Annotated in this window: 89 protein-coding genes, 4 tRNA genes, 1 other RNA gene and 1 riboswitch (2 of these 95 cut by a window edge); of the genes, 46 read left to right on the top strand and 48 right to left on the bottom strand. The window is 52.1% G+C overall.

From position 1 onward, the window contains the following. On the top strand, positions 1-1,315 hold the 3' portion of the coding sequence (locus LG200_RS07280) for a replication-associated recombination protein A (protein WP_226756905.1). It extends 8 nt beyond the left edge of the window; only the last 1,315 of its 1,323 coding nucleotides appear in the window; its start codon lies beyond the left edge, outside the window; it ends in the stop codon at positions 1,313-1,315. 25 nt (positions 1,316-1,340) lie between these two features. Then, a complete protein-coding gene (gene serS / locus LG200_RS07275) occupies positions 1,341-2,633 on the top strand; it encodes a serine--tRNA ligase (RefSeq protein WP_226756904.1) in 1,293 nt (430 codons plus the stop codon). 55 nt (positions 2,634-2,688) lie between these two features. On the opposite strand, the gene LG200_RS07270 is transcribed toward serS, so the two are convergent. Further along, positions 2,689-4,446, bottom strand: coding sequence for a cation:proton antiporter (locus LG200_RS07270; protein WP_226756903.1), 1,758 nt, complete (start codon positions 4,444-4,446; stop codon positions 2,689-2,691). A gap of 84 nt (positions 4,447-4,530) precedes the next feature. Further along, complete coding sequence (gene mltF, locus LG200_RS07265; protein ID WP_226756902.1) at positions 4,531-5,949, bottom strand: membrane-bound lytic murein transglycosylase MltF; 1,419 nt, start codon at positions 5,947-5,949, stop codon at positions 4,531-4,533. Between the two features lie 124 nt (positions 5,950-6,073). Between mltF and LG200_RS07260 the strand changes: the two genes are divergently transcribed. Beyond that, positions 6,074-6,164 (top strand) — tRNA-Ser (locus tag LG200_RS07260). 156 nt (positions 6,165-6,320) lie between these two features. Here LG200_RS07260 and LG200_RS07255 read toward each other — a convergent pair. Beyond that, a complete protein-coding gene (locus tag LG200_RS07255) occupies positions 6,321-7,172 on the bottom strand; it encodes a DMT family transporter (RefSeq protein WP_226756901.1) in 852 nt (283 codons plus the stop codon). Positions 7,173-7,407: 235 nt separating this feature from the next. Between LG200_RS07255 and yegD the strand changes: the two genes are divergently transcribed. The 3 genes from yegD to LG200_RS07240 all read left to right on the top strand — a co-directional run bounded on the left by yegD (position 7,408) and on the right by LG200_RS07240 (position 14,401). Then, a complete protein-coding gene (yegD, locus tag LG200_RS07250; RefSeq protein ID WP_226756900.1) occupies positions 7,408-8,664 on the top strand; it encodes a molecular chaperone in 1,257 nt (418 codons plus the stop codon). 240 nt (positions 8,665-8,904) lie between these two features. Continuing rightward, positions 8,905-13,317, top strand: coding sequence for a response regulator (locus LG200_RS07245; RefSeq protein WP_226756899.1), 4,413 nt, complete (start codon positions 8,905-8,907; stop codon positions 13,315-13,317). Beyond that, positions 13,310-14,401 (top strand): response regulator, encoded by a 1,092-nt coding sequence (locus LG200_RS07240; protein WP_226756898.1) that lies wholly within the window; start codon positions 13,310-13,312, stop codon positions 14,399-14,401. The genes LG200_RS07245 and LG200_RS07240 overlap by 8 nt, the downstream gene beginning before the upstream one ends. A 68-nt stretch (positions 14,402-14,469) precedes the next feature. Here the strand turns inward: LG200_RS07240 and LG200_RS07235 are convergent, their stop codons facing one another. The 10 genes from LG200_RS07235 to guaB form a co-directional block, all read right to left on the bottom strand. Further along, positions 14,470-16,065: an ABC-F family ATPase gene (locus tag LG200_RS07235; RefSeq protein WP_226756897.1), complete on the bottom strand. Its 1,596-nt coding sequence runs from the start codon at positions 16,063-16,065 to the stop codon at positions 14,470-14,472. Positions 16,066-16,104: 39 nt separating this feature from the next. Then, positions 16,105-16,710, bottom strand: coding sequence for a nitroreductase family protein (locus LG200_RS07230; protein ID WP_226756896.1), 606 nt, complete (start codon positions 16,708-16,710; stop codon positions 16,105-16,107). 13 nt (positions 16,711-16,723) lie between these two features. Next, the gene (locus LG200_RS07225) at positions 16,724-17,221 is read right to left on the bottom strand and encodes a GreA/GreB family elongation factor (RefSeq protein WP_226756895.1); all 498 of its coding nucleotides are present in this window, start codon (positions 17,219-17,221) and stop codon (positions 16,724-16,726) included. Positions 17,222-17,471: 250 nt separating this feature from the next. Beyond that, complete coding sequence (locus tag LG200_RS07220) at positions 17,472-19,907, bottom strand: TonB-dependent receptor (protein WP_226756894.1); 2,436 nt, start codon at positions 19,905-19,907, stop codon at positions 17,472-17,474. A gap of 107 nt (positions 19,908-20,014) precedes the next feature. Then, entirely contained in the window at positions 20,015-20,971 is a 957-nt protein-coding gene (locus LG200_RS07215; RefSeq protein ID WP_226756893.1) for a FecR domain-containing protein, read from the bottom strand. Between the two features lie 15 nt (positions 20,972-20,986). After that, a complete protein-coding gene (locus LG200_RS07210; RefSeq protein WP_226756892.1) occupies positions 20,987-21,490 on the bottom strand; it encodes a sigma-70 family RNA polymerase sigma factor in 504 nt (167 codons plus the stop codon). A gap of 295 nt (positions 21,491-21,785) precedes the next feature. Further along, entirely contained in the window at positions 21,786-22,811 is a 1,026-nt protein-coding gene (gene trpS / locus LG200_RS07205) for a tryptophan--tRNA ligase (protein WP_226756891.1), read from the bottom strand. A gap of 50 nt (positions 22,812-22,861) precedes the next feature. After that, a complete protein-coding gene (gene guaA, locus LG200_RS07200; protein ID WP_226756890.1) occupies positions 22,862-24,424 on the bottom strand; it encodes a glutamine-hydrolyzing GMP synthase in 1,563 nt (520 codons plus the stop codon). Positions 24,425-24,482: 58 nt separating this feature from the next. Continuing rightward, positions 24,483-25,208: an SIMPL domain-containing protein gene (locus LG200_RS07195; RefSeq protein WP_226756889.1), complete on the bottom strand. Its 726-nt coding sequence runs from the start codon at positions 25,206-25,208 to the stop codon at positions 24,483-24,485. Between the two features lie 14 nt (positions 25,209-25,222). Continuing rightward, on the bottom strand, positions 25,223-26,683 hold the full coding sequence (guaB, locus tag LG200_RS07190; RefSeq protein ID WP_226756888.1) for an IMP dehydrogenase: 1,461 nt from the start codon (positions 26,681-26,683) through the stop codon (positions 25,223-25,225). Between the two features lie 166 nt (positions 26,684-26,849). Between guaB and LG200_RS07185 the strand changes: the two genes are divergently transcribed. Then, entirely contained in the window at positions 26,850-27,317 is a 468-nt protein-coding gene (locus LG200_RS07185; protein WP_226756887.1) for a DUF4124 domain-containing protein, read from the top strand. A 27-nt stretch (positions 27,318-27,344) separates the two neighbouring features. Here the strand turns inward: LG200_RS07185 and LG200_RS07180 are convergent, their stop codons facing one another. Next, positions 27,345-27,653: an RnfH family protein gene (locus tag LG200_RS07180; RefSeq protein ID WP_226756886.1), complete on the bottom strand. Its 309-nt coding sequence runs from the start codon at positions 27,651-27,653 to the stop codon at positions 27,345-27,347. Beyond that, positions 27,650-28,090, bottom strand: coding sequence for a type II toxin-antitoxin system RatA family toxin (locus LG200_RS07175; protein WP_226756885.1), 441 nt, complete (start codon positions 28,088-28,090; stop codon positions 27,650-27,652). Before LG200_RS07175 ends, LG200_RS07180 begins: the two co-directional genes overlap by 4 nt. 131 nt (positions 28,091-28,221) lie before the next feature. Between LG200_RS07175 and smpB the strand changes: the two genes are divergently transcribed. The 3 genes from smpB (at position 28,222) to LG200_RS07160 (ending at position 30,817) form a co-directional block, all read left to right on the top strand. After that, positions 28,222-28,680 (top strand): SsrA-binding protein SmpB, encoded by a 459-nt coding sequence (smpB, locus tag LG200_RS07170; protein WP_226756884.1) that lies wholly within the window; start codon positions 28,222-28,224, stop codon positions 28,678-28,680. A gap of 277 nt (positions 28,681-28,957) precedes the next feature. Beyond that, complete coding sequence (locus LG200_RS07165; protein WP_226756883.1) at positions 28,958-30,385, top strand: bifunctional diguanylate cyclase/phosphodiesterase; 1,428 nt, start codon at positions 28,958-28,960, stop codon at positions 30,383-30,385. 294 nt (positions 30,386-30,679) lie between these two features. Then, positions 30,680-30,817 carry a hypothetical protein gene (locus LG200_RS07160; protein ID WP_226756882.1) on the top strand — a complete coding sequence of 46 codons (138 nt, stop codon included), beginning with the start codon at positions 30,680-30,682 and terminating at the stop codon, positions 30,815-30,817. Between the two features lie 503 nt (positions 30,818-31,320). Here the strand turns inward: LG200_RS07160 and ssrA are convergent. The 3 genes from ssrA to LG200_RS07145 form a co-directional block, all read right to left on the bottom strand. After that, positions 31,321-31,681, bottom strand: a transfer-messenger RNA (tmRNA) gene (ssrA, locus tag LG200_RS07155). A 163-nt stretch (positions 31,682-31,844) separates the two neighbouring features. Continuing rightward, complete coding sequence (locus tag LG200_RS07150; protein ID WP_226756881.1) at positions 31,845-34,058, bottom strand: EAL domain-containing protein; 2,214 nt, start codon at positions 34,056-34,058, stop codon at positions 31,845-31,847. Between the two features lie 14 nt (positions 34,059-34,072). Next, positions 34,073-36,265: an HDOD domain-containing protein gene (locus tag LG200_RS07145; RefSeq protein WP_226756880.1), complete on the bottom strand. Its 2,193-nt coding sequence runs from the start codon at positions 36,263-36,265 to the stop codon at positions 34,073-34,075. A 427-nt stretch (positions 36,266-36,692) separates the two neighbouring features. Between LG200_RS07145 and LG200_RS07140 the strand changes: the two genes are divergently transcribed. Then, positions 36,693-37,061 carry a thioredoxin family protein gene (locus LG200_RS07140; protein ID WP_404809791.1) on the top strand — a complete coding sequence of 123 codons (369 nt, stop codon included), beginning with the start codon at positions 36,693-36,695 and terminating at the stop codon, positions 37,059-37,061. 68 nt (positions 37,062-37,129) lie between these two features. On the opposite strand, the gene LG200_RS07135 is transcribed toward LG200_RS07140, so the two are convergent. Beyond that, on the bottom strand, positions 37,130-37,660 hold the full coding sequence (locus tag LG200_RS07135; RefSeq protein WP_226756879.1) for a peroxiredoxin: 531 nt from the start codon (positions 37,658-37,660) through the stop codon (positions 37,130-37,132). 206 nt (positions 37,661-37,866) lie between these two features. Between LG200_RS07135 and LG200_RS07130 the strand changes: the two genes are divergently transcribed. From LG200_RS07130 to LG200_RS07120, 3 genes are all read left to right on the top strand, one after another. Continuing rightward, a tRNA-Val gene (locus LG200_RS07130) sits at positions 37,867-37,942 on the top strand. Positions 37,943-37,991: 49 nt separating this feature from the next. Continuing rightward, positions 37,992-38,068 (top strand) — tRNA-Asp (locus LG200_RS07125). Between the two features lie 120 nt (positions 38,069-38,188). Beyond that, the gene (locus tag LG200_RS07120) at positions 38,189-38,575 is read left to right on the top strand and encodes a surface-adhesin E family protein (protein WP_226756878.1); all 387 of its coding nucleotides are present in this window, start codon (positions 38,189-38,191) and stop codon (positions 38,573-38,575) included. A gap of 143 nt (positions 38,576-38,718) precedes the next feature. On the opposite strand, the gene LG200_RS07115 is transcribed toward LG200_RS07120, so the two are convergent. From LG200_RS07115 to ylqF, 11 genes are all read right to left on the bottom strand, one after another. Then, positions 38,719-39,525: a PEP-CTERM sorting domain-containing protein gene (locus LG200_RS07115; RefSeq protein ID WP_226756877.1), complete on the bottom strand. Its 807-nt coding sequence runs from the start codon at positions 39,523-39,525 to the stop codon at positions 38,719-38,721. A gap of 594 nt (positions 39,526-40,119) precedes the next feature. Next, positions 40,120-40,194, bottom strand: a tRNA-Arg gene (locus LG200_RS07110). 86 nt (positions 40,195-40,280) lie between these two features. Next, positions 40,281-41,837, bottom strand: a complete 1,557-nt coding sequence (ahpF, locus tag LG200_RS07105; protein WP_226756876.1) for an alkyl hydroperoxide reductase subunit F — start codon at positions 41,835-41,837, stop codon at positions 40,281-40,283. A gap of 90 nt (positions 41,838-41,927) precedes the next feature. Beyond that, complete coding sequence (ahpC, locus tag LG200_RS07100) at positions 41,928-42,497, bottom strand: alkyl hydroperoxide reductase subunit C (protein WP_226756875.1); 570 nt, start codon at positions 42,495-42,497, stop codon at positions 41,928-41,930. Between the two features lie 80 nt (positions 42,498-42,577). Next, positions 42,578-43,792, bottom strand: a complete 1,215-nt coding sequence (locus tag LG200_RS07095; RefSeq protein WP_226756874.1) for a GGDEF domain-containing protein — start codon at positions 43,790-43,792, stop codon at positions 42,578-42,580. A 67-nt stretch (positions 43,793-43,859) separates the two neighbouring features. Beyond that, the gene (locus LG200_RS07090) at positions 43,860-45,782 is read right to left on the bottom strand and encodes an ATP-binding cassette domain-containing protein (protein ID WP_404809790.1); all 1,923 of its coding nucleotides are present in this window, start codon (positions 45,780-45,782) and stop codon (positions 43,860-43,862) included. A gap of 86 nt (positions 45,783-45,868) precedes the next feature. Continuing rightward, positions 45,869-47,875 (bottom strand): AsmA family protein, encoded by a 2,007-nt coding sequence (locus LG200_RS07080; protein ID WP_226756873.1) that lies wholly within the window; start codon positions 47,873-47,875, stop codon positions 45,869-45,871. An 83-nt stretch (positions 47,876-47,958) separates the two neighbouring features. Beyond that, positions 47,959-49,098 carry an MFS transporter gene (locus LG200_RS07075; RefSeq protein WP_226756872.1) on the bottom strand — a complete coding sequence of 380 codons (1,140 nt, stop codon included), beginning with the start codon at positions 49,096-49,098 and terminating at the stop codon, positions 47,959-47,961. 234 nt (positions 49,099-49,332) lie between these two features. Further along, entirely contained in the window at positions 49,333-51,327 is a 1,995-nt protein-coding gene (locus LG200_RS07070; RefSeq protein WP_226756871.1) for a UvrD-helicase domain-containing protein, read from the bottom strand. A 175-nt stretch (positions 51,328-51,502) separates the two neighbouring features. Beyond that, positions 51,503-52,222: a PEP-CTERM sorting domain-containing protein gene (locus LG200_RS07065; protein WP_226756870.1), complete on the bottom strand. Its 720-nt coding sequence runs from the start codon at positions 52,220-52,222 to the stop codon at positions 51,503-51,505. A gap of 224 nt (positions 52,223-52,446) precedes the next feature. After that, positions 52,447-53,364 carry a ribosome biogenesis GTPase YlqF gene (gene ylqF, locus LG200_RS07060; protein WP_226756869.1) on the bottom strand — a complete coding sequence of 306 codons (918 nt, stop codon included), beginning with the start codon at positions 53,362-53,364 and terminating at the stop codon, positions 52,447-52,449. A 273-nt stretch (positions 53,365-53,637) separates the two neighbouring features. On the opposite strand from ylqF, the gene LG200_RS07055 reads away from it, so the two are divergent. The 4 genes from LG200_RS07055 to LG200_RS07040 all read left to right on the top strand — a co-directional run bounded on the left by LG200_RS07055 (position 53,638) and on the right by LG200_RS07040 (position 57,758). After that, entirely contained in the window at positions 53,638-54,408 is a 771-nt protein-coding gene (locus LG200_RS07055; RefSeq protein WP_226756868.1) for a PEP-CTERM sorting domain-containing protein, read from the top strand. 17 nt (positions 54,409-54,425) lie between these two features. Then, on the top strand, positions 54,426-55,943 hold the full coding sequence (locus tag LG200_RS07050) for an alkaline phosphatase (RefSeq protein WP_226756867.1): 1,518 nt from the start codon (positions 54,426-54,428) through the stop codon (positions 55,941-55,943). Positions 55,944-56,044: 101 nt separating this feature from the next. Continuing rightward, on the top strand, positions 56,045-56,791 hold the full coding sequence (locus LG200_RS07045; RefSeq protein ID WP_226756866.1) for a hypothetical protein: 747 nt from the start codon (positions 56,045-56,047) through the stop codon (positions 56,789-56,791). A 145-nt stretch (positions 56,792-56,936) separates the two neighbouring features. Beyond that, entirely contained in the window at positions 56,937-57,758 is an 822-nt protein-coding gene (locus LG200_RS07040) for a class I SAM-dependent methyltransferase (protein ID WP_226756865.1), read from the top strand. A 10-nt stretch (positions 57,759-57,768) separates the two neighbouring features. On the opposite strand, the gene LG200_RS07035 is transcribed toward LG200_RS07040, so the two are convergent. From LG200_RS07035 to LG200_RS07020, 4 genes are all read right to left on the bottom strand, one after another. Further along, positions 57,769-58,707 (bottom strand): YihY/virulence factor BrkB family protein, encoded by a 939-nt coding sequence (locus tag LG200_RS07035; RefSeq protein WP_226756864.1) that lies wholly within the window; start codon positions 58,705-58,707, stop codon positions 57,769-57,771. Positions 58,708-58,768: 61 nt separating this feature from the next. After that, entirely contained in the window at positions 58,769-59,212 is a 444-nt protein-coding gene (locus LG200_RS07030; RefSeq protein WP_226756863.1) for a copper chaperone PCu(A)C, read from the bottom strand. Positions 59,213-59,277: 65 nt separating this feature from the next. Beyond that, positions 59,278-59,628 carry a DUF2946 family protein gene (locus LG200_RS14195; RefSeq protein ID WP_226756862.1) on the bottom strand — a complete coding sequence of 117 codons (351 nt, stop codon included), beginning with the start codon at positions 59,626-59,628 and terminating at the stop codon, positions 59,278-59,280. A 42-nt stretch (positions 59,629-59,670) separates the two neighbouring features. After that, on the bottom strand, positions 59,671-60,690 hold the full coding sequence (locus tag LG200_RS07020) for a zinc-binding alcohol dehydrogenase family protein (protein WP_226756861.1): 1,020 nt from the start codon (positions 60,688-60,690) through the stop codon (positions 59,671-59,673). Between the two features lie 161 nt (positions 60,691-60,851). Between LG200_RS07020 and LG200_RS07015 the strand changes: the two genes are divergently transcribed. Further along, positions 60,852-61,433 (top strand): DUF5610 domain-containing protein, encoded by a 582-nt coding sequence (locus LG200_RS07015; RefSeq protein WP_226756860.1) that lies wholly within the window; start codon positions 60,852-60,854, stop codon positions 61,431-61,433. A 320-nt stretch (positions 61,434-61,753) separates the two neighbouring features. On the opposite strand, the gene LG200_RS07010 is transcribed toward LG200_RS07015, so the two are convergent. Beyond that, the gene (locus tag LG200_RS07010; protein WP_226756859.1) at positions 61,754-62,947 is read right to left on the bottom strand and encodes a PEP-CTERM sorting domain-containing protein; all 1,194 of its coding nucleotides are present in this window, start codon (positions 62,945-62,947) and stop codon (positions 61,754-61,756) included. Between the two features lie 185 nt (positions 62,948-63,132). Here LG200_RS07010 and hrpA point away from each other — a divergent pair, with 185 nt between their 5' ends. From hrpA to LG200_RS06995, 3 genes are all read left to right on the top strand, one after another. Continuing rightward, entirely contained in the window at positions 63,133-67,269 is a 4,137-nt protein-coding gene (hrpA, locus tag LG200_RS07005) for an ATP-dependent RNA helicase HrpA (protein WP_404809789.1), read from the top strand. Positions 67,270-67,412: 143 nt separating this feature from the next. Then, a complete protein-coding gene (locus LG200_RS07000; protein ID WP_226756858.1) occupies positions 67,413-68,672 on the top strand; it encodes a lytic murein transglycosylase in 1,260 nt (419 codons plus the stop codon). A gap of 62 nt (positions 68,673-68,734) precedes the next feature. Next, positions 68,735-69,748, top strand: coding sequence for a Gfo/Idh/MocA family protein (locus LG200_RS06995; RefSeq protein ID WP_226756857.1), 1,014 nt, complete (start codon positions 68,735-68,737; stop codon positions 69,746-69,748). Positions 69,749-69,885: 137 nt separating this feature from the next. Here the strand turns inward: LG200_RS06995 and LG200_RS06990 are convergent, their stop codons facing one another. Further along, positions 69,886-70,797: a LysR family transcriptional regulator gene (locus LG200_RS06990; RefSeq protein WP_226756856.1), complete on the bottom strand. Its 912-nt coding sequence runs from the start codon at positions 70,795-70,797 to the stop codon at positions 69,886-69,888. A gap of 122 nt (positions 70,798-70,919) precedes the next feature. Here LG200_RS06990 and metE point away from each other — a divergent pair, with 122 nt between their 5' ends. Continuing rightward, positions 70,920-73,187: a 5-methyltetrahydropteroyltriglutamate--homocysteine S-methyltransferase gene (gene metE, locus LG200_RS06985; protein ID WP_226756855.1), complete on the top strand. Its 2,268-nt coding sequence runs from the start codon at positions 70,920-70,922 to the stop codon at positions 73,185-73,187. A 115-nt stretch (positions 73,188-73,302) separates the two neighbouring features. On the opposite strand, the gene LG200_RS06980 is transcribed toward metE, so the two are convergent. Continuing rightward, positions 73,303-73,641 carry a thioredoxin family protein gene (locus tag LG200_RS06980; RefSeq protein ID WP_226756854.1) on the bottom strand — a complete coding sequence of 113 codons (339 nt, stop codon included), beginning with the start codon at positions 73,639-73,641 and terminating at the stop codon, positions 73,303-73,305. Between the two features lie 175 nt (positions 73,642-73,816). After that, positions 73,817-74,040: riboswitch (cobalamin riboswitch) on the top strand. A gap of 184 nt (positions 74,041-74,224) precedes the next feature. On the opposite strand from LG200_RS06980, the gene nrdA reads away from it, so the two are divergent. From nrdA to yfaE, 3 genes are all read left to right on the top strand, one after another. Beyond that, a complete protein-coding gene (gene nrdA, locus LG200_RS06975; protein ID WP_226756853.1) occupies positions 74,225-76,507 on the top strand; it encodes a class 1a ribonucleoside-diphosphate reductase subunit alpha in 2,283 nt (760 codons plus the stop codon). Positions 76,508-76,622: 115 nt separating this feature from the next. Then, on the top strand, positions 76,623-77,756 hold the full coding sequence (nrdB, locus tag LG200_RS06970; RefSeq protein ID WP_226756852.1) for a class Ia ribonucleoside-diphosphate reductase subunit beta: 1,134 nt from the start codon (positions 76,623-76,625) through the stop codon (positions 77,754-77,756). After that, the gene (gene yfaE, locus LG200_RS06965; RefSeq protein WP_226756851.1) at positions 77,753-78,181 is read left to right on the top strand and encodes a class I ribonucleotide reductase maintenance protein YfaE; all 429 of its coding nucleotides are present in this window, start codon (positions 77,753-77,755) and stop codon (positions 78,179-78,181) included. Before nrdB ends, yfaE begins: the two co-directional genes overlap by 4 nt. A gap of 5 nt (positions 78,182-78,186) precedes the next feature. Here the strand turns inward: yfaE and LG200_RS06960 are convergent, their stop codons facing one another. From LG200_RS06960 to LG200_RS06950, 3 genes are all read right to left on the bottom strand, one after another. Continuing rightward, positions 78,187-79,245: an AI-2E family transporter gene (locus LG200_RS06960; RefSeq protein ID WP_226756850.1), complete on the bottom strand. Its 1,059-nt coding sequence runs from the start codon at positions 79,243-79,245 to the stop codon at positions 78,187-78,189. 43 nt (positions 79,246-79,288) lie between these two features. Further along, on the bottom strand, positions 79,289-79,585 hold the full coding sequence (locus tag LG200_RS06955; protein ID WP_226756849.1) for a DUF1840 domain-containing protein: 297 nt from the start codon (positions 79,583-79,585) through the stop codon (positions 79,289-79,291). Between the two features lie 101 nt (positions 79,586-79,686). Beyond that, positions 79,687-79,863 (bottom strand): PLD nuclease N-terminal domain-containing protein, encoded by a 177-nt coding sequence (locus tag LG200_RS06950; RefSeq protein ID WP_226756848.1) that lies wholly within the window; start codon positions 79,861-79,863, stop codon positions 79,687-79,689. Positions 79,864-80,046: 183 nt separating this feature from the next. Here LG200_RS06950 and LG200_RS06945 point away from each other — a divergent pair, with 183 nt between their 5' ends. Continuing rightward, the gene (locus LG200_RS06945; RefSeq protein WP_226756847.1) at positions 80,047-81,039 is read left to right on the top strand and encodes a CobW family GTP-binding protein; all 993 of its coding nucleotides are present in this window, start codon (positions 80,047-80,049) and stop codon (positions 81,037-81,039) included. On the opposite strand, the gene LG200_RS06940 is transcribed toward LG200_RS06945, so the two are convergent. The 4 genes from LG200_RS06940 to LG200_RS06925 form a co-directional block, all read right to left on the bottom strand. Beyond that, on the bottom strand, positions 81,036-82,058 hold the full coding sequence (locus tag LG200_RS06940; RefSeq protein WP_226756846.1) for a CobW family GTP-binding protein: 1,023 nt from the start codon (positions 82,056-82,058) through the stop codon (positions 81,036-81,038). The two genes, LG200_RS06945 and LG200_RS06940, sit on opposite strands and share 4 nt — an antisense overlap. Positions 82,059-82,216: 158 nt before the next feature. Beyond that, positions 82,217-83,443 carry a zinc metallochaperone GTPase ZigA gene (gene zigA / locus LG200_RS06935; RefSeq protein WP_226757320.1) on the bottom strand — a complete coding sequence of 409 codons (1,227 nt, stop codon included), beginning with the start codon at positions 83,441-83,443 and terminating at the stop codon, positions 82,217-82,219. A gap of 41 nt (positions 83,444-83,484) precedes the next feature. Then, entirely contained in the window at positions 83,485-83,910 is a 426-nt protein-coding gene (dksA, locus tag LG200_RS06930) for an RNA polymerase-binding protein DksA (RefSeq protein ID WP_226756845.1), read from the bottom strand. Positions 83,911-84,194: 284 nt separating this feature from the next. Continuing rightward, the gene (locus LG200_RS06925; RefSeq protein WP_226756844.1) at positions 84,195-84,596 is read right to left on the bottom strand and encodes a Fur family transcriptional regulator; all 402 of its coding nucleotides are present in this window, start codon (positions 84,594-84,596) and stop codon (positions 84,195-84,197) included. Positions 84,597-84,676: 80 nt separating this feature from the next. Here LG200_RS06925 and LG200_RS06920 point away from each other — a divergent pair, with 80 nt between their 5' ends. The 5 genes from LG200_RS06920 (at position 84,677) to LG200_RS06900 (ending at position 89,379) form a co-directional block, all read left to right on the top strand. After that, entirely contained in the window at positions 84,677-86,545 is a 1,869-nt protein-coding gene (locus LG200_RS06920; protein ID WP_226756843.1) for a ribonuclease catalytic domain-containing protein, read from the top strand. Continuing rightward, a complete protein-coding gene (locus tag LG200_RS06915; protein ID WP_226756842.1) occupies positions 86,545-87,348 on the top strand; it encodes a polyamine aminopropyltransferase in 804 nt (267 codons plus the stop codon). The genes LG200_RS06920 and LG200_RS06915 overlap by 1 nt, the downstream gene beginning before the upstream one ends. Positions 87,349-87,374: 26 nt before the next feature. Continuing rightward, positions 87,375-88,532, top strand: coding sequence for a THUMP domain-containing class I SAM-dependent RNA methyltransferase (locus LG200_RS06910; protein ID WP_226756841.1), 1,158 nt, complete (start codon positions 87,375-87,377; stop codon positions 88,530-88,532). Next, positions 88,525-88,899: a nucleotide pyrophosphohydrolase gene (locus tag LG200_RS06905; protein ID WP_226756840.1), complete on the top strand. Its 375-nt coding sequence runs from the start codon at positions 88,525-88,527 to the stop codon at positions 88,897-88,899. Before LG200_RS06910 ends, LG200_RS06905 begins: the two co-directional genes overlap by 8 nt. Before the next feature lie 75 nt (positions 88,900-88,974). After that, complete coding sequence (locus LG200_RS06900) at positions 88,975-89,379, top strand: group III truncated hemoglobin (protein ID WP_226756839.1); 405 nt, start codon at positions 88,975-88,977, stop codon at positions 89,377-89,379. 264 nt (positions 89,380-89,643) lie between these two features. On the opposite strand, the gene tpx is transcribed toward LG200_RS06900, so the two are convergent. Beyond that, positions 89,644-90,144, bottom strand: coding sequence for a thiol peroxidase (gene tpx, locus LG200_RS06895; RefSeq protein WP_226756838.1), 501 nt, complete (start codon positions 90,142-90,144; stop codon positions 89,644-89,646). 62 nt (positions 90,145-90,206) lie between these two features. Then, positions 90,207-91,361 (bottom strand): FIST signal transduction protein, encoded by a 1,155-nt coding sequence (locus LG200_RS06890; protein ID WP_226756837.1) that lies wholly within the window; start codon positions 91,359-91,361, stop codon positions 90,207-90,209. Between the two features lie 235 nt (positions 91,362-91,596). Here LG200_RS06890 and LG200_RS06885 point away from each other — a divergent pair, with 235 nt between their 5' ends. The 8 genes from LG200_RS06885 to tilS all read left to right on the top strand — a co-directional run bounded on the left by LG200_RS06885 (position 91,597) and on the right by tilS (position 105,462). Beyond that, positions 91,597-92,037, top strand: a complete 441-nt coding sequence (locus tag LG200_RS06885; RefSeq protein WP_226756836.1) for a response regulator — start codon at positions 91,597-91,599, stop codon at positions 92,035-92,037. Between the two features lie 5 nt (positions 92,038-92,042). Then, on the top strand, positions 92,043-92,408 hold the full coding sequence (locus LG200_RS06880; protein WP_226756835.1) for a response regulator: 366 nt from the start codon (positions 92,043-92,045) through the stop codon (positions 92,406-92,408). Position 92,409: 1 nt separating this feature from the next. Further along, complete coding sequence (locus tag LG200_RS06875) at positions 92,410-92,934, top strand: chemotaxis protein CheW (RefSeq protein ID WP_226756834.1); 525 nt, start codon at positions 92,410-92,412, stop codon at positions 92,932-92,934. 38 nt (positions 92,935-92,972) lie between these two features. Next, positions 92,973-94,604 (top strand): methyl-accepting chemotaxis protein, encoded by a 1,632-nt coding sequence (locus LG200_RS06870; protein WP_226756833.1) that lies wholly within the window; start codon positions 92,973-92,975, stop codon positions 94,602-94,604. Positions 94,605-94,616: 12 nt separating this feature from the next. After that, positions 94,617-99,548, top strand: a complete 4,932-nt coding sequence (locus tag LG200_RS06865; protein ID WP_226756832.1) for a hybrid sensor histidine kinase/response regulator — start codon at positions 94,617-94,619, stop codon at positions 99,546-99,548. Between the two features lie 91 nt (positions 99,549-99,639). After that, positions 99,640-103,089: a DNA polymerase III subunit alpha gene (gene dnaE / locus LG200_RS06860; RefSeq protein ID WP_226756831.1), complete on the top strand. Its 3,450-nt coding sequence runs from the start codon at positions 99,640-99,642 to the stop codon at positions 103,087-103,089. Positions 103,090-103,094: 5 nt separating this feature from the next. Beyond that, a complete protein-coding gene (locus LG200_RS06855) occupies positions 103,095-104,084 on the top strand; it encodes an acetyl-CoA carboxylase carboxyltransferase subunit alpha (RefSeq protein WP_226756830.1) in 990 nt (329 codons plus the stop codon). Positions 104,085-104,109: 25 nt separating this feature from the next. Continuing rightward, a complete protein-coding gene (gene tilS, locus LG200_RS06850) occupies positions 104,110-105,462 on the top strand; it encodes a tRNA lysidine(34) synthetase TilS (RefSeq protein ID WP_226756829.1) in 1,353 nt (450 codons plus the stop codon). Between the two features lie 13 nt (positions 105,463-105,475). Here tilS and LG200_RS06845 read toward each other — a convergent pair whose 3' ends face one another. Beyond that, positions 105,476-106,105, bottom strand: a complete 630-nt coding sequence (locus LG200_RS06845; protein WP_226756828.1) for an arylesterase — start codon at positions 106,103-106,105, stop codon at positions 105,476-105,478. 2 nt (positions 106,106-106,107) lie between these two features. Between LG200_RS06845 and LG200_RS06840 the strand changes: the two genes are divergently transcribed. The 6 genes from LG200_RS06840 to LG200_RS06815 all read left to right on the top strand — a co-directional run bounded on the left by LG200_RS06840 (position 106,108) and on the right by LG200_RS06815 (position 115,107). After that, positions 106,108-106,794 carry an ABC transporter ATP-binding protein gene (locus LG200_RS06840; RefSeq protein ID WP_226756827.1) on the top strand — a complete coding sequence of 229 codons (687 nt, stop codon included), beginning with the start codon at positions 106,108-106,110 and terminating at the stop codon, positions 106,792-106,794. Further along, positions 106,791-109,298, top strand: a complete 2,508-nt coding sequence (locus LG200_RS06835) for an ABC transporter permease (protein WP_226756826.1) — start codon at positions 106,791-106,793, stop codon at positions 109,296-109,298. The genes LG200_RS06840 and LG200_RS06835 overlap by 4 nt, the downstream gene beginning before the upstream one ends. A gap of 215 nt (positions 109,299-109,513) precedes the next feature. Further along, on the top strand, positions 109,514-111,853 hold the full coding sequence (locus tag LG200_RS06830; RefSeq protein ID WP_226756825.1) for a TonB-dependent receptor: 2,340 nt from the start codon (positions 109,514-109,516) through the stop codon (positions 111,851-111,853). 20 nt (positions 111,854-111,873) lie between these two features. Then, positions 111,874-113,295 (top strand): sigma-54-dependent transcriptional regulator, encoded by a 1,422-nt coding sequence (locus LG200_RS06825; protein WP_226756824.1) that lies wholly within the window; start codon positions 111,874-111,876, stop codon positions 113,293-113,295. A gap of 191 nt (positions 113,296-113,486) precedes the next feature. Then, complete coding sequence (gene purT / locus LG200_RS06820; RefSeq protein WP_226756823.1) at positions 113,487-114,683, top strand: formate-dependent phosphoribosylglycinamide formyltransferase; 1,197 nt, start codon at positions 113,487-113,489, stop codon at positions 114,681-114,683. Positions 114,684-114,696: 13 nt separating this feature from the next. Next, a complete protein-coding gene (locus tag LG200_RS06815; protein WP_226756822.1) occupies positions 114,697-115,107 on the top strand; it encodes a group II truncated hemoglobin in 411 nt (136 codons plus the stop codon). A gap of 82 nt (positions 115,108-115,189) precedes the next feature. On the opposite strand, the gene LG200_RS06810 is transcribed toward LG200_RS06815, so the two are convergent. Beyond that, a protein-coding gene (locus LG200_RS06810; RefSeq protein WP_226756821.1) for a DEAD/DEAH box helicase crosses the window boundary here: on the bottom strand, positions 115,190-115,343 show its 3' portion. Its footprint extends 1,217 nt past the window's final position; only the last 154 of its 1,371 coding nucleotides appear in the window; the start codon falls outside the window, past its right edge; the stop codon is at positions 115,190-115,192.

Below are 115,343 nucleotides of genomic sequence, written 5' to 3'. Positions count from 1 at the left end.
ATTATTTGAACCGATAGCCCCTCAAGCGCCTTTGGCCGAGAGATTGCGTCCCAAGGCCTTGCAGGAGGTGGTGGGGCAATCGCACTTGCTGGGCGAAGGAAAGCCGCTGCGCCTGGCTTTTACATCGGGCAAGTTGCCATCAATGATACTGTGGGGCCCGCCCGGGGTAGGGAAAACCACGCTGGCCCGGTTGATTGCCAATACGGCTGACGCCGAATTCATTCCGCTTTCTGCTGTACTGGCTGGCATCAAGGATATACGGGAAGCGGTAGACCGCGCCGAGCATACCTTGCAGCAATCCGGCCGCCGCACCATCTTGTTTGTGGATGAGGTGCACCGATTCAACAAGGGTCAGCAGGATGCTTTCCTGCCCTTTGTTGAGAGCGGCTTGATCACCTTTATCGGCGCCACGACGGAAAATCCTTCGTTTGAAGTGAACAGCGCGCTGTTAAGCCGTGCACAGGTATTTGTGCTGAACGCCCTGTCTGAGGATGAACTGAAACAGTTGCTGGACAGGGCTCAGCAGGAAATGGCGCCTGAAATCAGCCTTGCGCCTGAAGTGGTGGAGCAGGTGCTGGGCTATGCCGATGGTGATGCAAGACGCCTGCTCAACTTTGCCGAAGGCCTCTTCAATGCCGCAATTGCGGCGGGTATAGGTGCAATTGATGAAGCATTCCTGCAATCCACCATGGCCAGCAAGTTGCGCCGTTTTGACAAGGGTGGCGAAGCGTTCTACGACCAGATTTCCGCCTTGCACAAGTCCGTGCGCGGCTCCAATCCGGATGCTGCCTTGTACTGGTTCTTGCGCATGATAGATGGCGGGGCGGACCCTCTTTATCTCGGGCGCCGCATTGTGCGCATGGCTGTCGAGGATATCGGCATTGCGGACCCAAGGGCGCAGACCATGGCGCTGGAGGCCTGCCAGATTTATGAGCGCCTGGGTTCACCCGAGGGTGAGCTGGCATTGTCCAATGCCGTGATCTACCTTGCGGTGGCGGCCAAAAGCAATGCGGCCTATATGGCCTATAACCAAGCCAAGGCTTTTGTTGCCAGTGACAAGTCCAGGCCTGTGCCGCTGCATTTGCGCAATGCACCTACCAAGCTCATGAAGGCGCTGGATTATGGCAAGGAATATAGGTATGCACATAATGAGCCGGGCGCGTATGCCGCTGGCGAGAATTACTTTCCCGATGACTTGGCACCCATGAGTTTTTATGTGCCTACCTCACGCGGGCTCGAAGGTAAAATCAGTGAAAAAATGGCGCACTTGCGCGAGCTTGACGAGCAGGCCCGGGCAAAAGGCCGCAAGAAATAATCAATATCAGGAAAACCTAAAACCTATGCTAGATATCCAGCAACTTCGTAATGATCTCGATACGGTGGTGGCACGCCTTGCCAGCCGTGGATATGCCTTTGACACTGCCGCTTTTGCCGCGCTGGAAAATGAACGCAAGACCGTGCAGACCCGTACCCAGGATTTGCAGGCCAGGCGTAATGCCACTTCCAAGCAGATTGGCATTGCCAAGTCAAAAGGTGAGGATGTGACTCCCATCCTGGCCGAAGTGGCTGGTTTGGGCGATCAACTCAAGGCTGATGAAGAGCGTCTTGCAATTATCCAGTCCGAGCTACAGAACCTCTTGCTGAGTGTGCCCAACCTGCCTCATGAAAGCGTACCACCGGGAAAGTCAGAGGAAGATAACGTTGAGGCGCGCCGTGTCGGTACACCGCGCAGCTTTGATTTCGAGATCAAGGACCATACTGACATCGGGACGCCATTAGGGCTGGATTTTGATACGGGTGCCAAGCTTGCAGGCGCACGTTTCACCCTGATGCGCGGCCAGATTGCCCGCCTGCATCGCGCACTTGCGCAATTCATGCTGGACACACAAACCGAAAAGCATGGCTATACGGAGTGCTATACGCCTTATATGGTCAATGCCGAGAGCCTGCGAGGCACCGGCCAGTTGCCGAAGTTTGAAGCGGATTTGTTTGCAACACAAAAGGGCGGCCAGGAAGGTGAGGGAGAAGCTCTATACCTGATCCCGACTTCAGAAGTGACGCTGACTAATACTGTACGCGATGAGATCGTGGCACTGGACACTTTGCCAATAAAGCTGACTGCCCATACCCCTTGCTTCCGCTCAGAGGCCGGTTCCTATGGCCGCGATACACGCGGCATGATACGCCAGCATCAGTTTGACAAGGTGGAGATGGTGCAGATCACCCATCCCGAAAAAAGCTATGAAGCCCTGGAAGAGATGGTAGGCCATGCTGAGTATATCTTGCAGTCACTGGGCCTGCCTTATCGCGTGGTGTCATTGTGCACGGGTGATATGGGATTTGGTGCCAGCAAGACTTATGACCTTGAAGTATGGTTGCCTGCGCAGAATACTTACCGCGAAATTTCCTCAGTATCCAATTGCGAGGCATTCCAGGCCCGGCGGCTGCAAGCGCGTTTCCGTAATGAGAGCGGCAAGACCGAACTGCTGCATACACTCAATGGCTCTGGCCTGGCAGTAGGGCGCACCTTGGTAGCTGTGCTTGAAAACAACCAGCAGTCGGATGGTAGCGTCACCGTGCCAGAGATATTGCGGCCTTACATGGGCGGTGTGGAAGCAATACATCCAATTTAAGTGATGTTGCCAAGCAAGGCCCCGTTTATGCATACCGCATAAACGGGGCCTTGCTTTAATGATCTTCCTTTTCTTGATTCAGTGTTTCTATCAATGCAATCTGCATGCGGTAATGCAGCATGACAAACCAGCGCCAGAGCAGGGCCACCAGCCCGGCGACAATCACCAGCACCAGCAGCAGCACATCCACTGGGGGCAGGATGCTGTGTCCTAGCGTCAGGATCAGCAGGGTCATGCCAATGACAGAGGCAGTATTCACAGCCTTGGCAATAAAATGCTGTACACGCTGGCTGTCATTGCCGCTCATCCCTTGGGTACTGTGATCTGCCAATAACAAGCCTAGCGATTGCAATTTCCTGAATGCTGCAATCAGGAAAGGGGCCGCCAGCAACAGGGTTACTCCCCAGGCCAGGGCTTGATGCCACATGAGGTCATGCAAGGGAGAGGGCAGTTTGACCAAATGGGAATTTACCAGCCACACCGCACCCAGGAACAGTGCGCTTACCATGCATAAGTTGACGAATACCTGTAATAACAGTTTTCGATAAATATTAGCGAGGATTGCGCTATCACTGTCCGGGGCATGGCTGGTGGATAGCCAGTCGCTGTATAGCCGGAAAAACTGGGAGATTTTCTGTGGCATTTTGCGCGCCAGCGACATGGAGAGCGGATCAGCGGCCTTGATCAGGTATGGGGTCGTCAAGGTGGTAATGACTGAAGCAGCAACGGCAATCGGGTAAAGGAATGAACTGGTGACACCCAGTGTCAGCCCTAGTGAGGCGATAATGAAGGAAAACTCCCCAATTTGCGATAAACCCATGCCAACGCGTAATGAGGTGCGGCCATCATTGCCAGCCGCCATGGCGCCCAGGGAGCAGGCAAAGATTTTACCCAGGATGATGACCAGGATCACCACCATAATCGGCTTGGCATATTCGATAATGATGTTGGGGTCCAGCATCAAGCCGATGGCAACAAAGAAAATCGCGCTGAACATATCCCGGATGGGGGCAATGAGACGTTCGATGGCCCTGATGCGGCGTGATTCAGCCATGATGGCGCCGATCATGAAGGCTCCCAAGGCCACGCTGTAATCCAGCTGCATTACCAGAAGGCAGAAGCCAAAGCATAGACCGAGTATGGTAATCAGGAGCATTTCGTCACGTTTGAAACTGGCAACATATTCCAGCAGCTTGGGGACCAGGATGATGCCGAGTACCAGTGCAACCACCATGAACAGGGTCAGCTTGGAAATGGTGGCGGCTGCATCAAGTGTGGAAACATGGCCGGTAGCGGCAATACCGGAGAGCAGGGCGATAATCCCTATCCCCAGGATATCTTCCACGATCAGCACACCAAAAATAAGCTGGGCAAAGCGCTCATGCTTCATATTGAGCTCATCCAGCGCCTTGACGATGATCGTCGTTGATGAAATGGCGAGCATGGCACCGAGGAATATGGAATCCATGGTTTTCCAGCCAAAGTAACTGCCAATCTCATAGCCCAGCCAGCACATGACCACAATCTCGACCAGAGCCGCCACTAGGGCTGTTGCACCCACTGCCCGCAGTTTGCGCAGACTGAACTCCAGCCCGAGCGAAAACATGAGGAAGACAATCCCCAGTTCTGCCAGGATTTCTATAGTGTGGTTATCGTGAATCAGTGGTATTGGTGGCGTGTACGGACCGATGATCAGCCCAGCCAGAATGTAGCCCAGCACCACCGGTTGTTTCATGCGGTGGAATATAATAGTGACCATACCTGCCACCAGCATGATGACAGCCAGGTCCTGTATAAAGGCTGCGGCGTGCATAGAAATCGAATTTACTTTCTTCTTATAAGGCTTTGAGCCTCTATTTTATAACGATACCGGCATATTGATTGCGCGGTAAAGGACTCATTCCTGGCTTATATTGTTGCCATAGCCGCTGAGGCCTGCCACCTCAAAACTGGGGAAGATAGGCATATGCCGTGGCTCACGCTTGACCAGTATCTTGTGATAGGTCCGAACAGATTCGACAAATATCACCGGTGCGCCACCGCGGGCATATCCATATTTCAGCGTAGAGTAATGCTCTTCCTTGTTCAGCAGGGGCAGGGATTTTTTTACATCCACCCAGCGATCCGGGTTCAGCTTCAGCCGTTGTGTCAGTATGCGGGCATCCTGCAGATGTGCGTAGCCAATATTATAGGCAGCCAATGCCATCCATGTACGGTCAGGTTCATGCACTGATTCCGGGATCAAGTCCTTCAACATAAGCACATAACGTGCCCCGGCAATAATGCTTTGTCGGGCATCGAGGCGGTCGGTGACGCCGAGACGGTCGGCAGTGTCCTCTGTGAGCATCATCATGCCGCGCACATTGGTGGGAGAGGTATTGAACCTGTCCCAGTGAGACTCCTGATAGGCAATTGCGGCAATTAACCGCCAGTCCAGCCCCGTCAACTCCTGTGCTTCATGGAATAAATGTTTGTACTGTGGCAGCAGGGATTCGGAACGTTGCATGAAACTCGTGACATCCACAGGTTTCAAGCGGTCGGCATGGCCGTAATAGCGGTCTATCAGATTGCGTAACGTTCCATCATTACTGATACGCTCAAAATACGCATTGGCCTTGTCATAAAGCCATTTGTCGCTGGTTTTTGCAAAAGCCCATGCCACCTGTTCCGGTTTGCCAAGGGGCATGCTTGCACCAAGATTGGGATAGTAGTTCTGCACCAGTGCAATCAGATGGCCGTCTGCAACCGTATAATCCAGCTCCCCCTCAGCTACCCGCGCCAAAAGCTCATCGGAATTTGCTTTTGGGGTTTCAGACCAGTGTAGCTTGGGTTCTTTTTCCTTGAGCTGTAACAAGCGTTCAGCGTAGCTGGTTCCCGCGGGGATAAGGATCTGCTTGCCAATCAGCTCCTTGACTGAAGCAGGCGCTTTGGTCTGCTCGGTATTGAAAACCAATTGTTGCTGAACGGTCTGGTAAGGCTTGGTGAACTGCACCATGTGCTCACGCATGCGCGTGATACTGAGGTCGGCTGCAGCAAAGTGGGCTTTTTGCTTTACAAGGGCAGGGATGACTTGTGAAATATTGCTAACGACCAGAAACTTGACACTGTATTCCGGCCCCAGTTCCTTGACAAAATTCCTCACAAGATCGTACTCAAGGCCGGCATATTGGTTGCTACCGCTATAGTAGTAAGTACTCGGCCCATTGTGCGTTACCACAATGATTTCCTTGCTTTGCCTAGGGTCTGGGAGAGGCTTTGGCGCCTCCTTACAGCCCATGAGCAACAGCACTAATAATGTAATGACCAGTGAGCGCATCCGATCAAGTTTCCTAAAGATTGCTCTCTTTGTCCAGTCTGAGTTCATTATAGTTCTTGATACAAGGGACTCTGCAGACTGAAAATTTACTTGATATCGCTGCTAAGATATAATCCGCGCTCGCGGAGAGGTGGCAGAGCTGGTTGAATGTACCTGACTCGAAATCAGGCATACGTGAAAGCGTATCGAGGGTTCGAATCCCTCCCTCTCCGCCATCAATGTCCTAAAGTCCGATACACTGAGGTTTCGAGCATTTTTGTATCGAGATTTGGTAGCATTTTGGTAGTAAAACAATATGCTCAAAATTCCTGAATTTCTATTATCTGCAATCCGCATTACAGAAAGCAGTTCACACGCTCCTTTCTGATATATCAGAGTGGGTCTTTAACTGCTTCAACAGCAATTCCCCTGGACTTGTGCCACAACACCAGCATGCCACTTGCGCAAATAATTGCGATGCCTGTCAATCCGTAAATATCAGGAACATGCCCAAAGACCAAATAGCCAATCAGCCCTGCAAATATCAATTGACCATAAGTAAATGGTGCCAGGGTTGAAGGATTGGCGTGGTGGTATGCCTCTGTCATCAGCAGGTGGCTGACCAGGGCAGAAATGCCCAGGCCCAGTAACAGTAAAGTGTGATAGGCGCTGGGGGTTTGCCAGAAGAAGGGGGCGATACAGCCGAGCACAGCACTGCCAACCAGGCCACTGATCAGGTTTGTTGTTGCGGTGCTGTCAATTGCGTTGAGTTTATGAGTAATTAATTGATACAGGCTGAAGGTAAATGCAGCGCCTATTGCCAGGATGCTGATTGGAGTGAAGAGTGCTCCGCCTGGCCTTAACATTACCAGTACTCCTGTAAATCCAAGCAAGACAGCGATCCATTGTAGCAGCGTGACGCGTTCGCCTAGTAAAGGTCCGGATAGTGCGGTCACGATCAGCGGGGTGAGGTAGATAATTGCTGTGCCTTCAGCCAGCGGGATGTAGCGTAGTGCGGAGATAAACAGCATATTGGTCCCTACCATGCACAATCCACGAAGCAATTGCAGGCCTGGGCGGCGTGTCTTGAAGATGGACAAGCCCTTACGTGGCAATAGCACTGCCAGCATGAGGCCGCTATGGATGACATAGCGTATCCAGATTACCATCACGACTGCATAAAATCCCGCCAGGTATTTGGAAAGTGCGTCACTTCCTGCGAACAGGAAAATGGCACCGAACATGCATAGAATGCCCTGGAACAATTGCGTTTTGGAGTATTGGATCATGTCAAAGTAGAGGCAGTACTTATACAAAAAATGAGGGTTGGGTTGGATGCATTGTGCCGTCAAAGCCGAAGCGTGAGTGTAGCACCCAAATAATGATGCCTAGTGTCGAATCCCAAGTCTACTATGCAGGGACGTATAATACTGGACTTTGAATTAAAGCCTGGATCAGGCAGTCATGGGTTTTTGAATAATGCATTGCGGTATAGATTACGGTACTTCCAATTCTTCCATAGGTATCACCAGGGACGGGCGGGTAGTGCAAGCCATGCTTGAGGATGGCAGCCATTATCTTCCATCGGCGATTTACCGTGCGATTCCAGAGCATGAATTGCAGGATCATGAATCGCTGACCATACGTCAACAACTGGGCAATGCGCAGGGGCTGCTATATGGTACAGAGGCTATAGAGGCCTATATACGCAATCCAGGAGATGGACTTTTCATGAAGTCGCCCAAGGTGTTTCTGGGGAGCGACCTGAATAAGGATCAACTGGACTTCTTCCAGATCATTATTGCAAAGATGATGATGCATATCCTGGAGCAGGGACGGGCTTATTATCAAGAGGACATCAGGCAGGCCGTGATAGGGAGGCCCATACGTTATCATGGTATTCATGGGGAGAAGGGAGATCGCCAGGCACTGGGGATTATGCAGCAGGCGGCAGAGCAGGCTGGATTGGACGACATTGTGTTCATGTATGAGCCATTGGCGGCAGCCCTGGATTATGAGCAGACACTGATTGCAGATGAGGTTTTGCTGGTTGTGGATGTCGGTGGCGGCACTACGGATTGCTCTGTGGTCAAGGTTGGGCCTTCATACAGAATGAAGAAAAAGCGGGACGATGATTTGTTGGCTTATACCGGGAACCGGATTGGTGGTGTGGACCTTGATATCAATCTCGGTTGGCACAGCATCATGCCATTGTTTGGCAAGGATACTGATGAACTGCACAATAAGGCCTATGATGCGATATCGGTAAACAGCATCCCTAGCCAGCAGGCGTTTTATTCTCGTTTTGAGATGCCTGTGCACGGCCAGGCAGATGCAGCACGCCAGCGCTTATACCAAGTGTGGCTGCATAAATTGAGTAATCATCTGGTGAGAAGTGCCGAGCTTGCCAAAATTGCCCTCTCTGATGCAGACATCCATGATTTCAGCTTGGGCTACGTTGAAGAGGGGCTGATGGTCACCGCTTCTCGGGAGGGTTTTCGCCAGGCGATAGAACGATCTACAGACAAAATACGCAAAGTGATTGAAGATGCATGCCAGGCGAGCGATACCGCCATCGATAAAATTTATCTGACAGGGGGGTCTGCCGTGTCACCAGTAATTCAGCAAGTGATTCGCAATGTGATGGGGAACGGCATTCCTTTTGTGTCAGGTAATATGCATGGTAGCGTAGCTTGCGGGTTGGCTACATTTGCTGAAAGATATTTTGCTGCCTAATTGTTAGAAATAAAACTAAAGTTTCTCGCGCTGTTGCCGGTAATAATAAACTGGTAGTCTGTTAATTATTAAAGATGGCGGCCCGGTTGCAAGCGCCATCAATCAATATAAGTATTCAGTACCCATCAGTCAGCGTTGTAATGGCTTGATTGCAATAACACTAAGAAGCATAGTCGACAAGATAGTGGCTGATCAGGACCAGCCACTTAATAATAAAAAAACGAATATACGAAAGTGCTTATGGTAAAGATACGGCATGACCGGATATTGGCATTCAGCGTATTTATATTTGGCGTGGTCATCACTACGCTTCTTGCGCGCACCCAGTATTACAATACTGCGCTGCACTCACGTCAGCTTCAACTGGTGCAAACAGCAGGGCAGGAGCTTCACCACACCATTCATTCTGAGTTGCAGCATGCGGTCGATTTTGTGCAGACAACCGCATGGCTGTTCAATGCCAGCGAGTCTGTCACTCGTAGCGAGTTTCGTGAGTTTGCCTTACGCGCAATTGCGAATAGCCCTTTGTTACGCGAACTTCAATGGCGACCACGCGTTACCGAAGAAGAGCGCAGGCAATACATCAACGACGCCCGCAAGGACGGCCTGACAGAGTTCAATTTCCTGCAGCTTGATCCAGATAGTGGCCGCTATGTCCCTGCTGGACAGAGACCTGAATATTTTCCCATTTTTTACAGCGAGATGGTGGGCCAGGATGCCGCCGCGCCTTCAATGCTGGGAGTTGATACCGCCTCATCTGCCGCAGATTTTGATGTAGTCAAGAATGACGTAGACCATGGGTTCAACGTCACCGCTTCTTTGGTTCAGGAGGGCGGAGGCAATATCTCAACCCTGTTGGTGCATGTTCCAGTATTTCAGGGTGGAGTTAATCAAGCCACAACCCTCAAGAGTTTCAAAGGATATATTTCCGGTCGTTTGTCTTTGCAAAAGCTGTTCCATGATATGGAACAAAAGGCAGAAATGCTGGGTGTGGATGTATTTCTGCTGGATAGTAACAACCTCCAGCACCCAATATTTTATGTGATTGGCGGGGAGAGTGATCTAAATCCGCTTGATTTTGATCATTCACACCAGCGTCATGGTTTTGATACTGTCTTGCCATTTAATCTTGCAGGGTTCGACTGGCAATTAATTGTCCATCCGCGGCCGGCACTGCTGCTTAATCATGCCAGCCGCGTCCTGATGATTATTGTCGTTGGCTTGGTTATTTCCTTGTTGCTGGGCTTATTGGTATACCGCATGTTAAGAGAGCAACGTGCGGTGAAAGCCTCTCAAGAGTTGCTGGGCGGCCTGACTGGCAGTCTCCCCATAGGTGTTTTTCAGACTTTTTCCATGCGTGGCCAGGTCTTGCGCTTCAGCTTTGTTAACCCCAGTGCGAGCCAGATGCTAGGGGTTACGAGCGATGCGATCATGGAAAAGTGGGAAAACGCATTTATCCATGTCATTGATGAAGGCAAACAAAAGCTGGTCACAGAACTGCGCCAGGCAAAGCGACAACAGCGATTATGGGATGGGGAGTTTCGTGTCCAGTTGGATGATGGTGTCCATTGGATACATGCACGTGCCATTCCCAAGCGTGGCCTGGGCGGGGAGCTTTTCTATAATGGTTATATTGAGGACATTACAGAACGCAAGCGTATTGATCTGGAAAATAAATCCCAAAGCCTGTTTTTGCAGCAACTGATTGACAATATTCCCAGTCCCCTGTTCTTCAAGGGGGCGGATAGTTGTTTTCTTGGGTGCAACCGGGCATATGAGCATGAGTTTGGGGTCAGTCGCGATTATATGGTGGGCAAGACAGTACTGGATATGGATTACCTGCCCTACGAAGATCGGGTAGCTTATCAAAAGGAAGATGAGCATGTCATTGAGACGGGGGCGACGATACATAAAGCCCTGTCTCTGGAGTTTGCGGATGGCAAGATACATCAGGTGTTGTATTGGGTGAGTGGCTTTCGTTTGCCTGACGGTTCCCCTGGGGGCATGGTGGGGTCAATAGTCGACATTACTGCCCAGCGCGAGGCTCAAAATGCATTAAGCTTGGCGATAGATCAACAGAAAGCCATTCTGGACTCTGCCCCATTGGGGATTATTGAATTAAAGAACCGTCAGGTCATAAGGTGCAACCGCAAGTTCGAGCATATGCTTGGATACTCTCAAGGCGAGCTCATCGGCCGCTCAACCAGGGAGTGGTTCTCCACCGATCAGGGATACCAGCAAGTTGGCTCACAGGGCTATGAGATATTGCGCCGTGGCGAAACCTATACCGATGAGCAGCAATTTGTTCGCAAGGACGGGACGAAATTCTGGTGTCGCATATTTGGCCATGCCGTTGATATCAATGATCCGGAAAGCCAGAGTGTTTGGCAGTTCGAGGATATTACAGAGAAGCGGATAGCAGAAGAGCAGCTGAGGCAGGCCAGGGACGCCGCAGAGGAAGCCACACTGGCCAAATCCATGTTCCTGGCCAATATGAGCCATGAAATCCGTACCCCCATGAACGCGGTGATCGGCCTGGCTCACCTTGCACTGAAAACCGAGCTTACTCCCAAGCAACGTGACTATCTCGGCAAAATCCACAGTGCAGGGATGTCATTGCTATCGGTGATTAACGATATTCTTGATTTCAGCAAGATTGAATCTGGGCGCATGGATCTTGAGCAGATTGAGTTTTCACTGGATCAGGTACTGAATAGTGTAACCAACACACTGGCCCATACTGCGAGCGATGCCGGACTGGAGTTGCTGTTTGATGTCGCGGATGACGTACCGAGAAACCTGATTGGCGATCCTCTGCGACTGGGTCAGATATTGTTGAACCTGGTCAGCAATGCCATCAAGTTTACGCATGAAGGTGAGGTGATCATTCGTTGCCAGTTGCTGGACTCCAATGATCAGCAGATCAAGTTGCAGTTTTTTGTCATTGATTCAGGAATCGGCATGGATACTGACGCCTGCAACCGGTTATTCCAGCCATTTACCCAAGCGGATGGATCAACAACGCGCAAATATGGAGGCACTGGGCTCGGCCTCACCATATGCAAGCGTCTGGTTGGCTTGATGGGAGGCGATATCTGGGTAACTAGCGTGCCCGGGCAGGGGTCAACTTTCACTTTCACTTCATGGTTTGGCAATGGCGCTCCGGCAAAGCCATATATTCTCGTCAACGAGCTGAATGATCTGCATGTCATGATTGTGGACGATAATGCGGCTGCACGCAGCATATTGGCCAGTCAGCTAAGTTTTCTGCCATTCAGGCTGAGCTATGCGAAGTCTGGCAGTGAAGCGGTATCCATGGTTAAAGAGTTTCAGCACCACCAGCCTGTAGACCTGGTGTTGATGGATTGGAAAATGCCTGGCTTAAGTGGCCTTGATGCTGCCAGGTTGATCAAGCAGGATACCAGCTTGGCCAAAATACCAGCCATTATTATGGTGACTGCCTACGGTCGCGAGGAAGTCAGGCGCGAGTCCGAAGATTTGAACCTGGATGCGTTCCTTGTCAAACCGGTCAGCCAGTCATCACTGATTGATACTTTGGTTGGACTCTATAGCTCGGCGGTTCCCGAACAGGCTTATGTGTTGCCCAATCCCAGCTATGACCTGAGTGAAATGCGGATATTGGTGGTCGAGGATAATGAAATCAACCAGCAGATCGCCAGTGAGCTTCTCCAATCAGTAGGCGCTACTGTCGAAATTGCCGAGAATGGCCAGGTAGCACTGGATAAGCTGATTGCAGCCCCTGCCGGTTATGACGTGGTGCTGATGGATCTGCAAATGCCGGTGATGGATGGTTATGCCGCCACTTCCGCGATCCGCTCGGATCAGCGTTTTGATCATCTGCCAGTGATTGCCATGACGGCCCACGCCACGCTTGAAGAACGTCAGCGCTGTATTGACCTCGGTATGTCGGGGCATGTTACCAAACCCATAGACCCTGATGTGCTGTACCAGACCTTGTCGTGTTTCCATCCACACAAGCGGGTAGATACATCATTAATGGTGTCTGAAACAGGAGGATATTCTTTGCTTGAAATTCAGGGATTCAATGTGCCAGATGCCTTGCGCCGGGTGGCAGGCAATCAGGAGTTGTATATTCGCTTATTGAAGCAGTTTGCAGCCAGCCAGGCTGATTCAGCTTTCGAGATACGCAAGGCTCTCGGTGAAGGCAGGGTAGAGGACGGCGTACGTCTTGCGCACAATATCAAAGGCGTGGCCAGTAATCTGGGTGCCACTGCCCTGGCAGAGGCTGCCTCTGAATTGGAGCAAGCCTTGAGGGAGCAGGCCGGGGTCGAGCTTGCACTGGATTTGTTCGCATCATCCCTGGCGGATGCGATAGATTCGTTGGCATCGGTGTTAGGCCAGCATGCCCAGCAGGTGCCCCCAGCCACGATCAGCAAGCAGCATGGCAAAGAGGTTCTGCAGAAAATCCAACAATATCTCGAAGCACGTGATGCGACTGTGCAGGATTATATTGATGCAGAACATGCCACGTTGAAAGCGGTTCTGCCGCACCAGCAATACCAGAAATTGGCTGAACTTATCAGTTTTTATGATTTTGATGCGGCTCTGTTATTATTAAAATCAATATTGACGACCTCCTCATTAGACAATCAGGACAAAGGCAATGAATGAAATGTCGGATGTCATACATAAGCAAACAATTCTGGTTATTGATGATAAGCCTGAAAACCTTTCCATAATCAATGCCTTACTTAAAGAGTTTTATTATGTCAAGGTAAGCACTTCGGGAGTTGATGGCCTGAAGGTGGCGCAGTCACTGCCGCAGCCGTCGCTCATTCTGCTTGATATCATGATGCCGGATATTGATGGCTATGAGGTTTGCCGCCAACTCAAGGCCAATCCCGTGACGGAAAATATCCCGGTTATTTTCCTGACTGCAAAAATCCATATGGAAGATGAGCAACGCGGGTTTGACGTCGGGGCTGTAGACTACATTGTCAAGCCGATTAGCCCTCCCATTGTGCTGGCGCGTGTGCAAACACACCTGTTCTTGAGCGACCAGCGGCGTTTCCTGGAATACCAGGTAGAACAGCGTACCCGCGAGATTGCCCTCATTCAGGATGTCACTATTTTTGCATTGGCATCACTTGCGGAAACTCGGGATAACGAAACCGGCAACCACATCCGGCGCACACAGACTTATGTGAAGCTGCTTGCCGAAAAGCTTTGTGAAACCCCCAGGTACGCCGCTATGCTGACGCCGACTGTGATTGATATGTATTATAAGTCAGCCCCTTTGCATGATATTGGCAAGGTAGGGATTCCTGACCGCATCCTGCTCAAGCCGGGCCCATTGAGTGAAGATGAATATGCCATCATGAAAAACCACTCAAAATTGGGTGCCAGTGCGTTGATTGAGGCAGAAAAACTTATTGGCCGTAAGAATAATTTTCTTCAATATGCGCGTGAAATCGCCATGTGGCATCACGAGTACTGGGATGGTTCAGGTTATCCAGATGGCTTGAGTGGGGAAAATATTCCCCTATCTGCAAGACTGATGGCGATTGCTGATGTTTATGATGCCTTGATCAGTGAGCGTGTTTATAAAGGGCCGATCGCGCACGACATTGCAGTACAGATGATGGTGGAGGAACGGGGAACGCATTTCGATCCGGATATCATTGATGCGTTTGTGGCAATCCAGGATAAATTTAAGCAGGTGGCAGAACAATATGCGGATCATCGGAATGAGTGATGGATGGAAATAAAAAAGGATTGCTTAGCAATCCTTTTTTATTTTTTACTGAAGTGTAAAGGCTGAGCTTATTCGACGCCCTGGCTTGCCAGGTAATCTTCGTAATTGCCACTGAAGTCTACGATACCATCCGCCTTGATTTCGATGATGCGTGTAGCCAATGAGCTGACGAATTCACGGTCATGGCTGACAAAGAAGAGCGTGCCCTTGTACTTATCCAGCGCAGTATTCAATGCCTCGATAGATTCCATATCCATGTGGTTGGTTGGTTCGTCCATCAGCAATACATTGGTGCGCGCCAGCATCAGCTGGCCGTAGAGCATGCGGCCTTTCTCGCCGCCGGATAATACTTTTACAGACTTCTTGGTATCTTCGCCGGAAAACAGCAGCCGTCCCAGCATACTGCGTACTGATTGGTCGTCGTCTCCCTGCTGAGTAAATTGCGACATCCAGTCGAACAGGTTGAGATCTTCTTCAAACTCGTATTCGTGATCCTGTGCAAAGTAACCCAGCTTGGCCTTGTCAGTCCATTTCACTTCGCCGTGCTGAGGTGTCAGGTCGCCTGCTAAACAACGCAGGAATGTAGTTTTACCGATACCGTTTTCACCGATAATGGCGACTTTTTCACCTGCTTCGAAGATCAATTCCACATCATTGAACAATGGGCGATCAAAGCCGTGGCTGACCTTTTTCAGTTCTACGGCGTTGCGGTGCAGCTTGTCGCGTTCGTCATATTCAAAGCGGATGAATGGATACTGGCGGCTGGACGGCTTGAATTCCTCAATCTTGATCTTGTCGATCTGCTTGGCACGGCTGGTGGCCTGCTTGGCCTTGGATGCGTTTGCAGAGAAGCGGCGCACAAATTCCTGCAAGTCCGCGATTTGCTGCTTGGCCTTGGCGTTGTCCTTGGCTTGTTGGGCGCGGGCCTGGGTGGAGGCTTCCATGTAGTCATCATAATTACCTGGATAAACCGTCAGCTTGCTGTAGTCCATATCCGCGGTATGCGTACATACCTGGTTCAGGAAGTGACGGTCATGCGAGATGATGATCATGGTGCAATCACGATTGTTCAGTACATCTTCCAGCCAGCGGATGGTATTGATGTCCAGGTTGTTGGTCGGCTCATCCAGCAGCAGGATATCAGGATTGGCAAACAGCGCCTGTACCAGCAGCACGCGGAGTTTCCAGCCTGGCGCAACAGCGCTCATTGGGCCGTTATGCTGCTCAATGGGAATCCCTACACCCAGCAGCAATTCGCCTGCACGGGCTTCTGCAGTATAACCGTCATATTCCGCATACACGCCTTCCAGCTCTGCAGCACGCATGTAGTCTTCTTCCGTGGCTTCCGGGTTCATGTAGATTTCGTTCTTTTCTACATTGGCCTTCCACATTTGCTCATGGCCCATCATCACCACGTCGATGACGCGCTGGTCTTCATAGGCAAACTGGTCCTGGCGCAGGAACGCCATGCGTTCATTGCTATCCAGCGAGATATTGCCCGATGTCGGTTCCAGCACCCTGGCCAGAATTTTCATATAGGTTGATTTGCCACAGCCATTGGCGCCAATCAGGCCGTAACGGTTACCTTCACCAAACTTGACCGATACGTTTTCAAATAATGGCTTGGCGCCAAACTGCATAGTGATGTTGTTGCTGATTAACACGGTGTTTTCCTAAAAATCCTAAAATATTCTGTGAGTTTGCTACTTGAACTTATTGCGAATAACCACCTCATCCAGTGCCAATTGCCCACCACGTGGTTTCGCAGGCTGGATACCCTTGCCTATGGCGACATACATCGCGGGCGTATGGTCACTTGGCAGGTTGAGCAACTTGGCTACGGCATCAAAATCAAAACCATCCATCGGACAGGAGTCGTAGCCCATTTCCCTGGCGGCCAGCATCAAGGTAGTCGCTGCCATACCGCAGGAACGCATGGCTTCATCGCGTTGCACCTGTGGCTTGTCGCGGTAATAGTTGTCGATGGCATTGACCAGATAGTCTTGTACAGATTGCTCCGCATTACGCCAATAGCGGCGTGGTTCCTTATCCCAGGCCTTGAGGTCTGCGGTCAGCACAACAAGCAGGGAGGCGTCCGTGACTTGGGCTTGTCCCCAACTGACATCACGCAATTGCTGGCGCAATTCCGGCTCCTGCACCAGCACAAATCGCCAGTTCTGGATATTGAATGCAGTCGGGGAGAGTACTGCCAGTGACATCAGTTTTTCAATCTCGGCCTCGGACATTGTGTGGCTGGCATCATATGCTTTCACAGAACGGCGTGTTTCAATGGCATTGATTACATTCATTTCTTGAATTCTTTCAATAATGGATACCAATAACTTCCAGCTCAAGTTCGCCCACGGGACGCTGCCAGGTAGCGCTGTCGCCCACCTTTTGGCCCAGCAATACATGGGCCAACGGTGAAACCCAGCTAACGCGGTTGCTGGCAATATCGGCTTCATCCTCACCGACGATCATAAACGTATGCGTTTCACCGTTTTCATCCTCAACTTCCACGGTGGCACCAAATAACACCGTATCAGTGGGCTGCTTGGCAGGATCAACCAAAATGGCGGATTCCAGCCGGGCATGCAGATAGCGCAGATCACGGTCTATCATCGCCAGCTGTTGCTGGGCGATCGGGTCTTCCTTGCGCTGGGTGAAATTCAGGCGCTCCGTTTCCAGTATGCTGGCTTGTCGCTGCAATTGCTTGAGGCCAGTTGGAGTGACGTAATTGGGATGGGGGCTAAGCGGCCGCTCTGGCAAATCCGTACCAGCGTGCTCAAGGTCATCCTCTTTTACAAATCCACGGCTCATGGCGCATGACCTATAAAACCTTGAATTATAACCTAAGAGGTGATCTGCGTCCTGCCGACGTGATATTGCACGAAATAGGGTATCGATACCGCCGAATAGCATGGACCGCTCCTGAGAAATGGAATCTAGTCTGATGTTGGAACGTATGGCTGAAAAACTGGTAAGTGCTGTTGGATGATGAGGGAATGAGATAGAGGGCGGGCGCTATGGCATAGGTCATAGCGCCTGTTGAGCACGGACGAACAGAAATCTAGAAATCCGCTGAGACTGATAATAGGACCGTGCGTGGTGCCCCTACCGTCAGGCCTTCTCGCGCCGCAGATAGCCAGTAATTCTTATCGAACAGATTTTCGATTGTGCCTCTCATGGTGATTGGTGTTTTTCCGGCAACAAATGCATATCTTGCCCCCAGGTCATAACGTGTCCAGGTTGGAATCTTTTGTGTGTTTTCAGCATTCACATATTGTGGGCTGGTATGAACCATGCGGGCTGTCAGTGTTAATCCTGGGACAATGGGGGTATCCCATTCTCCGGCAAGGTTGAATTGCAGCCTGGGCACTGCGGGTGCTGTATTGCCGTCATTGGTGCCGCCCTCGGTTTGGGTCAGCTTGCCCTGGGTCCAGGCTAGGCCACCCAGTACGCGGACGTGGTCAATGGCTTCACCTTGAGTGATCAGCTCAATGCCGCGGTTGCGTTGTTCGCCATCCATATCAAATCGTTGCGTGGTTGGGTCCGTAAAACCAGCTGGGCGTTCGATCTGAAATGCGCTCAGAGTGGTCGCAAAGCGTCCAAAGTCATATTTCACGCCAGCCTCATGTTGTTTGGACACTGCAGGGGCAAACATTTGGCCGGCATTAGTTGCGCCGGTAGGGGCGGTCGATCCCTGGTTCAGCGCCTCAATATAATTGCCGTAGAAAGACAGTTGCTCTGTTGGCCTGATCACGAGTGCAACGGCCGGTGTCAGATCGGATTTGTCGTAATGATCAGTCCTGATACCGGTAGTGCCGTTGAAGTTTGAAGCTTCGACTTGCTGGTGGCGCGCGCCCAGAGTGAGTTGCACCTTGCGGTCCGCCAGGGAAATGGTGTCTGCGATAGCGAGGCTGCGTAGCCTGGATTCACTGGTCTTGGGTAGATTGCCACTGAGTACCAGGGTAGGCTCGCTAAAATTTACTGGCGAATAGATATTGGAAAATGCAAAGGGGACATTGGGCGAACGTAACAGTCTGTTTTCCTGAGAGAAACTGTTGATGCTCAAGACCAGCTCATGTTCAACTGGCCCGGTGGTGAACTTGCCTTTAGCTCCCGCTTCAGCTGAGAGGTTTTTGATGGATTCATCCAGGCGATAAGGCCTGAAAGCTAGCAGACCCTGTGTATTTTGTAGCTGCATCTGCGTTTGCAAGCTCTTGAAGTCATATTCCTTGCCACCAAGAGCGCCATAGAGAGTCCACGCAGGGGTCACGTCGAACTCAGCACGTACGGCCCCTGATACTTCATTGGTTTTCCAATAGGTCCATTTCTGGATGAAGTTTTTATCCGCATCTGGTGCAGAGGCAATCCTGCCTGTCGAAGGAGCGAATAGCAGGCCGCCGCGCCCTTGTGTGTTGCGGTGTTGATAGTTGAAGTCGCCTTCGATGCGCAGGCGCTCACCCTGGAAATCCAAGCCGATGGCAATTGCATCCAAGCTTTCCTTGGCGTTATCAACAGGCGTGTCGCCGGAGCTGGTCATTGCATTGACGCGCACGCCCAGTTGTTGCTCTTCGCCGAAGCGGCGGGCAACGTCAATATGGGTCTCCAACTGGCTATCATCGATATGGGATAGTGTCAGACGATTGAGTGGCGTAGTGCCCGCGCGTTTGGGCACCAGGTTAATGGAGCCGCCAACCGATCCGGCAGGGGCCATGCCATTCAGCAGGGCGTTGGGGCCTCGCAGTACCTCAATGCGCTCAATACCAATCAGTGAACTGGTGTTGCGCGGTGTAACGCCATAGAGGCCGTTGTATAGCACATCGTAATTGAAAAGCGTGAAGCCTCGGATGTTGAACTCATCGCGTCCTGAGCTGCGTGAATAAGTGTTGCGAACCGATGGGTCGTTGACGAGCACATCGCCTATGCTCTGGGCCTGCTGGTCTTCGATCAGCTTGGCGGTGTATTGGGTGACACTGAAAGGCGTATCCAGGATGTCCTTGTTGCCCAGCAAGCCTAGCCGCCCACCACGAGCTGTTTGTCCGCCTGCATAGTCAGGTGGTAGCTTGTTTGCAGATTCTGCATGGGTGGTGACTGCAACTTCAGGTAGCTGAGTTGTAGAGCCTGCCTGGTTTGCGGTGGATGCGTTTGAAAGGCTTGGGCTTTTGATCAAGGAGTATTGGTTATTCTGGTTCTTTTTGGCAGCAAGCCCTGTGCCCGTGAGCAGGGTGTCGAATGCCTGTTCTACGGTGTAACGACCATTAAGTGCCTTGGATTGTTTGCCCGAAGTTTGTTCGGGTGTGAAGGTGAGAATCACCCCTGATTCGCTGGCAAGGGTTTGTAGCGACGTAGCGAGTTCTCCGGCCGGGATGGTGTATTGTTTGGTGGCCACTTGCGCGGCGCCAGATGACTCTTCTGCGATGGCAGCCTGATGCATGCCCGTTTGCAATGCGATGAGCAGCGCAAGTTGCAGTGTGCTGTGTGTGTAATGAGGTCGTTTCATGTTGTTCCCTGATAGTTGATTAATGCACTACATCAGGGAGGTCACTTGAGAATGAGAATCGGGCAGGATTTTTTGAATTTTTCTGAATAATGCGTGGGATGGTGACGCTAAGCATGGCTCGCTGTAATGCGCACCCAGTAACGTGTGCGATAGATAATGCTCACAGGCAGTGAGTTGGTGATGGCTTCAAGCGCCTGCGTGGTGTCGTTCAGCGTAAATACGCCTGAGATTCTCAAGTCCGCCACTGCATCATCGCAGCGGATAAAGCCAGGACGGTAACGCCCAAGCTCCTGCGCCAGATCGGCAAGGCGCATGTCATTGGCGAACAGCAAGCCTTTACGCCAGGCACCCGTTTGTGCGGGGATAGCAGAGGCTGGATATGCATGGTTGGTGGTGAACGAGGTTTGTTCGCCCGCATGTGCCACGAGGTTTGCACCTTCCATCGGAACAATATTGACCGCGCCTTCCAGCACAGTGACCTCAGTGGAGTCTCCAGCCAATTTGACGTTGAACTGGGTGCCCAGGGGCTGGATGTAGCCGTGTACAGTGAGCAGCCGGAATGGCCTGTGTTCATTGGCCTGGTGTCCAGTAGTTACCATGATTTCGCCATTAAGCAAGGTGACAATGCGGGCGGTATCAGTGAATTTGACGTCAATGGCACTGCGCGTATTCAACACGATCTGGGTGTCATCGGAAAGCGCAAGCTCTTTCAATTCGCCCGTGCCGGTGCTGTAGTCCGCTATTTGCAACTGCCATTGCTCTGTCCTGCTGGCCAGCACACCAGTACCAGCAAGCATCCCCAGCCATGCCAGCGCCTTGAGTGTGGAGCGCCTGCTTGCTGAATGCAGCGTGGATAAGGTCTGATAGGCGGCATGGGTATTGAGGCGATGCAGCGATGCATTCATGCTCTCAATATGTTGCCATGCGCGTTCATGCTCGGGGTCTGCATTGCGCCATTGCTGCAAGCGTTCGGCATCCTGTGGACCGAATCCTGCATCCATGCTGAGAGTGAGCCATTCTGCGGCTGCCTTGGAGATTTCTGGCGAAAAGGTGGTCGGTGCCATTGGGTTAGCTCATGCTCAAAACATCGAGAAAAAGCATTGCTGGTTTGCGCGAGTCAGGTATTGCTTGACCGAGCTGGTGGATACTTGCAGCACCTCGGCAATTTCTGCATAAGACAACCCTTCAAGATGTGCAAGCAAAAATGCTTTTTTGGCACGGCTCGGCAGGCCGCCCAAGGCTTGATCTATCTGTTGCAACAGCTCCAGCGCCAAGGCGCGATCTTCAGGTGAGGGGGCGTGCGCTTCTGGCAATGAAGCAAGCGCTTCAAGATAAGCTTCTTCAATAGCTTGCCGCCGGTGATAGTTGGCTACCAGGCGTCGCGCGACAGTGGCAAGAAACGGGCGTGGCTCGCGAATGTCCTGCGTGTAGTTGGAGCTAAGCACACTCAAGAAGGTATCTTGAGCCAGGTCTGCGGCTTGTTCTTTTTCTTTTACTTTGCGGCGTAACCAGCCGATCAGCCAGCCATGATGGTCGCTGTAAAGGTGGTGAAATAACTCATGGGGTAGGTGCGGAGCGGTCATGAGAATAATTGTGCCGAGATTTTAGTTGCAAATAGTTCTCATTTTATTGATTGTGCATGGTTTTGTATAGATGGTAGGGCGTGGGCGAGGCAATATATGTCAAGGTGCCCAGTGATGAGAAATATCGAGAGTGCTTTACTTGAACGATTCGGAAAGACTCACAATATTTTCGTCGTCCGCATATTCCATAAAATAAAAGCCAGGAGGCGGCATAAAAAACGCGACTTTTGACGGTCGCGTTTTGGAAAATTGGCAGGCTAATTGCAGAAGGCTGGCGAAATGGCAGCGTTGATACCTAAAAGTAGTTTAGCCCCAACGCAGCTTTCACTTCATCAGTAGTCTTGGCTGCCACTTCGCGTGCCTGTTCAGTGCCTTCACGCAACAATTGCAGGATGTAGCCCTTATCCTCCGCCAGTTCGGCACGGCGGGTACGGATTGGCTCCAGCAATTCCTGCAGCACGGCTTCCAGGCGTTTTTTCACGACGCTGTCAGCGAGGCCGCCGCGAGTGTAGTGGGCCTTCAGTTCTGCAACAGCGGCTTTATCGGTATCGAATGCATCCAGGTAAGTGAAGGCAATGTTGCCTTCAATATGGCCAGGATCCTCAACTTTAAGGTGCAAGGGATCGGTGTAGACTTTCTTCACTGCCTTGGCGACTTCGTCAGCAGTGGCGCCGAGATTGATGACGTTGCCCAGCGATTTGCTCATCTTGGCCTTGCCATCAATGCCAGGCAAACGGCCTAGTTCTGGTACCAATGCTTTTGCTTCCACCAGTATTTCACCTTTTGTCACTACGTTCTTGTAGAGACGGTTGAAGCGGCGGACGATCTCGTTGGTCTGCTCTATCATCGGGATCTGGTCTTCACCCACAGGCACGAGTGAAGCCTTGAAAGCGGTAATATCTGCTGCCTGGCTCACAGGGTAGGTTAGGAAGCCTGCGGGGATATCACGCTCAAAGTCACGGAGACGAATCTCTTCCTTAACTGTCGGGTTGCGTTCCAGGCGGGCGACGGTCACCAGGTTGAGGTAATAGAACGCCAGCTCGGTGAGCTCAGGAACTTGCGACTGGATGAATATGGTGGACAGTTTTGGATCGATGCCGACAGCCAGATAGTCCAACGCCACCTCAATCACATTGCGGTGCACCTTGTCGATGTCATCCATGTTGTCGGTGAGTGCCTGGGCATCTGCCAGCATGACGTATTGCTTGTATTCATGCTGGTAGCTGACGCGGTTGCGCAGGCTGCCGACAAAATGGCCCAGGTGCAGTGGGCCGGTAGGACGATCGCCAGTCAGGATGATAGGTTTTTGTGGGGTGCTCATAATCTTGTTCTCTTTTTCAGCCAACGTCTCAGTGCATGATGCAGCGGAATTTATTCCCACTCTATGGTTGCAGGCGGCTTGCCGGAAATATCGTAAACCACGCGGTTGATGCCACGGACTTCGTTGATGATGCGGTTGGATACCTTGCCCAGCAAATCGTAGGGCAGCTCTGCCCAGTGTGCGGTCATGAAGTCGCTGGTGACAACGGCACGCAAGGCTACGACATAATCATAGGTACGACCATCGCCCATCACGCCAACGGACTTGACGGGCAGGAAGACGGCAAAAGCCTGCGAGGTTTTCTCATACCAGCCGGAAGCGCGCAGTTCCTCAATGAAGATATGGTCTGCACGGCGCAACAGGTCTGCGTATTCACGCTTGACTTCGCCCAGGATACGTACGCCCAGGCCTGGGCCGGGAAAGGGGTGGCGGTAGACCATTTCATGCGGCAGGCCAAGTGCCACACCCAGCTCGCGCACTTCGTCCTTGAACAGTTCGCGCAATGGTTCCAGCAACTGCAGTTTTAGTGTGTCTGGCAGGCCGCCAACGTTGTGATGGCTCTTGATGGTATGCGCCTTCTTGGTCTTGGCACCAGCCGATTCAATCACGTCAGGATAAATAGTGCCTTGGGCCAGCCATTTTGCCTGCGGCAGCTTGGCTGATTCCTGCTGGAAAACCTCGACAAATTCACGCCCTATGATTTTGCGCTTGGCTTCAGGGTCGCTTACACCTGCCAGGTCACCGAGGAATTTTGCGCTGGCATCGACGTGAATGACCTTCACGCCCAGGTTTTTGGCAAAGGTTTCCATGACCTGCTCGGCTTCATTGAGGCGCAACAGGCCATTGTCTACAAATACGCATGTGAGTTGATCGCCGATCGCCCGGTGAATCAATGCTGCGGCAACCGAGGAATCCACACCGCCTGAAAGGCCGAGAATGACCTGGTCGCTACCGACATCCTCGCGGATGCGCTGCACGGCGGTTTCAACATAGTCAGGCATGTTCCAGCTTTGGTCGCAGCCACAGATGCCATGGACAAAACGGCTGAGCAGGGCTTTGCCCTGTTTGGTATGGGTGACTTCGGGGTGGAATTGCACTCCATAGAAACGACGCGTTTCATCTGCCATGCCTGCAATCGGGGTGGAGCTGTTGCTTGCGATAATCTTGAAGCCTGCGGGTAGCGCCGTCACCTTGTCGCCATGGCTCATCCAGACATCCAGCAGGCCGTGGCCTTCAGTATTGGTGCTGTCCTGAATATCCCTGAGCAGGGCAGAATGGCCTTGGGCGCGGAGCTCAGCGTAGCCGAACTCCCGCTTGGCAGCGTTTTCCACTGAGCCTCCCAGTTGTGCTGCCATGGTTTGCATACCATAACAGATGCCTAGTACAGGCACGCCAAGCTCGAACACGCTTTGCGGCGCACGAGGCGTTTCGTCTTCGTAGACTGAATTAGGACCGCCGGAAAGGATCACGCCAGCGGGGTTGAATTCACGGATAAAGTCATCGCTGACATCCCATGAGTGCAACTCACAGTAAACATTGGCCTCACGCACGCGACGTGCGATCAGCTGGGTATATTGGGAGCCAAAATCAAGAATCAGTATTTTCTGTTGCATGAGAGGTCAGGCGCTTGGATAAATGTTGGAAAAGCAGACTGGATCCAGTATGGCTGGATTAGTCTGAAAGATAATATTCTACGGTTGATACTACGCGCACCTTCTTGATGTGTGCAGTTCCGGCGTCCCGGTTTTCTATGCTGAACGTGCCTTGGCTGGCGCGCTTGATCTTGCCCAGCGTGCTGTCGGAGTCCTTGGCAAACTTGTTGGCAGATTCACGCGCGCTCTTGGTGGCTTCTTCAATCATGGCAGGCTTGATCTCATTGAGCTTGCTGTAGATAAACTGCGTGTTGTAACTGTCCCCGGCAATCGGGATGCCTTCCTTGCCGAGATCTGCAATCTTGTTCATGGTTTCGCGAACCTTGTCGACCTTGCCGGAGTAAACCGTGATGCTGGAGCTGGCTGTATAGCGATAGCGGGAGTTGGCCCCTGAGTCGCCATATTCGCGCGCCTGTTTGTCGACCACGGAAGGCGTCGAGAGTGTGACTTCAGTATCAGCAAAGCCATTGGTTTTGAGAAAACCGACTACGCTGGCATTTTTCTGCTGGATGTTCTGGTACAGGGTACCGAGATCATTGTCGGCAACACTGAAGGTGATAGGCCAGATGGCAATATCAGCCGCAACTTCGCGCTCGGAAAGGCCTTTGACCTCTACCGAGCGTTCCAGCTTCTTGATATCCAGCGCGCTTTTGGACACTTGGTATCCCAGCCCGCAAAGCCCGGCAAACAACAAAATGCCGAGTATTGCAGATGCGGGGATTAAACGGTTGTTGTCAGTCGCCATGGCCTGTCCCTTGATCAATCAATACGGTAGTTGGGCGCTTCTTTGGTGATCTGCACGTCATGTACATGCGATTCACGCATACCGGCTGAGGTGATCTGGACAAATTCGGCACGGGTGCGCATTTCCTCAATGGTGCTGCAACCGACATAGCCCATGGAAGCACGCAAGCCGCCCATCAACTGATGGATCACGGCAAGTACGCTGCCCTTGTATGGCACACGGCCTTCAATGCCCTCTGGGACAAGCTTGTCGGCATTGCCGTTGTTGTCCTGGAAGTAGCGGTCGCTAGAGCCTTTTTCCATGGCGCCGATAGAGCCCATGCCACGATAGGACTTGTAGGAGCGGCCCTGGAACAGCTCGATTTCACCAGGAGCCTCTTCAGTGCCGGCAAACATGCCGCCAAGCATGACGGAATAGGCCCCGGCTGCGATGGCCTTGGAAATGTCACCTGAGAAACGGATGCCGCCATCGGCAATAAATGGTACTCCAGTACCGCGCAAGGCTTCTTCCACATTGCTGACGGCGCTGATTTGCGGTACGCCAACACCAGCCACAATGCGGGTAGTACAGATGGAACCAGGGCCGATACCGACCTTGACGCCGTCAGCGCCTGCATCTACCAGTGCCTTGGCTGCACTGGCGGTAGCAATGTTGCCGCCGATTACCTGCACGTGGGGGAAGTTCTTCTTGACCCAGTTGACGCGATCCAGCACGCCTTGGGAATGGCCGTGGGCGGTATCCACCACGATGACGTCCACACCGGCTTCTGCCAGCGCAGCAACGCGGTCTTCAGTGCCGTCACCCACACCAACAGCAGCGCCTACGCGCAGGCGACCCTTGTCATCCTTGCAAGCCAGCGGGTGATCGCTGGATTTCTGGATATCCTTGACCGTGATCAGGCCCTTGAGTTCGAATGCATCATTGACCACCAGTACACGCTCAAGCCTGTGCTTGTGCAGCAGCGCGGTTGCCTCTTCCAGGCTTGCACCTTCACGCACGGTCACCAGGCGGTCACGCGGTGTCATGATGTTGGAAATGGATTGATCCAGATTGTTTTCAAAGCGCAAGTCACGATTGGTGACAATGCCGACAACCTTGTTGCCATCAACGACAGGCAAGCCTGAAATCTTGTGCTGACGGGTGAGTGCCAGTACATCACGCACTGTCATGTGCGGCTGTATGGTGACAGGGTCATGTACCACGCCCGCCTCAAAACGCTTGACGCGGGACACATGGGCAGCCTGTGCCGCAATGGTCATGTTCTTGTGAATGATGCCCATGCCGCCTTCCTGTGCCAGCGCAATTGCCAGTGGCGCTTCCGTGACGGTATCCATGGCAGCGGAAATCAGGGGAATATTAAGACTAATGGAACGAGTGAGTTTGGTGGCGAGACTTACTTCGCGAGGCAGCACGTTGGAGTGTGCAGGAACCAGTAAAACATCGTCGAAAGTAAGCGCTTGTTGCAACAGACGCATAGAATATCTTTCCGGCAAAAGCTAATTATACCGATTAGTGCCTCAACGGTAAATCTCCAGTATATCCTGCCGTTAAATAGGGACAGAGTTGTCTTGCTGAACATTGACGGTGGTGTTGAAGCCGCTTAATGTGTGTGGTGCAATTTTCATTCATTCGGGGGAGTTCATGACAAGGGTTCATTGGCTGGCCATATCAATCATCGCTATGCTGCCTGTACTGGCGCATGCCCAGATATATAAATGGAAAGACAAGGATGGTGCCATCCAGTATTCAGATACTCCTCCTGGTAACAACATCCCTTATGAGGCGGTTGATAAAATCAAGGTCGCACCCAAGTCTTCAACTGCTGATTCATCCAAAGGGGCAGACTCCCTTGCCGTACGCAATGCAGCTGCGCTCAGGCGCCAGAGTGATGCAGAGCAAGAAAGACTTAATGATGAGCGCAAGCGCAACGAACAACAGCAGAAACAGGAGCAATGCCAGAATGCCAAGGCCAACTACCAGAATTTCAAGCAGGGTGGCCGCATTTACAAGATGACTCCAGAAGGAGAGAGGCAATACCTGGGTGATGAGGACATCCAGCAGGGCCTTGAAGCTGCTACCAAGGAAATGCAGGAATTCTGTACCGAATAATAGTGGTTGGGGTGGCGCAGAAGGCGGCTAAAGTCGCCTTTTTTTATGGTCAGATTCCATCTGCGCACGGCGGCGCCTGGCTTCCTTGGGATCTGCCAATAAAGGGCGGTAAATTTCCACGCGGTCATGCTGTTGCAGGATGGTATCTGCCTTGACCAGGTTTCCATAGATGCCTAGTTTGATATCAACTGGGTCGAGCTCGGGACACATTTCCAGGATACCGGACAGCTTGACGGCTTGGGCTGCAGTAGTGCCGATCTCGACTGCCAAGGGCAGGAGATATTGTTGCTGGGGCAGTGCATATGCCACTTCTATAGTGATGCTGTTACTGCTCATTTGGGATTGTCTGCAACCTGGTCCGCGCGCGCGACGAAAGCCTCCACAAAAGTATTGGCAATATGGCTGAACACTGGCGCAATCAGTTTTTCCAGCAAAAAGCTGGAGAACTCGTATTGCAATTTGAACTCTACCTTGCATGCATCGTCAGCCAGCGGGGTAAAACGCCAGATACCTTCAAGGTGTTTGAAAGGGCCATCCTTCAGCCTGATTTCCATCTGGGTTGGAAACTGTTTATGGTTCTCCGTGGTGAAGTTCTGCTTGATGCCGTGGTAGTCGATATGCAACGTGGCTTCAGTCACGATATCGTCCCGTCTATGCAGGTCCACGCCGCCGCACCATGGCAGAAACTTGGTGTAATCCTCTACGGTGTCTACCAGCGTGAACATGCATGCTGCCGAATGCCCTACCAGAACTGTTTTCTCAACCTGCGCCATTAGTTTCGTGATCTAGAGTAAAATACCAATTTTAAGTCATAATCCTTAGCATCAATCAAAAAAACGGAACATTGCTGAGATTCCGCCGTCTTTAAATCTTCCTTGATTGACAATATCGACAAGCCACTATCATGAGTATTGCCCAGAACAAAAAAGCGTTTCACGACTATTTCATTGAGGAAAAGTACGAAGCTGGCATCGTGCTTGAGGGGTGGGAGGTAAAGGCTATCCGTGAGAACCGCATCCAGCTCAAGGAGGCCTATGTCATCATCCAGCGCGGTGAAATCTACCTGATTGGCTGCCATGTGACCCCATTGGGCTCTGCGTCTACTCATGTGCGCCCTGATGCCATACGTACCCGTAAACTGTTGTTGCATTCCGAGCAAATCGCCAAGCTGATCGGCAAGGTGGAACGTGCTGGATATACCTTGGTACCGCTTGATATGCATTACACCCGCGGACGTATCAAAGTCCAGATCGGTCTGGCCAAAGGCAAGAAGCAATACGACAAGCGGGCTACAGAGAAGGAAAAAGACTGGAAGCGCGAGCAGAGCTCCTTGATGAAAAAGTACGTCAAGACCGCGGTGTGATCAGAGTTTAAAAAAATCCAGCTACCACTGCGTTAACCTCATTTCTTAATTGGTAAAGCAGGGCAGGGTATTGTGTTTTAAGGTAGAAGCCAGCCTGCCTTGATATTAAGCGTCTATTTTTTGCAACGAATTATTGATGCTTCCACTTGTCTCATAAGCATTCAGAGTGCTGCATGCCATTCCCATCATTGCATTTCTTTTATGGTTGACGCTTAACCAGCGATGTTGGCCAATTCGACTGTAGCACTGTCATTCTCTTTCTCTTGAAAGGGGGCATATGAGCAAAATCATAGAAAGTGACCGATTAGCAGCAGTTATAAGCTATCAGGTGTTGGATACTCCCCCAGAGACGGATTTTGATGATTTGGTGAAGCTGGCCACCCAAATTTTCAATGTGCCAATTTCGACAGTCACTATTCTTGATGCTAACCGCCAGTGGTTCAAGGCATTGGTTGGGCTAGATGTATGGGAGACCGCACGAGACATTTCTTTCTGTACCCACACAATTAAGCAGAAGAGCCCTTTTGTTGTCGAAGATACCCTGGTGGACGGTCGATTCCGCGAAAACTCACTTGTTGTCGGGTCGCCATATCTCAGGTTTTATGCAGCCATTCCATTAATCAATGTAGATGGCCTACCTATCGGCACCTTCAGTATTATGGATAAAGTGCCGCGCAAGATCAGCAAACAGGAGTTGAGGACTCTTAAGGTCTTGGCTAATCAGGCAATGAAAGTGCTGGAGTTGCGCCGGGAAGTTAACCATCATGCCCGATTGGTGAATGAAGTTGAGGAACTTTATTCTCAGATTGCCAAGACTCAAGAGCTATGGAAGTTGGCAATGGATGCTGTAGGAGACGGCGTTTGGGACTGGAACCTGACTGATAACTCTGTTTTTTACGGGCCTAATGGGAAAAAAATGCTTGGCTTCAAAGATGATGAGATCAAGCACAATATCTATAGTTTGCTTGACCTTATCCATGAAGAGGATAAGGACCGGGTAGCCCAAAATATGGAAGCTTATTTGATGGGCAAGCTGCCTCAATATGCCATTGAGTTCCGCGTGCACACCAAGCAAGGCCGGTACAAATGGATTTTATCCCGGGGCATGGTCATTGAAAGAGATCAGCACGGGGCTCCCACAAGAATGGTTGGGACGCACAGCGATATTACCCAGGCCAAGCAATCTGAAGAGCTGATCTGGCAGCAAGCCAACTTTGATCACCTGACTGAATTGCCCAACAGGAGACTCTTTCTGCATCGGCTTGGTCACGAAATTGAACGAGCTAAGCGCTACCAAAGCAAATTTTCCCTGTTATTCATTGATCTTGATGGATTTAAAACCATCAATGACACCTATGGCCATCAAGAGGGGGATATTTTACTGAAGGGGGTAGCTAAGCGAATTAAACGGTGCATGAGGAAGTCTGATACCTTTGCTCGTTTGGCTGGCGATGAGTTCATCATTATTTTGAGTGATATACAACAACCTGATGATGCTAATCGATTTGCCGAAAAGATCATTCATATTTTAAAGCAGCCATTTATGATTCATCAGTTCCAAGTGACAATTTCTGTCAGTATTGGCATTGCACACTTCCCCGACCATGGAGATAACCTGGATACTTTAATCAGTCATGCTGATACTGCTATGTATACAGCAAAGGCCCAAGGAAAAAACTGCTGGGCAATATATGCCTTGGGGTAAGAGGCACGAAAAGCTTGTAGTTTCTTAAACTCTATTGGCTGAGCGAGAGGACATCCACAAAATGGAATTTTACATTTATACCGGTTAGGGTTTTGTTATAGCGATATATAACCAATGGCCTAGAGGGAATTGGTTATATGGAAGGGCTGTTGCTCCTTTGCCTATGAGTCCATCTATGGCGATATAAAAACACTATCCAGTTTTTATATCATCTAAAAAAATTATATTTTTCAAATAGTAAGATTGTTTCAGGATTAGGGAGTATGCTGAATTTTTAACTTTATGGAGTTCATCATGAGTAAAGAGCAGAAAAGCAATAAGATGGCCAAAAAGCAACCCCTTAAAACTGCCAAGGAAAAAAAGGCTGCTAAAAAAGCTAAAGATGCTCCAAAGCCTTTCACAATTGACAAAGTCGCACCATCGAAAGGTTAAAATACTTCATAGGCACTTGGCGCCTAACTTTTCCATCAATTTCACCGAAATAGAATTTTTTTAGATCACCACATTTGAGCGTCATAACGTGCCCAGACTGTATACTGCTTTTGCATAATCCTTGAAAAATCAGTATGGTGTTTAAACCTATTCTTCTTAATTACTAAAAATAATCTATCCCGTTGCATGATCATTAAATTGATCATCATCTCTCATGCCCTACAATTTTAGTCCGGGTTGGAAACAAGAGATTAAATATGATTGCCTATCTCATATAGGCTCATCGCTGCTTTCCTAATTAGCTCAAAAAGGTTGTTTAAAGCCATTTACGATCCAGACCACTATTACCTTATCGATAATTAAAAGCTACCCCCAGCTGAGGTAGCTTGAATTAATAGTGCGTACCGATAGAGGAGGTTGGACGGTATTAAACAAAAAACCCCGCAATCACTGGGATTAAACGGGGTTTAATGTACTGCTTTGTGCTACCTTGGACTACTAATTGGTGGAGCCGGGGGGAATCGAACCCCCGTCCGCAAGCCCTCCACAGACAGTTCTACATACTTAGCTGTGTTGTTTGATTTAACCTGATGCCCACCAACGAGCAAGCAAACAGCAGGCGAGTTACCTTGGATTTAATACAATATTAAGTAACCCAATATTGCACGATCCTCTCTAAATGACGCTGCTGCGGTTACCCGCCCGGCCGAGAGGCCCTCCGGTGCAGCGTCCAGCCGGGATTAAGCGGCTAGAGCGTAAGTTTCGTCGTTTGCGACTATACTTGTTCTAGTTTATTTACGAGGTGACTAGGCCTCGGTATGCCCTGCGCTGCTTTGCAACCCACGTCGAAACCTGGTCGGCCCCAGTGGTTTAAAGCTAGTACTATGACAAGTAGCTGCGAATTAAGTTGCTTGTTTCGCAATTGTTGCCTAGCAGGCCATTATACCTTTTCTTGTATTATTCCGCTGGGGTTTGTGGGGAGTGGCCGTTTGGATAACCGATTAGGTTTTTAGGCATGGTGGATGGCTTAGGACAAGGGTAATAACTCATTCAGATAAGAGGTTTCTTTAAATAGCAGCTTGTGGTTCTTGAGTAACTTGGTCACCTCTTCTGCTGGAAGTGGCTTGCTGAAGAGGTAGCCCTGCATCTTGTAACACCCCATGTTTTGCAGTGTCTTCATTTGTTGGATGGTTTCAACGCCTTCTGCGATCATGTCCAGCCCAAATCCCTTTGCAATTCCCGCAATGGCTGTGATGATAGGAACGCTTTCATTGATGGTGTTGATATCCCCAACAAATGATTTGTCGATTTTAATGTTGTGGATGGGAAATTGCCTGAGGTAGGAGAGGGAAGAATAGCAGGTGCCAAAGTCATCCAGGGCAATTTTAATACCATGATTACCCAACGTTTTAAGTTTGGTAATTGCATTTTCAATATCGCGCACCAACAAGTTTTCCGTGATTTCGATTTCAAAATTATCCGGGGTAAGTTGATGAGCCTCTATCCGGGCAATGATTTTGGTAACGAAATTTTCCTCTTCAACCAGTTGAGGGGAAATATTGAAGGCGAGGCTGAAACCGGTCAGCCCGCTTTGTTTCCATTTATACATTTGCTGACATGCATCTTCCAGCAGCATTTCGCTTAATGGAGAAATCAGTCCGGTTTCTTCAGCCAAGGGAATAAACTCTGTTGGCGAGATCAAACCTATCTCCGGATGGTGCCAGCGGGCTAATGCCTCCAGGCCGATGACGCGGTGGGTTTCTATATGGATTTGCGGCTGATAGTGGAGAATGATGTGTTTTTTCTCAATGGCCCGCCTGAGTTCGTTTTCCATGGATAGTTTTTTGTGGAACATGGCATTCATGCTGGCTTCATAGTACTGGAAGCCATTTTTGCCGCGCCATTTGACATGGTACATGGCGATATCTGCACTCTTGATCAGGGTTTCCATGGAGTCGCCATGATCTGGGTAGATGGCGATGCCGATACTGGATGAAATGAATATTTCTCTATCATCCAGCAGGAATGGCCGTTTTAATTCTTCAACAATTTTTTCTGCTACCCGGCTTGCATCATCTGCTTGTGGCAAGTCATGCAAAAGCAATGTGAATTCATCGCCTCCCATGCGCGCCAGCGTATCTTGCGCGCGCAGGCACCCAATCAAGCGGTGCGCAACATGTTTGAGCAGTTCGTCGCCATACAGGTGCCCCAATGTGTCATTGACCCATTTGAAGCGATCAAGGTCGAGAAACATGATGCCGAGCCTTTGCTTGTTACGCTTGGCGTGATGCAGGGCAACATTCAGGCGGTCCTTGAACAGGGCACGGTTGGGCAGGCCGGTCAGAGTATCGTGGTAGGCCTGATGTGTGATGGCTTCTTCCACTTTTTTGCGGTCACTGATATCACGGGCGACACCGTATGTGCCGCTAAAGGGGGTGCCAAACTCTGGATTCTCGCTATAAATGCCGGTGGCATTCAAGACAACGGTAATGAAGTTGATCTCAAAATGGCGAACTTCGGTGTCCCTGTCTTTACACTTTAGGCGTAACTCGATATTGCTTGCCGCTCTATTGCCGGTTCGGCGTTCGTTGAATGCATAGCGGGCACGGTCAAAATCGTCAGTATAGATAAGCTCTGTATAGTGTTTGCCTATGAGAGAGTCACGTTTATAGCCAAGCAGTGTTTCAATCCGGTTATTGATAAAGGTAAAGCGCCCATTGTCGTCCAGGGTATAGATAATGTCAGGTGAGCTGTCTACCAGGTAGCGATAAAGGTTTTCTGATTCTTCCAGCCTTGCGTGGATATTGCGGTTTTGTGTTTCCAGCCGGGATTTTTCAATGGCGTTTTCAATGGTACGCAGTAACTCTTCAGGCTGGTAGGGTTTGCGTACAAAGTCATATGCGCCCAGACGCATGGCTTCAATGGCGGCATTGAGGGTTTTTGTACCGCTGATGACAATCACTGGGGTACGGCGACTGTGAGTAGCAAGCTCTGTCAGTACGTCGAATCCGTTCATGCCGGGCATTGAGAGATCAAGCAGCATCAGGTCAAACTTGATATCTGTAATCAATTGCAGTGCATCTTTGCCAGAGCTGCATATCTCGGCATTATATCCATGCAGTTCAAGCAAGTATTGTAAGCTTTCCGCCAAGCGAGCATTGTCATCAACAATCAATAAGCTTGGCTTGGGCATGACCTTGTTCGCAACTTGCGGAGGTGATATGGAGAGTTGATGAGCCATGAAGCGGGTTTACCTTAGTGGATAGGTGAAGGTTCTTGCATAGTCACTTGTAACGGTAGTCTTACATCAAAGCAGGTGCCGGCACTGGATGTGCGACAGGCGATATTGCCGCACAGGCCTTTGATAATGTCGTACGTAATCGTAAGTCCGACGCCGCTGTGATCGCCACCTTTGGTGGTTTCTAAGGGGCTAAAGAGCTGGCTTAATACTTCTTCTGGAATGCCTGGACCTGTATCGCTGATTTGAATCAGCACAACAGGGGATGCTGCCCCTGCTTGGTTTTCCAGATACGTGGCAAACGTTAGTGTTCCACCTTCGCTCATTGCTTCTGCCGCGTTGCGGATCAGGTTGACTAGTACCTGCCGCACTTGGTAGGGGATGGTAGTGACAGCTGGCAGGTTGGGTGCCAAATGTTGTTGGATACTGATGCCTGCTGGCTCCAAGTAGGTTTGTTTATGCAAAGTGATCAGATCGCTGATCAACTGGTTGATATCTATGCTGGATGCAGTATGGTCCTGATTTTTCGAATACAGGTCTCCAATCATTGTCCCAACCCGATCAATTTCTTCATTGACAATATTGATGTCACGGTTGGGCATACCATTGAGCAGCATTTTTTGCTCCAAGATTGCCAGATAGTTCTTGATGGTGGTCAAGGGGCTGCTGGTCTCGTGTACAAAACGCTTGAGGCGCTCCTGGTGGGCAGCGTTTTCAAGTTCAGCGCTAGAAGGTTCAGCATCGGCTGAAAGCCTCATGGCGGCAATACGCGCCAAGGCCGAGGGTACTGTCAACTGCTGATTGGTGAGAAGAAATTCGGATTGGTTCAAGGCGAACACCATGACGCCGTTCAATGTACCTTTATGAAGCATCGGGATGCACAATATACCGTCCGACTCACTTAATCGGATCAGCTGTTGATCGGGTAATGATGCCTTGAAACCTTCAAATGCCTGGAAACTGTGGCATGGCAGTTTTTTCAGCCAGGCTGCAGTGATAATGCTGATCGCAGGTTTTAACGGGAAGCGGAAATCCTTGATCCACTCTTGCTCGGACGACATGGGAAACCCCACCAGGGCTTGCTGTGTTTCATCTGGCAAGAACAGCATTACTTGCCTTGCATTGCAAATCAAACGGGATAGTTTTGGCAGTAATTCAAATAAATCATCAAGGCTAGTTTTCTGATCGCAGGTGATTTCAATATGGTTGACCAAGGCTGTGTTGATTGCACCTTGCACCAGCTTGTTCTTGCCCGAGTTGGGTTTTATGGTCACTGGACTGAAGTTTTTGCTTAAGGCCTGCACCAATGCCTCGATATCAGGATCAATATTGTCCCAATCCTTGGTGCTGGTGTGGGCGGTGCCCACATCAATGCCGAGCGAATTTGCCAGAATGTGCACCTGCGCCAGGCCCAGGCTCATGATCTCATTGATGGTGGATGGGTCCAGGTCAAACCACCTCTTTGCAAGAATCAATGCAGATTGCCTTTCCTTGGTTCTTTCTGTCAGCAATAAATTGGCGAGATAGACAATTTTGACCAAGGAGGGCGTATGTTCAATTTGTGCAGCCGGCAGGTGGTGGTAGGAGACGGCATCCTCAAGGAAGGACTTGATGTTCCAGTTACGGATAATCCATGCACCCAGCTCACAGTGATCCACCCCGAAGTGAGAGGTTTCGCTTTCAATATAGCCCGGTAGGGAGTCATCAATGGCAAAGAAGGCTGGGTACTTGTTTTTAAAGCCACTTAGCAAAGCCAGGCGGCCAATGTTGTGCAGCAGGCCTGCAATGTAGGCTTCGTCAGCGGATGCGGTATGAGTACGATTGGCCAGTGCCTTTGCAATGACCGCGCAACGCAATGAGTGATACCAATAATGCTCAATATCATGATTGCTTTGCTCGTAATAGTCATTGAACATCCGTTGGCAGACAATGCTGAGGGTCAGCATTTTCACCATGTCCCAGCCCAGGATCATAATGCCGGTTCGAATCGAGAGAACAGGTTGCTGGTCGCGCCTATAGGCGGCTGAGTTGGCAACTTCCAGTACACGTGCACTGATGACAACATCCATCTCAATCAGGTGCGCTAATTGTTCTGGGCCGGAATTTTCGTCTTGCAGTGTTTCAAGAAGCTTGGTGAGAATCTGGGGAACGGAGGGCAATGCACTAATCGTGGCATTATTCAAAACAATCTGAGCACCTGCACTACGCATTATCAAGCATTCCCCATAGAAATTTCATCATTGCTGTACTGTCATTATGATTGGCCAGTTTTCTTATGGTTTTGCAGGCCTTGCTTATAAGCTTATTCTAATTGTTTCTAAGTGTCATTATTGGCTATATGATGATAATTCGAATAGTTTTTCAATGTACTTAAAGAATTACTTTAACACCGCATTGTAAGTTAGTTAATACTTTTTTTGCATATAAAGCGGCTTATCAGAGTGATAACGGATGATAAACCTGTATTTTTAGGGCAGATGAACAGTTTTATACGATATTGTCGTTTTGCGGCATTCATATGACTGAAGGATCAGAAAGTGCAATCGGTAGAGATACCCTGGCAATCTCGGGAGACTTTAATATTGCTGCATTGTAGGGGCATCGCTAGACTGGATCGGTAAACACTATTTGGGAGTAATGATGGCAGTGCTGCAACTTGATAAAAACAACTTTAAACAGACGATAGAGGACAATCCTTTTGTCATTGTTGATTTCTGGGCGCCTTGGTGTGAACCCTGTGTATCCTTCAGCGATACTTTTGAGGCTGTCTCTGGGAATCATGCCGATATTGTGTTTGGATTGGTGAATATTGATGATCATCCAGAAATCAGCAATTACTTCAACGTGAAGCAGATTCCTGCCGTGCTCGCTATTCGTGACCAAATTGTGGTGGATGCACAGGTGGGGGAAATGAGTGTTTCAGAATTGGAGAGGGCTATCCAGTCATGGAGTGCGTTTGATGTAAGCGAGATCAATCGTCACTTTGACGAAAAGGCCGCGGTCTGACGCAGTTGCCTGATCAATAAAATGAAAAAAGCCGGGAATACCCGGCTTTTTTATGGTGTGGCAATAGTTTATTGTTTGAATTTTTTTAGGTCTTCAATAATTTCCTGTGAGTGCCGGGAAGTATCTACACTCAGATAGGTTTTAGCAATATTGCCTTTGGGGTCAATGAGAAAGGTATATCGTTTGGCAATCTTGATAATGCCCAGATTGGTCAGCGCACCATAACTGTCCGCCACTTTGCCATCGGCATCTGAGAGTAGGGGGAAGGGCAGGCTGTATTTTTCTGCAAATTTTGCGTGGGAAGCTGAATCATCAACACTGATACCCACAACCTTTGCGCCAAGTTTTTCCAGTTGAAACAAGTCATCCCTGAAACTGCATGCTTCCTTGGTGCAGCCTGGGGTATCATCCTTGGGATAAAAGTAAAGTACCAACCATTGGCCTGAATAATCTGCCAGGCTGTGATTTTGTTTCTTGGCGTCAGGCAGCGTAAATGACGGAGCGGCCGAGCCTGTCTTGGGTATGGCGGCAGCATTGGCAAACCGAAACGCTATCAAAGCCAGCCCCATGATGACCAGGGCAGCAAAAATCTTGAGCATGATTCCTCCATAAATGGTTAACAGGAAAAAAGCCCTGTTCTGTTCAGGCATATAGCAAGTAGTTGAAGTTTAACAGCATAAGTATACCTTGCCTGCCATGCCCGTATTTGCCTCCTCGCAGCGGATTCAATCTTTATGAAAAAAATGCTGATTACCCTCTTTTCAAATCCATAAATTGCTGTAGAATGCGCCTCCTCAGTCAGGCAGGGTGCTTAGCTCAGTTGGTAGAGCGTCGCCCTTACAAGGCGAATGTCGGCGGTTCGACCCCGTCAGCACCCACCATCCGCCTGAGTGATAAGACGCAAGTGCTTTATAGCATGCGCACGGTTTAGGAGTGGTAGTTCAGTTGGTTAGAATACCGGCCTGTCACGCCGGGGGTCGCGGGTTCGAGTCCCGTCCACTCCGCCAAAAAATAAAAAAGCGAGCCTTGTGCTCGCTTTTTTATTTTCTACCTCTATATGCGTTATTTGCCGAATATCTTTCATAACACCTTTGCAACAAAATGATGAAAATTGTAAAGGGCACATCATGAAACCGGTTATCCTGATTTTAATATTCACAATTCTCCTATTTCCTGTTTTTGCCTGGGCAGTCGAGTGGGAGTCGCTTGTTAAAACACAGGATTCAGAATTGTTTGTTGATCTTGACTCTTATGATGAGCACGATGCTTATTCATCGATCATGGCAAAAGTGACAGCAAATCCACCAAAAACTGGCAATCAGGCAGACGGTATGAAGCAGGTCGTAACCAAGCAGATGATATTGGAATTTGACTGTAAAAGGCACAGCTATCGGGCGCTTGGCACCTCTTTTTATGGCACTAATGAAGGATTCCTGCCGCTCAGTCGGGATAAGGATACTAAAACCATCGCTTCATTGGTGTGCCAGGTAAGGCAAATGGTCAACCCTCAATAGTCATCGCCAAGGCCAATTTGGGTGTCAAGGAATAAGGCCCAGATTGAGAGCATCTAGACCCTGTATGTTAGCCAGGAACTAATCTTGGAATAATATAGGAATAAAAAACCCGCCAAGGCGGGTTCTTGGCTTAATACTAGCTATCAATTAACCAGCTTACGTCGGCGAGCCATGAAACCAACCACGCCCAAACCTGCCAACAGTAGAGCATAAGTATCTGCTTCCGGTACAGCCACAACATTTGCAACTACTTTGATAGAGCTTAAGGTGAGACTAGCCTCACCTATTACACCTTGGTCCATATAAACGGGCACTTCTATATAAACCGGCGATTGATAATATTCACAATTATTTCCTTCATCATCACAGCCAATGAGAATGTCCTCATAATGTGAAAATTGTAATTCGGTACCCACTTGCACTTGAATGTAAATATAGTCAGCACTTGCGAAAAGGTTACCGACAACTGCAGGCAAGAATTCACCGTCTACTGTCCCTGCTACAGTAAATGGCTGAGCGTAGGCACCTGAGCCGAGATATTCATCCGCATAAAATGAATTAGCTGTGCCCCCAGCGCCTACTCCACCTACATTCATGAGGGTGTAGCTGCCTGAGTAAGTAACGGTATAACTATCGATTTGGTATCCCGATTGCGCAGTAAAGCTTAATGGGATATTAAAATTGCCATTATGCGTTTCAGAGTAGAAATTTCCGCCACTGGCTGAAACCTGAAAATTATATCCAAAATCCAATTCCAGGCCGTTATCAACACCGCTCACTGTTGCAATTGAGTTGGGAAGTGTAATTAAATAGGGCGCTTCTACTTCAAACAAGAAGTTATCAATATCAAATGTGATATCAACATTTGTTGAGTTGAATGTCGTTGGGGCAGCGATTGCTACGGCTGAGGAAAGAAGTAATGGAATCAATGCTAATTGGTGCATTTTCATAATTATCTCCCAAGGGGGGTGAGGTATTGCGCGATAATTATGTTCTTTAAATCAATATATTAATATGTGGTTGATATAGTCCGAATAGACTAATGAAGCAATAAAAAATCAACTTTTTAGAGAAGCATGAAGATAAAGGAGAAAGCCTTAACTATCACCTCCTAAGTCCAAGGAGCAACCGGAATCTTATCAACCCACAGGCTTAGCTTGTTTCCCTGCCCCAGATACTAGGCCTGGGCATAGATAGACCGATCCTTCACGTCCTGCTCCCGCTCATACTACCAAGTCATGCCATGCTTTTGTATCTGCTGCAGATTGATGTCCTGACCGTTGTGGATCACCTTGCCTACAAGCCTTCCGTAGCAATCATGCATACCCGCTAGCGTGCAATCGCCGCAAAGCTATTGGTGACAAAATTTTCTGTTTCTACCTTAGTTGGTTTTTCGATTGGCGCTAGGATTTATGGCGGAATCTGAGCTAACTTGATGGCGGATTGGAATGGATATGATTGGTCGACATTAAACAGAAAACCCCGCAGTCATTGTGATCTGGCGGGGTTTATTGGATGGGGCTATACGGCTTTGAACTGGGGATTGGTGTCCCCGTCAGGACTCGAACCTGAAACTGACCCTTAGGAGGGGCCGGTGATATCCGTTTCACCACGAGGACAGCCAAGCGCCATTCTACCTTTTTAGCAGAATTAGCGGTACTGTTTCCCACGGTTTTTGGCCATGTTGAACAGCACCGTTATTGGCTCAGGAGCGTATCAGGTGTTCAAATGCACCCAGGGCAGCCTTGGATCCTTCACCCATGGCAATGATGATTTGCTTGAAGGGGACGGTGGTGACGTCACCTGCAGCAAACACGCCTGGTATTGAGGTTTGCCCCTTGGCATCCACTTCAATTTCGCCAAACTTGCTCAAGGCAACTGTATCCTTGATCCAGTCGGTGTTGGGCACGAGGCCGATCTGGATGAAGACTGCGGCCAAATCTAAGCGATGGGATTCGCCTGTCTGGCGGTTGATGTAAGTGATGCCATTGACCTTTTCGCCATTGCCGTTGATTTCAGTGGTTTGCGCACCAGTAATCACGGTGACGTTGGGGAGGCTGAACAGTTTTTTCTGCAAGACTGCATCGGCACGCAATTCCCCGTTGAATTCCAGCAGTGTGACGTCCTTGACGATACCAGCCAGGTCTATTGCGGCTTCTACACCAGAATTACCACCGCCGATGACAGCTACGCTCTTGCCCTTGAACAGGGGACCGTCGCAATGGGGACAATATGCCACGCCACGTCCGCGGTATTCCTGTTCACCGGGAACATTGATTTCCCTCCAGCGTGCACCAGTGGAGACGATGATCGACTTGGATTTGAGTACGGCACCACTCTCCAGCCGGACTTCCATCAGGCCGTCATGGCTAGCAGCTGGCACCAGGGCGGAAGCGCGCTGCAGATTCATGATGTCAACGTCATAACTTTTGACATGTTCCTCAAGAGAGGCGGCCAGCTTGGGGCCATCGGTTTCCTTCACCGAAATGAAGTTCTCTATGGCCATGGTATCCATCACCTGTCCGCCAAAACGATCTGCAACCAGGCCTGTCCGGATGCCTTTGCGTGCCGAGTAGATCGCGGCAGAAGCTCCTGCAGGGCCACCGCCGACGATCAGCACGTCATAAGGAGCCTTTTCGGAAAGCTTTTGGGCTTCACGGGCAATGGCGCCAGTATCTATCTTGTTGAGTATTTCCTTTACTCCCATGCGGCCGTGACCAAATTCCTGTCCGTTCATGAATATGGTAGGCACAGCCATGATGCGGCGCTCATTGACCTCATCCTGGAACAGCGCTCCGTCTACCATGGTATGACGAATATTAGGATTGATTGCGGCCATCAGGTTCAATGCCTGTACTACCTCTGGACAGTTGTGGCAGCTGAGGGAAATGTAAGTCTCGAAATTGAATTCGCCTTCTATGCCGCGAATCTGTTCGATGACTTCTGTTTCTGCCTTGGGTGGATGCCCGCCTACTTGCAACAGGGCAAGCACCAAGGATGTGAATTCGTGTCCCATGGGAATGCCGGCAAAGCGGATGCCGATGTTTTTCCCTGGGCTATTGAGGCTAAATGAGGGTTTACGTTGATCGTCATCATCACGTTGTTGCACAGAGATGAGGGGAGACAGGCTTTTGAGATCGCTCAGTAGTGACAACACTTCGCGAGATTTGTCGCTGCTGTCTACTGAAGCAACGATCTCGATCGGCTGTGTCACCTTATCCAGATATGCTTTTAATTGGGTTTTGATATTGGCATCCAACATGATGTATTCTCTTTTCTTTAATGCTAGTAAAAGTTGCCCGGGCAAGGCAGGGAGTTTAAGTTGCCCGGGCTTGCTGCATTTGAATCGTTCTTAGATCTTGCCTACCAAGTCCAGTGATGGAGCCAAGGTGGCTTCACCAGGCTGCCATGATGCAGGGCAAACTTCGCCATCATGGGTGGCCACGTACTGGGCTGCCTGCACTTTGCGTACCAGGTCCTTGGCGGAGCGGCCAATGCCAAGATCATTTACTTCAGCAGCCTTGATCTTGCCTTCTGGATCAATAATGAATGTGCCGCGGAGTGCCAGGCCTTCTTCTTCAATGTAGACATTGAAGTTGCGGGAAATCACGCCAGTTGGATCACCAATCATTGGGTACTTGATCTTCTTGATGGTGTCTGAAGTATCGTGCCATGCTTTATGGGTGAAGTGAGTATCGGTAGAAACGGAATACACTTCAACGCCAAGCTTCTGCAGCTCTTCATAATGGTCGGCAACATCGCCAAGTTCAGTTGGACAAACAAAAGTGAAGTCAGCGGGGTAGAATACAACGGCTGACCATTTGCCTTTCAGGTCTGCTTCGGTCACGGTGACGAATTCACCGTTATGAAATGCAGTAGCCTTGAATGGTTTGACTTCACTGTTGACAATCGGGGTGGACATTGCAATCTCCTTGGGGTGGTTGAAATAGTGAGATTGCAGTGTAGCGGGATAAGTTGAATAAATAAAATTGATTGTTTAAATTAAGTTAATAAGTTAATTTTATTGATGTCTGGAATATCCTCGTCAGATTGATATTTCAGCATACGGTTGCGGCCATTGGCTTTCGCTGCATAGAGTGCAGTATCTGCCCGCCGCAGCATGGTCTCCCAGCCGGTGCCCAGGTCTTTATGGGGATCCCATGAATATAGTCCCAGGCTGCTGGTAATTTGCCTGCTGTCGCATGGGGCATGATGAAGGGCGCGGGTTGCTTCCAGCAGGCGTTCTCCCAAGGCGCTGGCTTCTGCCAAGTCGGTATTGGGACAGATAATGCAGAACTCCTCGCCGCCATAGCGGCCAACAATATCGGTGTTCCGACAGGCCGCACTGATGGCTTGGGCGATGTTGCGCAAGACGATATCGCCAGCTTCATGCCCGTAGGTGTCATTGACCTGTTTGAAATGGTCGATATCCAGCATGAAGACGCTGATAGCCTTGTGATAACGGTGTGCAATATCCACTTCCCGCTGCCCCAGTGTCACCAGTGCCCGCCGGTTGTAGAGCTTGGTGAGTTCATCGTGAGTTGCCAGATGTTCTTTGGCCTTGATGATGGATTCAAAATACATCAACAGTAAACCAAGCGAGCCTAGGAGGTTGCACCACATGGGGATGAGATACAAGCCAAACACATTGATAGGGTCATGGCTTTGCGGGCTGAGGTCTATCTGTCCCTCAAGCGCCATCATGCCGCGCACAATGAAGTCGGTACCGCCCAGCGTATAGGCGATTACCACCAAACTATTGGCGAATGATAATTTGAGTTTGCGGGCAATCAGCACCTCATAGACATTGAGGAACATTAATATGGCCAGCAAAACTGAAAACAGCAAGGTCCTATAATAGGCCTGCGACTCATGGTTCAGGGTGAGCAGGCTGAAAGCAATAAAAAAGCCCAATACAAGGTGCCAGCCTCTGCGGTCGGGAGCCTTGCCAAAAAAAGCCTGGGTGCCCCACCATTTTGCCGTCATTGCGGCAATCATGATGGTGGAACCCATAATGAGGGGCAAATAACCGAATTGCGAAACTCTGAGTGCGGTCAGTGACGATCCGAGAATGCTAAGTAAACCTGCGATTGCCCAATACCGGGTGCTGCGTTCAGAAGGTGCCAGAAAATACAGCCCGCCCATGATAATGGCAATACAGAGCTGGCTGATGGCATAACTGATATTGGCCGTGTATGAGTTCCACAACGAATCCAATATAACCCTCCTTTTCAATCCGTTTGCCAGATGTCACGGCAGGTGTTGTGACAATTGCTACTTCAAGTTAATCCCGGCTGGCAAGCTCCTCCCAGCGCAACATGGCAGCGTCAAGCTCCTGCTCAATTTCACTGAGTCGTTGTTGCAGCGTGCGTGCTTTTTCCGGGCTTTCCTTGTATAAATCCGGGTTTGCCAGAGCCACGTTGATTGCAGCTTGTTCGGCTTCCAATCCTTCAATGCGTGCTGGCAAGGCTTCCAATTCCCGAGTTTCCTTGAAGTTGAGCTTGCTGGCTACTTTTTTCGTAAGGGATGTATTGCCGGATAGTGTGGAAGGAGGGCTGGGCTTTGCGGATTTGTCCTGCTTCTCAAGATTTTTTGCGCTGGCCTGCGACTGGGTGAAGCGGTGCCAGTCATCATAACCACCGCTGAATTCGCTCAGTACTCCATTGCCTTCAAACGCAATTACCTGAGTGACCGTATTTTCCAGAAATGCCCGGTCATGGCTGACCAGGAACAGCGTGCCTTCAAACTCCTGCAACAGGCTTTCCAGCAGTTCCAGGGTGTCAATATCAAGATCATTGGTGGGTTCATCCAGCACCAGCACATTGGCGGGACGAGCAAAGAGCCGGGCCAGCAACAGGCGGTTGCGCTCACCGCCAGAAAGAGATTTCACCGGTGATCTTGAGCGCTGAGGTGGAAAAAGGAAGTCTTCCAGATAACTGATCACATGCTTACGCTCATTGCCTATCTGGACAAATTCGGAGCCAGGGCTGATGGTATCAGCCAGTGAGGCTTCCTCATCAAGCTGCTCACGCATCTGGTCGAAATAGGCCACATTGAGGTTGGTGCCGCGCTGTATGGTGCCGCTGTCAGCTTCCAGTTCACCCAAAATCAGTTTGAGCAGGGTTGTTTTACCTATGCCATTGGGGCCAAGCAGGCCAATGCGGTCACCACGCATGATGCGCGTGCTGAAGCTGTTGATGAGCATGCGCTCGCCATAGGCTTTTTGAACGTTTTCTAACTCGGCAACCAGCTTGCCTGAGCGTTCGCCGCTATCCAGTGTTAGCTTGACATTACCCTGACGCTCGCGCCGAGCAGCACGTTCCAGTCGCAGTTTCTCCAGCTGGCGTACCCGGCCTTCATTACGGGTGCGCCGTGCCTTAATGCCCTGACGTATCCAGGCTTCTTCTTGGGCCAGTACCTTGTCAAACTTGGCAGCATGGGTGGCTTCCACTGCCAGCAGTTCTTCCTTCTTCACCACGTAGTTGGCGTAATTGCCGATGAAGTCGGTGAGGTGGCCGCGATCCAGTTCGACAATGCGTGTCGCCAGCCGGTCAAGAAAGCGCCTGTCATGGGTGATAAACAGCACGCTACCCTTGAAATCCAGCAGGAGGTTTTCCAGCCATTCGATAGCGGCAAAGTCCAAGTGGTTGGTAGGTTCGTCCAGCAACAACACTTCAGGCTCGGCCACCAGTGCACGCGCCAATGCTACGCGTTTGCGCCAGCCACCAGAAAGTGTGCTGATCAATGCATCGGCGTTCAGTTCAAGGCGACTGAGCGCAGCATCGACCTTGGCCTGAGATTGCCAGCCGTCGCGTGCATCAAGTTGGTGTTGCAATTCCTGCATACGGTCCATCAGGGCTTCGATATCCGCATCAGGTTCGCCCATCTGGTGTGAAACGCTATGGTAATCAACCAGTATTTGCCGCAAATCGCCCAGGCCTTCGGCGACAGCTTCAAATACAGTATGTTCTGGTTCAAGCTGCGGTTCTTGCGGAACATAGGCAATGCGGGCATTGGGCGCTCGCCAGAACGTCCCATCATCAAGCTTGCTTTCGCTGGCGATGACTTTGAGCAGGCTGGATTTTCCAGCGCCATTGCGACCAATCAGGCCGACTCTTTCCCCAGCGTCTAGCTGGAAGTCGGCATGGTCTAGTAAGGGGTAATGTCCGTAAGCCAGACTGGCTTGATCTAATGTGATGTAAGGCATGCCTCTATTGTAGCAGGAGAGGGCGTGACAACCGGCGGGCCAATGCATATGTATGCACATTGCCTGTGCAGGTATTCAGATAAATATTATTGAGGTTTCTGTTGCTGGTTGAAATGAGCGAGGGCCTGGCTGCATGAGTATGAGTTGCTTTTGGAACCGGTATCCAGGTAGGGCAGGATGGCTGCCAGTGGATTGATAAAGGCCAGGGCTACACTGCCAAGCAGACGGGCTGCAATTGGCACTGCTTCAGGGCTCACTTTGGGTTGCACGAATGTCCCCTGCACCTTGATTGGCGAGCGTACGGTCAAAGGAGAGAAGTTCTTGGGTTTTGCGGCCAGCAGCAAGTCCAGTTTTTCTTCTCCCATATCCACATTGCCATTGATTAGCAGCAGGGTGACAGGGGTGTCTATCAGCGCTACTTCAGGTTTGATAATGCCATTGGTGGCCTTGAGGTCCATCAGTGCGCATTGCATATTGAGTGATTGGTCTCCGCCCAGCCATGCGCTGACGCTTTGTGCCACATCCAGTCCCATCAGCTCCACAATCAGGCGGGAAATCTGGCCTTGTTCAATGAAAAGTGTTGTTTTTCCATTGAGTGAGCCAAGCAATGCCGCAGTGGAGCTACCCTTGCCTGTCAGGTCTGTTTTGCCATTCAAGGTGCCAGTGACGTAAGGTGGTGGGACGGTCTTGCCTTGTTTCCTCGCTTCTTCCTGGCGTGTTTTTGAGACTTGCAGCCATTTTTCCAGCACGATGTCCTTCCATGCCAGCTTGATCTGCCATTGTGGCGCATATTGCCGGGAATTGGCTTTCACTGGCGGCTCACCCGCATCCACGGAAAGTGTTCCTGAAAGTGTGCCATCAGCTGTTCTGGCCAGAATATCCTCCACTGTGAATCTGCCTTTGTAAATTTTCAAATGGCCTTTCAGTGGTGAGATGGGCAGGGCAAAGGCATTGCCGAGTTCCACGTAATCCAACTTGAGAGAGATATCCATGTCTACCTGATTCAATGATGGCAAGTCTAGTGGACGGTCGGGGATGGCGCGGTTGCCGGCTGGAGCTGCCTTGGTGCCATCAGGCTTGCTGGTGCCAAAGGCTGGTGCAAGATCAGCCAGATAGAAACGGCTTCCATCAATATGCCCTTGCAGCAACGGGACAGTGTCGTCCGTACGGGGATCATATTTTAGTTGGGCCGAGAGGCTGCTTTTGCCGACCTTGGCAGAGTCTATATCGATGTTCCAGATATCGCTGGTTTTATCCAGTGTGGCACTCAGCCTGAAAGGGTCGGTGGTAGGCAATGGTGTGCCGACTAGGTCGCCCAGTATGCCGAGTGAACTGCCAGTAGCCACGGCTTTGCCTTGTATGTTTTTTTTGCCAAAGAGGTCGGATATCTGTCCATCAAAATCTATTCTCAGTTTGGCATACTCCATCCAGCCCTTGGACTTGATGGGAGGAGAGTTCTGGTCCTGGGTGGCAATTGGCAGGAAGCCTGCAGTTTCAAGGAAGGCCTTGACAGGCTTGTTCTGGAATTTTCCGTTGATGCTGAGTTCAGAGTGCATAGTCTCCTGGCTGTTGCTTCCTTCCTCAGTCCTGAACTTGGCATCAACTGCTGCCTGGCTGATTGCATCGTCGATCTTGCTACTCCCATTCTTGACCACCAGGGTTTCTATGATGGGGAATGGACTGTCAGGCTGGCTCTCATCCTTGGGGAATTGCCATGTGGAGGTGCCATCAGCTTGACGCAGTAATTGTGCATCAATTTGATCAACCTTGATTTCACGTATACGCAACTGGTTATTTTTGGTGTATTGCCAGAGATCGCGGTAACGCAGCTTTAAGCTGATATTGTGAGCATCGACCAGGTGGGGGGCTGTGAAGCTGGCAGGAGCAGAGATGAACAGGTGGCCTAAGTCCAGTTGTACGCCAGCCCACAAATGCAGCTGGAATGGTTGTTCAAGCTTGACTGTGCGTTCCAGTTTTTCATTCAGCAAGCGCTCGGCAGGCGCCCGCAGGAATGGCCAGCCCAATATTTCGCACACAATGGCGACAATCACCATGGTCAGCAATAGCCACAGCAGGACTTTGATTGGGGCCATCCATCTTCTTGATGCGGGTTTCACCGTTTGCTTAGCCATTTATCACCTTTGATTAAGTCGCCCAGATGTTCATGAGCGGACAATTAGATTTTCTGTTTACCGTAGTGCCTTATGCTGTAAATCGTGAGCAGGGCGCCGCAAATAGCAACCGCAGCACTGGCAAGAGCAACCGCTGGTAAACCAAGCCCAAAATGGATTACCGCACCGCCAAGGAAGGCGCCCCCGGCATTGCCCAGGTTAAATGCACTCTGGTTGACAGTGGACGCCATCAATGGCGAATCACCTGCCTGTGCCATGGCGTTGGTTTGAAGTCCAGGCCCGACTGCAAAACTGACCAGGCCCCAGACAAAGGCCGTGGCAATCGCTGCCACGGTGAACTGCATGCTCCACGCAAATACAATGCCCAATAGCGCCATGCCTGCTAATGAGAGGGTAATTGTGGGCAATAGTTTCCAATCAGCCATTTTCCCGCCGATATTGAGGCCTATGGTGGCGGCAACTCCCATGGCAATCAGCATGAAACTGACCTCGTGTGGCAACAGGCCGGACATGTCTTCCAGAATTGGCGTGATGTAGGTGAAAATCGTGAACACGCCGGCAAACCCAATGGCGGTAATGGCCATGGCAAGCAGCACATTGGGCTGCATGACCGCGTGCATTTCCTTGCGCAGGTCTGGCTTGGGCATGGCAGAGAGGTCGGGAATGAATCGCCAGATGGCGTACATCGCCAATGCACCGCAAGCGGCTACTGTCCAGAACGGAATGCGCCAACTGGTTTCCTGGCCCAGCAAGGTGCCCAGCGGCACGCCCAGCACGTTGGCCAGTGTGAGGCCGGTGAACATGAGCGCCAGCGCGCGGCCACTTTGCCCGGGCGGTGCCAAGTAAATAGCGACCACGGCACCTATGCCAAAAAACGAACCATGGCTGAGCGCGGTAAAAATTCGTGCTGCCGCCAGCGTGAGATAGTTGGGGGAAAGCGCACATAGCATATTGCCCAGGGTGAATATCGCCATGAGCGCCAGCAGGGTGGCCTTACGGGGGCGGTTGATTGTGAGGGCCACCATCAAGGGGCCGCCTACGACCACACCCAATGCATAGACAGTGACCAAGTTGCCGGTGGCAGGGATGGAAACGTCAAGACTGTGGGCAATGTCGGGCAGCAGGCCCATGGGCAAAAATTCGGTCATGCCGATACAAAATGCACCGGCGGCCAGTGCTATCATCCAACTGCCCATAAATACTCGCTTTTAATAGTGAATGCCTGAAAATTGTTAATGCCGGGATAGGGGCTGTGTTTCCGAATGAGCGGAGTGCGAGAAGATGTCAGGTTATTTCTTCAATCGCTTTTGCATACTAATCGATTAATGTACCTTCAACTTGCGCAAAATAAATCCATTGAAAAAGCGATAGGCTCATGAGTCAGCCCATCGCTTTTTTACCTTTCCGCGATGGCACATTTAACCTTGTCCATTGAGCATGGCGCGAATCTGTGCCATGCGCTGGCGGCCTTCTTCCTTGCTGGTTGCCGGGTCAGCCTGTGGGCCACCGGAGTGGCGTACGTCATCGGGAGGTAACTCGGCGATAAAGCGACTGGGCTCGCAGGATTCATTTTCCCCGGCACGTTTGCGCTTACGGCACCAGGAGATATGCAGGGATTTTTGCGCGCGGGTGATGCCAACATACATCAATCGGCGTTCCTCTTCTATCTTGCCGTTATCCACGCTTTCACGATGGGGCAGGATACCTTCCTCGCAGCCAATCAGAAACACATGGCCATATTCCAGTCCCTTGGAAGCATGCAGGGTGGAGAGCTTGACGGCATCCGGCTCGCTGTCTTCGCGTCCTTCCAGCATGCTCATGAGGGAAATCATTTGCGTCAGTGCCAGCAGGTTTTTCTCGTCTTCATCGCCTTTGCGAGTCAGCCAGCCTACAAAGTCCATAACGCTTTTCCATTTATTTTCGGCAGCGCGTGGTTCCTCCGTGTCATAGAGAAAGGCTTCGTAGTTGATGGCAGAAAGGATATCGTTAAGCACTTCACCTGCCGGGTCTTTTTCGGCACGCTCCTGGATACGGTTGATGAACTGGCAAAAAGTGAGCAGATCTTCCAGTTGCCGGTTGGCCATGGTACGCTGGAAATCGCCTTCAAAGGCAGCCTCGAACAATGACATCTTATGCAGGCTGGCATATTCCCCAAGCCGCTCGAGCGTGGTGTTGCCTATGCCCTTCTTCGGCGTGGTGGCAGCGCGGATAAATGCCGGATCGTCATCTTCATTGGCAATCAGGCGCAGGTAGCTGACCAGATCCTTGATTTCCGCCTTGTCAAAAAATGATTGACCGCCAGAGATCGTATAGGGGATTTTTTGCTGGCGCAGCTGCTGTTCAAAAATACGGGCCTGGTGGTTGCCGCGGTAGAGGATGGCGTAGTCGAGAAACTTGGTTCTATGCTCAAACTTGTGGGCCAACAGCTTCATGACCACTGACTCAGCCTCATGGTCTTCATCCTTGGCGGCGCTAACCTGAATGAGGTCGCCAGTGCCGAGCTCACTCCAGAGCTTTTTCTCAAACAGCTTGGGATTGTTGGCAATCACCTGGTTGGCGGCGCGTAGGATACGGACCGTAGAACGGTAGTTTTGTTCCAGCTTGATGACCTTGAGGCGTGTGAAGTCCTCGGTGAGCTGGCGCAGGTTTTCAACATCGGCTCCACGCCAGCCGTAAATGGCCTGATCATCATCACCCACGGCAGTAAAGCGGCCTTCAACGCCAGTCAGTAATTTGACCAGTTTGTACTGGCAGGCATTGGTATCCTGGTACTCATCGATCAGCAGGTATTTGAGTTTGTGCTGCCATTTGCGCAGCGCATCGGTATGGGTTTCAAACAGCTCCACCGGCAGCTTGATCAAGTCATCAAAATCCACTGCCTGATAGGCTTTGAGGGTTTGCTGGTAAATCTGGTAGACCTTGGCCGCGGCATGGGAGAGTTCTTCATCCGCAGTCGCGGCTGCCTGGTCCGGGTTGACGAAGGCATTCTTCCAGCTGGAAATCTGCCATTGCGTCTTGCGCAACAGCTGCTTATCGGTGGTGGCCAGAATATCGGAGAGTATCTTGAAGCTGTCCGAGGAGTCCAGGATGGAGAACTGCGGCTTGTAGCCCAGCAGCTCGGCTTCCTGGCGAAGCATCTGCAGACCTAGCGAGTGGAAAGTGGCAATCGTCAGACCTTTGGCGTTATTGCCTGGCAGCAGATGGCCTACACGCTCCTGCATTTCACGCGCTGCCTTGTTGGTGAAGGTGATTGCCGCAATTTCCTTGGGCGAATAGCCACACTTTTCAACCAGGTAAGCGATTTTCTGGGTGATGACGCGGGTCTTGCCGCTGCCGGCACCGGCCAGCACCAGCAAGGGGCCATCCAGATATTTCACAGCTTCGCGCTGTTGGGGATTCATGGTGCTTAACATGTTGATTTGCCTGTAGGCGGAGATAATTCAGGAAAAAGCTGCTACAAGCGTGTAACAACATCGACCCTGATTTTAGCTTGAGCCAGCTTTTGAAGCTAGTTGATAGAGGCAATGCAGGCATAAAAAAAGCCCCGCCAATACTGCGACGGGGCCGAGAGAGTGTGTCTGGGTAGAATCAGGCGTATAGCTTATTGTTCTTGCGACGGGCGGCAAATCCCAGCAGGCCGAGGCCAAGCGCCAGCATGGCGTAGGATTCAGGCTCGGGGACGGCAGTTACGCTGTATAGCGTGAAGTCTGATTTATCCTTGAGCGATGTCAGGGAGAATGACTTGACTGCCGCGTCTCCAAATGGATTGTCCAGGCTCCATACCCCGCCCAGGTCCTGGATGGCAGGGCTCAGGTTGGTTATGGTGCCAAGACCGGTCCATGAGGCTGTGGTGTCGCCGGTGGCGATGAGCTTGAATGTGCTGGTGGAGTTGTCAAAATAGGTAACAGTAATGGAGGCCTGTTCCTTGGAATCGCCATATTCGGGACCATTGAACAACAAGCCTAATGTGATATTGCTGATGACGGTTGCATCATCAAACTTGGCAATGATCCACTCGTGCTTGTCGATTTCCCCTACTGTGACGTCGTTGCCCTTTTTAGGGGAGACGCCAACACCCTGATAACCATCCTGGGCCGGTTTGTAACTGAAAACAGCATCTTTCAGATGTTTTTTGTTTGTGCCTGTTTTAGCGTAAAAGGTCACGCTGGTATCAAGAATGTTAGTGGTGTAGCTGGAGCCGGTACCGAATTCTGTGCCATATACGGTATCGGTCGCGGCAATGGCGCTGAAGGAAGCGGTTAATAGTACGCTAGTTGCCGTTACTGCCAGCATTTTGGAAATATTCATTTGGGTCTCCTCATAGCAATTAATTAGATTTAATTGATTGTTTTTATTATTAATTGAAAGCACTTGCATGCTAGCTCTGCAATGAGGAGTGTTCAATAGTCCATTAGGGCTGATACGTTTGGACTAATCACTTGATATTGAAAATTAAAACTCAGCCTGATCTATATGATTCTAATGGGAAACCAGAAAAAGAAATTTATGACCAGGGATAGTCAGAGAAACCATTATTCCGGACTATCATTGCCTTTATCTTCAATTTGATCTGTTTCAAGAGTCATGTTTTCTATTGTTGCCATCATCTTAGCGCGCGACGCAGGTGTTTCCAGGCTGATGCGTCCCAGCGTGCCGGAGCGATAATCTACCAGGAAAGCCATGGCGGTTTTTTCCATGTCGAATTCACCACCTTTCAGTAGGTAGCCGCGGCGTCTGCCTACCGCCTCCAGCAAATCGATGGCATCCATATTGCTGACGTCGGTTTTGTATCGGGCATTCAGCAGGGCAGGGTAGCGTTCCAGCAGAATGGTGGCTAGAAATTCCGCCACCTCTTCATCAATGACGGCATTGCGGCCGATCGCGTGGCTGGCTGCCAGCATGTAGCCGTCAGATTCATATTTGATCTTGGGCCACATCATGCCCGGCGTATCGGTGATGGATAGCTGCGGGCTCAGCTCAAAGCGTTGCTGGCTTTTGGTGACGGCTGGTTCATCTCCCACCTTGGCAATACGGCGGTTGAGCAGGGCATTCATCAACGTGGATTTCCCCACGTTGGGAATGCCCATGATCATCATGCGCAACGGTTTCAGGTTGGTGCCTCTATGAGGTGCAATAGCGCGGCATAGCCCCGGAATCTTGTTCGCGTCTCCTGGTTTCTTGCAGGATAGTGCCACGGCCCTGATGCCATCCTGGCGATTGAAATGGTTGAGCCAATCCTGGGTGACAGCCGGGTCAGCAAGGTCTGCTTTGTTCAGTATTTTCAGGCTGGGGCGTTGACGGAAGCGCCGCAGGTCTTCAATCATGGGGTTATGGCTGGCCTCCGGTACGCGGGCATCCAGGACTTCAATGACGATGTCGGTAAATTCCATTGTTTCTTCTGCCTTTTTGCGGGCAGAAGTCATGTGTCCGGGAAACCATTGGATAGCCATAATCAGGAGGTGCTCTATTGTGGTGAGATCGAAAGATAAGGCCAGCGGCTACTTGATGGCAAAATTTAATAAAAAAACTGACGAGACGCTGGAACAGCGTGTCATTTTACCACTTGCTTGTTATTCCGGCTTTAGTTTGCAGCCTTGTTGCAAAATTTGGGGTTAATGGCGTCTGGATATAGTTCTTTAGGCCTATGGATATTCCATAGAGTTAACATTGCGCATTTCTAGTATGGGCTCCGTAACAGTTTTTATAACTCTAAAGGGGTAATCATGAAGCTCAAGAATAGCGGTATTGCAGTGGCGATTGCTGGTTCCATGCTGTTTACAGTGCCTGCGTTTGCGCAGGAAGTGATCGTGAACGGGGGGTTCGAGGCCGACGCTTCCGAAACCTATAATCCACAAGGTTGGCAAGTCCAGGAAAACGGAATTTTCGGTTCTGTGATTGCTACCGATGCCCATCAATCCTCTGCCAGTGGCTATAACACGGTAGGTGCCGCCAGCGGTAACTACTATGGGCTATTGGATTCTGCCTATCCAAGCAGCCAGGTGTTGTACCAGAACTTCTCCATTGGCGCTGTGACTTCGGCCGTGCTTTCGTTCCAGATGTTCGTGAATGACCAGAGCGACAATGGCATTGTATACATCAACCAGGCAGGCCTGGATGCGACAACCAACGGTACTTACGCGCCAAACCAGCATGTACGTGTTGACCTGCTGTTGGCAAGTGCCGATCCATTCTCTGTTAATGCTACTGACATTATTGGCACCTATTATCTGGGAGGCGCCAATGGTCGTCGCTTTGATGGTGCTGACAACTCCAATAATTATGTGGATTACAGCTTTGACCTGACCAGCCTGCTGGCCTCGGGTGGGAATTACACGCTGCGTTTTGCTTCCGTGAGCAACCAAGGTGCTCTGCAAGTAGGCCTGGATAACGTCAGCCTGAATGTCACGCCAGTACCGGAAGCCGATACATATGCCATGTTCCTGGCTGGATTGGGCTTGCTGGGCCTGGTATTGCGCCGCCGTAACACTATCTAATACAGGGAATATATCAAATGAAAAAAGCAATGATGAAGGTATCTGCACTGGCAGTGATGATGGCTATGGGCGGCCAGGCGATGGCGGAAGATGCCAGCACCTGGTATGAGGATGGACAAGCAGCATTGGCTGCTGCCAAGAAGCTGTACCCCAATACACGCAAGGCCAAAAATGTGATTCTGTTTGTTGGTGACGGCATGGGTGTTTCCACAGTGACTGCTGCCCGCATTCTGGAAGGCCAGCTCAAGGGGTTGGATGGCGAGCGCAACAAGCTGTCTTTCGAGACGCTGCCCTATCTGGCTTTGTCCAAGACTTATTCTGCCAATCAGCAGACATCCGATTCCGCACCTACCATGACCGCGATGGTGACCGGCGTGAAGACAAATGACGGTGTACTCTCCGTCAACCAAACGGTCAAGAATGGTGATAAGGATAACAATAAAGTGCAGGCAGCAAAGCTGGCGACTATCCTGGAATTGGCTGAGCAGAACGGCCGCTCCACCGGTATTGTCTCCACTGCACGTATCACTCATGCGACACCGGCAGCCACCTATGCCCACACATCGACTCGTGACTGGGAATCTGACAACAACGTGCCAGCTGATACCGAAGTGAAAGATATTGCCTCCCAGCTGATCGATAATTTCGGCGCTGGCGGGATTGGCAACGGTATCGAGGTTGTACTGGGCGGCGGCCGTAGCAAATTCCTGCCTAACACCTTCAATGATCCGGAAGATGCCGGTCGCATGGGTGAGCGCCGTGATGGCCGTAACCTGGCCCAGGAATATGTGAACAAGTTCGGTGGCAAGTATGTCTGGAACCAGGCGCAGTTTGATGCCATCAATCCAGCCAATACAGACCGCTTGCTGGGTTTGTTCGAGCGCTCCCACATGGAATATGAGCATGATCGTCCAACTGATACAGGCAAGGAGCCATCCCTGGCTGAAATGACAGGCAAGGCCGTGGACATACTCAAGAAGAACCCGCAAGGATTCTTCCTGATGGTGGAAGCTGGCCGTATCGACCATGGCCATCATGCCAACAATGCCTACCGCGCCCTGACAGATACCATTGCCTTGTCTGACGCAGTGAAGAAGGCCCTGGAAAAGGTTGACCTGAATGAAACCCTGATTATCGTGACTGCCGACCATAGCCACACCATGACAATCGGTGGTTACCCAGAGCGTGGCAATCCTATCCTTGGCAAGGTGACTGTTGACGGCAACCTGACAAAGGCAACTGACGGCAACCCATATACCACCATTTCCTACGCGAACGGTAAAGGCTACTACCCGAACGTGCCAGGTGAAGACGTGTACAACTTCCCTGCACGCAGTGGCCGTATCGAAGACATGACCAATGTGGATACCAGCCATCCAGACTTCCACCAGGAAGTGACCGTACCGCTGGATTCAGAGACTCATGCTGCCGAGGAAGTGGAAATATTTGCAGGCGGCCCGAAGGCATACCTGTTCCAGGGTATCCAGGAACAGCACTACATTTTCCATGTCATGAAGGACGCATTCGGTTTCTGATGTCCAGTTTGATCAAGGCACTATGACTACAGGACGGGGTGGCGCAAGCTGCCCCGTCCATTGCTTTTTGTTGAATATTGTTGAACCTGAAGGATATGAATATGCAGAAATACCTGAAGTTATCTGGCTTGGGCCTGCTATTGCTGGGATGCAATGTGGCTTCAGCCGACGACCTGCCGGTCCTGAATGCCAGGTTTGAAACTTCGCAGTGCGCTATTCCATGCAAAAAACCGGTAGCACGGGAGTGGATCATGATGCGCGATTCAAATCAGCTTGAACTTAGGGATGTAGGCGCCAGCCACAGCGACCTGTGGCAAGTGCAGGCCGATGGCAGCCTTGATTATGTTTACGTGATGCACAATGAGAAGCGTGCCATCGATTACAACCCGGTGGACCTTCGTCTCCTCGGCATATCCGCTGGCATGGAAAAATGGCAGGCATTATCCCGCTTGGTGACACAGGAAGAATTGTCTACCCTGGAAAAATTGGCAGGCAAGACATATCAAGGCATGTCTACGGAGGTGTACCGCGGCAAACTCGATCAGGTGAAGACGGAGGTTACCTGGATTCCTGCACTGCAAATTCCCTTGCAGGTTCAGTATCACTACCCTGACCGCGTGGTGACCGTAAAGCTGGTGCAGCGTTTCGGGCAGGCGCTGCCAGTGGAAAAAACCACCTACGCGGTATTGCAGACCTATCAGCATGTGGACTTTACCGATATCGGTGATATGGAGCATGACCAGAGCGCAACGGCCTGGCTGGCGCTGGCCAAGGGTGCTCCTGGCGTGCATGTGCACCATCATGCAAGTCACCATGCCCATGATGATCATGAGCATGCGCAGAATTAGGCCTTGATTGAGGTTGAATGGCGGAATGTTCTGCCATTCAACTGGCGACTGCCGAAAGTAAGCTCGCGCCTGGTCAGGCTGGGTAGCAGATGTTGATCTCCATGGTGCGTGCAGATATCCGGCGGAGGAGTGCTAAAATAGCGCCATGACGCTGATCCCGGAAATCAAACCCCATCAATCCATAGAGTTACTGAAGGCGCTGCATATCCTTACCCGGGATGGCAAGCTTAACCAGGATACACGCCGCAAACTCAAGCAGGTTTACCACCTCTATCACTTCATCGAGCCATTGCTCAATGAAGTGATCCTGGAAAACGATAATCCGGTGCTGGTCGATCATGGCGCTGGCAAGTCCTATCTTGGGTTCATTCTCTATGATCTGTTCATGAAGCAGCAGCATGCGGGCCGGATTGTCGGGATTGAGACAAGGGGCGAGCTGGTGCAGAAATCGCAGGAGCTCGCGGAAAACCTCGGTTTTGGCCGCATGGATTTCCTGCACCTGAGCGTGGAAGAGTCGATTGCATCCACTGCCTTGCCAGAACAGGTGGATATCGTGACCGCTCTGCATGCCTGCAATACCGCCACCGATGACGCCATCAGGTTTGGCCTGGAGAAGCGTGCGCAATTCATGGTGCTGGTGCCTTGTTGCCAGGCCGAGGTGGCGGAAGTGTTGCGTCGCCACAAGAGTGAGTCTTTCGGCAAAACGCCCTTATCCGAAATCTGGCGGCATCCCATTCATACCCGTGAATTCGGCAGCCAGATCACCAACGTGTTGCGGTGCCTGCAGCTGGAAGCCCATGGATACCAGGTAACGGTGACGGAGCTGGTAGGCTGGGAGCATTCAATGAAAAACGAGCTGATTATCGCCCGCTACAAGAATAGCCCCAGGCGCAATGCCCAGAGCCGCCTGGAGCAAATCCTCGAAGAACTCAACCTGCAGGATTTGCACACCCGTTTCATCTATTGAAAGTGGGCGGTTATTTTCCTGGGATCTGGTCTGCGGGAATGTTGCGCAAACTGCCAAATGTCAGCGCATATTGACGTGTAATTTCTGCTCCAAAAAAGAAAATCTGCGCAGAGTAATAAACCCACAGCAGCAGGGCAATCAACGAGCCGGCAGCCCCAAAACTTGAGGCGACGGCACTATTGCCCAGATATATGCCGATGACGTATTTACCCAAGCTGAACAGGATGGCGGTAAACGCTGCGCCTGCCCATACATCTGACCATGGCAGTTTCACATCGGGCAGCATCTTGTAGATCACGGCAAACATTGAGGTAATGACGCCAAAGCTTACCAGGGCGGAAATCTGCTTGAAGATACCGATGGCGGTGATAAAGCGGCCGACGAATTGAGTCGCGTATTCTTCCACCAGGGCCAGGCCAGCGTTGACCAGCAACGAGGTCAGCAACAGAAACGCTAGTGAAATGATGATGCTGAATGCCAACAGGCGGGTTTTGAGCAATGCACCTATCGCCTGCTTGCTGCCTTGGGTCTTGGCCTTGGTGGTTTCCCAGATTTCATCCAGGCTGGCCTTCAGTTCGGCAAATACCGTGGTTGCGCCAATAAACAGCAGGGTGCTGGCAATCAATGTCGCAATAATGCCGGATTTTGGGTTGCTGGATTTTGCCAGCATGTTCTGTATTACTTGTGCGCCGCTTTCACCCACCAGGTCTGAAATCTGGGTGACGATTTCGCCATGCGCCGCGCGTTCGCCAAGGAAATAGCCCGCGATTGCAATCACAAGCACCAGGATGGGCGTGAGTGAAAACATGGTATAGAAAGCCAGGGCCGCCCCTTTGCTTGTTGCCCGGTGCGAGAACCAGGAGAGTACTGACTGGATCAGTAGCTGGCGTAGGCACAACAGCCTGTGTACAGAGCGTTGGCTTAAGCTGTGAAGTAGTTTTGCAATCAATGCTGGCTCCAATCTTGGTATGGTAAGGGGGCAGGGTTTACCTGCCTGGGTTTTGACTGGCTTAATGGTTGCGCGGCACCATGCCTGTCAAAGCTCGTCCATTGAAGACCAGGGCAACGCTTTCACGTTTCCCCTGTTTGTCTTCAAATACCAATGTGATGGGTATGGTATCACCCGCTTGTACAGCGGCCTTTATCCCATGCAACATGAGGTGCAGGCCTCCAGGTTTCAGTTCAACAGGTTGGTTGGCGGTCAATGGCAATGCCTGGATTGGGCGCATTTTCATGATGCCATCCTCCACATGCATATCGTGAAGTTCGACCTTGTCCGCAAACGGCGAGTTCGCCGCCACCAGTTTTGCATCCTTGTCAGAAACCATGCGCAGGTAAGCCGCTGCAACTTTTTGGCCAGGGGCTGTAGCGCGTACCCATGGTTCCACTACAGTGACTTCTGCCTGAGCATGCATGCAATATAGCAGCATCAGCCCAATCAATATTCCCTTCATTTACTTTTTCCTTTTGCCATGCATGGCATGGTGATGATGTTCCGTGTGATTTATCGGCGAAAATGTCAATGGAAAAAGGGCGGGCCTCGAGGACGGCTATTCCATGATGGCAGCAAAGCCCATTCATGCCTTGATATTGCAGGAGATAGCGTTAACCGGGAGAGCATAACCGGGATGGAGCTCAGGCTACTGCTTGCCAGGCTGTCCAGTTGCGCCACGCAAAATGGACATTTTGCGTGGTCTTGGGAGGCGGGTTGTTTGGAGTTGGGTGCTTTAGTGGAGCAAAGCTCGCCCATAAACCACTGCTGGTTTGAACGTTCTGCCAATAGTGACGAAACAGAGGGCGCCAGGCAGGCCAGCAACAAGGCAAGGCCAGCAAGGCAGGCGCTGAAGGTTGAGATGGTACGAGATCGCATCCGCATGCCTGCTATCTTATCATGATGGCGGGCATGCTTGATTTAGAAGCCTTCAAGCACAATTTTGCCTATGGTGCGTCCAGATTCCAGTGCTGCATGGGCTTTCTTCAGGTTGCTGGCATTGATGGGCGTGAGGGTTTGAGCCAAGGTGGTACGCAATATGCCATGGTCCGCCAAGCGTGCAATTTCATTCAGCAGGTAATGTTGCTTGATCATGTCTTCTGTTTTGTACATGGCGCGGGTAAACATCAATTCCCATGTGAAACTTGCGCTCTTGTTCTTGAGCGGAGCGATATCCAGTAGATGGTTGTTCTCGACTATGCTGCAAATAGCTCCTTGAGGTACTACCAGCCTGACTGCGGCAGGGCAGTGTTGATCCGTATTATTCAGGATCAACACATAGTCGACATATTCAAGATTCAAGGCTTTTACCTGGCTAACAATATCCACGCTATGGTCAACAATGTCGTGAGCCCCCAGTTCACGGCACCAGGCGGCGGACTCGGGGCGCGAAGCAGTGGCAATGACATGTAAACCGGCTACCTTTGCGGCCAGCTGGATTGCTATCGAACCCACACCGCCGGCACCGCCAATGATGAGGATGGCTTTAGGCTTTTTGACGTTTGGTGGAGCCTCCACCTTTAGCCGGTCGAACAATGATTCCCAAGCCGTAATTGCCGTGAGGGGCAAGGCTGCCGCTTCAGCAGCACTCAATGTCTTCGGCTTGTGGCCAACAATGCGTTCATCCACCACTTGATATTCACTGTTGCACCCCTGGCGTGTGATATCCCCGGCGTAATACACAGCCTCACCTACTTTGAACAGGCTCACTGCGCTACCGATTTCCACTACTGTTCCCACTGCATCCCAGCCCAATACCTTAGGTTCAGCTTCCACCTTGTCCTTGGGAGCGCGTACCTTGGTATCCACTGGGTTGACTGCAATGGCTTCAACCTTCACCAGCAGGTCATGCGGCCCAGGTGCCGGCGTAGAAATATCTACATCCAGCAATGCATCGGGATGATCAATCGGGAGGTAATGAGTCAGGGCAACCGCTTTCATGGAGAGAGTCCTCAAAAGTCTAGGGATGCAGCTTATTTTATTCCTGTATACCAATGTGGCAAGTACGCACAATTTATGTGAGTTATCTGCAAAATATTTAATATCTTCGTTTAATTGTCGATATATCTCATATCAACTTTCTGTAGTTAAAGGAGAATGTAATGGTGGCAACCAATAGTGGCTTGACGACGGTTACATCCACGCCAGCTGTGACTGCTCCGGCCAGTGAGGCTTTGAATGAAGCAAGGAAACAGGCCGAGCTTCGCCCTGAACAGCAGAAAGCCGCGCTCAATGGACAGATTCTTCAGGCTTCATTGCAAGTGTCTATCCAGTCTGGCAATGATGGCTTGGCCTTGCTCTATCGTTCAGCAGTGGAACAATTGAATACCGTACTGGCACCGGAGTTTGGACCCAACGCCATTGAGAATGCCCTGGGGCAGGATAATAGTCCAGAAGCCACAGCGTCGCGCATCCTTTCTTTATCAACCGGCTTTTTCGATGCATATGCTGCACGCTATCCCAATAAAGACCCGGAAACAGTGGCTCGAGACTTTGTGGCGCTCATTCGAGGTGGTTTTGAAAAAGGTTATGCTGAAGCCAAGGATATTCTCACCGGCTTGAATGTACTGGGAGAGAACAGCCCGGTGGCATCTGATATAGCCAAGACCTACGATCTTGTGCAAAAAGGCTATGATGATTTTCTGGGGGCAAAGCTCTCGGCCATTCGTGGTGATGCAGATTAAAGGTTCTTCCGCGTAGTTACAGTCTAGATAGCAGCGTTGTAAATCAAGCGCGAAAACTGCTCTAAAGATTTTTATAGACTGCGTTTATGGCGGGCAGTTGGCCGAAAAACAACTCAGCATGCGTGCCGGCGCGCTTCCCTGATCAGGATGTGTCGACAGTTGGTTACTATGCTCACGATCAGGGTTGTTCGGCGTTGCACTTGTTCGCCATTTCAACTTCCAGCACGTTAATTTATTCCCGGAATCGATTGCGCAGCGCGCAGTGCAAATTAAGAAAAAAGCCCTGCTGGGTAAGCAGGGCTTCAGGTTGCACTTGCTAATCAGGCATTGAGAGCGCGGACTTTGCGGCGCACTATGCCAATGAGGCCTAAACCGGCCAGCAGCAGGGCATAGGTTTCAGGTTCTGGTACCGGTGCGAGGAGGTATGAGCTGTAATGTCCGTTGCTATCAACACCCTGGGCGATGATCCATCCTTGGTCATTAATGCCGTTAGCCGATACCAAGGTGATGCCTGTGTTGCTGCCGAGGAGGGTGTTAAGGTTGATGGCAGTTCCATTATCCCAGAGCACGGCAAACTCCTCCCATGAACCATCGCGATCCTCAATATAACTGCCGACTACTTGCCCCAGGTTGTTGATGCCATAGGCGTAGCTGGCATAGCCGCCTAGTGTGCCGAGGTCAATGACTTCACCATTATCCCATAGGGTAGCGTGTTGCCTGGAGTCTGAAGACATGCCCCAACCTACAGCGACATTGCTATTATTGATGGCGAACGCCTCGCTGCCAATTCCGCCCAATGTGTCAAGCAGTACCAGTTCATTATTGCTATTCCAGAAAGCGGCATAGCTTGTGCTGTCCTGGTAGATCGCCCCAACAATATAGCCATTGTCGTTGATGTCGTTAGCTGCGCTGGTGGCTGATGCGTTCGTGAACAGTGCACTCGCATTACCGTTTTGCCACAGGGTAGCAGTCTGTTGGTTTTGAGCATTAAAGCTCCAGCCGACTACCTGGCCTTGATTGTTGATGGCATTGGCAGCGCCGTATTGATTGCTTAATCCATTCAAAGTGGTAACGGTACCGTTATGCCAGACAGTGGCTTGTGCATCATAGGCTGGCTCTTGGGATGGTGGCAGGAACTCCAAGCCTTCCAGGCCTTGGGTATTACGTTCCAAGAGAAATGGCAATTTTGTGTAGCTGATTCCCGCCACTTGTCCAAGATCATTGATTGCGTTGGCATAGCTATATTTTCCCGCGCCGCCTGTGAGGGTCACACTATTGCCACTAAGCCAAGTTGTTGCATGGGCTGCTGCTACGTATTCGGGGTTATATTCTGGGCTGGTATCAATGAAGGCGCTTGAACCTGCCACTTGACCGCTGTTATTGAGTGCGGAAGCGACACTAAAGCTGAAGTCACTTGGGGTGTTTAATTGGCTAATGGAATAAGCAACTGGGGCCGCGTTAGCGAGGATTGGCGATAGAAAGGCAATAACAACAGACAACTGCTTTAGCTTCATGGATATGCTCCCCTAGGTGAGTTATTTTGATTGTTGTAGGTTTTAATTTTTAATTACTCGCGATTGTATCCCATCAGATTGATAGGCAGCATTAGTCTTAAAGAACTAAACGTCTTTGACGAATATTCGCAGTTGGTATTGGAACAATGAATTATCGGCAGCCATGCTAAAATTCCCGCCAATCTATGAGTACATCTAATCCTATTTCCCCGCGCCAGATGATTTCACGGTTGGAGGCGCAACTTCCTGAATGCTTGCTGGTTGATCGGTTCTTTCTCAAGCGTCGTTTGCAGCAGGCTTCGGCCATGCTGGGGCAGGGCAAGCCCGTGGAGAAATCCCTGGCGGAGATTGCCGGCAAGATACAGGATTCTGTGCGCAGGCTGCATGCACGCCGTGAGAACCTGCCCAAACCTGATTTTCCCGATGATTTACCGGTCAGTGGCCGTCGCGAGGAGATTGCATCGGCAATAGCCAAGCATCAGGTGGTGATTGTCTGTGGTGAAACTGGCTCCGGCAAGACTACACAGCTGCCCAAGATATGCCTGGATCTGGGTCGAGGGGTAAACGGGCTGATCGGGCATACCCAGCCGCGGCGTATTGCGGCACGTTCAGTGGCTTCCCGTATTGCCCAGGAGCTTGGCTCTCCTTTGGGGCAGGTGGTTGGTTACAAGGTCAGGTTCAATGACAAGCTTTCGGAAACCAGCTATATCAAGTTGATGACGGATGGCATCCTGCTGGCCGAGACACAGGGGGACCGCTTTCTCAATGCTTATGACACCATCATCATTGATGAGGCGCATGAGCGCAGCCTGAATATTGATTTCCTCCTCGGGTATCTCAAGCAGTTGCTGCCAAGGCGGCCTGATCTCAAGGTGATAGTGACTTCTGCCACCATTGATGCTGACCGTTTTTCACGGCATTTCGATGGGGCGCCGGTGATTGAAGTGTCCGGGCGTACTTATCCGGTAGAGGTGCGCTACCGTCCGCTTGGCGCCAGGCGAACAATGCTAGCTGCCAAGGCAGCGCCTAAGCCTGTATTGCCCGAGCCGGTAAACTTGGTTCCTACTGCCCCGCAAGAGCAGGAGTTCCGGCGCAGGGCCGGCAATATGGATCCTTCCATACGCAAATGGCTGGACGATGGCGATGTGGAGTTGCTGGGACAGGATGTCATGGGCGTCAGGCGCAAGCCGCGTGAGGAATCACGATGGCTTGAAGAGGATGATGCCGAGGAGGCCATGGAAGAGGCCATACTCGATGTGGCAGAGGACCTGTTGCGCGAGGGGGATGGAGATATTCTGGTCTTCCTGCCCGGCGAGCGGGAGATCCGTGACACTGCCGACCACTTGCGCAAATATCAGGCCCAATCCCCCAGAATGCGGCATGTGGAAGTATTGCCACTGTTCGCCCGCCTGTCGATAGAGGATCAGCAAAAGATATTCCGTACCAATGGCGGGCGGCGTATTGTGTTGGCCACCAATGTTGCCGAGACTTCGCTGACCGTGCCTGGCATCAAGTATGTGATTGATACCGGGCTTGCGCGCGTCAACCGTTACAGCGCACGTGCCAAGGTCGAACAGCTGCAGATAGAGAAAATCTCGCAGGCGGCGGCCCGTCAGCGGGCAGGACGTTGCGGCCGGGTTTCCAGTGGTATTTGCGTTCGGTTATATGACGAGCTGGATTTCAATGGGCGCCCGGAGTTTACCGATCCCGAAATTCTGCGGTCATCCCTTGCGGCAGTCATCTTGCGCATGGCGGCACTCAAACTGGGCGACGTGCAGGATTTTCCTTTTATCGAGGCACCAAGTTCACGATACATTGCCGATGGCTACCTGCTGCTGCAGGAGCTGGGGGCCGTCGATGGTGAACGCAACATCACCGAGATAGGCCGTCAGTTGGCAAGGCTGCCGCTGGATCCGCGGGTGAGCCGCATGATACTGGAGGCGAAGAAGCAGGGCTGTACGCGCGAAATTCTGGTTATTGCGAGTGCCCTGGCCATCCAGGATCCGCGTGAACGTCCCATGGATAAGCGCGAGGCGGCTGATCAGGCCCATGTCAAATTTGCCGCTGAGCATTCCGACTTCATGAGTTTCCTCAAGTTATGGGAATGGTATGAGGAAGCGCTCAAAGCAAAGAAATCCAATAAGGACCTGCTCAATAAGTGCCATGCCAGTTTCCTCTCGTTTCTACGGCTCAAGGAATGGCGCGAGCTGCATATGCAACTGAAGGAAATTGCCGAAGACCTGGAGCTCAAATTGAATGAAGAGCCTGCCAGCTATGAGCAGGTGCACCGTGCGCTGCTATCCGGCCTGTTGGGCAATATCGGTTTCAAGGATGGGGAATCTGACAGTTATCATGGCGCGCGCGGCATCCGCTTCCATATTGCACCAGGCTCTACCCTTAAGAAGGCCAGGCCCAAATGGGTGATGGCGGCAGAACTGATGGAAACCACCAAGCTCTATGCCCGGTGCGTCGCACGCATAGAGCCTGACTGGATAGAGCCGCTGGCGCGTGGGCTGACACAAAGCCATTACAGCGATCCCCGTTGGGACAGGAAGCCTGCCCAGGTCGTGGCCTGGGAACGTGTCAGCCTCTATGGCTTGACAGTCATTCCACGCAGGCGTGTGCATTACGGCCCGGTAAATCCGCAGGAGTCGCGCGAGATATTTATCCGGGAAGCGTTGGCCAATATGGAGTTTGACACCAAGGCGGAATTTTTCAGTGCCAATCGGCGCTTGATCGCCGAAATTGAGGAGCTGGAGCATAAAGCCAGGCGCCAGGACGTGCTGGTGGATGAGCATGCTTTGTTTGCATTCTACGATGCCATTCTGCCGCAAGGCATCATCAATGGTGCGGGCTTCGAGAAGTGGCGGGAAGCGGCTGAAAAAGACAATCCCCGCCTGCTCTACCTGACTCGTGATCACCTGATGCGCCATGGTGCGGCTGGCATCACGGAAGTGCAATTTCCCGAGAGTTTTGAAATGGATGGCGTCAAGCTGCCGCTGAAGTATCGCTTTGAACCGGGCCATGTCCTGGATGGCGTGACGGCTACCGTGCCGCTGGCCCTGCTTAACCAGTTGAACCCGGAGCAGGCCGAATGGTTGGTGCCGGGTATGGTTCGAGAAAAGGTCACTGCCTTGATCAAGGCTTTGCCCAAGACCTTGCGCCGGGTTTGTGTGCCGGTGCCGGATTTCGTGACCGGTTTTCTCCAGCAGGCCAACAACAAGTCAGGGGCATTGCTGCCCATGCTGGCAGCGTATGTTCAGCAACGCACGGGCCTTAAGCTCAATATCAGCGACTGGGCTGCAGATGCGCTGGATGCGCACCTCTACATGAACTTCCGCATTGTGGACGAGAAAAACCGCGAGCTGGGCATGGGGCGTGATTGGCATGCACTCAAGGCGCAACTGGGGCAGGCGGCCCAGCTGACTTTCCGCAGCAGCTCGCCCGGTATAGAAAAGGCCGGACTCAAGCAGTGGGATTTTGGCGACCTTCCGCAAACCCTGAGTTTTAGCCGGGAGGGCAGGCAGCTTACCGGTTATCCAGCCCTGGAAGACAATAACGATAGCGTCTCGGTCAAGCTGTTCGATACCGAGCATGCCGCCCTGGTTTCACATCGGGCTGGCGTAAGGCGGCTGATGCGCTTTGAATTGAAGGAGCAGATGAAGCAGTTGGAGAAAGGCTTGCCCGGTTTCAATCAGTATGCCCTGCAATTGAGAAACATCATGAACCCGGATGAGCTTCGGGAAGATATGCTGGTGGCAATTGCCGACCGCGCCTTTATTGGAGATGATGAGTTGCCGCGCAGCAACCAGGCTTTCATGGCGCTGAAAATCCGCGCCAGAACCCGATTGCCTGCAGTAGCGGACGGGGCTGGGCGCCTGGCGACGGCGATTGCTGCCGAACATACGCAATTGGTACAAAAGTTGAACGGAGTGCCAGGGAGCCTGTCCAGGGTTAAGAAGGAAGTGGAGTTACAGCTAGCCCAACTGCTACCCAAACGTTTTTTCAGCGTGACGCCCTGGGAAACATTGCAACACTTGCCGCGTTATCTCAAGGCCTTGCGCCTGCGCCTGGATAAATATCCCGGTAGTATTGAGCGTGACGCACGCAGTGCGCAGTCCGTGCAGCAGATATGGGAGCGCTGGGAAGCCCGTATTGCAGTCCTGCGCAAGGCTAACCATGACGTGCCGCCAGCGTTGGCTGATTATCGCTGGCTGATAGAGGAGTTGCGGGTCTCACTGTTTGCACAGGAGCTGAAAACACCTTTCCCTGTATCGGCCAAGCGGCTGGATAAGGTCTGGCAAGACTTGGGCAGCCCTTAGCGGTTTTTGCAAGCTTCTTTAGCTCAGGCACTGCATGGAAAATCCACTTGTAATTTCCGCACTGCCCTGACTTGAGGCCATCATGAGGGCCATGGAACCTGAAAGCCAGGTTCAAGCCTGAATAGATTTAAGAGGAGGCTGTTTTGAATTTAACCCGGTTCACCAGGTCATGTTTGTTTGCGGCCTGCCTGATGCTTGCCCCGGTTTTGTCTGTTGCGGAGGATGAGAGTTTCCATCAGTGGCTGGCTGGCTTTAGCCAGTACGCGCGTAGCCGGGGTATTTCCCAGGCCACTCTTGATGCCGCTTTCTCGGCGGCAGAACCCATAGACCGTGTAGTTGAACTTGATCAGGCCCAGCCCGAGTTTGTACAGACCTTTGCTACCTACATAAACCGCCGTATCACATCACGCCAGGTCAATCGTGGTCAATTGCTGCTGGAAGAAAACCGTGAGCTGTTGCAGGAGGTGGAGAGTCAATACGGCGTACCACCCGCGGTGCTTATTTCTTTCTGGGGCCTGGAAACCAATTATGGCCAGACTCTGGGCAATTTTGAAACGCCTGTGGCGCTGGCAACCCTGGCCTATGAGGGGCGTCGCCGCGAATTCTTCCGTAGTCAATTGCTGGATGCTTTGCGTATTCTCGATGGCGGTCATGTTGCCCCACGTGATATGGTGGGTTCATGGGCTGGCGCGGTTGGACATATGCAGTTCATGCCTTCCACTTTCCTGGCATATGCGGTTGATGGCGACGGCGATGGCAAGATCAATATTTGGCAATCCGTTCCTGATGCCATGCATTCTGCAGGCAATTACCTGCAATCCATAGGCTGGAAACGCGGGGGAGTTGTGGCGCTTGAAGTCCGGTTGCCACCAGGTTTTGCCTGGCAGGATGCACAAGCCGGCCACTCACTGACAGTAGCAGAGTGGATGGAGCGCGGCGTGCGTACCATGAACGCTGAAATCATGCCGCCAGGCAGTGATAAGGCTGCGATAGTATTGCCGCAGGGGTGGCGTGGGCCGGCCTTTATGGTGTTTGATAATTTCCATGTGGTAATGAAGTGGAACAGGTCTACCAACTATGCCTTGGCGGTGGCCGGTTTGGCCAGTCGTTTGCTGGGGGGAAAACCCATGATGGGCGGGCAGGGGGCAGAGCAGGAGCCTGTGACCGTAGAACAAGTCAAGCGCTTGCAGCAACAGCTGACAGGATTGGGGTTTGATGCCGGCAATGCCGATGGCCTGCCAGGTCCCAAAACGCAAACTGCCATTCGTCTTTATCAGCTTGCACATGGCTTGCCTGCAGATGGATTTGCATCACCATCTCTGTTGAACCATGTGGACATGGCATTGTTGCCGCATGATGCGGATACCGAGCTCATCCCCGGCTTTCCAGGGACGCACCCTTGAAGGCAGATTAGTCACGGTTGAATGTGCATCATCATTTTAATTTACATAGGAGGCAGAAGCATATGAGTCAGGAAAAGAAACTGCGCTGGGGCATATTGGGTGCTGCCCGTGTCAATGAGCGATTGTTGCCCGCCATTGTGGATGCTGCTAATGCTGAACTGGTGGCGATTGCCAGCCGCCGGCCCGGTGCGGCGGCAGCTACTTTGCAAAAGCATGCGCCCGGCATATCCGGTGTCAGCTGTTATGACGAGATGGATGCCCTGCTGTCAGATAGCAGGGTTGAGGCCATTTACCTGCCGATGGCCAATCATGAGCACGCAGAATGGGCACTCAGGGCGATACGCCAGGGCAAGCATGTGTTGATCGAAAAACCACTGGCATTGACGGTGGCGGATGTCGATGCCATTGCTGAAGCGGCCAAAGAGCACAATGTGACAGTGATGGAAGGGTTTATGTATACCTTTCACCCGCAGTATGTCCGCGCGCAAGAACTCATACGCTCAGGCGTGATAGGAGAGGTGAAGTTCGTACGCGCCAGCTATTCCTTCATCATGAAGCCTGCGCGACTTTACCGTCTGGAAAAAGATGTGGACCATGGCGGCGGCGCCATGTGGGATATTGGCCCTTATGCCATTCACTCCCTGCGCAGCTGTTTTGACAACGAGCCGCTCAGTGTGACGGCGCTTGCCAAATATACCGACAGCGGTGCGGATATTGCCACCAGCGGCGTGTTTGATTTTGGCGACGGCAAGCATGGTCATTTTGATATCAGCTTTGAATGTTCACGCCGATCTGAATACCAGGTCACTGGCAGCAAGGGAGGCCTCAAGTGCCATACCGTGTGGCAGCAGGCAGGTGATGTGCCAGTGATCAGCTGGTGGACAGAGGATGGCCGTTTCTGGGAAGAGCGCCTGCCGGCCGCCAATCATTTCATTCTGGAAATTGAACATTTCAGCGATTGTGTCTTGAATGGCAAGAAGCCTTTCCTCCGCCTGCAGGATGCACGCGGCAATTGCCAGGCGATAGTGGCAGCCATGAAATCCGCAGCTGAAGGCAGGAAAGTCAATATAAGCTGAATAGCCACGTCACGTTTAATCAGGCTGCAGTCTGCAATTGACAGTAGTGGGCCTGTGGCGCGACCATATCAATATGATGCCCGTGATCAAGCTGAAGAGATTCAGCCTTGATCAATAGCCCAGAAATGGACACCTGGCTATAGCAACTTGATATCTGCCAGATTCTCGGCGCATGTTTCCCGAATAATTCTTGCCAGCTCCCGCGTGTAAGGGCGTGCCATGGTGTCCGGCATGCCGATGGCATGCAGCTCGGACCACAGGCCTTTCTTGCCTATGGGCTTGGCAATCACGTAATCATGCTCGATGTAGCTTTGTATGCCCCAATTGGGCAGAGCTGCCAGGCCCCGGCGGCTTGCGACCAATTGCATGATGGCAATGGTGAGCTCGCTGGTGCGACGGGTGAACTGGATATTCTCGGGTTTCAGTACCTGCCTGATTACGTCTATACGGTCTTCCGGCACAGGGTAAGTGATGAGCGTTTCACCGGAAAAATCCTCTGCCAGCAACCGCTGCTTGTTGCGCAAGACATGTTCTGGCGGAAGTACGGCCATGATCTCGAACTTGAACAATGGCACATGCACCAGGTCGCGCTGTTTTTCCGGCAGGCTTCCAATGACCAGGTCGGCTTTGCCTTCATGCAGTAAGTGCCAGGGGTCGCTATGGAAACCTGCGACCAAGTCAATCTCCACTTCAGGCCATGCCCGGCGGAAAGCATCCATCACGGGAGTGAGCCAGTCAAAACAGGTGTGGCATTCCAGCACCAGCCGGAGCTCGCCAGACTGGTCGCTTTTCAGGCGGATCAGGTCGCGTTCCGCTTTATCCAGTGCTTCCAGTACCTTGCGCGCCAACTGCAGTAGCCGGTCGCCTGCAGGAGTGAAGCGGATGCCGTGAGCCGTGCGCTGGAACAGGGAAGTTTCGTAATGGTTTTCCAATACCCGTATCTGGTGGGAAAGCGCGGACTGGGTGAGATATACACGTTCGGCCGCATGTGCCAGCTTGCCTGTGTCGGCAATGGCAACCAGGGATTTCAGGTGGCGGATTTCCAGCATGAGGAGTATGCCTGCAATATATGGTATGAATTTGATTCAAGTCTATCAAAAAAACTTTCGCTTTTTTTAAAATCTTTCATCCATGAAAATGCTCCACCATTATTTGGATCAGGAACACCATCATGGCAATTGCACATATCCTGGGTTATCCACGGATTGGCGAAAAACGCGTATTGAAATTTGCCCAGGAATCGTTCTGGAATGGTTCCCTGACAGCGTCTGGCCTGCAGGAGGCAGGGAAGGGCTTACGCAAGCAACATTGGAAAAAGCAGCAAAGGTCTGGTTTGGGGCTGATCACTGCCAGTGACTTCACGTTTTATGATCATGTGCTGGATCATGCCGTCCTGTTTGGCGCCACCCCATCACGCTTTGGGTTCAGCAGTGTATTGAGTGAGCAGGATTACTTTGCCCTGGCGCGCGGCAATGCTTCCCAGCCTGCCATGGAAATGACCAAGTGGTTCGATACCAATTATCACTATATCGTCCCTGAACTGGATGCTGATACCAATTTCTCCATCAATGCCCATGATTTCCTCTCACGCCTGGATGAAGCACAAAAGCTGAGCAAGGCAGTCAAGCCGGTTATCCTGGGACCGGTAAGTTTTATCTACCTGAGCAAGGCCAAGGGTATTGATCGCCTGGATTTACTGAATGCGCTGGCCGAGCAATATGCCCATCTGTTGAAGGAACTGTATTACCGCAAGATTGAATGGGTGCAGATCGATGAGCCCATATTTGCCCTGGACTTGAGTGATGAGTGGCTGAATGCGTTTGAGCGCGCTTATGCCTGGTTTCGAACTTCCAGGCCCAAGTTGCTGCTGACTACATATTTTGGCAGTGTGGCGCGCTATCAGGGCTACATTACCAATCTGCCGGTCGATGGCATACATATTGACCTGATACGTGCCCCGGCACAGCTTGCTCCCTGGCTCAACGCCTTGCCTGGTCATTGGGTGTTGTCGGCCGGGGTGGTAGATGGCCGTAATATCTGGCGTAATGACCTGGATAAAAGCCTGCAGATTCTCAAGCCTCTCGCACAAAAACTTGGTGATCGCTTGTGGATAGCCCCCAGTTGCTCCCTCTTGCACACGCCAGTGACCCTGGCTCATGAGGATAAGCTGGATGCAGAAGTGAAGTCCTGGCTGGCATTTTCCGATGAAAAGCTGGAAGAGCTGGGTGTGCTGGTCAAGGCGATCAATGAAGGTGAAGATGCTGTGGCTGAAGCGCTGGCCGTATCACGCGCGGCCATTGCTGCCCGCCATGTTTCGCCTCGCGTGCGTTCCGAGGCTGTCAATGCAAGGTTGGCGGCCCTGAATGAGATCAGCGAGGAACGGGCCAGCCGCTTTTCCGAACGCAGAAATGCCCAGCATGCACGCCTCAATCTGCCGTTGCTGCCAACCACCACCATCGGCTCATTTCCGCAAACTGCTGAAATTCGTGCCAGCCGGGCAGCGTTCAAGAAGGGCGAGATTACAGCGGAGCAATATGCCGCGGACATGAAAAATCATATTAGCTATGCCATCCGCGCGCAGGAAGAGCTGGATATCGATGTGTTGGTACATGGCGAGACAGAGCGCAATGACATGGTGGAATATTTTGGCGAGCAATTGGCCGGTTATGCATTCACCCAGAATGGCTGGGTACAGAGCTACGGTTCCCGCTGCGTCAAGCCGCCAGTGATTTATGGGAATATTTACCGCCCGAAGGCCATGACAGTGGGGACTGCGCGTTATGCACAATCGCTGACTGCACGTCCGGTCAAGGGCATGCTGACAGGCCCGGTGACCATGCTGCAATGGTCATTTGTACGCGACGACCAGCCGCGCCAGACCACGGCATTGCAGCTGGCGCTGGCAATTCGCGACGAAGTGGCCGATCTGCAGCGGGCCGGGATTGCCGTGATCCAGATTGATGAGCCTGCCTTCCGTGAAGGTTTGCCGCTCCAGGGTGCCGAGTGGAGGCACTATCTGGATTGGGCCGTGCGTGCCTTCAAGCTATCAGCAAGTGTGGCAGATGACAGTACGCAAATTCATACGCATATGTGCTATTCGGAGTTTAATGACATACTGCCGGCGATTGCTGCCATGGATGCCGATGTGATCACCATAGAAACCTCGCGCTCCCATATGGAGCTCCTAGATGGTTTTGGCGCGTTCAAGTACCCGAACGAGATAGGCCCTGGTGTTTATGATATCCATTCGCCGCGCGTGCCTTCCGAGCAGGAAATGGCAAAGCTCATGCAGCGTGCCATTGAGGTGGTGCCAATAGAACAACTGTGGATCAACCCGGATTGCGGCCTTAAAACCCATGCCTGGGAAGAAACCCGGGCGGCATTGCAGAACATGGTGAGTGTGGCCAAAGCCTTGCGCAAGAAATACCAGGCTGCATGATTCGGTAGTGAATGAAGTTGCTGGCAGTTGCTTGGTGGCCGATTCTATTTAACTGTTGATCAAGTGAATCCGGCCAGGGACAGGCAACCCTGGTATTTTCCTGACTATTCATTATTTATCCAATGTGCGGCAGTATTTTTGCCAGCGATTGCCTGATAGTCAGTTCATCCGTAGGGCGCACCACTCTGGAGACCTCTACGCCATCCCGCATGAAAATCAATGTCGGCCAGAGCTTGACGCTGAAGCTGCGACCCAGGCGCTTGCCTTTGCCGTCTTCAATCTTGAGATGGCGCAAGCTGGGATTATTAGCGAACACCTTCCTGATCATGGGCTGGGCTGCCTGGCAATAACCACACCAGCCCGCACCAAACTCCAACACCACTGCACCTTGCATGATATCGACCTCGACGCGGCTGAGATCAGGGCTGGTTGTTTCCGGAATATCTGTGCTCATTTGGATCCTGATTTTATGCTCAGTCATGATGGAGAGTGAAATGTGTTTGATGGTTCCTGGCGGCTTGTTTCAATGTCAAAAAATTTCTGCTTATAAATCCGATATCTATAGAAATTATTCCGCGAAATATCAATATGTAGTGGTTTTAAATTAACACAACCCCATTTCCTTGGGGTATAGTTCATCCCACTACGGTATGCGATTTTCATTCAGAAAGTCGGTAATTAAGGGAATGCGGTGCAAGGTGATGGCCTGTAATCCGCAGCTGCCCCCGCAACTGTAACCGGAGAGTAGATTGCTAACCCTGATGGTCACTGAGTCTATCTTGATTGGCTTGGGAAGGCCGACAATCTGCAATGACCCGGGAGCCAGGAGACCTGCCGTAGATAATTTTCATAACGTTTGAGGCGGGGTGTCCTCGGCATATGCATAGCGTGTTTAAGATATTCTCTGAACATGTTGTTTGCAATGCTGGCCTTTGAGCCGGCGCTTGTGTGCATCAGTTGATGCCTGGTCCGGGCTTTGCCTGGGCCCGATGCGCCGTTTTCTGAAGCCCCCCGCTTCCTGAACTTGGGAGCCATAAATGACAAAGTACGAATCCATGAAAGCCACCAAGCGTGATGGTCGCTTGGAGCCAATCAATCTCGACAAGATTCACCGCGTGATTGATTGGGCAGCACAGGGCCTGAATAATGTGTCGGTTTCCCAGGTTGAGTTGCGTTCCCATATCCAGTTCTATGATGGTATCCGTACTGACGCCATCCATGAGACCATCATCAAGTCTGCTGCTGACCTGATTTCAGAAGAAACGCCTGATTATCAATATCTTGCAGCCCGGCTTTCCATTTTTCACCTGCGCAAGATCGCATACGGCAAGTTCGAGCCGCCGCATCTGTTTGAACATGTGACGCGCCTGACCGAGATGGGCAAGTATGACCAACATCTCCTGAACGACTACAGCAAGGAGGAGTTTGACGAGCTCAATGGCTATATCGATCACTGGCGTGATATGAATTTCTCTTACGCGGCGGTCAAGCAGCTTGAGGGCAAGTACCTGGTACAAAACCGGGTGTCCAAGAAAATCTACGAGAGTCCACAGTTTCTGTACATCCTGGTAGCCATGTGCCTGTTTGCCAAATATGCAGGCAAAGCACGTCTGGACTATATCAAGCGTTTCTATGATGCAGTTTCAACCTTCAAGATTTCCCTGCCGACGCCTATCATGTCCGGGGTGCGCACTCCCACAAGACAGTTCAGCTCCTGCGTGCTGATTGAGTGCGACGACAGCCTCGACAGCATCAATGCAACCACAAGCGCGATTGTGAAATACGTATCGCAACGTGCAGGCATAGGCGTGAATGCCGGCCGTATCCGTGCCCTGGGCAGTGAAATCCGCAACGGCGAAGCCCAGCATACCGGTTGCCTGCCGTTCTACAAACTATTCCAGTCCGCAGTGAAGTCCTGCTCGCAGGGAGGCGTGCGCGGCGGTGCGGCTACCTTGTTCTACCCGATCTGGCACCTGGAAGTGGAGTCGCTGCTGGTGCTCAAGAACAACCGCGGCGTGGAAGAAAACCGCGTGCGCCACCTGGACTACGGCGTGCAGATCAACCGCCTGATGTATCAGCGCCTGATCAAGGGGCAGAATATCACCCTGTTCTCGCCGCATGATGTCCCCGGCCTTTATGACGCTTTCTTTGCCGACCAGGACGAGTTTGAGCGTTTGTATTCGCAATATGAGGCAGATGACAGCATACGCAAACGCAGCCTGCCAGCCGTTGACCTGTTCTCCTTGATGATGCAGGAGCGTGCAGGCACCGGCCGTATCTACATCCAGAACGTGGACCATTGCAATACCCATAGCCCGTTCGACCCGGCTGTCGCACCTGTGCGCCAGTCCAACCTGTGCATGGAAATTGCCTTGCCAACCAAGGCATTGAATGACATCAATGACACAGAAGGGGAAATTGCACTTTGTACCCTGTCTGCATTCAACCTGGGTGCACTGGTGTCATTGGATGAGCTGGAAGGTCTGGCTGACCTGGTGGTGCGCGCATTGGATGCCTTGCTTGAGTACCAGGACTATCCGGTCAAGGCGGCACTGAATGCAACCGATAAGCGCCGTTCCCTAGGCGTTGGCGTGATCAACTATGCCTATTACCTGGCGAAGAATGGCACCAATTACACCAGTGACGATGCACTGGGGCTGACGCACCGCACGTTTGAGGCTATCCAGTATTATCTCCTGAAAGCATCGGTACAGTTGTCCCGAGAATTTGGACCATGCCAGGCTTTCAATGAAACCACATACGCCAAGGGTATCCTGCCTATCGATACCTACAAAAAGGACCTGGACGCAGTATGCAGCGAGCCGCTGCAACTGGATTGGGAAAGCCTGCGCAAGGATATCCAGGAGCATGGCTTGAGAAACTCGACATTGACTGCCTTGATGCCATCAGAGACATCCAGCCAGATCGCCAATGCCACCAATGGTATTGAGCCGCCACGCGGACTGGTGTCAGTCAAGCAATCCAAGGACGGTATCTTGCGCCAGGTAGTGCCGGAAATCGACCGTCTGCGCGACCAGTATCAACTGTTGTGGAAAATGCCTAACAACGATGGTTATCTCAAGCTGGTAGGCATCATGCAGAAGTTTGTTGACCAGTCAATTTCAGCCAACACCAATTATGACCCGACCCGGTTTGAGGGCGGCCGCGTGCCAATGAAACAACTGCTGAAAGACCTGTTGCAGGTATACAAGCTTGGCATCAAGACACTTTATTACCATAACACCCGCGATGGGGCGAGCGATGGTTCCGGTGCCGAGGCTGAGGATGACTCATGCGCTGGCGGTGCCTGCAAGATCTAAGCGGCATGGAGCATCCCGCAATACATGTCACCAGCCCGAAGCGGCTGGTGACGGTTGCCATGTGTTCCGCAATGGAATTGTGAAGTGAACTTAATGAACGATAGAGAAAAAAGCCATGGCATATAGCATTTTTTCCAAGAACGATAACGAACAATTAAAAGAACCCATGTTCTTTGGCCAGCCGGTCAATGTGGCGCGTTATGACCAGCAGAAATACCCTGTATTTGAAAAGCTGATTGAAAAGCAGCTTTCCTTCTTCTGGCGACCTGAAGAGGTGGATGTTTCGCAGGACCGTTCGGATTACCAGAACCTGCCTGAGCATGAAAAGCACATTTTCATCAGCAACCTGAAATACCAGACGCTTCTGGATTCCATTCAGGGCCGCAGTCCGAATGTGGCACTGTTGCCGTTGGTTTCCCTGCCTGAGCTGGAAACCTGGATCGAGACCTGGGCGTTTTCCGAGACCATACACTCGCGTTCCTACACCCATATCATCCGCAACATCGTCAATGATCCTTCCGTGATTTTCGATGACATTGTGCGTAATGAAAATATTACGGCGCGGGCAATGGATATCTCTGGCTATTATGATGACCTCATTCACCAGACCATGCTTTATTCGCAACTGGGGGAGGGCGACCACATCATCAATGGCGAGCTCAAGCCAGTCAATCTGCGCCAGCTCAAGAAGCAGCTTTATTTGTGCCTGATGAACGTCAATATCCTGGAAGCCATCCGTTTCTATGTGAGTTTTGCCTGTTCATTTGCCTTTGCCGAGCGCAAGCTGATGGAGGGCAATGCCAAGATCATTCGCCTGATCGCGCGTGACGAAGCCCTGCACCTGACAGGTACACAACACATGCTCAATATCATGCGCTCCGGCCAGGATGACCCCGAGTTTGCGGAGATCGCCGCCGAGCTGCAGCAGGAGTGCTTCGAGATGTTCCGAGACGCTGCCAACCAGGAGAAAAAGTGGGCAGAATACCTGTTCAAGGATGGCTCCATGATCGGGTTGAACAAAGACATTCTCTGCCAATACGTCGAGCACATCACCAATAACCGTATGGCGGCTGTTGGATTGCCCCCGGCATTTGAAAACGCCAAGAGCAACCCTATCCCATGGATCAATACCTGGCTGGCATCTGATACCGTGCAGGTGGCACCGCAGGAGGTTGAGTTGAGTTCGTACCTGATTGGCCAGATCGACTCGGAGGTCTCGGCTGACGATCTCAATGACTTTGAACTGTGAGTGTTGTCAGCACACGCGAATCATCTTTCCGCCTAGTCCAGTATGAAACCTTGCTGGATGGGCTGGAGCGTACCGGACATGACGTTGAATACCAGTGTAAAAGCGGCTATTGCGGCATGTGCAGGGTTAAGATTCTGCACGGGGATGTGAAATACCTGGAGCAACCCTTGGCCTTTGTGGCTTTCGATGAAATATTGCCTTGTTGCTGTATTCCGGTTGCAGATGTCATGCTGGACTGCGTGCTCAGGGATGAGTTCAGGGTTGAACTCGACCAGCAAGAGCTGTTTCCAATGCAGCAGAATCTATTTACAGAGCAAGAGCTTGCTCATGACAGCCAGAACAAGTCTCCTGCACAAACAAAGCGCCGTATTACACGTGACAAGGCAAAACGGACCGCCAGTGAATTTTCTCTAGATTTATTCTAAGAGAGTTAACTTCTTTCGTTGGGTCTTGAGCTTGAGAAGATATCCCACAACGTCATGAATAGTGCGGCGATCAATGGGCCAATGACAAAGCCATTCAAGCCAAAAACTGCCATACCCCCTAATGTCGAGATTAGCACCACGTAGTCAGGTAGTTTGGTGTCCTTGCCGACCAAGATAGGGCGCAGGATATTGTCGACAAGCCCGATGACAAATACGCCGAATGCAATCAGCGTTACCCCTTGCCATATTGCCCCTGTAGCCAGGAAGTAAATGGCGACAGGCCCCCAGATCAGGCTGGCGCCCACGGCGGGCAATAGGGATAGAAACGCCATGATCACGGCCCAGAGCAATGGGGCCTGGATATCGAGTATCCAGAAAATCAGTCCGCCAAGTGCGCCTTGGGTGATGGCCACCAGGATATTGCCTTTGACCGTGGCCCGGATGACTGTCGTGAATTTGTTGAACAGGTGGCGTTTGTGCTCTGCACTTAACGGGATTGCCTGTTTGATTTTCATGGAGAGGCTGGCGCCGTCCCTCAGCAGGAAAAACATCAGGTACAGCATCACACCAAAGCCGATCACAAATTCCAGCGTATTCTGGCCTATGCTCAATGCCTTGGTGGCAAGCAACTGGCTGGCCTGCATGGCGAACTGGCTGAGCCTGTCCTGGAATGATGAAATATCGGTCAGGCCAAATCGCGCCAGGATGTTGGTGACAGGAACAGGCAGCGCTTCAATGATCTGCTGGAAATACATGGCAGGGTTGATCTCGCCGGATTTGATCTTCTGGAACAATGCGGCACCTTCATGTACCAGCGAACTTGCGATCAGGATCACCGGTAAAATTACGATCACGATACACGTCATCAATGTCCCGAAGGCAGCCAGGTTCTTGCGCTTGTTGGTCAGTCCCAGCAGTCGGCGGTAAAGCGGTGCAAACAACATGGCCAGGATAGCACCCCAGAATACTGCGCCATAGAACGGCAGCAGAATCATGACTAGGGCGGCTGATACTGCAATGAGCAGGAAAATGAATGATTTGTGGTGGAAGTCTGAGCTGTTCATGAGCATGCAGTGTAATCAGAAATATGGGATTTTGCTGGGCTATTTATTTCCACATGACATCGCTTTGATTGCTGATTGCGGACTCAAGCAATTTGACCAAGGGCAATGCCCTGCTGGGCAGGCCGATGCTGGGCTCCTGGCTTTCATCGGCATCATTGTTTGATGGTGTGGGCGCTGTGCTCAGGCCTTGTTGCAGGTTGGCCAGGGCTTGCGGTACATCTGCTGCAAGAATGGCGCCGGGGATGGTGCCGCTATGTCCCATGAGTTTCAGGAGTTGGCCGGCAATATCACCAAACATGGTAATGTCGCTGTAACGTGCAGTGGAGAAGGTAACAAGCATGATGAGAGTCCTGGAAGGGGTTGAGAATGCGGTATGGTGAATTTGTTGCGCCATCAGCCGGCGTTGACGGTTTTCTGGCTGATGGCGTATTGCTGTTAAGTTTAATTGGTTTTGCTACCAGGGCCCGCGAGATACCATACAATCAGGCCAAGGACCGGAAATATCAACACACCCAGTATCCAGAGGATTTTCTTTACCGTATCTGCTGAGCTCTGGATAATCTTGATAATGGCATAAATATCTGCAACGAGGATCAGTAAGGCGATAATGCTTTGCATGGTTTTTTCCTTTTTCTGGTTTCTATCTTTGAAGAATACGGCAGAATCCCTGCTGCAACTATGAGAAATATACGCCGCACATGCAATCCGTAATATCAGACTACACTGAATTACAAGTAGGAATTTACCGACTGCCAAGGCATTTGGCTATAGAAAACTGCTATATGGGCGTGATGTTCTGATATGCAGCAGCCTGAGCGACATTTCATCCCGATTTCTTTACTCACTGGTTTTCTCGGTAGTGGCAAAACCACTTTGCTGAACCGTTGGCTGCGCCAGCCCGAGATGGCGGATACGCTAGTCATTATCAACGAGTTCGGACAAGTGGGCCTGGATCACCTGCTGGTGGCACATCAGCCTGATAGCACCATGGTGGTGGAGTTAAGCAATGGCTGCCTGTGCTGTAACCTGCGTACCGATCTCAAGCAAACCCTCAAAGACATTAGCTGGCGTTTTTCGCGTCATGGCCAGCGCCAATTCAAGCGTGTTGTCATCGAGACCAGCGGCTTGGCAGACCCAGCACCCATATTGCATACCATCATGAGCGATGCGTATGTATCGGCCTATTACCATCTGGATACTATTGCGACGGCGGTTGATAGCGTGAATATCCTGGCAACGCTTGAGCAGCATCCGCAAGCGGTGAAACAGGTGGCAGTAGCAGACGTGTTATTGCTAGCCAAGTCGGATATGGTGGATGAGGCAATGCAACATGCGGTGGAGAACAGGTTGCGTGACTTGAACCCGCTAGCGTACCTACATGAGGTGCAAGGTGGTTTACCGGACATGGAATGGCTATTCAACAGGGCAGATGATGCAAGAAAATTTGCCAACTGGTTGCAGCCCCAGGCACAAGTGCTCATGCCTGAAGGTCATCAGCAGATGATCACTACAATCAGTGAGCAACTGGAGATGCCCATTGCACCGGCTGTGTTTGATGCATGGCAGAATGAGCTGCGCTGTTTCGCCGGCCCTGGTTTGTTGCGCTTCAAGGGACTGTTTCATATCGCTGGCCAGCGGCAGCCTATGGTGCTGCATGCTGTTCAACACGTCATGCATGAGCCTGAGCTGTTAGGCGCATGGCCTCAGTCCATGACACCACAAAGTCGCCTGGTGTTCATCACCCAGGGAATTGCAGGGCATGATATCCAGGTCCTGCTGCAGAGACTCCATTAAACCTGCATCAGTGCATCGCGGATTTTCAGCTCGTCCAGCCCTTTGCCGATCAGTACCACGCGGGTGAGTGGCTCGTCCTCGTCCCAGCCTTCAAGCAGGTTGGGCGCATAAAGGGTATGGTGCACGGCATGAATGGCTAGAGGTGCCGGCTGGTCTTCAGCGTGGACAATGCCTTTCATGCGCAGCAGGTTCTCGCCGAATGTTGCGCACAGCCATTGCAGTGCCGGCTCCAGTTGATACCAGGTCAGTGGCTTGGGCATGGTGACGGTGAAGCTGCTGATTTCATCATCGTGTACCGCTTGTGGCAGCATGCCGCGTCCGGCCTTGGACCGGCTAGGCGCGCGCAGCCAGCGCTGTGGCTGTGCTTGCTTGCCTTCAGGGTCGAACAGCCCGGCATCAACAATGGCGGCAGGGTCTATTTCGCCGTGGCGGATGCGGTATTGGGTGGCGCCCGGGTTGAGGGCTTCGAGCGCAGTCGAAAGTGCCTGTAATTGTTCCTCGGTGGCAAGGTCGGTCTTGGTCAGCAGCAATACATCGGCTACTGCCGCCTGTTTGCGCGCCTCGCCGTGTTCTGCTATCTGCTGGAGGCCGTAGATGCTGTCTATAGTGACCACAACGGCATCCAGCCGGTAGGTGGAGACAACGACCGGTTCGCTCAGCAGGTTGGCCAGGATAGGACCGGGGTCAGCCATGCCGGTGGTTTCTATGACCAGGCGGTTGAATCGGGGAATCGCCTCCAGCTGGCGCTTGAAAAAAAGGTCGCGCATGGTGTCTGCCAGCTCGTTGCTCAAGGTACAGCACAGGCAGCCTGATTCCAGCAACACGGTATTGTCGGCAATATGCTGGCTTTCCACGTTGCGCACGAGGATGTGATCGAGGCCGGTAGCACCGATTTCATTGATGATGACCGCTGTGTCCTTCATGCCGGGATGGTTCAGCAGTTTGTTGAGCAGGGTGGTTTTGCCACTGCCGAGAAACCCGGTCAGCAGGGTAACCGGGATACGGTGGTCCAGTGCCATTATGTCTGTTTCCTTGAATCTTGACGAGATGCCGCCATCGCCAGGTCATGGCGATGGGTTGGTTTCATTTTAACTTATAACCGTCTGAAGCACGGCGCACAAATTGTTGCTGGCGTTGCATTTAGGCGTGTTTTTTGTGTAAGGGGATTGCCGGCGTTCTACCAGGCTGTTTCCGCTTCCGGGGTGGCCTCGCGTTCGGCACCCCAGGCCGGGAAAGGGTCGGGCAGCGCGCGCCAGCCCGGCATGCCCATCGCCATTTCGCTATCTGTCAGCAGGCACTGGTCAAATGCTGCGCTTAGTGCGGTTTTGTCCATATTGATGCCGATGATGACAATTTCCTGCTGGCGGTCGCCGAACTCGCCGGAAAACCGGCTATTGATATGCGCCAGGGATTCGCTATCCTGCGGCCAATAGCTTTTAGGCGTTGCCGCCCACCAGTAGCCTGCCAGCTCATGCCGCGTCACCGCCCCGGCTTGTGACCAGTTGACGCAGTAGGCCGGTCGCGAAGCGATCCAGAAATATCCCTTGGAGCGCACGACGCCGGGCCAATTGCTGTGTAGCCAATGCCATAGGCGTTGCGGATTAAACGGGCGCCGGGCGCGATATACAAAGCTGCGTATGCCGTATTCCTCGGTTTCCGGTACGTGTTCTCCACGCAATTCCTTGAGCCAGCCAGGCGCCTGCTGCGCTTCTTCAAAATTGAAGAGGCCGGTTTCCATAATCTTGCTGAGCGGAACGCGGCCAAAACTGCTGTGTTCTATACGTGCGCGCGGGTTCAGGCCGCCGAGGATACCGTGCAGCTGGCGGATTTCATCAGCGTTCACCAGGTCGGTTTTGTTCAGCACGATCACGTCGCAGAACTCGATCTGCTCTATCAGCAGGTCGACGACTGTGCGCTCATCGCCTTCCCCCATGGATTCTCCGCGTGCGGCCAACTGGTCGCGAGAGCTGTAATCCTTGAGGAAGTTATACGCATCTACCACTGTCACCATGGTGTCCAGTTGGGCGATGTCCGAAAGGCTGACACCGTTTTCATCGCGGAAGGTAAAGGTTTCTGCCACCGGCAGCGGTTCTGAAATACCCGTGGACTCAATCAGCAGGTAATCAAATTTGCCGGCTTCCGCCAAGCGCTTGATCTCCACCAGCAAGTCCTCGCGCAAGGTGCAGCAGATGCAGCCGTTGCTCATCTCCACCAGTTTTTCTTCCGCGCGTGAAAGGTCCGCGCCGCCCTCCCGTATCAGCTGAGCGTCTATATTGACCTCGGACATGTCGTTGACAATGACGGCAACGCGCTTGCCTTCGCGGTTGTGAAGGATATGGTTGAGCAGAGTGGTCTTGCCGGCACCGAGAAAGCCGGAAAGCACAGTGACCGGCAGTTTTTTCAAACGGTTCATGGGGTATCCTTCTTAATAAATATTCAGGGTGTTCAAGCGCGAAACTGGCGCTCACGCTGTTCATGCCGTTCCTGGGCTTCCAGCGATAGCGTGGTGGTGGGCCTTGCCAGCAGCCGGGGCAGCCCGATGGGCTCCCCGGTTTCTTCGCAAAAGCCATATTCACCGTCATCAATCCGTCTGAGCGCTGCATTTATCTTCTTTTGCAGCTTGCGTTCCCGGTCACGGGTGCGTAGCTCCAATGTATGCAACTCTTCTTGCGTGGCGCGGTCTGCAGGGTCGGAAAACTCTTCATGCGCGCGCAGGTTGTTGCCTGTATGGCGGGCGTTGTCGGCAATCTGCTCGCGCTGTTTTTCCAGGAGTTGCCTGAAAAACTGCAGTTGGGCACAGCTCATGTATTGATCTGCAGGCATAGCGATCAGGGTCTGTTCGGAGATAACCGGTAATGTTTCCAGGGGCATGGTGTTAATATGTATTGCAACAAAGTTGCATAATAGCGCCTGAATCTTACCGATGCAACTATGTTGCATATTTGGGGAGCTAATGATTGATGCGTGTTTTAAAGAAGAGGGAGGAAAGGACAAAGCCAGCAGACAACATTACTGGCGGTACAAGTTTAACTACAGGGTTGGGAGCGGGCTAACAAAACCCTCCTGGCGTTGTTGCTCTGCCTTACCGTACCACTGGTATTGCCTGCGACAAAGCGCCTGGCCAGGATCGTTTCACTGAGTTTTGTTGGCTGCTTTTAATTTCTTGCTGAATTACAGTGGTCGCACTGACCTTTTATGTTGAGTTCGACCGACTCAACGGTAAAATGCGAGGGTACGCTGCTGGGAATCTTGGGTTTGACATCATCCAGGCAGAACATCTTGCCGCAGGACGTGCATTGGAAGTGCGCATGGTGGTGCTTGGCATTGCGCTGGGTCAACTGAAAGCGCCTGGCGCGGTCTTCTCCCATGATGGGGTGTACCAGGTTGCATTCGACTAGCCAGTCCAGTACGCGATACAGCGTTACCCGGTCAAACGGGGCTTCCTGAGTGAGTGTGTGGAGGAGTTCCTGATGGGTGAGCGGGTATTCCGTATCAAGCAGAACATTCAGCACCGCAACACGTGAGGAGGTCGGGCGTTGCCCAATCTCATGTATCATTCGTTCGGCATTATGCATAGGCCGTAAATTACAGACAATCAACCCGTGCCGTCAACTGGGCACGGCAAAAAAGCAGGATTATGAACGTATTTTTTGAAGAAGATGGCAGTTTCAAGGTTGCCTCCATCATGACGGAAAACCCCGGCTCCCTTCAGGTAGAAGCCGTTTCCGGAAAACGCTCCAAGGTCAAGACCGCCAATGTGCTGCTGCGCTTCGAAGGCGCACTGGCCAGTTTCCTGGAAAATGCAAATATAAAGGCCGAGGACCTGGATATTCCTTTCCTTTGGGAGTGTTGCGGCGAGGACGAGTTCGGTTTTGAAGATCTGGCTGAAGAATACTACGGTAAGAAGCCGGCCCCGGGTGAGGCCGCAGCGATTGCCATTCGTTTGCATAGCGCCCCAGTCTATTTTTACCGCAAGGGCAAGGGCCGCTACAAGGCGGCTCCTGAGGAAACTTTGCAAGCCGCGTTGGCAGGACTGGAAAAGAAGCGGCTGCAGGCAGAAAAGGTGGCCCAGTATGTCGAGCAGCTGAAAGCGGGCCAATTGCCGGAAGAATTCAACGGCAAGATCGATGCGCTGCTGTACCAGCCGGACAAAAACAGCCTGGAATGGAAGGCGCTGGAGCAGGCTTCTATCGAATCCAACCAGCATGTGGTTCGCGTATTGGCGAATTGCGGGGCCATCAACTCAGTCCATGACTATCATCTGGGCGCTTTTCTGCGGGAATATTTCGCCGATGGAGAGGGCTTCCCCGAGTTTGACGCGCCAGCCGTGCCTGAGGGTCTGCCGCGCGCTGCCATTGAAGCTTTCAGTATAGATGACAGCACGACTACTGAAATTGACGATGCGTTCTCGCTGCAGCCGCTGGCCGATGGCGTTATCCGTGTGGGCATCCATATAGCCGCGCCTGCGCTGGGCATTACGGAAGATGACGTGCTGGACCAGGTGGCCATGCACCGGCTTTCTACCGTGTATATGCCCGGCCATAAAATCACCATGCTGCCTGAGCTGGCGATTGTGCCTTTCAGCCTGAATGAAGGCGAGTGGCGCCCCGCACTGTCGCTTTATCTGGATGTCGCGCCCGACCTCAGCATACTCAAGCGCGAAAGCAGCGTCGAGCTGGTCCATGTGGTGGCCAACCTGCGCCACGATACGCTGGAGCCGTATTTCAACGAAAATACGCTGGAGCAGGACAGCGGCCATCCTTACTGGCAGAATTTGCGCTTTCTGTTCAACCTGGCTGAATCACTGGAAAAGGGCAGGGGCAAGTACGATTCCACCCGTCCTATCCAGGTTGACTACAACTTCTATGTCAATGAAGGCAAGGTCAGCATCATCGGCCGCCGCCGCGGCGCACCGATAGACAAACTGGTGGCCGAGCTCATGATAGAAGCCAACAGCCATTGGGGCGGCTTGCTGGCCGAGCATAACGTGCCTGGCATCTATCGCGCCCAGAACGGCGGCAAGGTCTACATGACCGTCAAGGCCGAGCCTCACCAGGGCTTGGGCGTTCCGCAATATAGCTGGAGCACGTCGCCATTGCGCCGAGGCGTCGACCTGGTTAACCAGCGCCAGATCATATCCGTGGTGCAGGGGACTGAACCGGCGTACCCGGTCAACAGCGACGACCTTGCCGCCATCATGCGCAACTTCGACCTTACCTATAACGCCTACAACGAGTTCCAGACCCGCATGGAGCGCTACTGGTGCCTGCAGTACCTGCTGCAGGAAGATATCCATGAAATTGGCGCTACAGTCTGGCGTGAGAACTTGGTACGCCTGGACGGCATGCCGCTTATTACCAAGGTGCATGGCATGCCGGAATTGGCAGCCGGCAGCCGCGTCATCATAGAAATCCAGAAAGTCGATACCTTGCTGATCGAGCTGGAAAGCCGTTTCAAGGCGGTAGAACGGAGTGAAAGCACCGCAGAAGAAAGCGAGGCGGCCTGATGTTCAGGGTGGGACGCAAGATTGCGCGAAGCATACACAAGGCAATCACCAGTGAGGACAGCGTAGATGTCAGCGAGCTAGATGGGGTGCGCTCCCTGCACCTGGGCTCGGATACGATACAAAGCTCCATGCGCGTGAAAGACCCTTATGCATTGGAGCTCAGGTATTCGCGCGGCATGATGGTGTTCCTGCTGTTCCAGAAACAGCCGGTCGACCTGGTGGTGCTTGGCTTGGGCGGCGGCTCCATTCCCAAGTATGTTTACCATCACCTGCCCAAGATGAAAACGCGGGTGGTAGAGATTAATCCGCGTATCATTGAAGTGGCGCGCAGCCATTTCATGGTGCCGGATAACGATGAGCGCTTCGATATTATTGAGGGCGATGCCGCAGCCTATTTGCGGAAAAACCCGGCAACCACTTCCATGCTGATGATGGATGCCTTTGGCAGCAGCGGTTTGCCGCCCGACCTTTGTTCGCAGGATTTTTTCGATTCATGTTTTGAGGCCATTACGCTGGATGGCATGTGTGCGATCAACCTGTGGGGCAGCGACAAGAACTATGATGTTTACCTGCAGCGCATAGAAACCAGCTTCCATGGCCGCATCCTGATCATGCCGACAGGCCGTCCCGGCAATGTGGTCATATTCGGTTTCAAGCGCGCACCCAACGATTTGCGCTGGAGCACCTTGCGCGTGCGTGCCAAGGCGCTTGAAGCAGAGCACAAGGTTGAATTCCTTGAGTTTGTCGAGCGCTTGCGCGAATACAACCCTAGCACCAGCAACCGTTTATTGCTTGAATCTTAGCAATTTAAAGCACACTGAAAGACGACATGCATTATCAATTTTTTGCCACTTGCCCGCGTGGCCTGGAAAACCTGCTGGTGGAAGAACTCGCCAGCCTCAATGCCAGGCAGATCAAGCCCACTGATGGCGGCGTAGGCTTTGCCGGCGACATGCTGCTGGTTTACCGTGCCAACCTTGAAAGCCGCATCGCGACGCGTATCCTGCTGCAAGTGGGCAAGGGACGCTATGCCAACGAGGACGACCTTTACCAAGCCGCGTTCAATATAGACTGGAACCAGTGGTTTGACGTGCGCCAGAATTTCATGGTCAAGGTCACCGGCGTCAAGTGTCCGCTGAAAAGCCTGGAGTTCGCCACTTTGCGCATCAAGGATGCGGTCTGTGACCGTTTCCGCCAAGAGGTGGGCAGCCGTCCATCCATTGATACCCGCGAGCCTGACGTCCGGCTGCATGCCTACCTTGCCGCCGAGGAATACCAGCTTTACCTGGATACCTCAGGCAATCCGCTCTACCAGCGAGGTTTGCGCCGTGCCAGCATCGAGGCCCCGTTACGCGAAAACCTGGCGGCTGCCATTCTGCGCCTGAGCGGCTGGCAGCCCGGTATGCCGTTGCTGGACCCGATGTGCGGCAGCGGCACATTCCTGCTGGAAGCCGCCATGATGGCGCTGGACATTGCTCCTGGCAGCGGCCGTGATTTCGGCTTTGAACGCCTGAAGAACTACAATGCCGGTGCCTGGCAATCGCTGCTGAAGCAGGCCAGGAGCCGTGCCAAGCCTGTCAGCTTCCAGAAAATATACGGCAGCGATGCCGACCTCAGGGCCGTGCGCGTAAGCCGCCAGAACCTGCAGCAGGCAGGCTTGCTCGATGCCGTGCAACTGGCGCATACGGAATTTACCGCCGTTGTGCCGCCGACGCCTGAAGGCACGCTGGTCGCCAATCCGCCTTATGGCGTGCGCATAGGCGAGGATGAAGACCTGGCGGCGCTTTACCCCAAAATGGGCGAGACGCTGAAAAAGAAGTTCGCAGGGTGGAATACCTATTTCCTCACCAATGACCTGCGCATGCCCAAACTCATGCGCCTGGCGCCAAGCAAGCGCACCCCCCTGTTCAACGGCCCGCTGGAGTGCCGCCTGTTCGAGGTGAAAATGGTGGCAGGCTCCAACCGCAAGGAAAAACCAGATGCCTGATGCAGACAAGCCAGATTCCCTCGACCAACTACGCGTCCGCATCAGCCATTTTGTGCAAGAGCGCGACTGGGAGCAGTTCCACACGCCGAAAAATCTGGCGATGGCGATGATCGTGGAAGCGGCCGAGGTGGTGGAGCATTTCCAGTGGGATACGCCTGCTGAAAGCGCCACCTTGAGCGAACAACGCAAGACCGAGATTGGCCACGAGCTGGCGGATACCTTTGTCTATCTGCTGCGCATTGCTGAAGTCTGCGGTATAGACTTGATTGCCGCTGCCAATGACAAGATTGACCTGAACGCTAAAAAGTACCCTGCGGATAAAGCCAGGGGTAGTAACGCCAAATATACGGCCTATCAGGATCAATAAATTCCCCGGCTGGCATCAGCAGCTTTATTATTCCTACAGTTTCTTCCAAGCCGGATGATGAACGAGGAGAGGGTAATGAGCAACGATCCGATCTGTACTGAAGATGAAATCAAGGCGCTAGTGCAGGCGTTTTATGCTGTAGTGCGCAAGGATGAGCGCCTGGGGCCGATTTTCAATGGGCATATCAGTGACTGGAATGCTCATCTTGAGAAGCTGGAGGATTTCTGGTGTGCCATCCTGCTGGGCAGCCGCCGTTTTACCGGCACGCCCATGCCCAAGCATATTGCCTTGCCGGATTTGAGTGCGGAACTGTTCGAGCACTGGCTTGCTTTGTTCCGCCAGACGCTTGCCAATCAGCCAAACCATGCCTTGCAGACGCAGGCAGAACAGATGGCCGGCAAGATTGCGAACAGTCTGTGGATGGGCTACCAGATGCATCGTAAACCAGGGAATCTGCCTACAGATCTGGCAATTGCCTGATTCATAACTCTACTGAAGTAGTTGCATGAGGGTGCTGCGCCTAGTTCAAGCATTTACTGATGGTGGAATGAGGTACCTGTCTATACCAATTGCATGATCAACACGTCACGATGGCAACATCCCGTGCTGCTTGCAGCCAAGAGTGTGACAGTACATTCCTGAAGGCCTGATATCTCTAGGCAAGGTAAGAGCTAGCCTTGTTGTGTGAAATGCATGATGCGGCAGGGAGGTGCAGCCGTGGCTGTGGCCACGGCTGAAGAGGTATTACAGAGCGGCTAACGCAGCATCGTAATTTGGTTCGTTGGCAATTTCGCTTACTAGTTCGCTGTGCAACACCTTGTTATTTTCATCCAATACCACGACTGCACGGGCTGTCAGGCCGGCCAGGCTGCTGTCGGTGATTTGTACGCCGTAGTCCTTGGAGAACTTGGCGGTATCGCGGAAGGTGGAAAGAGTAACGACGTTTTCCAGGCCTTCTGCACCACAAAAACGGCTTTGGGCAAAAGGCAGGTCGGCGGAGATAGCTAACACCACCGTGTTGTCCAACCCGCTGGCCTGCTTGTTGAAGGTGCGTACTGAAGTGGCGCAGGTCGGGGTGTCTATGCTCGGGAAAATGTTCAGCACTTTGCGTTTGCCGGCAAAGTCGGCCAGTGAAACCAGGTTGCGCTTGGCGTCTGCCAGTTGGAAATCTGGTGCGGTATCGCCTTTTTGCGGCAGGTTGCCGCCGATTTGTACTGGATTGCCTTTAAGGGTGACTGTAGCCATTGATGTATCCTTTATCTGTGATTAATACGGTTGCGATTGATAGGGTAAAACCGGATAGTGATTTACAAGCGCTCACTGAGATAGCCTATGGTCATGGTCTGGTTATGCAGCACGCTATCCGTGGTATTGGGGCGCGGACAGAACTCGCCATATGAATAGAAGCCGGTAAGGGTGGTCTGGTTCCCCAGAATTTGCTGTACGGCATGAATTTCGTCTGCAATCTGGTCTGCCATGACTAGTTTGCGCCCAACGCAGCTGACGCACAATGCCAGGCCAGGTTGGGTGATGCTGGCACTTTCCAAATTTCCTGTGACAAGATGAGCTGCGCCTCCCGCACCATCCACCAGTCTGTCGTGCGTGGTCTGGCATAGCCGCACAGTTTCACCTTCTTCCACATTGCCGGCAAAGGTAAGGCTGTTATTGCTGGCATCCACTGCCAATAAAGTACGGACTTTTTCAACTTCCCGCTTGCCTTCCTCAATAATGGCGAAAGGGAAACGCAGGCCTGAACCGGGCAGGGTTTTTGCGTTTTGTTCGCCGATATACATGCGGTAAAGCGGCAGGGCTGGCTTGCCATCCATTTCGTAGACGATGTTTTTCTCTGAACGGGTGATCTTGCGAGGGGGGCCGTAAGGTTTCCATCCTCCCAGGGCTCCACTGGCGGTGATGAGGTTGTCGCCATAAAGGCCTATAGCAATGACCAGCCCTTCTTCTATGCTGTCATTGAGCAATTGCAGTGTCTTGACGAATTCTGCGCTGTCACCTGCCATGCCGCCCACAATTGGTATATCGCCCAATACGCTCTGGAAGCCTTGCAGCAGTTCGGAACCGTTGATATGCAATCCATCGGAAAAAAGCAGGACGGTGCGCAAGCTGTCAGACTTGAGTTGACGTGCCAGGTTGGCAGCGGTTTCGGCTGAGCTTTGCATATTGTTGGCACGTACATGGGCAACGCGCTGCAGGGTTTTGTCCCAGACGATCGCGGTAATCTGCAGGCTGTCGTCACTGACACCTGCAGGACCTATCTCGCCAGACGTGGTACAACCGACAATCTGGGCAGATGGATAGCGTTCCTTGAGTTGTGCTGGAAGTTTGGCATCATTGAAGCGCCTGACCGATCCAAAAACCAATACCAGATTGGCATTGGGTAGCGGCGAGGATGATGGTAAATCTTTGATACTCATCTTTGCCGTGAGGGCTTCTTGTCTGACTAGCATGGTCTCCATTCCCTTAGGCCGCCTGCGAGATGTGGCAGCGGCGGCGCTTCTGATTCTTGTTGTTTTGTGCGACTATAAAATCTGAAAGCTTCGTAATCGGCTTATTTAACCTTTTTGTGTGCGGATTGACAACCCGCTTTTTGTTTCAGTGGTATTGCGCCGTTTTCAAATCTGTAGATAGAATGGTACGGAATACAGGCGCCAGTCGCCTGAAATTCCAATAAGGTTGCTAGTGATGCAACTCACAAACAGGGGATTGAGGGTGGGGGAATTGGATCTATCCGGAGTCAAGGTGATGGTGATTGACGACAGCAACACCATCCGCAGGAGTGCAGAAATCTTCCTCAGGCAATCCGGCTGTGAAGTCTTTCTTGCCGAGGACGGTTTTGACGCTTTGTCCAAAATTGCCAATCATATGCCGGATGTCATCTTTGTTGATATCATGATGCCACGCCTTGATGGCTATCAAACCTGTTCGTTGATTAAGCGTAATACCCGGTTCAAATCCACACCCGTGATCATGCTATCCAGCAAGGACGGATTGTTCGACCGTGCACGCGGCCGCATGGCCGGTTCAGATCAATACCTGACCAAACCTTTCACCCAGAACTCTCTTCTAGATGCGGTGCGTCATTATCGTCCGCATTTATCATCTGACTTGTCGGGAGCGGAATAATCACGATGGCAACTAAACATATTCTGGTGGTTGATGATTCAGCTACCGATCGTTTCTATTTGACAGAAATCCTTGAAAAAGCAGGTTATAGCGTCAGCACAGCCGAAGATGGACAGGATTGTCTGGATAAAGTGAAAAGCCTGGCACCTGACTTGGTTGTCATGGACGTGGTGATGCCTAATCTCAACGGTTTCCAGGCGACACGCGCACTATCCAAAAATCCGGAAACAGCCCACATTCCAGTCATCATGTGTACCGGCAAAGAGCAGGCCACGGATCGCATGTGGGCCTTGCGGCAAGGTGCCAAGGACTGTGTGATCAAGCCGGTGGAGGCTGAAGAGCTGCTCGCCAAGATTGCAGGGCTGGCTTGAAATGGCCAGGACCCGGCTTAACCTGCAGGCGTACCAGCAGGATATCCTCGAGCGCCTGAATAGCGTTTCTGCCAGCCAGGAGGCTACAAATTCACGCCTGGGTGTGTATGCAGGCGGAGAGCGCTACCTGGTTTCCCTGCGGGATATCAGCGAAGTTTTGCCTGTGCCTGAAATACTGCCTGTGCCGCTAACCCAGCCGTGGTTTCTTGGTATGACCAATGTACGCGGTAATCTCTATGCGATCAGCGATCTGGCAAGGCTGATTGGCGTGACCAGGCATGCTGCGCAGATAACGGTGGAAAGCCGGGTCCTGCTTATTCATACTGATTTTGAAATCAACGCCGGTTTTCTGGTGGACGGATTGGCTGGTTTACGCAATACCAATGAACTGCAATCGCTTGAGCTGGTGGCTGATGTGCCCAGCTGGGTGAGTGCATGGTATCAGGATGACCACCATCACAAGTGGGAAGCGCTGGATATTGGCTTGCTATTAAATAAAAAGGAATTCATGCAGGTGGCAGCTTAATCAAAGCGCTGCATTGGCATGATTTAAGGGGAACGGAAATGGCATTTAGCTTTGCAGGACTCAAGACTCTATTCAATAGAAAGAAAGCAGCGCGTAATGCCGATGATACATCGGTAAAGTCGGGACGGGGCACATTGGGAGTGTTGCTGCTGGCGTTTGTGATTGCATTGCTGGGCCTGTTGTTCAATCAGCTGCAGGTAGCAAGGGACAAGCAGTTTGTTGAGGCCTCGGGCAGTTTGCAGGTGCTGGTGCAACAGGCAGCACGGGATGCAGCGCTGGAAGTCGCAGGCGATGCAACAGCAGCTTCGCGCTTGCAGGCTGCGGTTAATCAGGTGGTTTCCCACCTTGAGATCCTGCACAAACTGCAGAAAGAAAGTCTGTTGCGTAGTGATGAGGTTGATGCAACGCTAGAACGGCTGGATAAGGAATGGGCCGCATTGCAAGTGGTGCTTGATTCATCATCCGCAGAGGGTATCCGCACGGTTTCATCCCACAGCGATGAGTTCGTGGTCACAGCCAGGCAAGCGACATTGCAATATTTGGATCAGGGCAAGGCGGGCTGGTGGCTGGCGTTGTCAGTCATTGCAGGTTTGTTGACCTTGGGGTTGCTGATATTGCTTGGTTATCGACAAGTGGTCAGGGCCCGCCAGCGGTTTGAGGAGATCGAGCAAACCAATCTCAATAACCAGGAGGCCATCCTGCACTTGCTGGATGAAATGGGGGATCTTGCGGATGGAGATCTGACGGTGAAGGCGGAAGTAGCCGAGAATATCACTGGCGCTATTGCCGACTCGATCAACTACACCATTGACAGCCTGCGAGACCTGGTGGCAGAAATCAACCGTGCTACCGAACAGGTGAACCAGGCCACTGCACAGGCGCAGAATACATCTGCGTCACTGTTGAGTGCGGCGGAACTGCAATACCAGCAGATCGCGGAAACCGGTGAGGCGGTGAATCACATGACGCGCTCCATCCTGCAGGTGTCGAGCAATGCGGAAGAGGCTTCTTCTGTGGCAAAACGTTCACTGGATGCAACCACGCAAGGCTCCAAGGCTGTGCAGAATACGATTTCGGGGATGAACGAAATCCGAACGCAGATTCAGGAAACTTCAAAGCGAATCAAGCGCCTGGGGGAGAGCTCCCAAGAGATTAGTGAAATTGTGGAGCTGATTTCAGATATTACCGAGCAAACCAATATTCTGGCCTTGAATGCGGCAATTCAGGCTGCGTCGGCCGGCGAGGCCGGCCGGGGCTTTACTGTGGTGGCTGAAGAGGTCCAGCGCCTGGCGGAGCGTTCATCCGAAGCTACCAAGCAGATCAGCGCCATTGTGAAAACCATCCAGTCTGATACCAATAGCGCGGTAGTGGCGATGGAGAAAAGCACGGAAGGGGTGGTGGAAGGCGCCAGATTGTCAGATGCCGCTGGCCGGGCACTGGGGGAAATTGAAAACGTGACCAATAACCTCGCGCGCCTGATTGAGGAAATTTCCACCGTGACTGAGGCACAGACCAAGGCTGCTGCCACTGTGAGCCTTAACATGCAGCAAATCCAGAATATTACTTCGCAGACCACGGACGGCACCAAGCAGACAGCCAGTTCCATCGGGCAGCTGACTGGCTTGGCAGAAGAGTTGCGGGCTTCCGTTGCCGGTTTCAAGCTAAATTAAGGCGATATCTACGTGGTGGAAGATTTCGATATCGGCCCATTGAGTTGGGTGAAGGATGAAATAGACCAGGCATTGGGCCAGGTGATGGCCAATTTGGCAATTGTCGCCGCCAATCCTGATGATTTGTCGCCATTACGTTTTTCACAACCTCATCTCTATCAGGTCAGTGGCGCACTTGACATGGTTGGCCTTGAGGGATGCAAGCGTTATTGCAGTGAAATTGAAACCGTCACTGCCAAGCTGGAAAAATCCGCACTGACGCCTGCACCAGAAATCATTGAAACGCTGAATCAGTCCATTCGCCATCTACAGCAATATCTGCAGGACCTTTTGAACGGCGAGCCGGATAATGCCTTGAGGCTCTCAGCCTCATTGCAGAAGCTCGCCGCCTTGCATGGCGAGGCACTTGAAGACTCTGAGCTGTTTTTCCCCGATACCAGTTTGCGCCTTCCCAGGGACATGCCAACGGAGGAACTGGAGCCTTTAACCTTGCTGGCCGTGCTGAGCGAGCAGCGTGCAACATTCCAGAAATCATTACTGAGCTGGCTAAAGGGAGCCGGTCAGCAGGGAATCGATGAGATGGTTGCAGCGCTGGACCGCGTACAACAATTACAGGTCCAGCCAGCTCCAAAAACCTTGTGGTGGGTGGCAACTGCATTTATTGAAACAATGGCGCAAGAGCCACATGCCAGTGATTCCGGGGTAAAGCGCTTGTGCCGCCGTCTGGATCAGCAATTGCGTTCTGCTGGCGATGGGGCGGCAAAATCCTCGAGTGCCTTGCTGCGCGATTTGCTTTACTACATTGCCATCAGCCCTGTGCGTAGCGAGCGATTGTTGAGGGTACGCAAGATATTCGATCTGGACTGTCTCGTACCGTCATTGCCGACGATAGTGACCGGGGTGGAAGAGCAGGAATATGTTAACCAGTGCCTGGTTGTCCTGGAAAGCCTGAAGGAAATATGGGCCAGGGCCGGCACGGATGAGAGTGTGTTTGCTGATTTTACTACCCGGTTCAGAGGCATCCTGGATACTTATCCCATGTTGTCGATTGAACCGATAGCCAATCTGTTCAGCATGGTTGAAAAAGTGGCATGCCTGTTGGAAGAGGGCGGCGTTGTACCGGTGGATACTGCATTGGTTGAGGTCGCCTCAGCCTTGACGCTGCTTGACAACGCCCTGCAACGTTACGGGCAGCAGGATGCCGTGGCGTTGCAAACACTGCAACACCAGGTTGAGCGTTTGCAGCGCCTGCATGCAAAACAGCCTGTTCAGGACTTGCCCGTTTCTCCGGCCGCAGACTTCCAGAAGACGGCACAGGTTGCGTTGGCCCGCGAGATCGGGGAATCCATCAAGGTGGCCGAGCAATATCTGGATGCCTATTTCCGCCAGCCTGAGGATATCAGTGCCCTAGCCCAGGCCGAATTGCCTTTAAGGCAGGCAATTCCAGCATTTGATATGCTGGAGCTGCCATTATTGCAACAGCTGACGCACACCACCCTTGATGTGGTGGCAGGATTACAGGGCGGTGAGCTGGTTGCTGGACAGCATGTGTTTGAGTTGCTGGCGGACAGCCTCAGCCTGGTGGATATCCATCTGCAGCAATATCCATACTCGCCCAATAGCTCTCTTGCAGTTGAGGATGCGCTTGAGTCGTTGCAACAACTCTTGCAAAAGCCAACAGCAGGCATCAGTGCACCAGAAAATAATAGGGATCAGCTCCTTGATGCCGGGGAAATTTCTTCCGGGATTGCTCCAGCGGAACTCGATGCCGAGCTACTGGATATTTACCTGGTAGAGGCGGAGGAAGTGCTGGCGTTGATTGCACAAAACCTGCAGTCACTGCGTCTCAATGCTACCGACCATCAGGCCTTGAGCGAGGTGCGACGTGGTTTCCATACCCTCAAAGGCAGTGGCAGGACGGTAGGCCTGCTTGATATCGGAGAGGTTGGCGGGATTGCAGAAAAAATGCTGAATCTTGTCATAGAGCGGAAATTGACTCCTGATGCAACAGTGATTGCTTTTTCAGAGCAGGTGACAGCCGCCTTTGCCGACTGGACAGGACGGTTGAGGGAGCATCAGAAAGTGGTTGTGGATGTGCCGTTCTGGCAAGAGCAGGCTGCATTGCTTGAAACAGGCCTGGCCGGTGCTGTAGCAATGGAGCAGCCTGAGGAAGTCTTGATCGGCGGGACTCGCAGAATCAGTCGCGCCTTGTTCGATATCTTCCTGCAGGAGGCTGGCCAGCATATGGCTCAGCTCCGGCAATGGTTGGAGCGTGTCAAGAACAGCACGGCTCCCCTGTTGCTCCCTGACCATGATGTCTCTCGTGCCGCACACACCTTGGCCAGCAATGCTGGTGCCACCGGATTCAAGCCATTGTCAGATCTTGCGCGGGCGCTTGAACACTGGCTTGATGTACATCAGGGTAACTGGACAGCTCAATCCCTGAAGTTACTGGAAAATACGGTAACCAGCCTGGACAACATGCGGGCCAAGGCTGCAGATCTTAAGCAGTCGCGCGCTGCCACTGCTCTGCTACGTGCATTGAAAAAAGCCGCAGAAGAAGCCGGTGTGCCGGTCATTGATACAACAACAGGCAGCAATGTGATCGACTTGGGCGCACGGCTTGCCAATACGGCAGATGCTGTTGCAAGCCTGCTTGAAGCAGAGGCTGAAGTGACAGCTTTGCACCAACAGCCGGTATCGGATGAGCCTGTCATGCCAGCAGCGGTTGATGTACGTCCAGACGCTACGCCAGCCTTGCAACCTCAGTTGGTGGATCAGGAACTGTTTGCCCTGTTTGTTGAAGAGGCAAGCGACCTGGTGCCTATGATCGGCAATGAGCTGCGTGCCTGGAATGCACATCCACAGGAAGCGGATCACCCGGATATCCTGCAACGTGCCTTGCATACCCTGAAAGGCAGTGCACGCATGGCTGGCCAGGGTGCGCTCGGTGATGCGGTACATGGCATGGAAGACCATGTCATGCGTGCGCTCAAGCATCGCCCCCAAGCCAATGAATTTGAGGAGATGTTTGCCGACCTTGACCGCATAGGCAGCCTGCTTGAAGATGCAATGGGGGGCAATACCGAGCTGGTGGTTGGTCGCCAGGCTGCCCCGGACAATCGCGGCCGTGAGCGCAGGGCGCAGTATCTGCGTCTGCGTGCCGATATTCTTGATCGCCTGATCAATGAAGCAGGCGAGGTGAGTATTGCGCGTTCCCGGATGGATAGGGAAATGCAATCATTCAAACAGTCATCCCTGGATCTTACCGAGAGTGTGCAGCGGTTGCGCAGCTATCTGAGGGAGTTGGAGATCGAGGCGGAAAGCCAGCTACAGTCTCGCATGACCTTGTTGCAGGAAAGCAACGAAACTTTCGATCCGCTGGAGTTTGACCGGTTTACCCGACTGCAGGAACTGACGCGGATGATGGCGGAAAGTGTTAACGACGTTTCCACCATCCAGCATGGCTTGCTGCGCAACCTTGATGAAACCGAGGCGGCGCTACAACAGCAGAACCGCATGAATCGTGAGTTGCAATATGGGCTGATGAACGTGCGCCGTGTACCATTTTCGTTGATTACCGAGCGTCTGCACCGGATTGTGAGGCAAACGGCACGAGAGCTTGATAAACGTGTCGAGCTGGTGATTGATGGGGCTGATATAGAAATTGACCGCAGCGTGCTAGATCGCATCAGTGCGTCGATTGAACATATCTTGCGCAACTCGGTTGCTCACGGCATAGAATTGCCTGCAGAACGCCTGCGTCTTGGCAAGGCAGAGAGGGGGAGTATCACCCTGAGGCTCCGCCATGAGAATGATGAAATTGTGCTGATGGTCAGTGATGATGGCAAGGGCATTGATTTGAAGGACGTGCGAGAGCGTGCACAGGCCCAGCATTTATTGCCGGAAGCCAAGGACATTAGCGAGCAGGCGTTGCTGGCATTGATTTTTGAACCAGGATTTACTACAGCACGCGTGATTTCCCAGATTTCTGGCCGCGGTGTCGGCCTGGATGCTGTCCGTAGCGATATCACGGCCTTGGGCGGCCGTATCGATGTAAGCAGTAGTGCAGGCGCGGGCGCTATTTTCAGCATTTTCCTTCCTGTGACCCTGTCTGTTTCCCAGGCAGTATTGGTACGTTATGCGGAACGCAAGTTTGCCTTGCCAGCCGTAATGGTGGAACAGGTGTTGAAACTTAAACCTGAGTCAATGGATGCCGCCTATTCCAGTGGTTCAGTATTCTGGTCTGACCGTCATTACCCCCTATATTTCCTTGGCCGCCTTACTGGCGATACCGCAAGCCCTGAAAAGCAGCGTTATAGCCCAGTGATCCTGCTGCGCAGCGCTCAATACCGTATTGCGCTTCACGTTGATGATATTGTGGGCAACCAGGAAGTGGTGATGAAGACCATAGGCCCGCAGTTGGCGCGGGTGCCGGGCATGGTTGGCGCTACTGTGATGGGGGACGGTAGTATTGTCCTGATTCTCAACCCAGTCCAGTTGGCCAATCGTGAGAGTTTGGCCGCTGGTACCGTGAGTACCAGCTTGGTAACAGCCCCTGAACCGATTGCTATCAAGCCGTTGGCACTGTTGGTGGATGATTCATTGACCATGCGCAAGGTATTGAGCCGCCTGCTGGAACGCGAGGGGTATGAAGTCGCGGTGGCGAAAGATGGCATGGAGGCAATCCAGGCCATGCAGGAGACACTGCCTGACATTATCCTGACCGATATCGAGATGCCGCGCATGGATGGGTTTGAGCTGGCACGCAATATCCGTAATGATGAACGTAGCCGCAATATCCCGATAGTGATTGTCAGTTCGCGTACTGCCGAGAAGCACCAGGCACTGGCGCGCAGCCTGGGAGTGAACGCCTTCTTTGGCAAGCCGGTGCAGGAGGATGACCTGGTTCTGAAGCTGCAGGAGCTACTGGGCCGAGGCTGATTGGGAAAAAGCCTTTTGCATGAAGCGGCTAGCAATTTTCGCCATAGATGATGCCATCAAGGTCATCTGAATAAGGTAAAATTCCAGCTGTATGTCCAATCCTTCATTCATCCATCTGCGCTGTCATAGCGAGTATTCCGTGGTTGATGGCACCGTGCGCATCGGCGATTACGTCAAGCATGCAGTGGCTGACCAGATGCCCGCACTTGCCCTGACTGATCTCAGCAACCTGTTCGGTGCTGTCAAATTCTATAAGTCTGCCCGTGGCAAAGGCATCAAGCCCTTGCTCGGTTGTGATGTCTGGCTGGAAAACGAAACCAAGCGCGATCAACCTTATCGTCTGCTACTGCTTTGCCAGACCCATGTGGGCTATCTGCACCTTTGTGAGTTATTGTCACGCGCATTCCTGCAAAACCAGTACCGTGGGCGGGCTGAAATAAAGCGTGAATGGCTGGTTGATTCCGGCACCGAAGGGCTATTGATGCTCTCGGGCGCCATCAGCGGCGATATCGGCCAGGCCCTGATACAGGGAAATATGGCTCATGCACAGCAATTGGCAGCAGCTTGGGCTGAGCTGTTCCCTCAGCGTTTTTATATAGAGTTGCAACGCGCGGGGCATCCACAGCAGGAAGCCTATATCTCCCAGGCATTGGTGCTGGCGAGCGAGGCTGGATTGCCAGTGGTGGCTACCCATCCCATCCAGTTCGTGGAGCCGGATGATTTCAAGGCCCATGAAGCCCGCGTGTGCATTGCTGAAGGCTATGTGCTGGCGGACAAACGTCGTCCCAAGCACTTTACGCAAGAGCAATACTTCAAGACACAGGCCCAGATGGCGGAATTGTTCGCTGATATTCCTGAAGCACTGGCGAATACCATCGAGATTGCCAAGCGTTGCAACCTTACATTGACCCTGGGCAAGAATTATTTGCCGCAATTCCCTACGCCCAATGGCGAAAGCCTGGACGAGTATCTGGTGGTCCAGGCCAAGGAAGGCCTGGAAAAGCGCCTGCAGGTGCTGTATCCGGATGAGGCCAGGCGCAATGCCAAACGCCCTGAATACCTGACACGCCTGGAGTTCGAAACCAGCATCATCATTCAGATGGGATTCCCTGGTTATTTCCTGATCGTGGCTGACTTCATCAACTGGGCCAAGAACAATGGCGTGCCGGTAGGACCGGGCCGTGGTTCTGGGGCCGGATCTGTGGTGGCCTATAGTCTTGGGATTACCGACCTTGATCCTCTGCGCTATGCCTTGCTGTTCGAGCGTTTCCTCAACCCCGAGCGGGTTTCCATGCCCGACTTTGATATCGACTTTTGTCAGGAGGGGCGGGATCGCGTCATTGACTACGTCAAGCGCAAGTATGGCCTTGATGCGGTATCGCAGATTGCAACTTTCGGTACCATGGCCGCCAAGGCCGTCATTCGCGACGTAGGCCGTGTGCTGGACCTGCCGTTCAACTTTGTTGATAGCGTTGCAAAACTCATTCCCAATGAATTGGGCATCACCCTCAGTGATGCACTGGAAAAAGAACCCCAGCTGAAAGAGCGCCGCGAGCAGGAAGAAGAGGTTGCCGAGTTGCTGGAACTGGCGCTCAGGCTGGAGGGTTTGACACGTAATATCGGCATGCATGCCGGTGGTGTGCTGATTTCTCCTGGCAAGATTTCCGACTTCTCGCCGGTATATTGCCAGGCTGGTGGTGAGAGCATGGTCAGCCAGTATGACAAGGATGATGTTGAAGCGGTTGGCCTGGTCAAGTTCGACTTTCTTGGCTTGCGTACGCTCACCATATTGGATATGGCGCTGGAAAATGCCAATCTGCAACGTGCGGAGCAAGGGCTGCCATCTCTGGATTTCGAGACCTTGCCGATAGACGACAAGCCGTCCTATCAGTTACTCAAGGCAGCCAATACCACGGCCGTGTTCCAGCTGGAATCGCGCGGCATGAAGGACATGCTGAAACAGGCCAAGCCAGACTGCTTTGAAGACATTATCGCCCTGGTCGCGCTTTACCGGCCCGGTCCGATGGACCTGATTCCCGATTTCTGCCGTCGCAAGCATGGGTTGCAACGCGTAGAATATCCGCATCCTGCGACTGAGCCTATTCTCAAGGAAACCTACGGCATCATGGTTTACCAGGAGCAGGTGATGCAGATTGCCCAGGTAGTCGCTGGTTACAGCCTGGGTGGCGCTGACTTGCTGCGGCGTGCCATGGGCAAGAAAAAGAAGGAGGAGATGGACGCACAGCGTGCCGTCTTCGTGGAAGGGGCGATCAGGAACGGTACCCCGGAAAAGCAGGCAGCCGATCTTTTTGACTTGATGGAGAAATTTGCCAGCTATGGCTTCAACAAGTCACATGCAGCAGCCTATGCCCTGGTGGCTTACCACACAGCCTATCTGAAGGCACACTATCCTGCTGCCTTCCTGGCTGCCACCATGTCGGCAGACATGAACAATACGGACAATGTCCATTTGTTCTTTGACGATTGCCTGGCCAACGGCCTGGAAGTATTGCCGCCAGATATCAACCGCAGCGAGTTCCGATTCAAGCCGGTCAATGCCAAGCAGATATTGTATGGCCTGGGGGCCATCAAGGGCACTGGATGGGCCGCGATTGAAATCATATTGGCAGCACGCAAGGAGGACGGTGACTTCAAGGATCTGTTTGACTTCTGCAGCCGTCTGGACTTGCGCAAAGTGAATCGTCGCGTGATTGAGTCCCTGATACGTGCTGGCGCTTTTGACAAGCTGGAGCCCAACCGCGCGGCCTTGCTGGCAGGAGTCAGCCTGGCGATCAGCGCTGCTGAGCAAAGCGGCGCGGCAACCGGGCAGGATAGCCTGTTCGGTTCTATCGTCGATAGCGCTGCCCATGTACTGCCGGACACGCCAGAATGGCTGGAAAAACAGCGTTTGCAGGAAGAAAAGCTTGCCTTGGGGTTCTATTTCAGCGGGCATCCTTATTCGGCATACCAGAAGGAAGTCGCCACTTTTGTCCGCAATAACCTCGCCAGCCTGAAACCCAGCGATCAGTCACAATTGCTCGCCGGAGTGGTGATGGGCATCCGTGTGCGCATGACAGGCCGTGGCAAGATGGCAATCGTGACACTGGATGACATGGCTGGCCGTATTGATATTGTGGTCGGGAATGAATTGCTGAATGAAAATGCGGCCCTGCTGAAGGAGGATCAATTGTTGATCGTTGAGGGCCGCGTCAGTCATGATGATTTTTCCGGTGGCTTGCGTGTCAATGCGCGCAGGCTCAGTGATATTGCCAGCGCGCGTAGCGCCTACGCCAATTTGTTGAAGATTTCCTGCAATGGGCAGGCGGATGCAGTCAAGCTACGCGATCTGCTGACCCCATACTGCAAAGCCGGAAACCCAGAATCCGGTCGTGGCTGCGCGATAAAGGTGGAGTACCATAACCAGCAGGCCAGGGTCGAGCTGATGCTGAGCGATGCGTGGCGGGTAGAACTGCATGATGAATTATTGCATGGGCTGCGTAGCTGGCTTAGCGATGAAAACGTAAAAATCCTTTATAATTGATACATATGAACGTCAAAACCAACAATGTGAAAACCAGTTTCCTCGAATTCGAACAGCCAATTGCCGAGCTGGAAGCCAAGATTGAGGAGCTGCGCTATGTGCAGGATGATTCTGCGCTTGATATCTCTGAAGAGATTGAACGCTTGCAGCAGAAAAACAAGACGCTCACCAAGGATATTTATGCCAAGCTCACTGCCTGGCAAATTTCCCAGGTAGCCCGTCATCCTCAACGTCCCTATACCCTGGATTACATCCGCGGCATCTTTACTGATTTTGAAGAGTTGCATGGAGACCGCGCCTTTTCCGACGATCCTGCCATTGTCGGCGGTATCGCCCGTTTTGACGGCCAGTCCGTGATGGTGATCGGTCACCAGAAAGGGCGTGACGTCAAGGAACGCCAGTACCGTAATTTCGGCATGCCGCGCCCTGAGGGATACCGCAAAGCCTTGCGTCTCTATCGCCTGGCCGAAAAGTTCGGCATGCCCATTATCACGTTGATTGACACGCCGGGAGCTTATCCTGGCATTGGGGCCGAGGAACGCGGGCAATCGGAAGCAATTGCGCGCAATCTCTATGTGATGGCCGAACTGAGGGTGCCCATCATCGGCGTGATTATTGGTGAAGGAGGTTCGGGTGGGGCCTTGGCACTGGGCGTGGTGGACCACTTGATGATGCTGCAATATTCAACCTATTCAGTCATTTCTCCTGAAGGATGTGCCTCCATTTTGTGGAAGAGCGCAGACAAGGCATCTGAAGCGGCAGAAACCCTGGGAATTACTGCAACGCGCCTCAAGGCTTTTGGCCTGGTGGATCGTATCGTGCCTGAACCCATGGGCGGCGCACACCGCGCGCCTGAGGACATGATGCAGAGCCTGCGCCGGGCCTTGGCTGACGAGTTGAGCCATTTGCAGGTGAAATCCATCGACAACTTGCTGGCAACTCGCTATGACCGCCTCATGAGCTATGGCAAGTTCAAGGAATCCCCTGTCAAATAACGTGATTCATGCATCAGGGCCGCTAATGGCCCTGGCTGAAACTACTCCTAGCGCTGGCATCAACCCTGATGTCTTGCGCAATCATCTCTCCGGTTTTCTATCCGCGCATATCCAGGCAGGCCAGACATTGCTCGCAGCATTCAGTGGAGGGCTGGATTCACGGGTGCTGCTGGAGCTGCTTGCTGAAGCCAGGAAAAAGCATAATTTCATATTGCAGGCCATGTATGTACATCATGGCTTAAGCTACAACGCAGATGCCTGGGCCGGCTTCTGTCAGCAGGTTTGCGAACGGCTGGGCGTCCTTTTCACTTGCTGCCGCGTTGATGTTGATCAGGACAGCGGCAAGGGCATAGAGGCAGCTGCACGCGAAGCCCGGTATCAGGCACTTTTTTCCAGTAGTGCTGACCATATCATGCTCGCACATCATCAGGATGACCAGGCAGAAACGCTGTTGCTGCAACTCTTGCGCGGCGCCGGTAGCAAAGGCCTAGCCGCCATGGCCATGCAGGATGCCGAGCGACGCCTGTTGCGCCCTTTGCTTGATGTCGCTCGTGCTGATTTGCTGTCATTTGCCAGGCAACTTGATTTGCAATGGATAGAAGATGAAAGCAACCTTGACCTTAGCTATGACCGCAACTATTGCCGTCACCAGCTATTGCCCTATATGGAGCAGAGGTTCCCTGCAGTAAAGCGCACCTTTGCCCGTTCGGCTGTACATTTGGCGGAAGCTGCGGATTTGCTGGATGACCTGGCACAAATCGATGCCAAACAGGCCTTGGTCAATAATCAGTTGGATATTGCCGTGCTTGCCCAATTGTCTTCACCTCGCAGCCGGAACCTGTTGCGCTGGTGGCTGTCCTTGAACCAGTTGCCATTGCCGAGCGCGACGCGCATACAGGAAATGCTGCAACAGTTGCTGGTTGCAAGGCCCGGTTCCCAGCTCAAGGTGCTGGTGGCGGGTAATGCCTGGTTGCGCCGTTATCAGGGATGGGCATGCATAGAAATTGCAGGCCAGGTGAATGATGCCATCGCCTTGCAATGGCAAGGTGAAGAAGAGCTAGTGTTGCCGAATAATGGCCGCTTGCTTTTCTCCAGGCAAATGGGCAGAGGCCTTGCGCTTGAGCGCCTGGCAACCAAGACGCTGACGGTTCGACATCGCAGCGGCGGAGAGCGTTTCAAGCCGGATGCCCACCGTCCGACTCGTACGCTCAGACATTTGTACCAGGAAAGCCGTGTGCCTCCCTGGCAGAGAGAATGCCTGCCATTGCTCTATAGCGGTGACCAGCTGTTGATTGTGCCAGGCATAGGGGTGGCATGTGAGTTTCAGGCCATGAAAAACGAGATGGGCCTGGTGGTTGAGTGGGAACCTCTCGCATAGCTGAATGGTGTGGTCAGGATGAAGAGGCGGTTTTCTTGAGTGCTGGCTGTAGGATTTTCCAAACATTGTCCAAAATCTTTGGCTGGGCAGAGGCTTTTGGATGCAAGCCATCATCCTGGGTCAGCTCTACCTGTCCTGCAACGCCTTCCAGCAGGAAGCTTACCAGGGGCAGATTAAACTCCTTGGCCAGTTCAGTATAGGTGCTACTGAACTCCCGCGTGTATTTAGGGCCATAGTTAGGCGGAATCATCATGCCGACCAGCAGGATATTTGCATTGGCTTGTTGGCTGGCCTTGATCATGGCAGTGAGGTTTTTGCGTACATCGTTTACAGGCAATCCGCGCAAGCCGTCATTGGCGCCAAGTTCGATAATGACCCAGTCTGGTTTGTGTTGCTTGAGTGCGCCTGATATGCGGCTCAACCCGCCTGTCGTGGTTTCGCCGCTAATGCTGGCATTGACTACGGCATAATCCAGCTTGTGCTCTTTGAGGCGAGTCTGCAGCAGAGTGACCCATCCTTGTTCACGGGGAATGCCATAAGCAGCGGAGAGGCTATCGCCATAAACGAGAATGGTGGCGGCATGGGCTGCCGGGATAAAGCCGAAGCAGGCCACAATCAATACAAATATGGAACGGAACATCATTGATGCAAACACCTTTGGCAGTAGAAGCGGTTGATCTGGATAAATATATCGAAAATAGTGCTGGCAGGCTCGATATTCTGAATGTCTTGCAGTTGAAAGTACCATTTGGTGAAAAACTTGCCATTATCGGCAGTTCCGGATCCGGTAAATCCACCTTGCTGGGCTTGCTTGCCGGGTTGGACAGTCCCAGTGGCGGAAAAGTGCTGATCGAGGGAATGGAAATCAGTAGCCTGGACGAAGATGGCCGAGCTGCCGTGCGTGGACGCAGTATGGGGTTTGTCTTTCAGTCTTTCCAATTGATACCTTCTCTGACTGCCCTGGAAAATGTCATGTTGCCGTTGCAGCTTGCGGGACGCGCCGATGCCAGGGAGCAGGCATTGAGTGCCCTGGAGCGGGTAGGCCTTGCCCAGCGCCTCACGCATTATCCTCGGCAAATGTCCGGGGGAGAGCAGCAACGGGTGGCCATTGCCCGGGCTTTTGCACCCAAGCCCGCTATCCTGTTTGCAGATGAGCCGACAGGTAACCTTGATGAGCATACAGGTGAACGCATTATTGAATTGTTGTTTGGCCTGAACGCTGAAGCAGGTACTACGCTGATTCTGGTCACCCATGACCTCAATCTTGCACGGCGCTGCCAGCGCATTGTCCGCTTGCAGGATGGACGCCTGCATGAAGAGTCTGCCGCATGATGGCGTTCATGATAGCGTGGCGCCAGTTGCGCAGCCAGTGGGCTTCAGGCGAAGTGCGCGTATTGTTGTTTGCGCTAATGCTGGCGGTGGCGGCTACCACTTCTGTCGGTTTTTTTACTGACCGCATCGAATCGGCGCTGGTCCGGCAGGGCAGCATGCTGCTTGGGGGCGACCTGATGGTGTCTTCGGATAAGACGATCCCGACTAGGCACGTGGATGAGGCCGAAAAGCGTGATCTGAAGACCGCGTTGACCATGGAGTTTCCGAGCATGGTCCTGCATGGAGATGACAGCCACCTGGCAGAAATCAAGGCTGTGAGCGCCGGTTTTCCCCTGCGTGGAAACCTCACTGTTCTCCAGCAAAAAGTTGAACCTTCCCAGATGCTCACGGGCGGCATATCTACAAACACCGTGCCCGAACCTGGCACGATCTGGATAGAGCCCCGGCTTGCCAGCCAGCTTGGCGTGAATATCGGCGATGCGCTTGATGTGGGTGAGCTCAGTATGCGTGTGGCGGCAATCTTGCAGCGCGAGCCTTCTCGCGGTGGCGATATGTTCAGCATTGCGCCACGGGTACTCATGAATATTGCAGATATTCAATCCACAGGCCTTGTGCAATTTGGCAGCCGTGTTAAATACCAACTCCTGCTGGCAGCTGAGAGCGATGTAATGGAAGACTATGCGGCCTGGATAAAACCACTCCTGGGCCGGGGCGAGCAGGTGCAGACAGTGGCGGATGCCCGGCCGGAAATGCGTAGCGCTCTTGAAAAGGCGCAGCAGTTTCTTGGCCTTGCGGCGATGGTCAGCGTGATTCTTGCCATGGTCGCCATGTTTCTTGCCAGCCAGCCTTATGTGCAGAAGAGCCTCGATACTTATGCGCTTATGCGTTGTTTCGGCGCCTCACGCCACTTCATTTTTCGCATCCTCATCAGCCAGACCCTGCTGATTGCTGCACTAGGCAGTGGTGCAGGCGTGCTGATGGGGTTTGCGGCCCAGGCCGGCTTGGCAATGCTTGCTGGCAACTTGCTGGTGGAGACCTTGCCCAGCCCGGGGTTCATGCCTGCTCTGGGAGGCCTGGTTTCAGGATTTGCCACCATGCTGGCTGTCGTTTGGCCCCATTTGTCCAGGTTGCGGGATGTGCCGGCACTGCGCATTTTGCGGCGCGACCTTGGCGAGCAGGATAAAACACGCTGGCTTGGATTTTTACCAGCCCTGATAGTGTTGGGCGGGCTGATCTCCTGGCAGGCCGGGCATATCAAATTGGCAGGGATTGTCTTACTGGCGCTGTCAGGGTTATTGTTGGCCATAGCGGTGTTGGCGTGGCTGGGTACAAAATTGCTGGCGGGCCTCCCACAAAATACTACAGGTTCCTGGAAGCTGGGAATTGCAGCATTGAAGCGCAGGCCTGGTCTTGTGGTTGCCCAGGTATTAGGCTTCAGTCTAGGGCTGATGGCGTTGATCCTGCTTTCTATCGTGCGGGGAGATTTGTTGCATAGCTGGCAACAGTCGCTGCCAGAAGATGCCCCGAATCGTTTCATCATCAACATCCAGCCGGACCAGATTGAAGGCATCAAGCAGTTTTTCAATCAAGCGGGCCTGGCACAAGTGGAAATTTTCCCCATGATCAGGGCGCGCCTGCTGGAAGTGAACGCCAAGCCAATTAATCTCGACGATTATAAGGATGACCGCGCGCGTCGTCTTGCTGAGCGCGAATTCAACCTCTCCTGGGCGCAGGATATGCAGCAGGATAATCAATTGGTTGAAGGCGCATGGTGGCAGGCCGGGGATCATGGCAAACCATGGCTTTCACTGGAGCAGGGAATTGCCGAGTCTTTGAACATCAAGCTTGGAGACAAGCTCACTTATGATGTAGCGGGGAACCGGCTGGAACTGGAGGTGAGCAGCTTGCGCAAAGTCGAATGGGACACCATGCGTGCCAATTTCTTCGCAGTGACGCCACCTGGGGTGTTGAATGATTTTCCTGCCAGTTACATCACCAGTTTCCACTTAGGGCGTGGTCAGGAAAACTTGCTGAACCAGTTAGTACGTGAATTTCCCAACCTGACCATCATTGATGTGGCCGCCTTGCTGGATCAAGTTCGCGAAATCATGAACAAAATGAGCCATGCACTGGAGTATGTGTTTGTATTCAGCCTACTGACAGGACTGGCCGTGCTTTATGCTGCCTTGGTAGCCACCCGCGAGGAACGGGTGCGTGAAGCCACCTTGCTGAGAGTGCTGGGAGCCTCGCGACGCCAGGTCGTGATCGCGCTGCTGGCAGAGTTCTTCACTATTGGAGCGCTGGCTGCGATAGTAGCAAGCATGGCAGCTTCTATCCTGGCCTATTACATAAGCAGCCAGGTGCTTAACATTCCGTACCACTTCAATCTACTGGCTACCTTGACAGTCATGGCTGGCGCTGCTGTCCTTGTGCCAGCTGCAGCCTGGTTGGGCATTCACCGTTTCCTCAATCAGCCTCCTCGGATTCTCCTACAGAGCATTTAGATATTGGCTATATACAACCAATTGGTTGTATATAGCCACCATTATATGGTTGTATGTAACCATATCTAGTGGTTTTCCTTAGTGGTTAATTAAAAATCTATACAAATACAAGGTGTTGTAATGACGGTCAGAGCCGGCATGAAACTTGATATAACTTAAGACCTGGAAATAATAAATGCAAGCCGGGGTTAGATAAACAATACGGAAGGATTTGCATGTTAAAGAGAGAGAAATTTAGGATCAGCACGATTGCGCTACTGGTTGCCAATGTCTGTGGGGCTTCATTGGCAGCACAAGCTGCTGATGAGGCCATTACAACAGACAAGGTCAACGTAGTCAGCACAACGCCATTGCCATCATTAGGGCTGCCACTTGAGCAAGTGCCTGCCGGCATCCAGCTGATCACAGGCCCGCAAATGAAGATGCAGCGCAGTGTCACGATTGCTGACTACCTGCAGAACAATATTGCCGGTGTAAACGTCAACGATACCCAGAATAACCCATTCCAGCCTGATATCAGCTTCCGTGGTTATTCGGCATCTCCCTTGCTTGGTACACCGCAAGGCTTGTCTGTCTATGTTGATGGTGTGCGCGTCAATGAGCCATTTGGCGATGTGGTGAGCTGGGACCTGATCCCCGTGAATGCAATTGCAAACATGTCGCTGATCCCTGGTTCCAATCCTCTGTTCGGCCTGAATACCCTAGGCGGCGCATTGTCGCTGCAAACCAAGAGCGGCCGTGATAACCAGGGTGCAGCCCTGGAGGCCAGCGTAGGTTCCTGGGGCCGCAAGACGGGCTCTGTCGAGTACGGTGGCGTTTCTCAGGATGGTTCTGTTGATTTCTTTATCACGGCCAATTCATTCCGTGAAGATGGCTGGCGCGATTATTCTCCAACCGATGTACGTCAATTGTTCGCCAAGGTGGGCTGGCAGAATGAAACCACCAAGCTGGACCTGAGCTATACCGGTGCCGACAACGATATGATCGGGAATGGCCTGGTGCCTTCCGAAATGATGCGTGCATTGGGGCGTGACACTATTCTTACCCGCCCTGACCAGACCCGTAATACCATGTCTTTCCTCAACCTCAACGGATCGCATTGGTTCAATGACGATGTGATGCTGAGCGGTAATGTCTACTATCGCCAGTCCAGGACCCGTACCTTGAACGGTGATGGTAATGATGATGTGGATGATGATGATTATCTGGCAGACTGTAGTGCTTTGACTGACCCCGAAGATGCCGAGGAGTCATGTGCCGGCGCTCTTAATCGTAGCCGTGCGCGTAAAGATAGTTATGGCTTTACTACTCAATTGAGTTTCAATCAGGATTGGTTACAAAAGAAAAACCAATTTATCGTTGGGTTCGGTTTTGATCAGAGTAAAACACGGTTCAGCCAATCGACAGAGTTTGGAAACTTGACGCCAAGTCGTGGCGTAGACGGCATTGGGTTGTTTGGTGATGAAGGTGAAGTTGAACTGACAGGGCGTACACGCACCTGGAGTCTGTTTGCGACAGACACCTTGTCATTGACCGAGATGTGGCATTTAACGATGTCCGCGCGCTACAACCACACAAAGGTGGAGAATCGCGATCATCTTATTCCTGATACAAGTGACGATGAGTCCTTGTCTGGTGATCATAGTTTCAACCGTATCAACCCTGCGATCGGCCTGAACTTCACGCCAACCAAGGATTGGACATTCTATGGTTCGTATAACGAAGGTAGCCGTGCTCCAACTGCGATTGAGCTGGGTTGTGCAAATCCTGAGCAAGCTTGTAAGTTGCCTAATGCAATGGCGGGTGATCCACCTCTGAAACAGGTGGTGGCGAAGACCTATGAAGCAGGGTTACGTGGAAACTTGACCGATGACTTGCGCTGGACAGCCAGTGTATATCGTGCAGAGAACTACAACGATATCCAGTTCATCTATGTCCCTGGAACCAGCGGCAGAGGCTATTTCGACAATGTGGGCAAAACCCGTCGCATGGGCTTGGATACTAGCCTGATGGGCAACCATGGCGATTTTAACTGGATGCTGGGCTACAGCTACATCAAGGCAACCTATGAGAGCGATCTCGAATTGGTTAACGAGGTGAATACCACCGCCTCTGGTGGCAGCATCAATGTCAACAAGGGTAATCGCTTGGCTGCTATTCCGGCTCATCGCTTGAAGTTCCGTGGTGAATATGCAATCACACCGAAATGGAGCATAGGTACCAATATCATTGCTTACAGTGATCAGTACGCTCATGGCAATGAAAACAACAAGGATCAGGGCGAAGGGGCCAAGTTGGGTGGTTATACCATTGTTAACCTGGATACCCGCTATAACTTCGGTAACGGCTGGCAGATTTTCGCCAAGGCTATCAATATTTTTGACCGTGAATACAGTAGTGGCGGCATGATCGGTGAATCTTATTTCCAGGCTAATGGTGCGTATGATGGCGGAGAAGATCATCGAGCCAGCCTTCGCGCTCCAGGTGCTCCACGTGCCGGCTGGATTGGCGTACGTTGGGAATTTGGCGGCCCCAAGAATGTTGCAGCTAATTAATCTTTAAAACGGAATCCACTATGCAAACGCGCGTAACTGATCACGAAGTTAAACCCAATGTTGAGAGGTCGGGGCAGAAGGTGCGTGTGTTGCTGGTGGAGGATGAAGTGATTTTTGCCCGCGCTGTTGCTAAGAGGTTGCAGCAAGCGGGCTATGATTGTGAGCATGCGGAAAACCTGGCGGATGGGCGTGAGCTTGCCCGCCAGTTTATGCCCGATCTTGCTTTACTGGACATGCGCCTGCCAGATGGTAATGGGCATGATCTTTTACCGGAATTTATTGCCAAGGGCATTGCCGTGATCTCCATGACCGCGCACGGCGAGGTGAGTGACGCGGTGAATGCCATGAAGCTTGGCGCAACGGATTACCTTAAAAAGCCAATAGACCTCGAAGAGTTGCTATTGACGATAGAGAAGGCAGAGGCTTCTGCCAAGCTCAAACATCACCTGGACTATTCCCGTCAGCGTAATGCACATGCCACCGAACGGGTTGAGCTGCTGGGGGATAGCCCTGCCATGAACAGTGTACGCGCCCAGGTTGAGCGGTTTGCCCAACTGACGACTTTTTCCGATTCCATTCCGCCTACCGTCCTGATTCAGGGGGAAACCGGAACAGGCAAGGATGTTGCCGCTCGCTTGCTGCATCTTTCTTGTGCCAATAGTAGCCGTCCTTTTGTACATGTGGATTGTGCTTCATTACCGGCAGAGTTGATTGAGAGTGAGTTGTTTGGGCATGAGAAAGGTGCGTTTACGAGTGCCCAAGGCCCACGCTGTGGGCTGATTGAGGCAGCTGAAGATGGAACATTGTTCCTTGACGAGATTGGTGAACTGCCATTGGCATTGCAGGCTAAACTGCTGAATGTGCTTGAGCGCCGCATGGTACGCAGGCTGGGTGCTACTAAAGAGCATCCTGTGCTGGCACGATTTGTTGCCGCTACCAATAGAGACTTGCACCAGATGGTGCTGGAGGGCCGCTTTCGCTCGGATTTGTTTTATCGCCTGAACGTTCTTACCATGAACATGCCGCCTTTGCGTGAGCGGGGCGATGATATTCTGATGCTGGCAAAGCATTTTGCCGCACAGACTGAGCGCCGATATGGGCTGGAAACGCGTCCTTTCTCGGCTGATGCCGCCGCTATGATCCACAACTATGGCTGGCCTGGCAATGTGCGAGAACTCAAGCACCAGATCAGTCGTGCAGTCTTGCTTGGGCGTGAAAGCCAGATTATGCCCCAAGACCTGGCGTTGCCGGGAATGGGCATGTCGATAGCCGGGGTGGTGACTGCACATGAGTCTGGCGTTACCCTGGACTCTGCCGAGAAAATGCTGATTGAAAACGCGCTGCGCCAGTCCAACCACAACGTCTCTGAAGCCGCCCGCCAGCTAGGCATTACCCGTATGGCCATGCGTTACAGGATGGAGCGTCACGGTATCAAGCCTTAGCCATTGCATTGTGCTCGCCCTCGTTAATCCCGACTCGCCGACTTGCATGCGGGCAACAGCAACGAGTATTGGGGTTTCCTGCTATCGACGATGACTTGCAAACCTTTGCCTGACCATATGCACGCAAGCCTGAGCGTTTAGCTCGTGGTATCATTTGCGGCATTTCCCTGCTATTCAATCCCGGAGTTTTCATGAGAATCGGTACCCCTTTAAGCCCTGTTGCCACACGCGTCATGTTGTTGGGCAGTGGCGAGCTGGGTAAAGAGGTGATTATTGCCTTGCAGAGACTGGGAGTTGAAGTGATTGCCGTTGATCGCTACCCGAATGCCCCTGGACACCAGGTGGCGCATCGTGCTCATGTGATTGACATGACAGATGCCGATGCCTTGCGTGCATTGATTGCCGCTGAACAGCCGCATTTGATTGTTCCTGAAATAGAGGCGTTGAATACTGCCCTGTTGGCCGAGATTGAAGCGGCAGGGAATACTCGCGTGATTCCTACGGTAAAGGCCGTGCAGCTCACCATGAACCGGGAAGGCATACGCCGGTTGGCTGCTGAAGAGTTGAAACTGCCGACTTCTCCCTACGCATTTGCCAATAGCCTACAATCCCTGCAACAGGCCATTGACGGGGGAATTGGCTATCCCTGTTTTATCAAGCCGACCATGTCGTCTTCCGGCAAGGGGCAATCCCGTATTACTGAGCCCGGGCAGATTGCTGCAGCCTGGGAGTATGCCGCCACAGGCGGGCGCGTCAATCAGGGGGTGGTGATTGTTGAGGGACAGATTGATTTTGATTATGAAATCACCTTGCTGACCGTGCGTGCCAATAATGCACAAGGCGAGGTGGAAACCACTTTCTGTGCCCCGATAGGTCATTTGCAGGAAAAGGGGGACTACATTGAAAGCTGGCAGCCTCAAGCCATGACGCCGCTGGCATTGGAGCGTGCGCAGCAGATTGCCAAGGCTGTGACGGATAACCTTGGAGGCTTGGGCCTGTTTGGCGTTGAGTTATTCGTCAAGGGCGATAATGTCTGGTTCTCTGAAGTCAGCCCGCGCCCGCATGATACTGGCATGGTGACCATGGGCAGCCAGCGGTTCAGCGAGTTTGATCTCCATGCACGTGCCATTCTGGGTTTGCCGGTCAATGTCAGTCTTAGCCGTCCAGGTGCCAGTGCAGTGATTTATGGCGGGGTAGAGAGTGATCAGCTGGTGTTTGACCATGTTGAAAAGGCCTTGGAAGTGCCGGAATCTGATATCCGCCTGTTTGGCAAGCCGGAATCTTTTGTACGCCGCCGTATGGGGGTTGCCCTGGCAACCGGGGATAACGTTGATGAAGCTCGCGCGCGAGCCCGTCAGGCAGCAAGCCTGGTCAAGACTTCTGCCTGAGTGAGAGTTCACCATGCTGGATAAGATTGGCGAGCCAGGCAGCAGCAAGGCAACGTTTTTTGATCTGTTGGGTGTTGAAAAGATCCGTGAGCTGGTTGAGCGTTTCTATGGTGTGATGGATACCGATCCGCGTGCATCAGGCATCCGGGCAATGCATCCCGCTGATCTGACTTCTGCGCGTGAAAAACTGTTCATGTTCCTCACTGGCTGGACCGGGGGGCCACAGCTTTATATTGAGCGTTATGGGCACCCCCGCCTGCGCATGCGCCATATGCCGTTTGCGATTGATGAGTCAGCGCGTGACCAATGGATGTATTGCATGATCAAGGCCATGAACGATATTGGTGTGGATGAAGCCGTGATGGTCAAGCTGGGCGAGGCGCTGTGGGGTGTGGCGGATTTTATGCGCAACCGTGAAGGATAAGCAGAGTCCTGTAGTGCGTTGGTTTGTATGGACGAATAAAAAGGCGCTTATGCGCCTTTTTTATTGCCGTTCATCACTTAACTTATTGTTTGCGTTGCAACCCACCGAGGAGTGCTGCAATTTCCTTTTTGGGTTTGTTGTCACGTCCCGCAATCGATTTGGGCAAAGGTGCATCAATAGATGGTTCATAAGGCTTGAAGAACCATTCATCTTCTTTTTTGCGCGGTGTTGAACGT

The sequence above is a fragment of the Methylobacillus caricis genome, from assembly GCF_020532705.1.
GTDB classification, from domain to species: domain Bacteria; phylum Pseudomonadota; class Gammaproteobacteria; order Burkholderiales; family Methylophilaceae; genus Methylobacillus; species Methylobacillus caricis.
The sequence above is the reverse complement of the archived record's forward strand: the minus strand, read 5'-3'. Positions and strand labels throughout refer to the sequence as shown.

Bases quoted from the DNA above. Each gene is read 5' to 3' on its own strand.
- LG200_RS07180 (WP_226756886.1), bottom strand. From the start codon at position 27,653: ATGAGCAGTAACAGCATCACTATAGAAGTGGCATATGCACTGCCCCAG.
- serS (WP_226756904.1), top strand. From the start codon at position 1,341: ATGCTAGATATCCAGCAACTTCGTAATGATCTCGATACGGTGGTGGCA.
- LG200_RS07220 (WP_226756894.1), bottom strand. From the start codon at position 19,907: ATGAAACGACCTCATTACACACACAGCACACTGCAACTTGCGCTGCTC.
- LG200_RS07185 (WP_226756887.1), top strand. From the start codon at position 26,850: ATGACAAGGGTTCATTGGCTGGCCATATCAATCATCGCTATGCTGCCT.
- LG200_RS06960 (WP_226756850.1), bottom strand. From the start codon at position 79,245: ATGAACAGCTCAGACTTCCACCACAAATCATTCATTTTCCTGCTCATT.
- LG200_RS06830 (WP_226756825.1), top strand. From the start codon at position 109,514: ATGTTAAAGAGAGAGAAATTTAGGATCAGCACGATTGCGCTACTGGTT.
- LG200_RS07245 (WP_226756899.1), top strand. From the start codon at position 8,905: ATGGTAAAGATACGGCATGACCGGATATTGGCATTCAGCGTATTTATA.
- LG200_RS06910 (WP_226756841.1), top strand. From the start codon at position 87,375: ATGCATTATCAATTTTTTGCCACTTGCCCGCGTGGCCTGGAAAACCTG.
- LG200_RS07080 (WP_226756873.1), bottom strand. From the start codon at position 47,875: ATGGCCCCAATCAAAGTCCTGCTGTGGCTATTGCTGACCATGGTGATT.
- LG200_RS07015 (WP_226756860.1), top strand. From the start codon at position 60,852: ATGGTGGCAACCAATAGTGGCTTGACGACGGTTACATCCACGCCAGCT.
- LG200_RS07140 (WP_404809791.1), top strand. From the start codon at position 36,693: ATGATGGCAGTGCTGCAACTTGATAAAAACAACTTTAAACAGACGATA.
- LG200_RS06905 (WP_226756840.1), top strand. From the start codon at position 88,525: ATGCCTGATGCAGACAAGCCAGATTCCCTCGACCAACTACGCGTCCGC.
- LG200_RS07065 (WP_226756870.1), bottom strand. From the start codon at position 52,222: ATGAATATTTCCAAAATGCTGGCAGTAACGGCAACTAGCGTACTATTA.
- LG200_RS06880 (WP_226756835.1), top strand. From the start codon at position 92,043: ATGGCAACTAAACATATTCTGGTGGTTGATGATTCAGCTACCGATCGT.
- LG200_RS06835 (WP_226756826.1), top strand. From the start codon at position 106,791: ATGATGGCGTTCATGATAGCGTGGCGCCAGTTGCGCAGCCAGTGGGCT.
- LG200_RS07050 (WP_226756867.1), top strand. From the start codon at position 54,426: ATGAAAAAAGCAATGATGAAGGTATCTGCACTGGCAGTGATGATGGCT.
- LG200_RS07135 (WP_226756879.1), bottom strand. From the start codon at position 37,660: ATGCTCAAGATTTTTGCTGCCCTGGTCATCATGGGGCTGGCTTTGATA.
- LG200_RS06890 (WP_226756837.1), bottom strand. From the start codon at position 91,361: ATGCTAGTCAGACAAGAAGCCCTCACGGCAAAGATGAGTATCAAAGAT.
- LG200_RS07175 (WP_226756885.1), bottom strand. From the start codon at position 28,090: ATGGCGCAGGTTGAGAAAACAGTTCTGGTAGGGCATTCGGCAGCATGC.
- LG200_RS07195 (WP_226756889.1), bottom strand. From the start codon at position 25,208: ATGGCGACTGACAACAACCGTTTAATCCCCGCATCTGCAATACTCGGC.
- LG200_RS07210 (WP_226756892.1), bottom strand. From the start codon at position 21,490: ATGACCGCTCCGCACCTACCCCATGAGTTATTTCACCACCTTTACAGC.
- LG200_RS07225 (WP_226756895.1), bottom strand. From the start codon at position 17,221: ATGAGCCGTGGATTTGTAAAAGAGGATGACCTTGAGCACGCTGGTACG.
- LG200_RS07040 (WP_226756865.1), top strand. From the start codon at position 56,937: ATGACGCTGATCCCGGAAATCAAACCCCATCAATCCATAGAGTTACTG.
- LG200_RS06925 (WP_226756844.1), bottom strand. From the start codon at position 84,596: ATGATACATGAGATTGGGCAACGCCCGACCTCCTCACGTGTTGCGGTG.
- purT (WP_226756823.1), top strand. From the start codon at position 113,487: ATGAGAATCGGTACCCCTTTAAGCCCTGTTGCCACACGCGTCATGTTG.
- LG200_RS07270 (WP_226756903.1), bottom strand. From the start codon at position 4,446: ATGCACGCCGCAGCCTTTATACAGGACCTGGCTGTCATCATGCTGGTG.
- LG200_RS07255 (WP_226756901.1), bottom strand. From the start codon at position 7,172: ATGTTCGGTGCCATTTTCCTGTTCGCAGGAAGTGACGCACTTTCCAAA.
- LG200_RS06875 (WP_226756834.1), top strand. From the start codon at position 92,410: ATGGCCAGGACCCGGCTTAACCTGCAGGCGTACCAGCAGGATATCCTC.
- LG200_RS07150 (WP_226756881.1), bottom strand. From the start codon at position 34,058: ATGGCTCATCAACTCTCCATATCACCTCCGCAAGTTGCGAACAAGGTC.
- smpB (WP_226756884.1), top strand. From the start codon at position 28,222: ATGAGTATTGCCCAGAACAAAAAAGCGTTTCACGACTATTTCATTGAG.
- LG200_RS07230 (WP_226756896.1), bottom strand. From the start codon at position 16,710: ATGAATGTAATCAATGCCATTGAAACACGCCGTTCTGTGAAAGCATAT.
- dksA (WP_226756845.1), bottom strand. From the start codon at position 83,910: ATGCCCCTGGAAACATTACCGGTTATCTCCGAACAGACCCTGATCGCT.
- LG200_RS07020 (WP_226756861.1), bottom strand. From the start codon at position 60,690: ATGAAAGCGGTTGCCCTGACTCATTACCTCCCGATTGATCATCCCGAT.
- LG200_RS07030 (WP_226756863.1), bottom strand. From the start codon at position 59,212: ATGAAGGGAATATTGATTGGGCTGATGCTGCTATATTGCATGCATGCT.
- LG200_RS06825 (WP_226756824.1), top strand. From the start codon at position 111,874: ATGCAAACGCGCGTAACTGATCACGAAGTTAAACCCAATGTTGAGAGG.
- LG200_RS07115 (WP_226756877.1), bottom strand. From the start codon at position 39,525: ATGAAAATGCACCAATTAGCATTGATTCCATTACTTCTTTCCTCAGCC.
- LG200_RS06915 (WP_226756842.1), top strand. From the start codon at position 86,545: ATGTTCAGGGTGGGACGCAAGATTGCGCGAAGCATACACAAGGCAATC.
- LG200_RS06950 (WP_226756848.1), bottom strand. From the start codon at position 79,863: ATGCAAAGCATTATCGCCTTACTGATCCTCGTTGCAGATATTTATGCC.
- LG200_RS06945 (WP_226756847.1), top strand. From the start codon at position 80,047: ATGCAGCAGCCTGAGCGACATTTCATCCCGATTTCTTTACTCACTGGT.
- tilS (WP_226756829.1), top strand. From the start codon at position 104,110: ATGGCCCTGGCTGAAACTACTCCTAGCGCTGGCATCAACCCTGATGTC.
- tpx (WP_226756838.1), bottom strand. From the start codon at position 90,144: ATGGCTACAGTCACCCTTAAAGGCAATCCAGTACAAATCGGCGGCAAC.
- LG200_RS07045 (WP_226756866.1), top strand. From the start codon at position 56,045: ATGCAGAAATACCTGAAGTTATCTGGCTTGGGCCTGCTATTGCTGGGA.
- LG200_RS06900 (WP_226756839.1), top strand. From the start codon at position 88,975: ATGAGCAACGATCCGATCTGTACTGAAGATGAAATCAAGGCGCTAGTG.
- LG200_RS07055 (WP_226756868.1), top strand. From the start codon at position 53,638: ATGAAGCTCAAGAATAGCGGTATTGCAGTGGCGATTGCTGGTTCCATG.
- dnaE (WP_226756831.1), top strand. From the start codon at position 99,640: ATGTCCAATCCTTCATTCATCCATCTGCGCTGTCATAGCGAGTATTCC.
- LG200_RS06955 (WP_226756849.1), bottom strand. From the start codon at position 79,585: ATGCTTGTTACCTTCTCCACTGCACGTTACAGCGACATTACCATGTTT.
- LG200_RS06845 (WP_226756828.1), bottom strand. From the start codon at position 106,105: ATGATGTTCCGTTCCATATTTGTATTGATTGTGGCCTGCTTCGGCTTT.
- hrpA (WP_404809789.1), top strand. From the start codon at position 63,133: ATGAGTACATCTAATCCTATTTCCCCGCGCCAGATGATTTCACGGTTG.
- guaB (WP_226756888.1), bottom strand. From the start codon at position 26,683: ATGCGTCTGTTGCAACAAGCGCTTACTTTCGACGATGTTTTACTGGTT.
- nrdB (WP_226756852.1), top strand. From the start codon at position 76,623: ATGGCATATAGCATTTTTTCCAAGAACGATAACGAACAATTAAAAGAA.
- LG200_RS07165 (WP_226756883.1), top strand. From the start codon at position 28,958: ATGAGCAAAATCATAGAAAGTGACCGATTAGCAGCAGTTATAAGCTAT.
- LG200_RS07215 (WP_226756893.1), bottom strand. From the start codon at position 20,971: ATGGCACCGACCACCTTTTCGCCAGAAATCTCCAAGGCAGCCGCAGAA.
- LG200_RS07160 (WP_226756882.1), top strand. From the start codon at position 30,680: ATGAGTAAAGAGCAGAAAAGCAATAAGATGGCCAAAAAGCAACCCCTT.
- ahpC (WP_226756875.1), bottom strand. From the start codon at position 42,497: ATGTCCACCCCGATTGTCAACAGTGAAGTCAAACCATTCAAGGCTACT.
- ylqF (WP_226756869.1), bottom strand. From the start codon at position 53,364: ATGGCTATCCAATGGTTTCCCGGACACATGACTTCTGCCCGCAAAAAG.
- LG200_RS06855 (WP_226756830.1), top strand. From the start codon at position 103,095: ATGAACGTCAAAACCAACAATGTGAAAACCAGTTTCCTCGAATTCGAA.
- LG200_RS07090 (WP_404809790.1), bottom strand. From the start codon at position 45,782: ATGCCTTACATCACATTAGATCAAGCCAGTCTGGCTTACGGACATTAC.
- LG200_RS06940 (WP_226756846.1), bottom strand. From the start codon at position 82,058: ATGGCACTGGACCACCGTATCCCGGTTACCCTGCTGACCGGGTTTCTC.
- LG200_RS06995 (WP_226756857.1), top strand. From the start codon at position 68,735: ATGAGTCAGGAAAAGAAACTGCGCTGGGGCATATTGGGTGCTGCCCGT.
- LG200_RS06920 (WP_226756843.1), top strand. From the start codon at position 84,677: ATGAACGTATTTTTTGAAGAAGATGGCAGTTTCAAGGTTGCCTCCATC.
- LG200_RS07240 (WP_226756898.1), top strand. From the start codon at position 13,310: ATGAATGAAATGTCGGATGTCATACATAAGCAAACAATTCTGGTTATT.
- LG200_RS07145 (WP_226756880.1), bottom strand. From the start codon at position 36,265: ATGCGTAGTGCAGGTGCTCAGATTGTTTTGAATAATGCCACGATTAGT.
- LG200_RS06990 (WP_226756856.1), bottom strand. From the start codon at position 70,797: ATGCTGGAAATCCGCCACCTGAAATCCCTGGTTGCCATTGCCGACACA.
- mltF (WP_226756902.1), bottom strand. From the start codon at position 5,949: ATGCGCTCACTGGTCATTACATTATTAGTGCTGTTGCTCATGGGCTGT.
- LG200_RS07075 (WP_226756872.1), bottom strand. From the start codon at position 49,098: ATGATAGCACTGGCCGCCGGTGCATTTTGTATCGGCATGACCGAATTT.
- ahpF (WP_226756876.1), bottom strand. From the start codon at position 41,837: ATGTTGGATGCCAATATCAAAACCCAATTAAAAGCATATCTGGATAAG.
- guaA (WP_226756890.1), bottom strand. From the start codon at position 24,424: ATGCAACAGAAAATACTGATTCTTGATTTTGGCTCCCAATATACCCAG.
- LG200_RS06980 (WP_226756854.1), bottom strand. From the start codon at position 73,641: ATGAGCACAGATATTCCGGAAACAACCAGCCCTGATCTCAGCCGCGTC.
- LG200_RS14195 (WP_226756862.1), bottom strand. From the start codon at position 59,628: ATGCGATCTCGTACCATCTCAACCTTCAGCGCCTGCCTTGCTGGCCTT.
- LG200_RS07120 (WP_226756878.1), top strand. From the start codon at position 38,189: ATGAAACCGGTTATCCTGATTTTAATATTCACAATTCTCCTATTTCCT.
- LG200_RS06885 (WP_226756836.1), top strand. From the start codon at position 91,597: ATGCAACTCACAAACAGGGGATTGAGGGTGGGGGAATTGGATCTATCC.
- nrdA (WP_226756853.1), top strand. From the start codon at position 74,225: ATGACAAAGTACGAATCCATGAAAGCCACCAAGCGTGATGGTCGCTTG.
- yegD (WP_226756900.1), top strand. From the start codon at position 7,408: ATGCATTGCGGTATAGATTACGGTACTTCCAATTCTTCCATAGGTATC.
- LG200_RS07070 (WP_226756871.1), bottom strand. From the start codon at position 51,327: ATGTTAAGCACCATGAATCCCCAACAGCGCGAAGCTGTGAAATATCTG.
- metE (WP_226756855.1), top strand. From the start codon at position 70,920: ATGGCAATTGCACATATCCTGGGTTATCCACGGATTGGCGAAAAACGC.
- trpS (WP_226756891.1), bottom strand. From the start codon at position 22,811: ATGAGCACCCCACAAAAACCTATCATCCTGACTGGCGATCGTCCTACC.
- LG200_RS06815 (WP_226756822.1), top strand. From the start codon at position 114,697: ATGCTGGATAAGATTGGCGAGCCAGGCAGCAGCAAGGCAACGTTTTTT.
- LG200_RS06840 (WP_226756827.1), top strand. From the start codon at position 106,108: ATGCAAACACCTTTGGCAGTAGAAGCGGTTGATCTGGATAAATATATC.
- LG200_RS07010 (WP_226756859.1), bottom strand. From the start codon at position 62,947: ATGAAGCTAAAGCAGTTGTCTGTTGTTATTGCCTTTCTATCGCCAATC.
- LG200_RS06870 (WP_226756833.1), top strand. From the start codon at position 92,973: ATGGCATTTAGCTTTGCAGGACTCAAGACTCTATTCAATAGAAAGAAA.